Annotated in this window: 103 protein-coding genes, 1 tRNA gene and 5 pseudogenes (2 of these 109 only partly in view); 61 read left to right on the top strand and 48 right to left on the bottom strand. The window is 70.3% G+C overall.

All coding sequences use genetic code 11. From position 1 onward, the window contains the following. Positions 1-246: the start of an NAD(P)-dependent oxidoreductase gene (locus ACIBVL_RS12025; protein WP_399095974.1), read on the bottom strand. It extends 639 nt beyond the left edge of the window; 246 of the gene's 885 nt are visible here — the first part of the coding sequence; it begins with the start codon at positions 244-246; its stop codon lies off the left edge, out of view. A gap of 106 nt (positions 247-352) precedes the next feature. Here ACIBVL_RS12025 and ACIBVL_RS12020 point away from each other — a divergent pair, with 106 nt between their 5' ends. After that, entirely contained in the window at positions 353-943 is a 591-nt protein-coding gene (locus tag ACIBVL_RS12020) for a TetR/AcrR family transcriptional regulator (protein ID WP_399095971.1), read from the top strand. Here the strand turns inward: ACIBVL_RS12020 and ACIBVL_RS12015 are convergent. Continuing rightward, positions 937-2,112, bottom strand: coding sequence for a pyridoxal phosphate-dependent aminotransferase (locus tag ACIBVL_RS12015; RefSeq protein ID WP_399095968.1), 1,176 nt, complete (start codon positions 2,110-2,112; stop codon positions 937-939). The genes ACIBVL_RS12020 and ACIBVL_RS12015 overlap by 7 nt on opposite strands. Positions 2,113-2,284: 172 nt before the next feature. Between ACIBVL_RS12015 and ACIBVL_RS12010 the strand changes: the two genes are divergently transcribed. Next, positions 2,285-2,878 carry an ALF repeat-containing protein gene (locus tag ACIBVL_RS12010; protein WP_399095965.1) on the top strand — a complete coding sequence of 198 codons (594 nt, stop codon included), beginning with the start codon at positions 2,285-2,287 and terminating at the stop codon, positions 2,876-2,878. Positions 2,879-2,927: 49 nt separating this feature from the next. Here the strand turns inward: ACIBVL_RS12010 and ACIBVL_RS12005 are convergent, their stop codons facing one another. Next, the gene (locus tag ACIBVL_RS12005) at positions 2,928-3,341 is read right to left on the bottom strand and encodes a VOC family protein (protein ID WP_399095962.1); all 414 of its coding nucleotides are present in this window, start codon (positions 3,339-3,341) and stop codon (positions 2,928-2,930) included. Between the two features lie 63 nt (positions 3,342-3,404). After that, positions 3,405-3,608, bottom strand: a complete 204-nt coding sequence (locus ACIBVL_RS12000; protein ID WP_399095959.1) for a DUF4287 domain-containing protein — start codon at positions 3,606-3,608, stop codon at positions 3,405-3,407. Positions 3,609-3,736: 128 nt separating this feature from the next. Here ACIBVL_RS12000 and ACIBVL_RS11995 point away from each other — a divergent pair, with 128 nt between their 5' ends. Next, positions 3,737-4,354 (top strand): phosphoribosylanthranilate isomerase, encoded by a 618-nt coding sequence (locus tag ACIBVL_RS11995; protein ID WP_399095955.1) that lies wholly within the window; start codon positions 3,737-3,739, stop codon positions 4,352-4,354. Positions 4,355-4,373: 19 nt separating this feature from the next. Here the strand turns inward: ACIBVL_RS11995 and ACIBVL_RS11990 are convergent, their stop codons facing one another. From ACIBVL_RS11990 to ACIBVL_RS11960, 7 genes are all read right to left on the bottom strand, one after another. Beyond that, positions 4,374-4,724, bottom strand: coding sequence for a MerR family transcriptional regulator (locus tag ACIBVL_RS11990; RefSeq protein WP_399095952.1), 351 nt, complete (start codon positions 4,722-4,724; stop codon positions 4,374-4,376). Between the two features lie 193 nt (positions 4,725-4,917). After that, positions 4,918-5,232, bottom strand: a complete 315-nt coding sequence (locus ACIBVL_RS11985) for an SCO5918 family protein (protein WP_399095949.1) — start codon at positions 5,230-5,232, stop codon at positions 4,918-4,920. Positions 5,233-5,239: 7 nt separating this feature from the next. Further along, a complete protein-coding gene (locus ACIBVL_RS11980; protein ID WP_399095946.1) occupies positions 5,240-5,443 on the bottom strand; it encodes a hypothetical protein in 204 nt (67 codons plus the stop codon). A 40-nt stretch (positions 5,444-5,483) separates the two neighbouring features. Beyond that, the gene (locus ACIBVL_RS11975) at positions 5,484-6,977 is read right to left on the bottom strand and encodes a DEAD/DEAH box helicase (protein ID WP_399095944.1); all 1,494 of its coding nucleotides are present in this window, start codon (positions 6,975-6,977) and stop codon (positions 5,484-5,486) included. A gap of 160 nt (positions 6,978-7,137) precedes the next feature. Beyond that, a complete protein-coding gene (locus ACIBVL_RS11970; RefSeq protein WP_381177127.1) occupies positions 7,138-7,341 on the bottom strand; it encodes a cold-shock protein in 204 nt (67 codons plus the stop codon). 261 nt (positions 7,342-7,602) lie between these two features. Next, positions 7,603-7,776, bottom strand: a complete 174-nt coding sequence (locus tag ACIBVL_RS11965) for a hypothetical protein (RefSeq protein ID WP_399095940.1) — start codon at positions 7,774-7,776, stop codon at positions 7,603-7,605. Positions 7,777-7,790: 14 nt separating this feature from the next. Beyond that, positions 7,791-8,147: a PRC-barrel domain-containing protein gene (locus ACIBVL_RS11960; RefSeq protein WP_399095937.1), complete on the bottom strand. Its 357-nt coding sequence runs from the start codon at positions 8,145-8,147 to the stop codon at positions 7,791-7,793. A 126-nt stretch (positions 8,148-8,273) separates the two neighbouring features. Here ACIBVL_RS11960 and ACIBVL_RS11955 point away from each other — a divergent pair, with 126 nt between their 5' ends. Beyond that, entirely contained in the window at positions 8,274-8,666 is a 393-nt protein-coding gene (locus ACIBVL_RS11955; protein WP_399095934.1) for a winged helix-turn-helix transcriptional regulator, read from the top strand. A gap of 231 nt (positions 8,667-8,897) precedes the next feature. On the opposite strand, the gene ACIBVL_RS11950 is transcribed toward ACIBVL_RS11955, so the two are convergent. Together ACIBVL_RS11950 and ACIBVL_RS11945 are read right to left on the bottom strand one after the other, a co-directional pair. Then, positions 8,898-9,815 (bottom strand): peptidoglycan-binding protein, encoded by a 918-nt coding sequence (locus ACIBVL_RS11950; protein WP_399095931.1) that lies wholly within the window; start codon positions 9,813-9,815, stop codon positions 8,898-8,900. Positions 9,816-9,890: 75 nt separating this feature from the next. Then, complete coding sequence (locus tag ACIBVL_RS11945) at positions 9,891-11,891, bottom strand: BTAD domain-containing putative transcriptional regulator (RefSeq protein ID WP_399095928.1); 2,001 nt, start codon at positions 11,889-11,891, stop codon at positions 9,891-9,893. Positions 11,892-12,595: 704 nt separating this feature from the next. On the opposite strand from ACIBVL_RS11945, the gene ACIBVL_RS11940 reads away from it, so the two are divergent. Then, positions 12,596-13,393 (top strand): SGNH/GDSL hydrolase family protein, encoded by a 798-nt coding sequence (locus ACIBVL_RS11940; RefSeq protein ID WP_399095925.1) that lies wholly within the window; start codon positions 12,596-12,598, stop codon positions 13,391-13,393. 128 nt (positions 13,394-13,521) lie between these two features. Here the strand turns inward: ACIBVL_RS11940 and ACIBVL_RS11935 are convergent, their stop codons facing one another. Then, complete coding sequence (locus ACIBVL_RS11935) at positions 13,522-14,412, bottom strand: DUF72 domain-containing protein (protein ID WP_399095922.1); 891 nt, start codon at positions 14,410-14,412, stop codon at positions 13,522-13,524. A gap of 438 nt (positions 14,413-14,850) precedes the next feature. Between ACIBVL_RS11935 and ACIBVL_RS11930 the strand changes: the two genes are divergently transcribed. Together ACIBVL_RS11930 and ACIBVL_RS11925 are read left to right on the top strand one after the other, a co-directional pair. After that, positions 14,851-16,536 carry an NAD-dependent malic enzyme gene (locus ACIBVL_RS11930; protein WP_399095919.1) on the top strand — a complete coding sequence of 562 codons (1,686 nt, stop codon included), beginning with the start codon at positions 14,851-14,853 and terminating at the stop codon, positions 16,534-16,536. Positions 16,537-16,755: 219 nt separating this feature from the next. Next, positions 16,756-18,096, top strand: coding sequence for a jacalin-like lectin (locus ACIBVL_RS11925; RefSeq protein ID WP_399095916.1), 1,341 nt, complete (start codon positions 16,756-16,758; stop codon positions 18,094-18,096). Positions 18,097-18,286: 190 nt separating this feature from the next. On the opposite strand, the gene ACIBVL_RS11920 is transcribed toward ACIBVL_RS11925, so the two are convergent. Both ACIBVL_RS11920 and ACIBVL_RS11915 read right to left on the bottom strand, forming a co-directional pair. Beyond that, entirely contained in the window at positions 18,287-18,796 is a 510-nt protein-coding gene (locus tag ACIBVL_RS11920) for a DUF5990 family protein (protein WP_399095913.1), read from the bottom strand. 26 nt (positions 18,797-18,822) lie between these two features. Then, positions 18,823-20,118, bottom strand: coding sequence for a helix-turn-helix domain-containing protein (locus tag ACIBVL_RS11915; RefSeq protein ID WP_399095910.1), 1,296 nt, complete (start codon positions 20,116-20,118; stop codon positions 18,823-18,825). Positions 20,119-20,331: 213 nt separating this feature from the next. Here ACIBVL_RS11915 and ACIBVL_RS11910 point away from each other — a divergent pair, with 213 nt between their 5' ends. Further along, complete coding sequence (locus tag ACIBVL_RS11910; protein ID WP_399095907.1) at positions 20,332-21,081, top strand: DUF4232 domain-containing protein; 750 nt, start codon at positions 20,332-20,334, stop codon at positions 21,079-21,081. A 197-nt stretch (positions 21,082-21,278) separates the two neighbouring features. Continuing rightward, positions 21,279-22,697 (top strand): alpha/beta hydrolase, encoded by a 1,419-nt coding sequence (locus tag ACIBVL_RS11905; protein ID WP_399095904.1) that lies wholly within the window; start codon positions 21,279-21,281, stop codon positions 22,695-22,697. Positions 22,698-23,034: 337 nt separating this feature from the next. Here the strand turns inward: ACIBVL_RS11905 and ACIBVL_RS11900 are convergent, their stop codons facing one another. Further along, a complete protein-coding gene (locus tag ACIBVL_RS11900) occupies positions 23,035-24,534 on the bottom strand; it encodes an RICIN domain-containing protein (protein ID WP_399095901.1) in 1,500 nt (499 codons plus the stop codon). A gap of 1,031 nt (positions 24,535-25,565) precedes the next feature. On the opposite strand from ACIBVL_RS11900, the gene ACIBVL_RS11895 reads away from it, so the two are divergent. From ACIBVL_RS11895 to ACIBVL_RS11865, 7 genes are all read left to right on the top strand, one after another. After that, positions 25,566-26,453: a 2-dehydropantoate 2-reductase N-terminal domain-containing protein gene (locus ACIBVL_RS11895; RefSeq protein ID WP_399095898.1), complete on the top strand. Its 888-nt coding sequence runs from the start codon at positions 25,566-25,568 to the stop codon at positions 26,451-26,453. A gap of 221 nt (positions 26,454-26,674) precedes the next feature. Beyond that, positions 26,675-27,898, top strand: a complete 1,224-nt coding sequence (locus ACIBVL_RS11890) for a glycosyltransferase (RefSeq protein WP_399095895.1) — start codon at positions 26,675-26,677, stop codon at positions 27,896-27,898. Further along, positions 27,895-29,703: a right-handed parallel beta-helix repeat-containing protein gene (locus ACIBVL_RS11885; RefSeq protein ID WP_399095892.1), complete on the top strand. Its 1,809-nt coding sequence runs from the start codon at positions 27,895-27,897 to the stop codon at positions 29,701-29,703. The genes ACIBVL_RS11890 and ACIBVL_RS11885 overlap by 4 nt, the downstream gene beginning before the upstream one ends. 273 nt (positions 29,704-29,976) lie before the next feature. Then, positions 29,977-31,965 (top strand): right-handed parallel beta-helix repeat-containing protein, encoded by a 1,989-nt coding sequence (locus tag ACIBVL_RS11880; RefSeq protein ID WP_399095888.1) that lies wholly within the window; start codon positions 29,977-29,979, stop codon positions 31,963-31,965. An 88-nt stretch (positions 31,966-32,053) separates the two neighbouring features. After that, entirely contained in the window at positions 32,054-32,890 is an 837-nt protein-coding gene (locus ACIBVL_RS11875) for a polysaccharide lyase (protein ID WP_399095885.1), read from the top strand. A 115-nt stretch (positions 32,891-33,005) separates the two neighbouring features. Next, positions 33,006-33,770 carry an NDP-sugar synthase gene (locus ACIBVL_RS11870; protein ID WP_399095881.1) on the top strand — a complete coding sequence of 255 codons (765 nt, stop codon included), beginning with the start codon at positions 33,006-33,008 and terminating at the stop codon, positions 33,768-33,770. A 20-nt stretch (positions 33,771-33,790) separates the two neighbouring features. After that, positions 33,791-35,140 carry a phosphomannomutase/phosphoglucomutase gene (locus ACIBVL_RS11865; protein WP_399095878.1) on the top strand — a complete coding sequence of 450 codons (1,350 nt, stop codon included), beginning with the start codon at positions 33,791-33,793 and terminating at the stop codon, positions 35,138-35,140. Between the two features lie 111 nt (positions 35,141-35,251). Here ACIBVL_RS11865 and ACIBVL_RS11860 read toward each other — a convergent pair whose 3' ends face one another. The 3 genes from ACIBVL_RS11860 to ACIBVL_RS11850 form a co-directional block, all read right to left on the bottom strand. After that, a complete protein-coding gene (locus ACIBVL_RS11860; RefSeq protein WP_399095875.1) occupies positions 35,252-35,737 on the bottom strand; it encodes an Asp23/Gls24 family envelope stress response protein in 486 nt (161 codons plus the stop codon). Positions 35,738-35,846: 109 nt separating this feature from the next. Then, complete coding sequence (locus ACIBVL_RS11855; protein ID WP_399095872.1) at positions 35,847-36,890, bottom strand: fatty acid desaturase family protein; 1,044 nt, start codon at positions 36,888-36,890, stop codon at positions 35,847-35,849. 284 nt (positions 36,891-37,174) lie between these two features. Then, positions 37,175-37,912, bottom strand: coding sequence for a hypothetical protein (locus ACIBVL_RS11850; protein ID WP_399095868.1), 738 nt, complete (start codon positions 37,910-37,912; stop codon positions 37,175-37,177). A 94-nt stretch (positions 37,913-38,006) separates the two neighbouring features. Here ACIBVL_RS11850 and ACIBVL_RS11845 point away from each other — a divergent pair, with 94 nt between their 5' ends. The 6 genes from ACIBVL_RS11845 to ACIBVL_RS11820 are packed head-to-tail and all read left to right on the top strand — an operon-like array spanning position 38,007 to position 40,620. Continuing rightward, entirely contained in the window at positions 38,007-38,438 is a 432-nt protein-coding gene (locus ACIBVL_RS11845; RefSeq protein WP_399095865.1) for an Asp23/Gls24 family envelope stress response protein, read from the top strand. 38 nt (positions 38,439-38,476) lie between these two features. Further along, positions 38,477-38,704, top strand: a complete 228-nt coding sequence (locus ACIBVL_RS11840) for a hypothetical protein (protein ID WP_399095862.1) — start codon at positions 38,477-38,479, stop codon at positions 38,702-38,704. Then, positions 38,701-39,147: an Asp23/Gls24 family envelope stress response protein gene (locus tag ACIBVL_RS11835; protein WP_399095859.1), complete on the top strand. Its 447-nt coding sequence runs from the start codon at positions 38,701-38,703 to the stop codon at positions 39,145-39,147. Before ACIBVL_RS11840 ends, ACIBVL_RS11835 begins: the two co-directional genes overlap by 4 nt. Beyond that, positions 39,144-39,833, top strand: a complete 690-nt coding sequence (locus ACIBVL_RS11830; RefSeq protein ID WP_399095856.1) for a DUF6286 domain-containing protein — start codon at positions 39,144-39,146, stop codon at positions 39,831-39,833. The genes ACIBVL_RS11835 and ACIBVL_RS11830 overlap by 4 nt, the downstream gene beginning before the upstream one ends. Before the next feature lie 10 nt (positions 39,834-39,843). Beyond that, positions 39,844-40,437 (top strand): alkaline shock response membrane anchor protein AmaP, encoded by a 594-nt coding sequence (gene amaP / locus ACIBVL_RS11825; RefSeq protein ID WP_399095853.1) that lies wholly within the window; start codon positions 39,844-39,846, stop codon positions 40,435-40,437. A 12-nt stretch (positions 40,438-40,449) separates the two neighbouring features. Continuing rightward, on the top strand, positions 40,450-40,620 hold the full coding sequence (locus ACIBVL_RS11820) for a hypothetical protein (RefSeq protein WP_399095850.1): 171 nt from the start codon (positions 40,450-40,452) through the stop codon (positions 40,618-40,620). A gap of 349 nt (positions 40,621-40,969) precedes the next feature. Here ACIBVL_RS11820 and ACIBVL_RS11815 read toward each other — a convergent pair whose 3' ends face one another. Further along, a complete protein-coding gene (locus tag ACIBVL_RS11815) occupies positions 40,970-41,209 on the bottom strand; it encodes a hypothetical protein (protein ID WP_399095847.1) in 240 nt (79 codons plus the stop codon). A gap of 427 nt (positions 41,210-41,636) precedes the next feature. Between ACIBVL_RS11815 and ACIBVL_RS11810 the strand changes: the two genes are divergently transcribed. The 8 genes from ACIBVL_RS11810 to ACIBVL_RS11775 all read left to right on the top strand — a co-directional run bounded on the left by ACIBVL_RS11810 (position 41,637) and on the right by ACIBVL_RS11775 (position 49,829). Then, positions 41,637-42,203: a DUF5994 family protein gene (locus ACIBVL_RS11810; protein ID WP_399095844.1), complete on the top strand. Its 567-nt coding sequence runs from the start codon at positions 41,637-41,639 to the stop codon at positions 42,201-42,203. 210 nt (positions 42,204-42,413) lie between these two features. Further along, positions 42,414-42,782 (top strand): STAS domain-containing protein, encoded by a 369-nt coding sequence (locus ACIBVL_RS11805; protein ID WP_399095841.1) that lies wholly within the window; start codon positions 42,414-42,416, stop codon positions 42,780-42,782. Further along, the gene (locus ACIBVL_RS11800) at positions 42,779-43,468 is read left to right on the top strand and encodes a hypothetical protein (RefSeq protein ID WP_399095838.1); all 690 of its coding nucleotides are present in this window, start codon (positions 42,779-42,781) and stop codon (positions 43,466-43,468) included. The genes ACIBVL_RS11805 and ACIBVL_RS11800 overlap by 4 nt, the downstream gene beginning before the upstream one ends. Before the next feature lie 439 nt (positions 43,469-43,907). After that, the gene (locus ACIBVL_RS11795; RefSeq protein WP_399097192.1) at positions 43,908-45,212 is read left to right on the top strand and encodes an ice-binding family protein; all 1,305 of its coding nucleotides are present in this window, start codon (positions 43,908-43,910) and stop codon (positions 45,210-45,212) included. A 218-nt stretch (positions 45,213-45,430) separates the two neighbouring features. Beyond that, positions 45,431-46,063: a DUF5819 family protein gene (locus ACIBVL_RS11790; protein ID WP_399095835.1), complete on the top strand. Its 633-nt coding sequence runs from the start codon at positions 45,431-45,433 to the stop codon at positions 46,061-46,063. After that, a complete protein-coding gene (locus tag ACIBVL_RS11785) occupies positions 46,053-47,198 on the top strand; it encodes an HTTM domain-containing protein (protein WP_399095832.1) in 1,146 nt (381 codons plus the stop codon). The genes ACIBVL_RS11790 and ACIBVL_RS11785 overlap by 11 nt, the downstream gene beginning before the upstream one ends. 58 nt (positions 47,199-47,256) lie before the next feature. Further along, a complete protein-coding gene (locus ACIBVL_RS11780; protein WP_399095829.1) occupies positions 47,257-47,484 on the top strand; it encodes a hypothetical protein in 228 nt (75 codons plus the stop codon). Between the two features lie 182 nt (positions 47,485-47,666). Then, positions 47,667-49,829, top strand: coding sequence for a SpoIIE family protein phosphatase (locus ACIBVL_RS11775; protein WP_399095826.1), 2,163 nt, complete (start codon positions 47,667-47,669; stop codon positions 49,827-49,829). Between the two features lie 94 nt (positions 49,830-49,923). On the opposite strand, the gene ACIBVL_RS11770 is transcribed toward ACIBVL_RS11775, so the two are convergent. After that, positions 49,924-51,108: a type III polyketide synthase gene (locus ACIBVL_RS11770; RefSeq protein ID WP_399095823.1), complete on the bottom strand. Its 1,185-nt coding sequence runs from the start codon at positions 51,106-51,108 to the stop codon at positions 49,924-49,926. Between the two features lie 430 nt (positions 51,109-51,538). Further along, positions 51,539-52,981 carry an MFS transporter gene (locus ACIBVL_RS11765; RefSeq protein WP_399095821.1) on the bottom strand — a complete coding sequence of 481 codons (1,443 nt, stop codon included), beginning with the start codon at positions 52,979-52,981 and terminating at the stop codon, positions 51,539-51,541. A 241-nt stretch (positions 52,982-53,222) separates the two neighbouring features. Here ACIBVL_RS11765 and ACIBVL_RS11760 point away from each other — a divergent pair, with 241 nt between their 5' ends. Then, complete coding sequence (locus ACIBVL_RS11760; RefSeq protein WP_399097189.1) at positions 53,223-54,179, top strand: helix-turn-helix transcriptional regulator; 957 nt, start codon at positions 53,223-53,225, stop codon at positions 54,177-54,179. On the opposite strand, the gene ACIBVL_RS11755 is transcribed toward ACIBVL_RS11760, so the two are convergent. Together ACIBVL_RS11755 and ACIBVL_RS11750 are read right to left on the bottom strand one after the other, a co-directional pair. After that, positions 54,148-54,672, bottom strand: coding sequence for a hypothetical protein (locus ACIBVL_RS11755; RefSeq protein ID WP_399095818.1), 525 nt, complete (start codon positions 54,670-54,672; stop codon positions 54,148-54,150). The two genes, ACIBVL_RS11760 and ACIBVL_RS11755, sit on opposite strands and share 32 nt — an antisense overlap. A gap of 33 nt (positions 54,673-54,705) precedes the next feature. Continuing rightward, a complete protein-coding gene (locus ACIBVL_RS11750; protein WP_399095815.1) occupies positions 54,706-55,083 on the bottom strand; it encodes a hypothetical protein in 378 nt (125 codons plus the stop codon). 321 nt (positions 55,084-55,404) lie between these two features. On the opposite strand from ACIBVL_RS11750, the gene ACIBVL_RS11745 reads away from it, so the two are divergent. Further along, complete coding sequence (locus tag ACIBVL_RS11745; protein ID WP_399095812.1) at positions 55,405-56,736, top strand: helix-turn-helix domain-containing protein; 1,332 nt, start codon at positions 55,405-55,407, stop codon at positions 56,734-56,736. Positions 56,737-56,845: 109 nt separating this feature from the next. Here the strand turns inward: ACIBVL_RS11745 and ACIBVL_RS11740 are convergent, their stop codons facing one another. Genes ACIBVL_RS11740 through ACIBVL_RS11730 form a run of 3 tightly spaced genes read right to left on the bottom strand, consistent with a single transcriptional unit; the run spans position 56,846 to position 60,947 of the window. Further along, complete coding sequence (locus ACIBVL_RS11740; RefSeq protein ID WP_399095809.1) at positions 56,846-57,529, bottom strand: response regulator; 684 nt, start codon at positions 57,527-57,529, stop codon at positions 56,846-56,848. Beyond that, positions 57,526-58,740 (bottom strand): sensor histidine kinase, encoded by a 1,215-nt coding sequence (locus ACIBVL_RS11735; RefSeq protein ID WP_399095807.1) that lies wholly within the window; start codon positions 58,738-58,740, stop codon positions 57,526-57,528. Before ACIBVL_RS11735 ends, ACIBVL_RS11740 begins: the two co-directional genes overlap by 4 nt. 5 nt (positions 58,741-58,745) lie before the next feature. Beyond that, positions 58,746-60,947, bottom strand: a complete 2,202-nt coding sequence (locus tag ACIBVL_RS11730; protein WP_399095805.1) for an MMPL family transporter — start codon at positions 60,945-60,947, stop codon at positions 58,746-58,748. A 230-nt stretch (positions 60,948-61,177) separates the two neighbouring features. On the opposite strand from ACIBVL_RS11730, the gene ACIBVL_RS11725 reads away from it, so the two are divergent. Together ACIBVL_RS11725 and ACIBVL_RS11720 are read left to right on the top strand one after the other, a co-directional pair. Next, a complete protein-coding gene (locus tag ACIBVL_RS11725; RefSeq protein ID WP_399095802.1) occupies positions 61,178-62,473 on the top strand; it encodes a sensor histidine kinase in 1,296 nt (431 codons plus the stop codon). Continuing rightward, a complete protein-coding gene (locus ACIBVL_RS11720) occupies positions 62,470-63,138 on the top strand; it encodes a response regulator (RefSeq protein ID WP_399095799.1) in 669 nt (222 codons plus the stop codon). Before ACIBVL_RS11725 ends, ACIBVL_RS11720 begins: the two co-directional genes overlap by 4 nt. Positions 63,139-63,308: 170 nt before the next feature. On the opposite strand, the gene ACIBVL_RS11715 is transcribed toward ACIBVL_RS11720, so the two are convergent. After that, positions 63,309-63,731 carry a hypothetical protein gene (locus ACIBVL_RS11715; RefSeq protein WP_399095796.1) on the bottom strand — a complete coding sequence of 141 codons (423 nt, stop codon included), beginning with the start codon at positions 63,729-63,731 and terminating at the stop codon, positions 63,309-63,311. Positions 63,732-63,964: 233 nt separating this feature from the next. Continuing rightward, a complete protein-coding gene (locus ACIBVL_RS11710) occupies positions 63,965-65,011 on the bottom strand; it encodes a LacI family DNA-binding transcriptional regulator (protein WP_399095793.1) in 1,047 nt (348 codons plus the stop codon). A 592-nt stretch (positions 65,012-65,603) separates the two neighbouring features. Here ACIBVL_RS11710 and ACIBVL_RS11705 point away from each other — a divergent pair. From ACIBVL_RS11705 to ACIBVL_RS11665, 9 genes are all read left to right on the top strand, one after another. Next, positions 65,604-66,956, top strand: a complete 1,353-nt coding sequence (locus ACIBVL_RS11705; RefSeq protein ID WP_399095790.1) for an ABC transporter substrate-binding protein — start codon at positions 65,604-65,606, stop codon at positions 66,954-66,956. Between the two features lie 98 nt (positions 66,957-67,054). Further along, a complete protein-coding gene (locus tag ACIBVL_RS11700) occupies positions 67,055-68,038 on the top strand; it encodes a carbohydrate ABC transporter permease (RefSeq protein WP_399095786.1) in 984 nt (327 codons plus the stop codon). Next, positions 68,035-68,937, top strand: coding sequence for a carbohydrate ABC transporter permease (locus tag ACIBVL_RS11695; protein ID WP_399095783.1), 903 nt, complete (start codon positions 68,035-68,037; stop codon positions 68,935-68,937). The genes ACIBVL_RS11700 and ACIBVL_RS11695 overlap by 4 nt, the downstream gene beginning before the upstream one ends. Before the next feature lie 57 nt (positions 68,938-68,994). Continuing rightward, positions 68,995-70,515, top strand: a complete 1,521-nt coding sequence (locus tag ACIBVL_RS11690; protein WP_399095780.1) for an alpha-N-arabinofuranosidase — start codon at positions 68,995-68,997, stop codon at positions 70,513-70,515. Between the two features lie 95 nt (positions 70,516-70,610). Next, positions 70,611-72,656 carry an RICIN domain-containing protein gene (locus ACIBVL_RS11685; protein ID WP_399095777.1) on the top strand — a complete coding sequence of 682 codons (2,046 nt, stop codon included), beginning with the start codon at positions 70,611-70,613 and terminating at the stop codon, positions 72,654-72,656. A gap of 95 nt (positions 72,657-72,751) precedes the next feature. Beyond that, positions 72,752-74,407, top strand: coding sequence for a ribulokinase (araB, locus tag ACIBVL_RS11680; RefSeq protein ID WP_399095774.1), 1,656 nt, complete (start codon positions 72,752-72,754; stop codon positions 74,405-74,407). A 23-nt stretch (positions 74,408-74,430) separates the two neighbouring features. Continuing rightward, positions 74,431-75,948: an L-arabinose isomerase gene (gene araA / locus ACIBVL_RS11675; RefSeq protein WP_399095771.1), complete on the top strand. Its 1,518-nt coding sequence runs from the start codon at positions 74,431-74,433 to the stop codon at positions 75,946-75,948. Between the two features lie 14 nt (positions 75,949-75,962). Continuing rightward, positions 75,963-76,688: an L-ribulose-5-phosphate 4-epimerase AraD gene (gene araD / locus ACIBVL_RS11670; RefSeq protein ID WP_399095768.1), complete on the top strand. Its 726-nt coding sequence runs from the start codon at positions 75,963-75,965 to the stop codon at positions 76,686-76,688. 20 nt (positions 76,689-76,708) lie between these two features. Continuing rightward, positions 76,709-77,074, top strand: coding sequence for a VOC family protein (locus tag ACIBVL_RS11665; protein WP_399095765.1), 366 nt, complete (start codon positions 76,709-76,711; stop codon positions 77,072-77,074). Between the two features lie 316 nt (positions 77,075-77,390). Here ACIBVL_RS11665 and ACIBVL_RS11660 read toward each other — a convergent pair whose 3' ends face one another. From ACIBVL_RS11660 to ACIBVL_RS11650, 3 genes are all read right to left on the bottom strand, one after another. Further along, on the bottom strand, positions 77,391-80,819 hold the full coding sequence (locus ACIBVL_RS11660) for a S8 family serine peptidase (protein WP_399095762.1): 3,429 nt from the start codon (positions 80,817-80,819) through the stop codon (positions 77,391-77,393). Between the two features lie 93 nt (positions 80,820-80,912). Further along, positions 80,913-81,770, bottom strand: a complete 858-nt coding sequence (locus ACIBVL_RS11655; protein ID WP_399095759.1) for a L,D-transpeptidase family protein — start codon at positions 81,768-81,770, stop codon at positions 80,913-80,915. Between the two features lie 8 nt (positions 81,771-81,778). Beyond that, a complete protein-coding gene (locus ACIBVL_RS11650) occupies positions 81,779-83,017 on the bottom strand; it encodes an Ig-like domain-containing protein (protein ID WP_399095756.1) in 1,239 nt (412 codons plus the stop codon). A 108-nt stretch (positions 83,018-83,125) separates the two neighbouring features. Here ACIBVL_RS11650 and ACIBVL_RS11645 point away from each other — a divergent pair, with 108 nt between their 5' ends. The 4 genes and pseudogenes from ACIBVL_RS11645 to ACIBVL_RS11630 all read left to right on the top strand — a co-directional run. Next, complete coding sequence (locus ACIBVL_RS11645; protein ID WP_399095752.1) at positions 83,126-83,821, top strand: response regulator; 696 nt, start codon at positions 83,126-83,128, stop codon at positions 83,819-83,821. Continuing rightward, the gene (locus ACIBVL_RS11640) at positions 83,818-85,647 is read left to right on the top strand and encodes a sensor histidine kinase (protein WP_399095749.1); all 1,830 of its coding nucleotides are present in this window, start codon (positions 83,818-83,820) and stop codon (positions 85,645-85,647) included. Before ACIBVL_RS11645 ends, ACIBVL_RS11640 begins: the two co-directional genes overlap by 4 nt. Before the next feature lie 205 nt (positions 85,648-85,852). Further along, positions 85,853-86,791, top strand: a complete 939-nt coding sequence (locus tag ACIBVL_RS11635) for an SGNH/GDSL hydrolase family protein (protein WP_399095746.1) — start codon at positions 85,853-85,855, stop codon at positions 86,789-86,791. Between the two features lie 268 nt (positions 86,792-87,059). Next, a pseudogene (locus ACIBVL_RS11630) lies at positions 87,060-87,220 on the top strand (IS630 family transposase); the annotation flags it as partial. 65 nt (positions 87,221-87,285) lie between these two features. Here ACIBVL_RS11630 and ACIBVL_RS11625 read toward each other — a convergent pair. Further along, the gene (locus ACIBVL_RS11625; RefSeq protein WP_399095743.1) at positions 87,286-88,014 is read right to left on the bottom strand and encodes an SDR family oxidoreductase; all 729 of its coding nucleotides are present in this window, start codon (positions 88,012-88,014) and stop codon (positions 87,286-87,288) included. Between the two features lie 76 nt (positions 88,015-88,090). Between ACIBVL_RS11625 and ACIBVL_RS11620 the strand changes: the two genes are divergently transcribed. Then, a complete protein-coding gene (locus tag ACIBVL_RS11620) occupies positions 88,091-88,468 on the top strand; it encodes a MerR family transcriptional regulator (protein ID WP_399095740.1) in 378 nt (125 codons plus the stop codon). A gap of 126 nt (positions 88,469-88,594) precedes the next feature. Continuing rightward, positions 88,595-89,035: pseudogene (locus ACIBVL_RS11615) on the top strand (site-specific integrase); the annotation flags it as partial. A gap of 127 nt (positions 89,036-89,162) precedes the next feature. On the opposite strand, the pseudogene ACIBVL_RS11610 reads toward ACIBVL_RS11615, so the two are convergent. The 3 genes and pseudogenes from ACIBVL_RS11610 to ACIBVL_RS11600 form a co-directional block, all read right to left on the bottom strand. Next, positions 89,163-89,527, bottom strand: a pseudogene (locus ACIBVL_RS11610) (transposase); the annotation flags it as partial. Between the two features lie 112 nt (positions 89,528-89,639). Then, entirely contained in the window at positions 89,640-90,707 is a 1,068-nt protein-coding gene (locus tag ACIBVL_RS11605) for a MerR family transcriptional regulator (RefSeq protein WP_399095737.1), read from the bottom strand. Positions 90,708-91,160: 453 nt separating this feature from the next. Continuing rightward, a complete protein-coding gene (locus ACIBVL_RS11600) occupies positions 91,161-91,619 on the bottom strand; it encodes a hypothetical protein (RefSeq protein WP_399095734.1) in 459 nt (152 codons plus the stop codon). 239 nt (positions 91,620-91,858) lie between these two features. Between ACIBVL_RS11600 and ACIBVL_RS11595 the strand changes: the two genes are divergently transcribed. Further along, positions 91,859-92,314, top strand: coding sequence for an SRPBCC domain-containing protein (locus ACIBVL_RS11595; RefSeq protein ID WP_399095731.1), 456 nt, complete (start codon positions 91,859-91,861; stop codon positions 92,312-92,314). Positions 92,315-92,779: 465 nt separating this feature from the next. Then, positions 92,780-93,157: a DUF5958 family protein gene (locus ACIBVL_RS11590; RefSeq protein ID WP_399095728.1), complete on the top strand. Its 378-nt coding sequence runs from the start codon at positions 92,780-92,782 to the stop codon at positions 93,155-93,157. 179 nt (positions 93,158-93,336) lie between these two features. Here ACIBVL_RS11590 and ACIBVL_RS11585 read toward each other — a convergent pair whose 3' ends face one another. The 3 genes from ACIBVL_RS11585 to ACIBVL_RS11575 are packed head-to-tail and all read right to left on the bottom strand — an operon-like array spanning position 93,337 to position 94,558. Continuing rightward, entirely contained in the window at positions 93,337-93,534 is a 198-nt protein-coding gene (locus ACIBVL_RS11585) for a restriction endonuclease (RefSeq protein WP_399097186.1), read from the bottom strand. A 41-nt stretch (positions 93,535-93,575) separates the two neighbouring features. Further along, positions 93,576-93,791: a restriction endonuclease gene (locus tag ACIBVL_RS11580; protein ID WP_399095726.1), complete on the bottom strand. Its 216-nt coding sequence runs from the start codon at positions 93,789-93,791 to the stop codon at positions 93,576-93,578. Positions 93,792-93,838: 47 nt separating this feature from the next. Beyond that, positions 93,839-94,558, bottom strand: coding sequence for a hypothetical protein (locus ACIBVL_RS11575; RefSeq protein WP_399095723.1), 720 nt, complete (start codon positions 94,556-94,558; stop codon positions 93,839-93,841). A 457-nt stretch (positions 94,559-95,015) separates the two neighbouring features. Between ACIBVL_RS11575 and ACIBVL_RS11570 the strand changes: the two genes are divergently transcribed. Further along, positions 95,016-95,462, top strand: a complete 447-nt coding sequence (locus tag ACIBVL_RS11570) for a hypothetical protein (RefSeq protein ID WP_399095720.1) — start codon at positions 95,016-95,018, stop codon at positions 95,460-95,462. Between the two features lie 434 nt (positions 95,463-95,896). Here ACIBVL_RS11570 and ACIBVL_RS11565 read toward each other — a convergent pair. After that, positions 95,897-96,040, bottom strand: a pseudogene (locus ACIBVL_RS11565) (IS110 family transposase); the annotation flags it as partial. Between ACIBVL_RS11565 and ACIBVL_RS11560 the strand changes: the two are divergent. After that, positions 96,041-96,361, top strand: a pseudogene (locus ACIBVL_RS11560) (site-specific integrase); the annotation flags it as partial. 117 nt (positions 96,362-96,478) lie between these two features. Here the strand turns inward: ACIBVL_RS11560 and ACIBVL_RS11555 are convergent. Further along, positions 96,479-96,552 (bottom strand) — tRNA-Gly (locus ACIBVL_RS11555). Between the two features lie 496 nt (positions 96,553-97,048). On the opposite strand from ACIBVL_RS11555, the gene dcd reads away from it, so the two are divergent. From dcd to ACIBVL_RS11540, 3 genes are read left to right on the top strand one after another with little or no spacing between them, the layout of a single operon-like run. Further along, entirely contained in the window at positions 97,049-97,624 is a 576-nt protein-coding gene (gene dcd, locus ACIBVL_RS11550; RefSeq protein ID WP_399095717.1) for a dCTP deaminase, read from the top strand. Positions 97,625-97,634: 10 nt separating this feature from the next. Beyond that, positions 97,635-98,150 (top strand): phosphoribosyltransferase, encoded by a 516-nt coding sequence (locus tag ACIBVL_RS11545; RefSeq protein WP_399095714.1) that lies wholly within the window; start codon positions 97,635-97,637, stop codon positions 98,148-98,150. 47 nt (positions 98,151-98,197) lie between these two features. Then, positions 98,198-98,596, top strand: a complete 399-nt coding sequence (locus ACIBVL_RS11540) for a hypothetical protein (RefSeq protein WP_399095711.1) — start codon at positions 98,198-98,200, stop codon at positions 98,594-98,596. Positions 98,597-98,662: 66 nt separating this feature from the next. On the opposite strand, the gene ACIBVL_RS11535 is transcribed toward ACIBVL_RS11540, so the two are convergent. From ACIBVL_RS11535 to ACIBVL_RS11525, 3 genes are all read right to left on the bottom strand, one after another. After that, positions 98,663-99,595, bottom strand: a complete 933-nt coding sequence (locus tag ACIBVL_RS11535; RefSeq protein ID WP_399095708.1) for a YIP1 family protein — start codon at positions 99,593-99,595, stop codon at positions 98,663-98,665. A 179-nt stretch (positions 99,596-99,774) separates the two neighbouring features. Then, on the bottom strand, positions 99,775-101,205 hold the full coding sequence (locus tag ACIBVL_RS11530; RefSeq protein ID WP_399095705.1) for an FG-GAP and VCBS repeat-containing protein: 1,431 nt from the start codon (positions 101,203-101,205) through the stop codon (positions 99,775-99,777). 192 nt (positions 101,206-101,397) lie between these two features. Continuing rightward, positions 101,398-103,692: a heterodisulfide reductase-related iron-sulfur binding cluster gene (locus tag ACIBVL_RS11525; RefSeq protein WP_399095702.1), complete on the bottom strand. Its 2,295-nt coding sequence runs from the start codon at positions 103,690-103,692 to the stop codon at positions 101,398-101,400. Positions 103,693-103,909: 217 nt separating this feature from the next. Between ACIBVL_RS11525 and ACIBVL_RS11520 the strand changes: the two genes are divergently transcribed. From ACIBVL_RS11520 to ACIBVL_RS11500, 5 genes are all read left to right on the top strand, one after another. Next, positions 103,910-105,139, top strand: coding sequence for an MraY family glycosyltransferase (locus tag ACIBVL_RS11520; protein ID WP_399095699.1), 1,230 nt, complete (start codon positions 103,910-103,912; stop codon positions 105,137-105,139). A 95-nt stretch (positions 105,140-105,234) separates the two neighbouring features. After that, a complete protein-coding gene (dnaK, locus tag ACIBVL_RS11515) occupies positions 105,235-107,073 on the top strand; it encodes a molecular chaperone DnaK (protein WP_399095696.1) in 1,839 nt (612 codons plus the stop codon). Then, complete coding sequence (gene grpE, locus ACIBVL_RS11510; protein WP_399095693.1) at positions 107,070-107,726, top strand: nucleotide exchange factor GrpE; 657 nt, start codon at positions 107,070-107,072, stop codon at positions 107,724-107,726. The genes dnaK and grpE overlap by 4 nt, the downstream gene beginning before the upstream one ends. A gap of 33 nt (positions 107,727-107,759) precedes the next feature. Beyond that, complete coding sequence (gene dnaJ / locus ACIBVL_RS11505) at positions 107,760-108,932, top strand: molecular chaperone DnaJ (RefSeq protein WP_399095690.1); 1,173 nt, start codon at positions 107,760-107,762, stop codon at positions 108,930-108,932. A gap of 5 nt (positions 108,933-108,937) precedes the next feature. Beyond that, entirely contained in the window at positions 108,938-109,390 is a 453-nt protein-coding gene (locus ACIBVL_RS11500) for a heat shock protein transcriptional repressor HspR (RefSeq protein ID WP_399095687.1), read from the top strand. A 101-nt stretch (positions 109,391-109,491) separates the two neighbouring features. Here ACIBVL_RS11500 and ACIBVL_RS11495 read toward each other — a convergent pair whose 3' ends face one another. The 3 genes in view from ACIBVL_RS11495 to ACIBVL_RS11485 are tightly spaced (at most 8 nt apart) and all read right to left on the bottom strand, a layout consistent with a single transcriptional unit that may run on beyond the window. Then, on the bottom strand, positions 109,492-111,153 hold the full coding sequence (locus ACIBVL_RS11495) for a fibronectin type III domain-containing protein (RefSeq protein WP_399095684.1): 1,662 nt from the start codon (positions 111,151-111,153) through the stop codon (positions 109,492-109,494). Continuing rightward, entirely contained in the window at positions 111,150-113,141 is a 1,992-nt protein-coding gene (locus ACIBVL_RS11490; RefSeq protein WP_399095681.1) for a PA14 domain-containing protein, read from the bottom strand. Before ACIBVL_RS11490 ends, ACIBVL_RS11495 begins: the two co-directional genes overlap by 4 nt. A gap of 8 nt (positions 113,142-113,149) precedes the next feature. Further along, a protein-coding gene (locus ACIBVL_RS11485; protein ID WP_399095678.1) for a fibronectin type III domain-containing protein crosses the window boundary here: on the bottom strand, positions 113,150-113,638 show its 3' end. The gene runs 1,542 nt beyond the window's last position; 489 of the gene's 2,031 nt are visible here — the last part of the coding sequence; the start codon falls outside the window, past its right edge — the gene reads right to left on this strand; it ends in the stop codon at positions 113,150-113,152.

The raw sequence follows: 113,638 nt of genomic DNA, 5'->3' as shown, positions 1-113,638 counted from the left end.
GGTGAAGTCCGGGGTGCCGCGTCCCAGGACCGCGTCCGTCGCCGCCTCGTCGGCCGGCATGAGGATCACCGTCCCCGCCCGGCCGAAGACCTCGGCGGGACTCGCCGCGACCTCGGCGCCGGCGGCGCGCAGGGGGTCGCACCGGCCGGGGGTGCGGTTCCACACGACGAGCGGTGTCCCGGCGCGGACGAGGTTGAGGGCCATGGGCCGGCCCATGACACCGAGGCCGACGAAACCGACGTACACGACACACCACCACCCCATCGACTATGACAGCGGTCATAGTAGCCGAGCTCTATGACGGCGGTCATAGACTGGATGCCGGAGAGCTGGACGAACGAGGAGACCGGGGATGTCCGAACGAGGGCCGCGGGAGCGGATGGTCTTCAGCGCGGCCCAGCTCATCCGGCGCGAGGGGGTCGGCGGCACCGGGATGCGTGAGGTCGCCGCACACGCGGGAGCGCCGCGAGGATCGCTCCAGCACTACTTCCCCGGCGGCAAGGAACAACTGGTCAACGAGGCCGTGGGGTGGGCCGGGCGGTACGCCGGCAAGCGGGTCGCCCGTTTCCTCGACGCGCTGCCCGAACCGACGCCCGGCGGGCTGTTCGCCGAGATGGTGCGGCAGTGGACCGACGAGTACGAGACCGAGGGGTTCGCTGGCGGCTGCCCCGTGGCCGCCGCGACGGTGGACTGCGCGGAGTCCACCGCGTCCACCCGGGAGGCGGCGGCGCAGGCGTTCGCCACCTGGACCGGGCCGGTGGCGCGGGCGCTGACGGACATGGGGGTGCCGCGGGAGCGGGCCGACGGGCTCGCCACGCTGATGGTCGGCGCGTTGGAGGGGGCGATCCTGATGGCCCGCGCCGAGCGGGACGTACGGCCGCTGACGACCGTGGTCCGAGAACTCGGCCCCCTGCTCGACGCGGCCGTACCGACGGACTACTGAAGCGTGCCGAGGAACTTGCCGAGCCGGGCGATCCCCTCCCGCAGCTCCGCAGCCGACGCCGCGTACGACAGCCGTACGTGGGTCCCGGCCGACCCCACGCCGAAGTCGCGGCCCGGAGTGAGCGCCACGTGGGCCTCGCGCAGGGCCCGTTCGCAGAACTCCCAGGAGGTCAGTCCGGTGCCGCTGACGTCGAAGTAGACGTAGAACGCGCCGTCGGGCGGCACGGGCACGGGCAGGCCGATCCGCTCCAGACCGTCCAGGACGAGCGCGCGCCGCTCGGCGAACTCCACCCGGCGGGCCTCGCAGACGGCGAGGGACTCGGGGGTGAAGCAGGCCAGGGCGGCGTGCTGGGCCGGGGCGGAGGCGCAGAGGAAGTAGTTCTGGGCCAGGCGTTCCAGGGCCGGTACGAGGGCCTCGGGGACCACGCACCAGCCGAGCCGCCAGCCGGTCATGCCGAAGTACTTCGAGAAGCTGTTGATGACGACCGCGTCCGGGTCGTGGGAGAGGGCGCTGCGCGGCGGGCGGCCCTCCGGGCCGTGGTCGCTCAGGTCGAGGTAGATCTCGTCGACCAGGCGCCACGCGTCGCGCTCCCGGGCGAGGTCGCAGATCGCCTCGAGTTCGGCCGCCGGCACCGAGGTGCCCGTCGGGTTCGACGGCGTGGCGACCATGACCCCGCGGGTGCGGTCCGTCCAGGACGACCGTACGGACGCCGCGTCCAGCTGGAAGCGGGAGGCGGGCGTGGTGGGGACGAGGGTGACGCGGGCGCCGAAGCTCTCCACGATCTGCCGGTTGCAGGGGTACGACGGGTCCGCGATCAGCACCTCGTCACCGGGGTCCACGAGCGCGGCGGTGGCCAGCACCAGCGCGGCGGAGGCGCCCGCGGTCACGGCCACCCGGGCCGGATCGACCTCGATGCCGTGCCGGTCGGTGTAGAAACCCGCTATCGCCCGGCGCAGCGCGGGCAGGCCGAGCGCCGCCGTGTACGTCAGGGGCCTGCCGTCCGTGGCCTCGCGCATCGCCGCGAGGACGGCCGGGGGCGCGCCGAAGTCGGGTTCCCCCAGGCTGAGTTTGACGACGTGGTGGCCCTGCGCCTCCAGGGCGGCGGCCTCCTTGCTGAACTCCATGGCGTAGAAGGGGGCGATGGCCCGGGCGCGCTGCGAGATCCTCATACAGTCGATTTTCCGTCAGTCTCGGGTGGATCTTTTCCCACGTAGGGACCTCGCGGGCAGGAAAGCCGTGAGCGAGGCTGCCCGATTAAGGCGGTGCGCCGTGGTGCCGTTCCTGAAAGGATCTTCGCGCCGGCAGTGAGCCGGTCATCGATCGACCATGGGGGAACACGACATGAGACTCACCCGCGCGGCACTCGCCGTGGCCGCGGGCGCCCTGGCCCCGGCCCTGCTGCTCGCCACGCCGTCCTTCGCCGCCGCCCCGGCCTCCGCCTCCGTGCCGGCCGCGGTCGCGGCGGCGGACGCGGAGTCGCCGTACGACTCGATGTCGGAGGACGATCTGCGGATCGCGATCCTCCGTATCCTCGCGGACGAGAACACGGGGAAGGGCGTGCGCAGGGAGGCGCAGAAGGCGCTCGACGGGACCGTCGAGGACATGCGCACGTTCCTGAAGACGGGCATCGTGCTCGCCCAGGACGAGGACAACAAGGTGGCGATCGCCCGGATCCTCGCCGACCCCGACAGCGGCAAGGCCGTCTACCGGGAGGCCGTGAAGGCGCTCGAGGGCACCATCGAGGACCGGTTGACCTTCCTGTCCACCGGCTACCGCCTCGCCCAGGCCGAGGACGACCGGGTGGCCATCGCGAAGATCCTGGCCCGGACGGACATCAGCGCCGCCCTCCGCGCGGCGGCGGAGGCGGCGATCGACGGCACCCCGGAGGAGCTGCGCCACTTCCTGGAGGTCGGCCAGTACGAGGTGGACGCCTAGTACGAGGCGGACGGCCGGGGCAGGTCCTGGGGCCCGGGGTTGGCGGTGGTCAGCCCCGGGGCTGGGCGATGTTGACCATCCACGGGACGCCGAAGCGGTCCGTGCACATGCCGAACACGTCGCCCCACATCTGCTTGTCGAGCGGGACGGACACCGAGCCGTCGGCGGACAGCTTCTCCCAGTAGCCGCGCAGTTCGGCGTCGTCGTCACCGCTGAGGCTGACGGAGAAGCTGCTGCCGGGGTTGTACTCGTTCCCCGGAGGGTTGTCGGCGCCCATCAGGGTGAAGCCGCTCGGGGTCTCCAGCATGCCGTGCATGATCCGGTCGGCCATCGGGGTGTCCGCCTGGCCGAAGTCGCCGTAGGAGTTGAGCGTCAGGGTGCCGCCGAAGACCTCCTTGTAGAACTCCAGGGCCGCCCGGGCGTCACCGTCGAAGCCGAGGTAGGGGTTGAGTCGTGAGGACATGCGATACCTCCGTGAGGGGGTGAAAGGTGTGTAAAAGAGGGCAAAAGTCGCTTCTGGGGGAGCCTAGCGCTCCGCGAGGGTGTCGGCCACGAGAGCGTTGGCGTGGCCGTGTCCCAGTCCGTGCTCGGACTTCAGCCAGTTCACGAGCTCCATGTGCCTGGTCAGCGGCGAGGAGCGGATGAGCTCCTTCCACTCCGCTATCGGCCGGCCGTACTTCTTCTCGATGGAGGGGAAGTAGGAGGCGGGGCCCTTCGGGGTGGCGGTCATGTCGGCGGCCCTCCGTCGGTGTCGGTGGTGTCGCTCGTGTTGACCGGCGGGTGGCGGTGAAGTCATCGGCGGGCGAATGTGAGCTGCGTCACCCGGTTGGCGGTGACGGTGTGCGGCAGGCTGGGGCCGTGAGCAACTCCAGCGACTCCCTTTTCGTCAAGATCTGCGGCCTGAAGACCGAGCAGGACATCGACACGGCCGTCGAAGCCGGTGCCGACGCCATCGGGTTCGTCTTCTCGGCCAGCCCGCGCCGTGTCGACGCCGCCACGGCCGCGCGGCTGTGCCGGCGGGTGCCGGAGCACGTCCTGACGGTCGGCGTCTTCCGCGCCGAACCGCTGGACGACGTACGGTCCCTGGCGACCGAGGCCGGCATCCGGGCCGTCCAGTTGCACGGCCCCGAGGACCGCGGCTACTACGACGACCTCGCGGCGGGCGGATGGACACTGATCCGTGCCGCGGCGTTCGGCGAGACCGTGCCGCGCTGCGGGGAACTGGGCGAGGACATGCTGCTGCTCGACGCCCCCGTTCCGGGCTCCGGCACCGCCTGGGACTGGTCCCGGAAGGCACCGGCCGGCCCCGCGGAGAAGTGGCTGCTTGCCGGCGGGCTGACCCCGGACAACGTGCGCGACGCCGTCGCCGCCACCCACCCCTGGGGTGTCGACGTCTCCAGCGGTGTGGAAAGCAGCCGGGGCGTCAAGGATCCGGCCCTGATCAGCGCGTTCGTCAAGGCGGCCCGGATGGCTTGACGCGGTCAGCGAGGAGGCGTCAGCCGGAGTGGGGGCCGGACCTCTCGCCCGCCTCCCTCGCGGCGCGGCGGTACTCGGCGTTGATGCGCTGGGCGTCCTCGAGCTGGTCCTCGAGGATGACGATGCGGCAGGCGGCCTCGATCGGGGTGCCCTGGTCGACGAGCTCTCGGGCGCGGACGGCGATCCGCAGCTGGTAGCGCGAGTACCGGCGGTGTCCGCCCTCCGAGCGGAGCGGAGTGATCAGACGGGCGTCCCCGAGGGCCCGGAGGAATCCGGGGGTGGTGCCTGTCATCTCCGCGGCCCGGCCCATCGTGTACGCGGGGTAGTCGTCGTCGTCCAGTCGACCGTCGAGTGGACTTTCAGCCGTCATGTCACCTCGTTGTGCAGCGCGTCGCGGGGCCCGGTAGGCCGTACGGCACCCCAGGACACCGATTCAACACCATCCGCCGGCCCGCCGAACGCCCCGCCCTCGCGTCCCGCGCCGGCCGCAGGGCACGAACGACACGGCTGAGGGCCCCGCCGACAGATGTCCGCGGGGCCCTCTTCGCTGTACCGACGGCGTCCTATCCCTCCGGGTGGGCGACGGCGCCCAGGTGTTCCGACGCGGTCCACGGGGGAGTGGGGGTGAACACGGGCACGGCCTCGGGGTGGGGGTGGCAGGTGAAGCCGAGACGGGTCATGGCACGGACGACCTCGCCGCTGCTGAAGTCGCGGCGGTCCTGCCGGGTGATGACCTCGCCCACCTGCTTGACGGGATAGCGGCGGCGGCCGATGGTCACGGACTCGGCGGTGACGGGTTCGGGCGTGACGCCCTTCATCGAGTCGAGCACCCCGTCCTTCGTCAGGTCGAAGGGGTACCGGGCGATGACAACGCGCACTGATGCCTCACAGGGGGAGAGGGACGGTGAGGGGAAGGGGCAGCGGGTCGACGTCCCGCAGACGGACCCGGTCCGTGTAGGCGGGACTGTCGCGGACGGCGGCGAGCTGGGGCCGGGTGACGGCGCCCGTGGTCTGGTCGTCCCCGTCGCACAGCAGCAGATACTCGACCTGGGCCCCGGCCATGACGGACAGGGCCACCTCGACGGTCATGTCGTCCCGAACGCGCGGTCCGCACGTGTCCGGCACGGCGTCAGGCCGCCGGTCCGGCGGCGGACGACCGGCGCGCCCCTGAGCGCCCCGGCTCGCCGGTGGCGCGGCGCCGGCCGGGTCGGCCGCGACGGCTCCGGGAGGAGGGGGACGCGGAAGACGGCGAGGACGCCGGGCGTGCGGTGCGGCGGGAGGGTTCCGTGGCCGCCGGTACGGTGATGACGACCGGGACACCGGAAGGGGTCCGGGCGCCGGTGATGCGGCTCAGCGCCGCCTCACCCGACCGTACGGGTGTGACCTGCGGGGTGATGCCGGCCGAGGCCATCAGCCGGCTCATGCCGCGACGCTGGTCGGGGGTCACCAGGGTGACGACACTGCCGGACTCGCCGGCCCGGGCCGTACGGCCGCCACGGTGCAGATAGTCCTTGGGATCGCCGGGCGGATCCACGTTGACGACCAGGTCGAGGCTGTCGACGTGGATCCCGCGCGCCGCGACGTTCGTCGCCACCAGCACCGTCACCTGCCCGCTCTTGAACTGGGCGAGGGTGCGGGTGCGCTGCGGCTGGGACCTGCCGCCGTGCAGGGCGGCGGCACGGACACCGCTGTTCAGCAGGTGTTTGGTCAGCCGGTCCACCGCGTGCTTGGTGTCCAGGAACATGATCACGCGGCCGTCCCGCGCCGCGATCTCGGTGGTCGTGCGCTGTTTGTCCGCCTCGTGGACGTGGAGGACGTGGTGCTCCATGGTGGTGACCGCGGCCGCCGACGGGTCGACGGAGTGGACCACCGGGTCGGTCAGGTAGCGGCGGACCAACAGGTCGACGTTGCGGTCCAGGGTGGCCGAGAAGAGCATCCGCTGTCCGTCGGCCCGCACCCGGTCCAGCAGGGCGGTGACCTGCGGCATGAAGCCCATGTCGGCCATCTGGTCGGCCTCGTCGAGGACCGTGATGCGCACGTCGTCCAGCAGACAGTCGCCCCGGTCGATGAGGTCCTTCAGGCGCCCCGGCGTCGCGATGACGACCTCGGCACCGCCCCGCAGCGCACTGGCCTGCCGGCCGATCGACATCCCGCCGACCACGGCCGTCAGCCGCAGCCGCACCGCGCGGGCGTACGGGGTGAGGGCGTCGGTGACCTGCTGGGCCAGTTCGCGGGTCGGCACGAGGACGAGGGCCAGCGGACGCCGCGGCTCGGCGCGCCGGCCGGCCGTCCGGGCCAGGAGCGCGAGGCCGAAGGCGAGGGTCTTGCCGGACCCGGTGCGGCCACGGCCGAGTACGTCACGGCCGGCGAGCGAGTTCGGCAGGGTGGCCGCCTGGATGGGGAACGGCACGGTCACGCCCTCGTGGCCGAGTGCGGCCAGCATCGGCGTCGGCAGGTCCAGCTCGGCGAACGCGTCGACGGCGGGCAACGGGGGCGTGAGTGTCTTCGGCAGCGCGAACTCGCCCTGCGGTGCGGCCTGTCGGCGTACGGAGCCAAAACGTTCGTATGCGCGCGGTGCGCGGGACGTTCGGGACGATGTGCGGTTTTTTTGCGCTTGGTTCATGCGGAACCTTCCTTGATACGGACACGTAACAAGGAAAGGAATTCCCGCAGCAAAATGAACGGCGCAGAGAATCGCTTCTTGTGGTGCCCTGAAATGCACGAGCTGGGGCCCGCACCCCAAGGTGCGGGCCCCAGCTACGAAATATGCGTCAGTGCCGTGATCAGGCGGGGACGATGTTCTCCGCCGTCGGGCCCTTCTGGCCCTGGGCGATGTCGAAGGACACCTTCTGGCCCTCCTGCAGCTCACGGAAGCCCTGGGTGGCGATGTTCGAGTAGTGGGCGAACACGTCGGGGCCGCCGCCGTCCTGCGCGATGAAGCCGAAGCCCTTTTCCGCGTTGAACCACTTCACGGTGCCTGTGGTCATTTGATTTCTCCTTCGGAACGGTGTTCGGAGTCTCGCCCTGTGCGGACTCCGGTCGCCGTGATGATCACCCGTCGGAAAAATCTTCTGGGAACCACAACTGCAACTGGTATCGACAGTAGCATGACGCGATCCGCCGGGCGCGGAAAATAAGCGCGTCCGGCCCGCTGACCGGGGAATATTCCCGCGCGCCGCGGAAATTTCTCCTCTCGCGGCCGTAGATATTTCGCTTCCCGGACCGCAGTGTCACGGCGAAAGGCGTGGTCAGCGGACGGGGCGCCGATGCATGCGCCGGCGTCCCACGACTGCGACGAAGGCCACATCGGCCACGAAGAACACCACGCCGATGGCCAGCAGATAGCCGAGGCTCTCGGCCGCGGTGCCGATGATGCCCAGGGCGACGGCCACCAGAAGGATCGACAGGAAGGTCACCAGCACCCCGGGCCACCTCCTCAGCGGCGGGCGAGTTGACGTTCGCCCGCCTCGCCCTGGCGGTACGGCATGCCGTAGTAGTCGAAGATCGTCTCTTCCCGGTCGGCGGGCAGCACGTCGTCCGTCCCCATCGAGGGAGCCTTGCGTACCTTGCCCCTGGGATGGGAGACCTTGACGTAGTCGGGACCCAGGGTCGCCTCGTCGAGCGGGACGAAGACGAGACGCTGACGGGTGGGCAGCCCCGTGCGGACCGTGGCCATGGCCGGTTCGTCGGTGGCCGTGTCCACGTAGACCGCCTCGAGCATGCCGATCTTGCGCCCTTTCGGGTCCACCACGTCGTGGTTGCGCCACTCCCGGACGTCGGCCGCGCGGATCATGCTCCCTCCCTGCCGTCGGAGAAGGGCACCGTGCCTCGTTCCACGCTACTCCGGTTGCGGTCTGCCGCCGCCCCGCGGAAAGGCACTAACCGATCGGAAGTGTCCTCGGAGAAGTAAGGTACGGATATGGGAGTAAGTGAGGCCACACTGGTGGACCGTGTCAGGAACGCCGACGGTGACGGGATGTGCCCGCAGCGGGCGGCCATGGAACATGTCACCAGCCGGTGGGGCACCCTCGTGCTGATCGCCCTGCTGGACCGTTCGTACCGCTTCGGGGAACTGCGCCGGGAGATCGGCAGGGTCAGCGAGAAGATGCTGACCCAGACCCTGCAGACCCTGGAACGCGACGGGATGATCCATCGTGACGCCCAGCCGGTGATCCCGCCCCGCGTGGACTACTCCCTCACGGACCTCGGCCGCGAGGCCGCCGAACAGGTCCGGGCCCTCGCGCAGTGGACGGGGCAGCGGATGGCCGCGATCCAGAGGGCACGCGAGGAGTACGACGCCGCCAAGGCGTGACGTCGGATCGGGCGGGGCGGCCCGGAGGGCGTACGACACCGTGTGGACGCGGCTGCGCAGGCCGGGGCCGGTACTCCGGCAGGGGCCGGGCACGCCGATGTCCGCGGACGGGTACGCCGTCCGCGGACATCCAGGCGGTGGTGCGATGCGAGCTGCTTCGTGCGGTGGGCGCGGGGGTCCGACAGGGCTCGGCGGTTCGCGGGTCCGGCCCGTGGGATCAGGCCCGCGGGGTCACGAGAACAGCAGGCGCCAGGTCAGGGGACCGGGGGTGCCGTCGGCGTCGCCGCGCAGTTCCTTCCGCGACTTCTGGAAGTCCCGCACGTTGAGCCGGTCCGCCTCGCCCCAGGTCTTGCTCGGGCCGACCTTGTAGTGGTCGCCGAAGCCCCGCTTCACCAGCTGCTTGCCGAGCTGCAGGACGTACGCGTTGGTGGCTCCGGCCACGAAGTACTTGCGTCCCGGGAAGGCGGGGACCTTCGGCTTGGCGGGGGTGGTGGTCTCGGTGGTGTCGTCGTCGCCCAGGTCCAGATCGGCCTTCGCGTACTTGACGATCCTGGCGAAGTCGATCGCGCCGGGGTCGCCGTGGACGTTCTCGGGCACGTGCATGTGCCCGCAGACACCCTTGAAGTCCGTCCACTTCGCGGCCGTCATCCGCTGGCCGCCGCTGCCGTACGACGTCGGGTACGCGGGCCACGACTTCGGGCCGGACAGCGGCACGCCGTGCTCCTCGTGCATCCACGTCAGGAAGCGGGCGACGCCGTGCAGCGCCCAGTCGGGGGCGTCCGGCCAGTAGACGTGGGCCGTGCCCGCCGCCTTCCACTTCGCGTGGGTCTTCGGGTCACAGGTGCCGACCAGCTCGACCTGGCACACGTTCAAGGTGTTCGTCTCGACACCGCCCCGCAGGTTGACCAGCGCCCGCGAGGAGGTCTCGATGTCGAAGTGCTGGTACCACTTCAGCTTCTTGGCGGAGAGGTCGGGGACCGCCGTCAGGTTCGGCGCGGTGGAGCCGCCGTCGTACCCGGGCAGGGTGGGGCCCTCGGTGGTGTGCAGGACGACGACGTCGACCTGCATCGCGTCGCCGCCGAAGTCGTCCTGGTACCAGTTCGCCCGGCTCGCGCCGGGGTATCGCTGCGGTCCCGTCTTGGTGCTCATCACGGACTCCTGAGGTGAGTGGGGCCTCGCCCGTTCGGCGAGGTGGATCGAGGGAGAACCGCTCGGCCCGGGGAATCAGCCGGAACGGCGGCCCCGGACCCGGGCGGGAATCGCCGCCGGAGCCATGGGGCCCGCCGCCCGCAGATGCCGGGCCAGGCGTTCCGGGTCGGCGTCGTCACGGCCCGCCAGTTGGCGGGCGAGCGCGGCGTGCCGAAGCTGTCGGGAGGAGGGGGTCTGGGCGCTCAGTACGACGTCGCGGGGCAGCTCGGGCAGCCGGTAGCGGCCGACGGTGTCCCCGGCGCCGGCGTCCGCGTCCCAGACCAGGATCCGGGCGGTCACGGCGGCGTCGATCAGCGGCAGCAACTGCTCCGGTGCCAGGCCCTGGACGGCGGCGAGCAGACCGACGTCCAGCCATTCGCCGTCGGCCGCGGCGTAGGTGAGCATGGTGCGGGCCGGCTCGGGCAGCTCGACCAGTCGCGCGTGGAGGATGCCCCGGACCGCCGCCGGTACCTGCGCCTCCGGGCCGGTGCGCCGGCCGGGCGGCAGTTCGACCAGCTCGGCCAGCGCGAACGGGTGCCCCTCGGCACGCCGGTGCAGTGCCGCCGCCTCCTCGGGCGTGACGTCCTCGCCGCGCGCCGCGAGCAGTTCGGTCACGTCGTCGGCGGTCAGCGGCTCCAGGGTCAGCCAGGTCGCACCGAGCAGGGCCAGCTCCGCGAGCAGCATGCTGGACGCCGGGTTGTCGCCGCTGCGCAGGGTGCACACGAAGAGGACCGGGGCCTCCCGCACCACCTTGGCGAGCCGCCTCAGCAGGCGGTGGAAGCCCTGCGGCGCCTGGTCGAGGTCGTCGACGACACACAGGGTGGGCGCCTGCGTGAGCTCGTGGACGACGGTGCCGAGCGGGTCCTTCTGGGCGACCTCGTCCTGACCGGAGTCGGAGCCGTCCTGCCGCAGCGCGTCCAGGAGCTGCACGGTGGGGCAGGTCTGGGAGATCCCGCGGTTTCCGCTGAGTGCCTGACCGGCCCGGGTACGGGCGACGGTGAACCCGACCGCCGCTGCCCGCGCGGACAACTCCTCCAGCAGCCGGGTCTTGCCGGACCCCTGCTCCCCGTGGACCACGGCCCACCGGGGGCGGCCCGCGGCCGCGGCCGCCAGCAGGGTGGCAAGTTGTCGGCTCTCCTCGCCGCGGCCCACGAAGGGTGTGGGGGTGGTGGAGCCGGTGTCCGGGTGCACACAGGTGTGGGCGAAGCCCGGGCCCGGGGAGAGGGACGTGGCGGTTCCAGCCGTGGGCTGCGTGCCGAGAACGACGACGTCGTGCCGCAGGATCGCGGTGTGCAGGTCCCTCAGCTGGGGGCTGGGGTCCAGGCCGAGTTCCGTGGCCAGCATGTCGCGGAACCGCTCGTACTGCCGGAGCGCCTCGACCGGCCGGCCGGCCGCGTACAGGGCGCGCATCAGCAGCGCCCAGGAGGTCTCCCGGAGCGGGGCCTTGAGGACCAGGCCCTCGGCGACGCCGATCGCCGGTTCCGTCTCGCCCTGCTGGACGAGGATCGCGGCCTGCAGTTCCTTGGCGTCCTGGAGCGCGCCGTCGAGCCGGGTGCGCTCGCGCATCGCGAAGGCGTGCTCGGTGGCCTCGGCCAGGGCCTCGCCGCGCCACAGCGCGAGCGCCGCGTCGATCTCCTGCCGGGCGACGGCGAGCTGTCGGTCCCTCATGGCCTCGCGGGCCCTGCTCACGGACTCCTCGAAGAGTGTCGTGTCCCGTGCTTCGCGGGGCACCTTCAGCGCATAGCCGGCCGGGCCGCTGACCAGCATGGTGGACCGGCCCTGCCGGACGGGGTCGAGGACCGCGCGCAGGCGGCTGATGTGGGCGCGTACGGAGGAGGCGGCACCCGTCGGCCGGTCCGTCGGCCACAGGTCGCGGCAGAGGGTGTCCGACGAGACGGGGCGGCCGTCCTCGATGAGCAGGCGGACGAGCAGCAGCCGGCGCTGCCGGGGCCCCAGGTCGAGACGGACGTCGCCCTTCAGCGCCTCGACGGGGCCGAGGACGCCGAACCGTATCCCGTGTCCATGATCTGAGTTCACCGGTGGGCCCCTCCTGGGCGGCGCTGGGTACGAAGGGCCTCGCCGAACGTGGCAACGCGGCTGAGTGGCATGCAGGTTACGCGATGGACTGATGTGAGGTCGGTCAAGCAGTCAACCAACGGTTCGTTGTTTGTATGTTGTCCATGTGTTGCTCGCGGCGGTACCGCGCTCGGCTGTGTCATTCGGTGCCGTCACAACCCGCGTCCGCGGCCGCCGAACAGCGCCCGTCGGACGTGCCGTCGCTCCACCGGGGGCTGCCCCCGACCGCGATCGCCCTGACAAACAGCAGGGCGATGAAGCGGAATAGAATCACCGTGTTCACAGGTGAATTCTCGAAGCGCGGGGGCCACGGCGCATCGGCTGTTGACCCGATCTCCGGGCCGTCCGTCTGCAACCGTAGTTAGAGGACGGGACTACGCCTGCGGTCGTACTCGCGCCTGCCGCCGCCCGGCTTCGGGCCGCCGGAGACCGCCGCCGTGCCCAGGAGTACGGCCGCCCCGCCGCGTGGGTGTGCCCCTTCGGCCGGGCGCGGACGGCCGGGCGGGCAGACCCCGTCGCTCACTTTCCCGAAAGGGAGTCAATTGCGGGCAACGGTCCGACAATTCCCCTACAACAAGCCCGAGTTGCCCCATCGGCGGGCCGCTGTACGATCCTCCTCCCTGACCTTGATCAGTGAGTAGAACCCCGCGCTCCAGAAGGAACTCATGCGTAAATTCAAGTCGGTTGTCGTCAGCGCCGTCATGGCATTCACCGGAATGACGGCGATGGCCAGCGCCCCCGCCCAGGCGGCGGGGGAATTGGAGTACGTGGCCCTGGGAGACTCGTACGCGTCCGGGGTCGGAGCGGGGTCTTACGACACCGCCAGCGGCGACTGCAAGCGCAGCCAGCTCAACTACCCGGTCCTGTCGCAGGCCGCGCACTCCGAGTACACGCTGAAGGACGTCACCTGCAGCGGCGCGACCATCGCGGACGTGCGCAACAACCAGCTGTCCGCCCTGAACAGCGGCACCGACGTCGTCACCCTCACGGTGGGCGGCAACGACGCCCAGTTCACCACCGTGGTCACGAACTGCCTCTCCGAGAGCGACAGCTACTGCAAGACGGCCACCGAGTGGATGTCGTCCTACGCCAGGAACCAGATGGTGACGGAACTCACCAGCCTGTACCAGGACATCAAGGCCCGGTCGCCGAAGGCCGAGATCATCGTCCTCGGCTACCCGCGGGCGCTCTCCTCGGCCGGGACCTGCCCGCTGATCGACCTCAGCGCCGCCAAGCGCACCTACATGAACGGTTTCGCCGACGCGCTGGCCGAGGGCACCAAGGCCGCGGCGGCCGCTCAGTCGGTCACCTTCGTCGACATGCGCGACGCGTTCAAGAACCACGGGGCGTGCGGCTCCGACCCGTGGATCAACGACCTGACCGCCGGAACCGCGGTCTTCCACCCCAACCTGACGGGCTACCTGGCGGGCTACTCCGACCAGCTCAACAAGGCCTGGGGCTGACCCCGGCCCGGCGGACGACGCATCCCCGGGTCGCCGACCCGGGGGTCCGTCGCGGGGCATCCACATCGAAGGCACCGGCCGGCGCCCGGCCCGTGGAGACGGGCGCGGCCGGACACCCGTAGGCGTTCCTACTCGGGTGTGGATGCCGAGACCGGCAGGGGGCGCCCGTCGACGGGGTGGCCGAGCAGCCGTGTCATGGTCTCGGCCGCTCGCACAGCGGCGTCACCGCAGCAGTTGTTGAACAGGACGTGGAGCCGCTCGACCCGCTCGGCGAGAGCACGCAACCGGGGGATCCACTCGGCGAGTTCCTCGTCGCCGTACGCGTACCGGTACCGCTCCTCCTTGCTCCCGGTCCGCCAGGCGGCGCTGCGTCCGTGGAACCGGACGACGGACAGCCGAGGAGACGTCACGGGGGTGACCGGGGGGACGGAGCCCGGGAGCGCCTGCGCCATGTCGACGGCGACGGCGGCCATGCCGTACCGCGCGAGCAGCGCGCGGGTGGCCTCCTGCCGACCCTCCCGCCACCATTGGGCATGCCGGAACTCGACGGCGACGGGCCACCCCTCGGTCCGCCGGGCGGTCTCCGCCAGAAAGGCCTCGGCCCGCGCCCCGGGCCGGAACCACGGCGGGAACTGGAACAGCACACTCCCCAGCCGCCCCGCCCGCCGCAACGGCGCGACCCCGGCGGCGAAGCGCGCCCACACCTCGTTCAGTACACCCGGATCACGGGTGTCGGCCGGTAAGCCGTCCGGCATCACCGAACTCCGCGTGGGGTGCCCGGTCAGCAGGGAGAACGCCTTCACGTCGAACACGAACCCGTCCGGTGTCCGCTCCACCCACAGCCGGCTGTTCCGCTCACCCGGCAGGGCGTAGTAGGAGGCGTCGACCTCCACGACCGGGAACCGCCCGGCGTAGTGCCGTAACCGTCCCTCGGCGTCCCGCCGCCCCACCGGATACCAGCCGCTGCGGACCAGCATCGGGTCGGTCCACGAACACGTGCCCACGAGGATGTCGCCCATGGGGGGGCGGGTACCCAGGGAGTCAGATCGCCCTGCGTCCACCCGTGTTCGGGCCGGTCGCCGCACGCGGTGCCCGCTCCTGGGCAGGGTCCCTCCTCCGGCTCGCCCGGCTGCTCCCCCTCCGTGCCGACGCGTTCGCCTCGGAGCGACGGGGTCCGGGCCCAGAGGGCGGGGCTCACGCCTGCGACTGCCCGTATCCGCACCGAAGTTCGCACGTCCCCTCCGACCCGCGTGGCGGGAGGGCGACGGTACGCACAAGGCCTGGGCGGGTCACCCGTCCGATGCGTATAGCCGACAGAGCCCGCATCGGCGTCACCTCAAAGGAGCGGCAAAAAAGGGCGAGGGCGGGTGCCCCCGCCCGGTCGGGCGGGGACCCGGCTGCGGGGAGACGAACAAGTCCCGCAAGGCCCCGGCAGGGGCCCGACGTGAGGAGAGCCGATGGTTTCGCCCCGGAAGCGTGCACAAGAGGTCCACGGGGGAGTGGGGAGGGAGGCGGGACCGGGCGGGCGCGCGCTGCTCGCGGACCCGCTGAGGAACAAGGGCGTCGGCTTCACCCAGGAGGAGCGCGAACGGCACGGCCTGGTCGGGATGCTTCCGCCCGCGGTGCTGTCCCTGGAACTCCAGGCGCGGCGGGCCTGGGAGCAACTGCGGGCCCAGCCGGACGACGTGGCGAAGAACGTGTACCTGGAGCAGCTCCACGACCGTAACGAGGTCCTCTATTTCCGGCTGCTCCGCGACCATCTCCCCGAGCTCCTGCCCATCGTCTACGACCCGACCGTCGGCGAGGCGATCAAGCGCTACAGCCACGAATACCGGCGGCCGCGCGGTGTCTACCTGTCCATCGACCGGCCGCAGGACGTCCGTCCCGCGTTCCAGGCGCTCGGCCTGGGCCCCGACGACGTCGACCTGGTGGTGGCGACCGACGGGGAGCAGCTCCTCGGCATCGGTGACTGGGGTGTCGGCGGTATGCAGATCTCCGTCGGCAAACTGGCGGTCTACACCGCCGCCGCGGGTATCCACCCGGGGCGGGCCGTCGCGGTGATGCTCGACGTCGGCACCGGTAACCAGGCGCTGCTCAACGACCCGCTGTATGTCGGCAACCGGCACAGCAGGGTGCGCGGTGAGGCGTACGACTCGTTCGTCGCCGCCTTCGTGGAGGCGGTGGGCGAGCTGTTCCCGCACGCGCTGCTGCACTGGGAGGACTTCGGCCCCGGCAACGGCCGCCGTATCCTCCAGCGGTACGGCGAGAAGATCCGCACGTTCAACGACGACATGCAGGGCACCGGCGCGATCACGCTGGCCTGCGTCATGAACGCGGCACACGTCACCGGCACGCCCATGCGCGACCAGCGGATCGTGGTCTTCGGCGCCGGGACGGCGGGGGTGGGCATCGCCGACCAGCTGCGCGACGCCATGGTCCGCGACGGGCTGGACCGCGAGGAGGCCACCCGCCGCATCTGGTGCGTGGACCGGCAGGGCCTGCTGCGGCAGTCCACCGAGGGGCTCCGCGACTACCAGCGGCCGTACGCGCGGCCCGACGACGAGTGGCCCGGCGACAGGCCGGCCGACCTGCCCGGTGTGGTGGACCGGGCCCGGCCGACCGTGCTGGTGGGGACCTCCACCCAGCCCGGGGCCTTCACCCGGGACGTGGTGCGTTCCATGGCCCGCCACGTGGACCGGCCCGTCGTCCTGCCACTGTCCAACCCCACGGAGAAGATCGAGGCCATGCCGGCGGACGTGCTGCGGTGGACCGAAGGCAAGGCCCTGGTCGCCACCGGCATCCCGGTGCCTCCGGTCGAGCTGGACGGCACCACGTACGTCATCGGCCAGGCCAACAACGCCCTCCTCTACCCCGGGCTGGGACTGGGCGCCGTCGTCGCGCGCGCCGAGCGGATCACCGACGGGATGCTCCAGGCCGCGGCGGAAGCGGTCGCCGGCCTCGCCGACCTGTCGCGGCCCGGCGCCGCCCTGCTGCCGGAGGTCGAGAACCTGCGCGCCTCGTCCGCCGTGGTCGCCGCGGCCGTCGCCCGCCGCGCCGCCGAGGAGGGCGTGGCCCGGGCCCGCCCGGACGACGTGATCCAGCAGATCCAGGACACGATGTGGCAGCCCGAGTACGTCGAGTGAGTACCTGCCTCCCGGTCGGTGCGGCTTTCGCGCCGAGCGGGGGCGTTGCTCGTCACGGGGGCGAACTCGCTTCCGTACACGCGGTGTTCGCCGCCGCGGCATCAGTATTCCGTTCCTCGTCACCAAGTTCTCCCGAGGGCACGACAAGCGGCGTAACCGCCGGTAACTTCGGTCGCGCTTCCCTCACAACCGCTTTCACCCCCCAGGAGACACACCCCCATGCGCAGACTCCTCGCCTGCCTGGCGGCGGCCGTCGCCGCCCTCGGCGGGCTCGCCGCGACCGCGCCGTCCGCGGCCGCCGCGGACTCGGGCAGCTTCAGCGTGCTCAGCTACAACGTGGCGGGCCTGCCCGAGGCCATCTCCAGCGCGCCCACGCCCCGCGAGTCCAGCACCACGACCATCGGTGAGCGCATCGCGCCGTACGACGTCGTCCAGGTCCAGGAGGACTTCAACTACCACGCCTACCTGTACGCCGCCGACTCCGCCCACGCCTACCGCACCCCCACCAGCGGCGGAGCGGGCATCGGCAGCGGGCTCAACACCCTGTCGAAGATCGCCTACGACGAGGACGACTTCGAGCGGGCACGCTGGAACTCCTGCCAGTACGACTCGGGCGACTGTCTGACCCCCAAGGGCTTCACGTTCATGCGCGAGCGTCTCGCCGAGGGCGTGTACGTCGACTTCTACAACCTCCACACCAACGCCGGCACCAACGCCGGCGACCTCGCCTCCCGCGCCGACAACCTCGAACAGCTCACCGCGTTCATCAAGACCCACTCCGCCGGCAACGCCGTCGTGGTCATGGGCGACACCAACACCCGCTACACCCGCAGCGGCGACACCATCGCCGAGTTCGCCGCCGCCAACGGCCTCACCGACGCCTGGGTCCAGCTCATCCGCGGCGGCACCCCGCCCGCCAAGGGCAGCGACGCGCTGGTCTGCGACCAGTCGGGCGCCACGGTGCCCAACACCTGCGAGGTCGTCGACAAGATCCTCTACCGCGGCAGCAAGCTCGTCTCCCTCAACGCCACGTCCTACAACAACGAGCACGCCAAGTTCCTCACCGACGGCGGGCTCATGCTCTCCGACCACGACCCGATCACGGTCGGCTTCTCCTGGTCGCGCGACGCCGCCTTCCAGCTCAGCGACCAGTTCGGCGGGCCGCACGGCGACTACTTCAACGACATCGGCAGCGTGCCGGCCGCAGCCCGCGCCACCACCCTCGCCCTGCGCTCCGGCTCCCGTGTCGACCGGATGAGCGTCACCCTGACCGACGGCACCACGCTCGCCCACGGCGGCACCGGCGGCACCGCGTCCTCCCTCACCCTCGCGAGCGGGGAGTACGCGACGGCCGCTCAGCTCTGCCGGGGCGTGAAGGACGGCCGCACCCGCATCTTCTACGCCAGGTTCACCACCAACCTGGGTCGCACCCTGGCCGGAGGCACCACGACCTCCGACTGCGTGACCCGCACCGCCCCCTCCGGCTGGCAGATCGCGGGATTCCACGGCCGCTCCGGCGAGGAGGTCGACAAGATCGGCCTCGTCTACACCCGGCGCTGACCGCTTCGGCGCCCGGGGCGGCGCGAGAACACCCCGCCCCGAGCGCCGGGCACACCGGCACTCACCGATAGGACGTGCGACGCGCCACGTCAGCGGCGACGCCGCGCAGCACGCGGATCACCGCCGCCACCGCTGTGAACGGCGTCGCCGGCATGTCGGCCCGACCAGCCGCCGGGCGCCACGTCGGCCCTCACCGAGGAGGGATCGCGTCCTCATGGTCCGACAGCCCGTCCTGGCCGGCGGGTTCGGCGGTCCAGGTGATCTGCGGGGGCTCGACCCGTGCGCACAGGGGGTTGCCGCCGGAGTCGGTCAGGCCGAGGCGTCCGACCAGCAGGCCGCTGCGGGCGGCGGCGGCGAGTGTGTCGGCGGGGATGACGTCGAGCATGAGCTTGGCGCGGCGGAACATGGCGAAGGTGCCCGAGTCGTCGACCGTGCCCCAGGACAGGTAGATGAACCGGCGGCCCAGACGATCCTGCACGTACGGGCCCTTGACGTCGATGCCGGTCGGCGAGGCGGTCGCGGTGCACTCCAGCGTCCACGTCGCGGAGGCCGCGTCGCCGGGCTGCGGGTCGAGGAGTTCGGCGGGACGGTCGCGGCGTTGCACCGCGACATGGATGTCGGTGTACGCGGGGACGTTGTCGTCGGGGCGGGCCGGGCGGCTGCGGCCGGGCAGGTCGACGGCGTCGATACGGATGCGCATACCGGCCATCATCCGCCGCCGGGCACTCAGCCGGGAATGTCGGGGTCCGTCTCGTTCCGCCCCCACTCCGAGGAGCCGTTGGGATAGAGGTACGCGGGCCGGCCCGCGTTGCCGCTCGTGCGGAAGGGGTTTCCGTTGTCGTCGACGCGCAGGACTCCGTGCCGGTCGCCGCTGGACCAGTTCAGCTCCAGGTACCAGCTCACGTTGTACGCCCGCGCGTCCGCGAAGACGTAGAAGACCTCGGGATCGGACTCGGTCACCTTGTACGGGAAGTCGCGCTGACCGGGCCCGGGGGAGACCGTGGGCTGCCTGTCGTCGAGGTTCACGTCGAAGGCCACCGTCTCGACGCCGCCGCCGCACCCGTCGTGCATCTGGTAGTCGTTCCAGGCGAGCGGCGCGCTCTTGTCCACCACCCGCACATTCAGGTCCTCCAGGACGACGGTGGCCTTCCCGGTGCCCTGCACGGTCAGCGCGAGCATCTGCTGACCGCCGGTGACCCCGCCGAGCGCGGTGACCCACCCGCGTGCGTCCGGCTCGTTCGGCGGCGGAGGCACCTGTTCGGGCTCCCGGTCGATCAGGATGTGCGGGCCACACCGGTCTTCCCACTTGTACGGATTGACGGTGACGGCGGGCGCGGTCGCCCCGTCCTGGGAGCCGACGCCCTGGGCCGCCCCGGTCTCACGGCTCCTGGCGGCGGAGCGGGAGGGGGCGGCCGTGGGGCTGCCGCTGCGGGTGGCGGACGGCGAGGCCGACCCGGCCTTCGGGGGGGCCGACCCGGAGGCGCCGCTTTCACCGACGGACGGGGAGGCGGCCCCCACGGACCGCGTCCCGCTCCGGTCGTCATCGCCCTTGCCGGGTACGAGATCCACCACGAGCGCGGCCGACACGAGGGCGGCGGCCACGGCGGCCCCGGCGAGGACGACGGTACGCCTCCGCCGCGGCTCGGGAGCCTCCGCCAGGGGCCGCCGCTCAGCCTCGGGAACGGCCTCGCCCACCGCTTCGGCCCCTGCCGCCCCGGTCCCGGCCTCCGCCGCCGTCCGCGCCGGCGGTTCCTCCTCCGCGGGGGCCCTGCCCGGCTTCTGCCTCCGCAGGGCGTCCGCGAGAACCCACCGCCGGTGCAGTTCCACCAGTTCCTCGGGCGTCGCCTTGCAGACCCGTGCGAACCGCTCCACGGGCGCGTAGTCCGTCGGTACGGCGTCCCCGTTGACGTACCGGTGAAGCGTGGACGCACTCATGTGCAGCCGCTTCCCGAGCACCCCGTAACTGAGCCCGGACCGCTCCTTCAGCCGTCCCAGCAGCTCCGAGAACTCGTCCCCCGCCACCGTTCCTCCCTCTCCCCACATCCCGGAGCCCCATTCCAGGGGAAGGTCGTTCCCCCAGGTCAGAGCCTTGCGAGCGTTCCAGCGTTCCGGATGCCCCGGCGGTTGTGGCGGCCGGGACGGAACGCCGCACAAGCTTGGGCCATCCAAGCACGCCGCTCCCGGCACCCGGTCGAGCGGCCCATGCCAACAGCCGTACCGCACAAGGGGGATCACATGTCCACACGCACCCACCGCACCCGCGTCCTCGCCGCTGCCGCGCTCGCCGCCGCCGCACTGACGTTGACGGCATGCAACAACGGAGAGGGTGTCGTCGACGAGGGGGCGCCGGTGGGATCCGTGTCCACGGCGTCCACCACGCCCTCGTCCAAGGCGAGCGGGGGAACCTCCACCGGGGCGGGCCAGACCGACCCGGCGGGCTCGACCTCCGAAGGCTCGACGGGCGGCGCGGCCGGTTCGAGCGGCACCACGGGTTCGTCGGGTTCCACGGGCGCGTCGGGTGCATCGGGTTCCCAGGGCTCCTCGGGTTCCCGGAGCTCCAAGGACTCGGGGCCCACCAGGACCCCCTGCTCCACCACCTCCACCCGGATGACCGCCACGGAGGTCTCCCGGCCCCTGAACCACCTTCTCCTCACCGTCACCAACACCGGCTCGAAGAGCTGCAACCTCATCGGCTATCCGGCGGTCCGATTCGGAGATGCCCAGTCCGTCCCGCCGGCCTTCGAGGACTCCAAGCCGCAGGCGGTGGTCACGCTGGCTCCCGGTGAGTCGGGCTATGCGAGCGTCCTTCTCTCGGCCGCGGACGGCAGTGGTTCCAACGGCTACACGGCCAAGTCCCTCGAGGTCTTCTTCAACGAGGGCGCGAGCGCCGCCCGACCGGCACTCCCCGCGAAGGGCGTGTACGTCGACGACTCGATCGGCGTCTCGTACTGGCAGTCGACCATGGCCGACGCCCTGGACCGGTGACCCGAGCAGGCCCGGGTCGATGACCTGGGCCTTCTCGTTCGACCGCTCCAGGGGGCGGCGGCGTAGCGGCCCGGCTGAAGTTGGGCACTCTCTTGACGACAGCAAGAAAAAGGCCCTACATTCCTCGACGCGTTCGTTCAGTTCGCTGAACACCTGCTCCGGCCCCCACCTCGCAGCCGCCCCCAAGGAGCCGCCCCATGCCTGTCGGCACCCGCAGCCGCGCCCCCCGCACCCGTCTGCGCATCGCCCTGGCCGCCCTGGCCACGCTGGCGTCCGCGGCCCTCACCGCCCTTCCCGCACCGGCCGCCGAGGCGGACACGGCGGAGGTCAGTGGCCATCTCACCGGCACCCTCTCCGACGGCGCCACCTGGGTCGCGGACGTACCCGAGCGCTGGAACGGCACCCTGCTGCTGTTCAGCCACGGCTTCGGCCCCACCGTCGCCAGGAACGCCCCCACCGACGCCGTACGCACCGAACTGCTCGCCGAGGGCTATGCGTTGGCCGGTTCGTCCTACGACCCCCAAGGCTCGATGTGGGCTCTGAACAGCGCCGAACGCGACCAGTTCGCCACGATCGACGCCGTCACCGCGAAGATCGGCACCCCGCGGCGCACGCTGGCCATGGGCAATTCGATGGGCGGACTCGTCAACGCGCAGCTCGCCCGGGACGGCGGCGGGCGCATCGACGGCGCGCTCGGCCAGTGCGGCCTGGTCGCGGGCGGCACGGATCTGGACAACTACCAGCTCGACGCCGAGTACACCATCGCCCGGCTGCTCCTGCCGGAGCAGGACGTACGACTTGTGCGGTTCGGCAGCTCCGCCGACGCCTCCGCCACCGCCGCCCTGCTCACCAAGGCGGTCACCTCCGCCCAGAGCACCCCGCAGGGCCGCGCCCGGATCGCGCTGGCCGCCGCCTTCCTCAACCTCCCCGCCTGGTCGCCCGGAAAGGACCGGCCCGCCGCGACCGACTGGGCGGGCCAGGAGGAGCAGCAGTACGACTGGTTCGCGCAGGGCATCCTGTCGTTCGTCGAGGGCGGCCGGTACGCCGTCGAGCAGTCCGTCGGCGGCAACAACTCCTGGAACCGGGGCGTCGACTACGCCCGCCTGCTCGCCGGTTCCGCACACGCGCCCCAGGTCCACGCCCTCTACCAGGCGGCCGGACTCGACCTGCGTGCCGACCTGCGGGTGCTGACCGAGGGTGCCGCGGTCACCGCCGATCCCGCCGCCGTCCGCACCGCGCGCCAGACGTCGTCCGCCGGCCAGGGACTCGAGGTGCCCCTGCTCAACATCCACACCACCGCCGACAACCTGGTTCCGGTGGAGCAGGAAAGCCGCTTCGCCGCCCGTGTGCGCGCCTCCGGCGACGGTGCGCTGCTGCGGCAGGCGTACGTCGAGCGGCAGGGACACTGCGCGTTCACCACCGCCGAGACCGTGGCCGCCCTGCACGCGCTCGAACACCGCGTCAGCACCGGCCACTGGGACGACGTCGCGACCCCGGCCGCGCTCCAGCGGTCGGCCACCGCCCTCGGTCTGGACGGGGCGGCGTACGTCCCCTACCGCCCGGCACCCCTGACGGTCGGCCGCGACGACCACCCGGCGCACCCCACCCGGCGCTGACGTCGGCACCCGCTCAGGTCCGACGCGTCCGGACCCGGCCCTTGCCGCCCGGCACCGGGCCGGGCCCCGTGCCGTGGCTGACGCGGTGCGTTCAGTCCGTGGCCGCGGCGTTCGTCCGTGGGCGGGAGGCCGGCAGGAGACGTGATCGGCTCACCGTGAAGCCCACCGTGGCGCCGCCGCCCACCTCCGCCGCTGCCGGGTGCCCTGGAGCGGTCGGCGAGTGACCCCGCGTCCGGCGGATCCGTCCGCCGGACGCGGGGCCCCGACCCGCCCGGACGAGCAGTGTCGTGCGGGCGCGGGCCGGTGGGTGACGACCGGCGCCCTGCGAGGGATCGGCTCAGCCGACGGTCCACTTCTGGCTCGCCGCGCCCGTGCCCGTCAGCTGGACGACGGCCGCTCCGGTCGTCGTCGCGCTGTTCAGCACACCGAGGTTCAGCCCGCTGTGCACGGCCACCAGCATGTAGACGCTGCCGGTGTAACTGCCGACCAGGTCGAAGAAGAACTGCTGGTTGGTACCGCCGTTGCAGGTCCACTGGATGAGCTGGCGGTTCTCGGCGGTCGACTTGCTGGGGACGTCCAGGCACAGCCCGCTGTTGACGTTCTTCAGCGTGTAGATGTTGGCCGAGACCCTGGTGGCGGTCCACTGCTGGTCCGTCCCGCCCGTGCCGGTCGCCTGGATGACGGTGGCGTTGGTGGCGGTGGACGCGCCGGTGACATCGAGCAGCAGGGAGCTGTTGGAATTCGTCAGGGTGTGGGCTGCCGCGCTCGGCACACCGCTGTTCGGCGTCCAGGTGCCCGCCTGGACATCCAGTGACCAGGTCGGGTACTGGCCGAGGTTCACCGTCGTACCGCTGATGCTCAGCGGAAGCCAGATGAGCTTGGACGCGCCGAGATCGGAGGTGTCCCAGCGGTCGCCGGCGTAGACGTAGGTCGTGCCGGAGGTGCCCGCGACCGTGATGATGTTGGCGGTCTGGCTGCCGTAGGTGTGGGTTCCCGGGGCGGCGAAGTTCCTCATCGCCGACCAGGTGCCGCTGACGGAGGTGGCGGTGGAGTAGACGTTGTCGTTCAGGCTCCAGCCGGTCAGGTGCGAGGCCAGCAGGTAGTAGATCCCGTTGGCCTTGATCATCGCGGGTGACTCGAAACTGTTCGCGCCGCCGTCGCTGCCCAGGATGGCGACCGTGCTCACCGGGGTGAGGTAGTCGCCGGAGAGCAGGTCGATGCGCAGGCCGTTGTTGCGGTCCTCGGACATCAGGTAGGCGGTGCCGTCGGTGTCCTGGAACAAACCGATGTCACGGCTCAGCTGGCCCAGCGGGCGGGAGCTGCCCCGGTAGTCGTAGGGGCCGCAGGGCGTGCTGCTGGTCGCGACACCGACCTTGGCCTCGGCGTAGGTGAGGCTGTCGATGTGCACGTACATCACGTACTTCTGCGTGGTGGCGTTGTAGATCACCTTCGGCCGCTCGACCACCCGCGACGGGCCGAGGTCGCCGCTGCTCTGCAGGGACAGGGCGTCGCCCTGGTACGTCCAGTTCGCCAGGTCGGTCGAGCGGTAGCAGGCGATGGCCTGGAAGGACGTGTCGGACGAGGTCTCGCCGGTCTTGTTCTCGCCGAAGCCGTACCAGGTGTCACCGACCTTGATGATGCCCAGGCCGTGGAGCTGCAGGGTGTTGCCGGCGGTGTCGGTCCGCGCCGCACCGGTCGTGAAGGTCACCGTGGTGGCGGCCTGGGCGGGCGGGACGGGTATCAGGAGCGCTGCGACACCCGCCAGCAGGGTCAGGAACGAGGCGGCGGCGGTGCGCCATGGTCCCCGGCGGCGGCCGGAAGACGTTCCTTCGGACATGTCTCTTCACCTCTTCTTCGAGGTCCCGGCCGCCCGCGTCCGTTTCGGCGGCGGGCACGGCGGTGCCGCAGCGTGTGCGGGGAGGGAGAGGGCCGGGTACGGGGGACCGGTACGGCGGGGCCGGCGGGTCCGTGACCGGGTGACGGGGAGGACGGATATGTCTGGCTGTTTGGCGGGTTAATGACAACTGTCGCCAGAAGCTCTGTCAAGACATCGGCGTTGGATTCTGTTTCTTTTTGACTGATCCGGTCGGCTGGGGGAGGTTGAGGAGCTGAGCGGCTGACGGTCCGTCAATCTCGGCTGCTTCCTCCCCCTGTGCGGCTCCCTGTGAGGCGAACGCTTGACGCGGACCCGTTGGCCGGGTGAACGATCAACGCGGGGCTCGGCCCCTGTCAGGCGCCGACAGCTCTTTGCTGATTGCTTTTGTTGGAGCGGCGCCGGCCGCTGCGGCGCCCAGGAGACCGGCGACGCGTCCGCGGCGGAGTGGCCGGACGGTGATCCTCGCCGCGGCGGGCCGACTCCGCCGAGCGCCGGGTGAACCTCGTGTGTAGGCACGTAAAGGCCCTGTAATTGCGCGCTGACGGGCTGACGCGCTGCCGCGCGCCCTCGGGCATATGCCGGAAGCATCCTCATGAGGGTTTACTCTTCCGACATAAGTAATTAACAGCCGCTCCTCTCACTATGTGTGGATCCCGTGTATAACTTCGTACTGTCCGAATTTATAGCGACAGGTGCCAAGTGGGGGGTGTCGTCGCTTGGTGCAGCACTGACAGGGGGTTTGGGGGGCTTCACCGACGGCGTCTTCTCGCGCTGTCGCGTTGTCGTCGGCCGCACGCCACAGGGGAGGCGTGTCCGTGCCGGACGCACTTCAGTGAATTCACGGTGAGCTGCGCCCGCATGCAGCTACCGGTACTGACCATCGTATTCCGCGCGGTTTGGTGTCTGCCTTTCCCTGTCGCCGGATTCGCGTATTCCGCTTCCGTGTTCGGTGTGCCCTCAGGCACCCGAATCCGAACAGGAGACTGATTCAAATGGCCAGAATCTTCATCGTCGGTTCCGGTGTCGTCGGAACAGCCACTGGCAAGGGGTTCCTCAACGCCGGACACCAGGTGACCTTCATCGACGTGGCGCCGCAGCGCCTGCAGTACCTGCGCTCCCAGGGGCTGGACGCGCGTGCCGCCCTCGACCTCGACGGCGAGCCGGACGCGTTCATCTTCCTCACGCTCCCCACGCCCAACGTCGGCCACCGCTACGACCTGTCCGCGTTCGAGGCGGGCACCGCCTCCGTGGGCAAGGCGCTGGCCGGCGCCACCGGCACGCACATCGTCGTGGTCCGCTCCACGGTCCCGCCGGGCACGGCCGAGGGCCTCGTGCAGCCGCTGCTGGAGAAGCACTCCGGCAAAACCGTAGGTGAGGGCTTCTCGCTCGCCAGCAACCCGGAGTTCCTCCGCGCGGCCACCGCGGTCGAGGACTTCCGCCACCCGTGGATGACCGTCATCGCCTCGCGCAGCGTACGCACCCGGGAGCGGCTGGCCGAGCTGCTGGCGCCCTTCGGCGGTGAGACACGCGTCTTCTCGAACCCCGCCGAGGCGGAGTTCGTCAAGTGCGCCCACAACATCTACAACGCCACGAAGATCAGCTTCTGGAACGAGATGTGGCTGGTGGGCCAGCACCTCGGTCTCGACCTCGACCCGATCGCGCAGACCGTGGCGCGCTCGGCGGAGGCCTCCTACAACCCGTACTACGGCATCCGGGGCGGCGCTCCGTACGGGGGCGTCTGCCTGCCGAAGGACACCCAGGGATTCCTCGGCCTCGCCGCGTCGATCGGCGTCGCCATGCCGCTGCTCGAGGCGGTCGTCGCCGTGAACGACAAGCTCGCCGAGGTGGCCGAGATGGAGGCGGAGGCCCTGACCGCCTGAGCCTTCCAGGCCTGGCGGCCGACCGGGCAGGAACGGTTCTGTCCGGGCCGGGCCCGGGCGGTTTCCCGGGCCGGGCATTTCGGCCGCCGGAATATCCGGCCGCCGGGCATTCCGGATGGCGGAATATCCGGCCGCCGGGCATTTTCCTCCGCCGCCGCGCCGCATGGCCGGCGCGGCGGCGGAGGCTGTCGAACACCTGCGGATTCAACGAGAACAGGCCTATGAGCGGACTATTCGACACCACCTTGCTGGACTTCCGGTATTACCTCGTCTACCTGCCGCTGGGCATTCTCGGGCTGGTCCGCTGGGCCTGCTGGCTCGTGCGGCGAGCGCCCGCGGCCCTCTACCGGTCCGTGACGAACGACCACTCCCTTCCGCTGAGCATCGTCGTGCCGGTGTACCAGGAAGACCCGGAGATCTTCGCCCACGCGATCGAGTCGTGGCTGGCGAACGAGGTGGACGAGGTCGTCCTGGTCATCGACGTCACCGACCAGGCCTGTCAGGAGATCGCCGCGCGCTATCCGGTGACCGTCGTCATCACCGACGTGCCGGGCAAGCGCGACGCCCTGCGCAAGGGGTGGGAGGTCTGCTCCACCGACCTGGTGGCGCTGGTCGACTCGGACACCATCTGGGCGGACGACGTCGCCCGGGAGGTCTGCAAGCCCTTCGCCGACCCCAGGATCGGCGGGGTCGGGACCCGGCAGAACGTCTACAACCCCAAGGGCTTCCTGCAACGGGTCAACGACATGTTCCTGGACTACCGGTACTTCGACGAGAACGCGGCGCAGACCGTCATGGGCCGCGCGGTCTCATGCCTGTCCGGGCGCACCGCCGTCTACCGGCGCGCACTGCTGCTGGAGATATCCGACGACTTCATGGCGGAGACGTTCTGGGGCGTCCCCTGCATGTCGGGCGACGACAAGCGGCTGACCACTCTGATCCTGGAGCGCGGCCACCTCACCTACATGCAGCGCTCAGCCCGTGTCTGGTCGACCTTCCCCGGCACACTGCGGATCTTCCTCAAGCAGCGGCTGCGCTGGGCCCGCAACACCTGGCGCTCCGACCTGCGGGCGCTGTCGCACCGCTGGGTCTGGAGGCATCCCTTCCTCGCCTTCACCATGATGGACAAGGGGGTCAGCAGCTTCACCCTGCTGTTCTCGCCGTTCTTCATGACCTGGGCGATCATCCGGCAGGACTGGTTCTTCGTCGCCTGCCTGGCCGGGTGGTGGTGGGTGAGCCGGTCGATGAAGATCCTTCCGCACCTCGTGCGCAAGCCCTCGTCGTTCTTCCTGGTGCCCGGCTTCGTCCTGATCTCGTTCATGATGGCGGTCGTCAAGCTCTGCGCGCTGGCCACCATCCGCAAGCAGCGCTGGCTGACGAGGCAGGTGTCCGTGGAGAACGGCGTCGTCGTCAGGACCGCGCAGCCCGCGGAGGCCGCGGCATGAGGCATCTCTCCCGCGTCGCACGCGCCGCCCTCGCCGCGGCCGCCCTGCTGGCCGCCGTCGCGCCCGCCGCCCACGCCGCCGGTGCCGGCGGGGGCGACCCGGACGTCGCCGCCTGGCAGCGCAGCGGACGCCCGGACCGGCTGGCAGTGGTCAGGCCCGGCACCGTCACCCTGGTCAGTCACGGGTCCGTGGTGAAACGGCTTTACCCGCCGTACGGACCGCTCCCGCTCAGCTGGCTGGCCGCCAACGCAGGCCGTGAGTGGGTCCGTTACGTGCCGGCGAAGGCGGGTGCGGCCAAGACCGTGCGGATCGACACGGCCGTGCTGCTCGCTCCCGGCACCACCCTGCAGATGGGCCGCCGCACGCCCACCGTGCTGATGACCGCCGGGAAGACCGCCGCGTCCGGCACCTGGATCAGCGGCAGCCGGGCCACCCTCGACATCGACGACGTCACCCTGGCGTCCGCGACCGCGGACGGGACCGACCCCGCCCCCGCGGACATGGCCGGCCGCCCGTACCTCGCCATGGGCGCGGGGGGCCACATGACCATCAGCGGCACCGAAGTGATCGGCTTCGGCCGGGGGGCCGGTGCCCCGGCCCGGGAGTCCGGGGTCACCTGGGGCAAGGGCGCCACCGGATCGGCCACCGGCTCGACGTTCCAGGGCGGCCGTACCGGCCTGCGACTGACCGGATCGACCGGAGTGGCTCTCGACAAGGTCACCGTCAAGGAGTCCGTCCGGGACGGCGTCGTACTGAAGGGCGACCGGGGCACCACCGTAGAGGGGCTGACCGTCGAGGGCAGCGGCGGCAACGGGGTGACCGTCGGCGGCACCGACCGCCGCACTCTGTCCGGCGTCACCACCGGCGACAACCACGGCACCGGTCTCAAGGCCACCGCCCAGCGCGGCCTGACCCTCACGGCAACCGCCTCGCACCATGACGCCGGCGGCGGGGTCCGGCTGATCTCCTGCGTCTCCTGCACCGTCGACAAAGCCGTGGTGGACGGCGCGCCCTCGGCGATCAGCGTCTCCGGCCCGGGCGCACGGGTGACCGTGCGCGATGCCCGGCTCACCGGCGGCGGGGACGGCGCCGGGGTCGCGCTCGGCGCGGACATCGCCGGTGCCACCGTCACCGGCGGCACGATCAGCGGCTTCGACCGGGGCATCGCGGTCGCCGGTCCCGACGTCCGGGTGGACGGGACCGCCGTCACCGGCGCCGGCACCGGCGTCAAGGTCTACGGGCGCGCCCACGACGTCGCGTTGAACTCCGTGGTGGTCCGCGGCGGCCGGGCGGGAGTCACCGCCTCGGCCACCACCAGGGACGTCGTCCTCTCCGACGTCCGGATCAGCGGCACCTCCCGCAAGGGCCTGGCCTCCGCGTCCGAGGGCCTGGTCGTCACCGGCGGGTCGGTCTCCGGCACCGTCACGGCCGTCGACCTCGGCGCCTCCGCCCGGCTCGAGAAGCTGACCGTCAGTGACTCCCGCCGGGGTGTGCACCTGGCCGCCGACGTGCACGCACGCGGCCAGGACCTGGACATCCTCGCCGAGCGCAAGGGAATCCAGGCGGACGCGGGCGCGTGGATCAGCATCACGGACTCGCGGGTGAGGGCCCCCACCGCCCTCTCCGGGAACGGCACGATCAAACGGCTCGGGGACACGGAGGTGACCCTGCCGCCGTTCCCGTGGCTCGGGTTCGCGGCGCTGGTCGCACTCACCCTCGCCGTTCTGCTCCAGACCATCCACCAGGTCCGCCACCGCAGGACACCGCGGCCCCGGGTGGCGGCCCACGTGCGGAACACCGCATGACCCGCGAGCAGGCCCACCCGGGAGCCGGGAGGCACCGGTTACCGGGGGACGTGTCCGGCTCCGCACCGCCCGAGGAACCGGTCTGGCCGTCGGCGTACGGACCCCCGAACGCCGGCGGCCCGCCCTCGGCGGACCACCGCACCACCCCGCCGGATACGGCGCGCACCACCGGACGGCCCGAGGACTCTCCCGAACGAGCCCCGCCCGTCCTCACCGCAAACAGCACCCCCGCAGCTCAGAGCCGAACGGCGGGGGACATGTCAGGAGCCTCGCATGAACGACCAGCCACTCAGACCCGGCGCGACCGCCCCGACCGGCCGGCACCGCGCGGGTCGCTCCGCCCGACGCCTTGCCGTCTCCCTCAGCGTTCTCGGACTGCTGACCAGCCCCGTCCTGCTGTTCGGAGAGCCGGCCCAGGCCGCCTCGTGCTCCGGCCAGGTCCGCTACGCAGGCAGCACCAACACCATCTACCTGACCTCGGGCACCGCGAGCCTGTCCGACATCGACGCCCTCTGCCCGTCCGCGCCCCTGGTGGAGACGGACCCCGGCTCCCACACCTGGGAACTCAGCGCGGACCTGGTCGTCCAGAACGGCGCCACCCTCGAACTGCACGGCACATCGGTCGGCGGCGACGTCGACACCCTGCGGCTGCGCAGTCTGTCCGACAACGTCGCCACCCATGTCAGCGCCATCACCGCGCAGTACGGCGACCTCGACATCGACACCGTCCACATCACCTCGTGGGACGATGCCACCGGCGCCCCGGACACCGACCCGTACCTGCCCGCGAACGCCGCGTCCGGTTCACGGGCGCGCTCCTTCATCCGGGCGATCTCCTACCTGGACGCCGACGGCACGCCGCGTGAGTCGCGGATGGACATCAAGGACAGCGACCTCGGCTACCTCGGCTCCCACGCCGCCGAGAGCTACGGCGTGTCCTACAAGGGCCGCGGCTGCGACTCCGCCCACCTCGACGTGTGCGCGGCGCTGAACGTCTACGGCTCGCAGACCAACAGCCGGTTCCACCACAACTTCATGGGCACGTACACGTTCAACGCGTACGCCATGACCTTCACCGGCAACGAGTACGACCACAACGTCATGTACGGGCTCGACCCGCACGACGACTCCGACTACCTCACGATCACGCACAACCACGCGCACGACAACGGCGACCACGGGATCATCTGCTCGCAGCGCTGCGACCACCTGGAGATCGCGTACAACGAGGTCGACCACAACGGCATCCCGCCGTACGTCCCGGACGGCGACGACGACGCGTCGGACAACCAGGTCCACGGCATCATGATCCACCGCGGGGTCACCGACACCGTCATCGAGAACAACTACGTCCACGACCAGCCCAACGGCGCCGGCATCGCGGTCTTCGACAGCAGCGGCGACACCATCCGCAACAACACCGTCACCGGCGCGGAGTACGGGCTGCGCTACAGCGTCGGCTCGAGGGACATCACCACGACCGGCAACACGGTGACGAACAGCAGTCAGTACGCGGTCTTCACCTACCAGGGCTCGGACATCCCGGCCTACACCAACAGCACCGGCAGGCCGAGCAGCCTCCTCTTCACCGGCAACACCTTCGACACCACCTCCAGCAACGCGGTGAAGCTGAACCAGAGCGACGGGACGGTCTTCACCGGCAACACCTTCAGCGGCACGTTCGCCTCCGGTGTGCTCACGCAGTGGAGCACGGGGACCCTGTTCTCCGGCAACACCGTTCCCACGTCGCTGACGTACTCGGTGAAGGGCGACTCGACCACACCGGGCAGCATCGTCTTCAAGGACGTCAAGCAGTCCACGAAGGCGGCGGTGGACTCGGTCAGCTCGGCGAAGTTCACCGGCTCCGCCGGCACCGTCTACAAGGCGAGCGGCTACCCGGCCGTCACCACCACGCTCGGCTCCTCGGGGACCGGCAGCACGGCGACGCTGACCGCGGCGACCGTCGGCACCTCGCCGGTGACCGTCACCCCGCAGTCGGTCGCGGTGGTCCCCGCCGGCGGCACCGCCACGGGCCGGGTGCCCACCGGCGCCGGAGCGTACGAGGTCCTGGTCGCGCCAGGCACCGCCGGCACCGACCTCGCCTTCACCGCCACGGGGCTGACAGCCGGCGCGAAATACGCGCTGACAGCGGGCGGCATCCCACTCGCCACCGGCACCGCCTCCGCCGACGGCACCCTCACCCTGCACACGGTGCCGGGCACGACACAGGAGGTGGACTACCGGGTCGTCAGCGCGAGTTAGCGGCCACCAGATCGACACTTCGACCCACCGGGAGACGGGAGCGGCGGCAGTGCGCAGACGGCACTTCATCACGGCATCGGGAGCCACCATGATCGGTACGGGACTCGCCGCCTGCTCCTCGGACCCGGGGGGCGGCACCTCCGGCGCCCCGAGCCACTCCGCCGGCCCGGCCACCCCGCTGAGCGCGGACCCGGCAGCCCTGGCCCGGTTCTTCGGCCCCCCTCTCACGGCACGGTCGGGCGGCTCGTTCGGCCTCTCCCGCGCCGAGCTGCTGCCGGGCGGCCACCCCGTGCTGGGCCCGCTGCTGCGGGTGCGCTACCCGGCACACTCCGCCAGCCCGACCGTGGCGCGACAGTACGGCCGGCCCCAGGGCGGCGCGCAGCTCTACCTCGAACTGCGCGGCGGCTCCGTCGACTCCCTCCACCTCCGGTACTACGTGCGGTTCCCGGACGACTTCGACTTCGTCAAGGGCGGCAAACTGCCCGGCCTGTACGGCGGGACGGTGACGAGCGGCCGTCACATCCCCGACGGCGAGGACGGGCTGTCCACCCGCTACATGTGGCGGGCGCACGGCGCCGCCGAGGTCTACGCCTATCTGCCGACGTCGGTCGCCCACGGCACCTCGCTCGGCCGTGGCTCCTGGAACTGGCCGCTCGGCCGCTGGGTTTGCGTCGAACAGGCCGTACGCCTCAACCGGCCGGGCCGCTTCGACGGAAACGTGACCGTCCACGTCGACGGCCGACAGGTGATGAGCCGGGACGGACTGGAATTCCGTACCGCCGACCGGCTCGGCATCGACGGAGTGCTCTTCTCGACCTTCTTCGGCGGCAGCGACCCGAGTTGGGCCACGCCGCGCGCGCAGTACGCCGACTTCGCGGCATTCGCCGTGTCCGACCGTCCGATCGACCCGCTTCGAGGCCTCTGACCCTTCGCCCTGCCCCTTCGTCCTGACCCTTCGTCCTGACCCTTCGCCCTGAACCTTCGTTCTGACCTTCGTTCCGAACCTTCGTTCTGAACCTTCGTCCTGGGAGGGACCCACCATGACCATCACGCATGACACGGCTCTCGCCATCACCGGCTGGGGCGGCTCCCACGTCCGGCAGGCCGTCATCCTCGCCGGAGGGCAGGCCAGCAGGCTGCGCCCCCACACCGACCACGTCCCCAAGGCCCTGGTGGAGGTGGCCGGACGGCCCATCTTCGAGCACCAGGCGCACTGGCTGGCGGCCGAGGGCATCGAGGAGGTGGTCATCTCCTGCGGCTACAAGGCCGACGTGCTGCGCGCGTACGTGGCCGCGAACCGGCTACCGCTGCACGTACGGGTCGTCGTCGAGGACGAGCCGCTCGGCCGCGGCGGCGGCCTGAAGTTCGCCGCCGCCCACCTCCCGTTCCCCACCGAGCGGTGGGCGGGTCTCAACGGCGACATCCTGACCCGCTTCTCGCTGCGCGACCTGGCGCGGGCACACGTCGAGCGGGACGCGCTCGCCACGCTGGCGGTGACGCCGTTGAAGTCGCCCTACGGGATCGTGGAGATGACCCACTCCGACCGGGTGACCAGCTTCACGGAGGCTCCCGTACTGCCGCACTGGATCAACGCGGGGGTGTACCTGTTCGAACCGGAGGTCACCGCGCTCCTGCCGGACCTGGGCGACCACGAGGACACCACCTTCCCCGAGCTGGCGCGGGAGGGCCGGCTGTCGGCGTACCGGATCAACGGGTACTGGCGCGGCGTGGACAACGCCAAGGACCTCAAGACGGCGACGAAGGAGATCACGGCGTTCGGCTGGGTCCAGTCAGTCACCGCCTGACCACGATGAAGGAGGTTTCCGTGCCCGACTACTCCCGTCTCGTCAAGGCCTACGACATCCGTGGCGAGGTTCCCGAACAGCTGAACGCCGACCTCGCCCGCAAGGTTGGCGCCCTCTTCGTCCGGCTCACCGGGGCGCCGCGGATCGTCGTCGCCCGCGACATGCGCGACAGCAGCCCGGAGCTGGCCGCGGCGTTCGCCGCCGGTGCGAACGCGGCGGGGTCGGACGTCGTCGACGCCGGGCTCGGCTCCACCGACTACCTGTACTACGCCTCCGGAAGCCTCGACCTGCCGGGGGCGATGATCACCGCCAGCCACAACCCGGCCAAGGACAACGGCGTCAAGCTGTGCCGCGCCGGAGCGGCGCCCATCGGCGAGAGCTCCGGGCTGGGGCGGATACGGGCCTGGCTGGAGGCCGACGACATCCCGCTGCCGACGGCCCGCCCCGGCACCACCACCTCCATGAATCTGCTCGGCGACTACGCCGCTCACCTGAACGCCCTTGTCCCCCTCAAGGGCAACCGCCGCCTGACCGCGGTCGTGGACGCCGGCAACGGCATGGCCGGCCACACCGTCCCGGCCGTCCTCGACGGGCTGCCCGTCGACGTCGACCCCCTGTACTTCGAACTCGACGGCAGCTTCCCCCATCACGAGGCCAATCCCCTGGACCCGAAGAACCTCGTCGACCTCCAGGCGCGGGTCCGCGCCGTCGGCGCCGACATCGGCCTCGCCTTCGACGGGGACGCCGACCGGTGCTTCTTCGTCGACGAGCGCGGCGAGGCGGTCTCCCCCTCGGCCGTCGTCGGCCTGGTCGCCGCGCGCGAGCTGGCCCGTCACCCCGGGTCGGCCGTCGTGCACAACGTGATCACCTCCGCGGCCGCCGTCGAGATCGTCCGAGAGCATGGCGGTACGCCGGTCCGCTCCCGGGTCGGCCACTCGTTCATGAAGGCCGCGATGGCCGAACACGACGCGGTGTTCGGCGGCGAGCACTCCGGCCACTACTACTTCCGGGACTTCTGGCGTGCCGACACCGGGATGCTCACCGCCCTCCACGTCCTGGCCGCCCTCGGCGAGCAGGACCGCCCGCTGTCCGAACTCGCCGCCGGCTACTCCCGCTATGCGGCCTCCGGTGAGATCAACTCCGTCGTGGAGGACGTGACGGGCACCCTCGGCCGGGTCGAGGCCGCCTGCCAAGGGGAAGGGGTCACCACCGACCGGCTGGACGGCCTGACCGTCGACCTGGGCGACGGCCGCTGGTTCAACCTGCGCCCGTCCAACACCGAGCCGCTCCTGCGACTGAACGTCGAGGCGCCCACGCAGAGCGCCGTCGACGCCCTGCGCGACCGGGTGCTCGGCCTCGTGCGGGGCTGACCGGCAGCGGGGCCCGGATCCAGGTGGCCTGCACCCGCGCGCCGGGAACTCCGCCCCCGGCGCGCGGGTGCGCCTGCCCGAACGACGAGCCCCCGGGCCCTGATGCCCGGTTCACCTCACGCGGCCCTCACCCGTTTCGGACTCCTCTGCCTCGTCGGGAAGGTGGACGTCGTCGACGGCGATGTTGACCTCGACGACCTCCAGGCCCGTCATGCGCTCCACCGCGCCGATGACGTTGGCGCGGGCGTCACCGCTGACCTCGACGATGGAGACGCCGTACTCGACGACGATGTTCAGGTCGACGGCGGCCTGCCGCTCCCCGACCTCGACCTTCACGCCGCGTGTCACGCCGCCGCCTCCGCCGCCGGGGACCCGTTCCCGCATGGCGCCGAAGGCCCGGGCCATGCCCCCGCCGAGATTGTGGATGCCCGGCACCTCACGGGCGGCCATGCCCGCGATCTTGGCGACCACACCGTCCGCGATGGAGGTCTTCCCCCGGGTCTCCGCCGGAGCCCCGGCCCCGGTACGGCCCTTCAGTGTGCTCACGCCCGCATCGGGTCGGCCCGCCGAGCCGACGCTGGTGGTGTTGTCCGTCATGGCGATCGCCTCGGCCCCTGTCCGATGTGCTGTGCGGACCCCGAGTACCCGCTCCTCCCGAGGCGCGAAACGGGACTGATGTGATCGAAAGGACCGGTTGTCCGCCGTCCTAGGCGGGGACGCGGGCGTGCCTGAGTGGTGCTCCGGCCCGGTGGAGGCTGGTGAGGGCCTGTCGGTAGGAGGTGATCAGCCCGGTCTCCACGTACTCCAGACCCAGTTCCTCGCAGTGGCGCCGGACGATGGTCCGGGCCTTGCGCAGGTTGGGGCTGGGCATGCTGGGGAACAGGTGATGCTCGATCTGATGGTTCAGCCCGCCCAGTGCGATGTCGGTGAACCGGCCGCCGCGCACGTTGCGTGAGGTGAGCACTTGGCGGCGGAGGAAGTCCGGGCGGTCCTCGCCCCTCAGGATGGGCATGCCCTTGTGGTTGGGCGCGAAGAGGGATCCGAGGTAGACGCCGAACAGGCACTGGTGGACGGTGAGGAAGGCGATCGCCATGCCGGGGGGCAGCAGCCAGAGCAGGACGGTCACGTAGACGACGAAGTGCGCGAACAGCAGGGTGCCGTCGAGCGTTCGGTGCTTGAGTGAGCGATTGGCCAGGGCCTTCACGCTCGACACGTGCAGGTTGAAGCCCTCCAGTGTGAGGAGGGGGAAGAACAGGAACGCCTGCCAGCGGCCGATCAGGCGGGGGAGCCCTTTGGCGGCCCGGGCCTGGTCCTGGGACCAGACCAGCAGATCGGGGTCGAGGTCGGGGTCGAGTTCCTCATGGTTGGGGTTGGCGTGATGGCGGGTGTGCTTGTCCTGCCACCACCCGTAGCCCATGCCGATGCCGGTACCCGCGATCCTTCCGGACGTTTCGCTGGCCCGGCGCCGGCGGAACACCTGGCGGTGGGCCGCGTCATGGGCGAGCAGGGCGACCTGGCCGAAGACGACGGCCAGGAAGGCGGCGACCGCCAGGGTCCACCAGCTGTCGCCGATCAGGGCGAGTGCGGCCCACCCGCCGGCGTAGAGCCCGGCCACCACTGTGATCCGCAGTGCGTAATAGCCGGGACGGCGCTCCAGCAGGCCGGCATCAGCGATCTTTCTCGACAACCGGGCGAAGTCACTGCCGGGCGTCTGCGAGGGCGGAGGGCGGACCGTGGTGTTACTCGTCATGACGTTGAGACTCTCTCCGAAGGAGGCCGATGGCTCGGCGCCGCCTCGGGAGTCGCTGAGACCGGGCCGTGGGTGGGGATGCGTTTCCACCAGTGCGGGATGCGCATCGTGCGACCGCGGAGCAAGGACGACGTCTGCTTCGTCTCCAGCGGCGGCGCAGGCCCTTTGTCTGTATGCGGGTTCCCTGCCGAGGACGTCGCACACCTGACGGGACGGGGCTTCTGGAGCGGTCCACGCGCTTTCGTGGCAGCACCGGGCCCGGACGGTGAAGACGTCCCGGCTGATCAGGCCGCGGTTTCGGTGATGAGGACAGCGGCGGTGACCGGGCCCGTGGTGTCAGTGGTGGCTGCGGCGGTCACGGCGTCCCGGACGGCGCGGGCGACTTCCACTGGATGGTGTCCGGGCGCGACCGCGAGGTGGACCTCGATGCGCCGGCCGGGTGGATCGTCATGGTCCTCCACCTTCACCGGGCGGCTTCCCAGCACGGCCGTGAGACGCGCGACGCCCGGAACAGCCGTCGCGACAACCGCCAACTCCCCGGCGGACCCCCGCATGGATCCTGTTCCGGTCACCGGGGGCGAGCTTCGCGCGGCAGCGGTTTCCGGCACGGGCCTCACGCCTGTCTCCGGGCCCTCATCGAGATCCGTGACGCGCAGGTCAGCTGTCACGACGGCCAGTCCGAGCCGTTCAGCGGCCGCGTCGAGCAGTGCGCTCCTCAACTGTTGGGCGGTCTCCGGCAGCAGCTGCCCGAGGGGTGCTGTGAAGGCCGCTTCGATCCTGAGCGGGCCGGGCGGCAGGGCGCTGACCGGCGGACGGACGACCGGCTCGGACACGGGTTCGAGCGGCGCCGGCCCGATGCGCAGAGACTCCAGCAGGACACCGGGAATCTCGGCGGCCGCGCGCCCGAGGGTCCCGACGGCCGCTTGCTCGGTGATCCATGTCCCGTCCTCGGGTCCGCCGAGCGGGAGCAGCCGGCCCGGATCGAGCTGGTGCCGTACTGCCTGCGTCCACGCCTCGGTCACTGGCCTCTCGCTCTCCTCTGCGGGCAAAACCACTAAAACGAATATAATCTGATCAAAAGGTGCAAGGTGGTCTCTTTGAGGGAGGAATGCCCTGATGACTGAGAACACCGGGGTAAAACTCGGCGGTGGGCCCGGTTCCCGCGGCCGGACGACCATCGCCGATGTGGTGGTGGAGAAGATCGCCGGAATGGCGGCACGGGACGTGCTCGGCGTCCATGCCCTGGGCAGTGGATTCGCGCGCTCGATGGGTTCCATGCGGGAGCGGATGCCTGGTGCCGGTAGTGGCAAGTCGGTCACACGCGGGGTCAGTGTCGAGGTGGGAGAGCTGCAGGCGGCCATCGATCTGGAGATCGTCGTCGACTACGGCGCCTCGATCACGGACGTGGCCGGTGCGGTGCGGGAGAGCGTGATCTCCGCGGTGGAGCGGATGGCGGGTCGGGACGTGGTGGAGGTCAACATCATGGTCAGCGACGTGAAGCTGCCCGAGGAGGAGGACGAAGGGGAAGAGCGGCAACGGATCCAGTAGCCGGGGCGGAGCAGCCCGCTTGAGTGAAGGAGCGCGTGATGAGCAGGGCCGTGGTGGGCTTGATGGCCGGAATGGCGCTGGGTTTCGCCGCGTATTTCGGTGACTTCTGGGCCTTCCTGCTGGTACTGGGCCTGGGCGTCGTCGGCCTCGTGGTCGGGCGGTTGACGGAAGGTGATCTCGAACCGGGCGACTTCGTCCGCCGCCGAGACCGGGAGGGGCCGATGAGCGGTGACCGGCGACGGGCCCGGGGAGACTGGTGGCGGTGACCGGTGAAGCCGATCGGCGTCCGGGCATCCCCCGCCGGGAGCGCGGCGCGACCACCGTCGCCGACCGGGTCGTCGCGAGGATCGCTTCCCAGGTGGCGCGCGAGGCGCTGAGCCGGTTCACCGAGTCGGCCGGCCACGTACCGCCTCGCCGCCGGACGCCGCACGTGACCACATCCGTGCAGCGGGCACCGGAGCGGAATGCGGCAGGACGAGACGGCGAGCCCGCCGCCGGACGGCAGGCGGCGCTCGGCGAGGCCCGGCTGCGCATCACCGTCGAACTCGGCTATCCGTCCGACATCGGGGCGCAGTGCGCCGCGGTGCGGCGGGAGGTCACCGAACGGCTCAGGACATGGGCCGGCATGGAGGTCTCCGGCCTCGCGGTCTCGGTGGAGAGGCTGCACTCGGTGCATACGCGGCACACGGACCAGGAGAGGGTGAGATGAGCGCGCACACCTGGCGGCAGACGACCGGTGACAGCCAACCTCCCTCCGATTCCGGACAGCCGGCTCCGTCCGCCGACGGCACCCCGGAAGCGGGCGCGGGTGCGACGGCGGCGATCGATGAATCAGGCCGGTCGGCGCGCCGTTTCTGGTCGGCGCGGCGGATTCCCGCGGCCTTGGTTGCCCTGCTGTCCGCCGCGGCCGTCGGATTGCTCCTGTACGACGTGGTCTCGGTCCGGGCAGACCGGCCTGCGATGCGCTGGCGGCGGCGGCTCGCCGAGGAACTGGCCACACGACCACTGGACGACATCTGGATGATCGTCGGGGCCGCACTGGCGATGGCCCTCGGCCTGTGGCTTTTCCTGCTGGCGGTGACGCCGGGACTGCGCAGGCTGCTGCCCATGCGGCGGCCCACCGGTATCCCCCGGACAGAGGAGGTCCGCGCCGGGCTCGACCGCCGCGCGGCAGCCCTGGTTCTGCGTGACCGGGCGATGCAGGTGCCCGGTGTCCAGTCGGCACGCGTCGATGTCGGTCGCCGGAAGGTCAAGGCCCGGGCACGGGCACATTTCCGCGATCTCGAGGAGGTCCAGGCGGACCTGGACACGACGCTGGGGGAAACCGTGACGTCCTTGCGTCTCGCCCGGCAACCCAGGTTGGCCGTGCGCGTCCGGCGTCCGAAGAAGCGCTGAGGTGATCCTGATGCTCAAGGCAGTGAACCGGGTTCTGCTGGGGCTTCTCGGCCTTGGACTGTTCGCCCTGGGTGGCGGCGTGCTGCTGGGCGGGCTGGATCTGCAGCGCCGCTGGGATTTCGGCATGCCGGACTGGTGGCCCTTCCGGGGGCCGGACGATGTGGTGCTGGGCGCCGAGGGGCGCACCCGGTGGCGGGACGAGGGCTGGTGGTGGCCGAGCGTCATCGCGGCGCTCGCCGTGCTGCTGGCCCTGCTGCTGTGGTGGCTCCTCGCACAACGCAGACACCGCCTGGACCGGGTCCTCGTCAAGACCGAAGACGGCGCGGCGGTCCGACTCGACGGCCGCACGCTGGAGGACGTCATCGAGGAAGAGGCACAAGCCCTGGACGGGGTCTCGCGGGCTCACGTCCGGCTGACGGGCAAACGTACTGCTCCGAGCGCACGGGTGCGGCTGTTGCTGGAGCCTCACGCGGATCCGGCGCGGACTCTGGGGCAACTGAGCCGGGAAACACTCGCACACGCACGAGACTCGGCCGGCCTGGACCGCCTCCCTTCGAAGGTCCGCCTCCGGGAAGCCCGCCACCGCGCCCAACGCACCGCCTGAGAGGCACCTGTCATGGTCCTCTTCCTGACCCTGCTCATCGCCGGAATCGCTCTGATCGCCATCGGCGCGGCCGTCGACGGCATGCTCTATCTGATGTCCGTCGGCGTACTGCTCCTCATCGCCGATCTGCTCTACCTGGCGGCCCGCTCCATGTGGCGCTCCCCCCGGCGCCCGGCCCGCTGAACAACCCGGGGCCTGCGCGTGCGAGGACCGCGAAACCCCTGATGCCCGAAATGCGCACCAGGCATAGCATGAAGGTGGGTCGGCACACTCTCACGTGCGACCGGCCCGGAAGGGCGACCCCGGTGTGTAGACGCCGGGGTCGTTGGAGTACGACGACGTGCCCGCCGGGGGACACCGTTGCCGCCGGCCATGGCCTCGGCCTGCCCCGGCCACCGTGTCGACGGGATAACTGCGCTGCTCGGACGAGGCGAAGCAGCGACGGAGAACCTCCGCGACCTGGCGGGCGGCCTCGGGGGACGAGGCGACGAGTCGCACGTCGACGTTCCTGGCAGAGGGCGGTTCCGGTGACTCAACGGCGTGACGCCCTCCCGGCCTGCCCGATGTTTCCCCTGGGGTCGTCGACAGTGGGCGCTGGGGAAGGCCTTGCCGGTCGTCGGTTCTTCGCCCGCAGGCGGCCGATTCCCGGCAGCGCATCGCTGTAGCGGTAGGCCGCGATCCGTGCGTCGTGCTGCGCGTTGAGCTGATGGATCAGGGCGATTCCCATGGCGATCACGGCGATGATCAGCGCCGCAGTGATGAAGGTTTCCACGTCCTCACCTCTCTCGGGCGGAGCGCACGAGGCCGGCCGGGTGGGGTGACGGCTGAATGTCTGCTGGTCGCGATCATTGACGCGAACCTGTCCCCGGGCTCGTCTTCGAGGTTCCGGTCCTGTTGCTCGCCGAGAACGGCACCAGCGTCTGATCTGGTGTGCGAAGTACTCCCGGTATTTTCGACTTTACTCCGATAGGGGTTCTTGGGGGTGGGACACATGACCAGGCGTTTTCCCCGGGCATCCGCCGCTCGGAGCCGCAGCGCGGGGCGGTATCTCCGCCGGCGCCACGGTCCGTTCGGCTCGTCCGCGGAGTACGCTGAAATCACCGAGGATATTTCGCGCACCGGCTTCCACGCTCGTGTCGTTTTCGGCGATCGAATAGGCCGGGCCGGCGAGTTGGTCGGCCCGGGGCAGGGTTCGCGTCATGACTGCGACCATTTCCTTCTCGCCGACACTCGAAGACCGGCTGTCGTCGTCCTCCTCCGCTTCTTCCTCACTCCGCCTGTCGCTGGCTCCCGTCGGCGTCACGCCGGCTCTGCTGGACGGCGCCTGGTGGCCCCGTTCGCGCGATCTGATGGCGGAACTCCCCACCCTGACAGCCGTATTGGACCCGCTGTGGGGCCGGATCACCCGGGTCACGGTCAATCCCACCCACTGGCCGGTCGTTCCGCGCAAGGTGCCCGTCGCCGGGCACGTGGTCAACGTGGGCTGGTTCCTGCCCGAGCAGGACCCGCACGAACTGCTGCTGCTCTCGTACCACATGGGCCGCTGGAACCTCCTCGTGATCCCGCCGTCGACGGACCCCGTCTCGGCCGCCTGGCTGATGGCCGCCGCGAGCGACCCCCTGGGCAGGTCGACCGCGAGCCGGTTGATGGAGCGGGCAGCGAGCCTGCGGACGGTGACGGAGACCGACCGGGCCGTGGAGGCGGTCTGGGACTCCGAAGGCGGACATGAGGCCCGAGATGCCGCCGCACCCGCCGAAGTGGCGTGAGTCGGTCAACGCGGCGGTAGTCCGGACAACTGGCTCTCGAGGTCGGCTGCTTGTCGCACAGCGAGCGCTCCGGTGCCGGAGGCCCCGTCCAGGAACCGGGTCCAGGAACCGAGTTCAGGAACTCGGCTCGCAGGGACGGAAGTTCATCCCGCTCTGTCACCGCGCCCGCACACCCGCGCCTTCACCCCGATGCGTCCGAACCGAGGAGCCATGACCCTTCCACAGCTGAATGTCTACCGCCACGATCGCGGCACCCGCGCTCTGATCACCCTCGCGGGAGAGATCGACCTGGTCACGGCACCGCTGGTGAGCGAAGCGCTGGCCGAGTGTCTGCGCGACGGCAGCCGCCGTGTCGATGTCGACCTCACGGCGGTCACCTTCTGCGACGCCAGCGGACTCAACGCCTTCCTCAGGGCATCCCGGTTCGCCACGGATGCCGGCCGGACCTTGAGACTGCACCACCCGTCGCGGAGCATGACCCGCATCATCGAGATCACCGGCTCCGGATTCCTGCTCCACTCGTTCCCCGTCGGCGCGCGCTCGCGTCGGATTCCCGTTGCCGCGGGCGGTGCGGCGTGACGGCCGCGCCCGAGGGGGAGCAGCCGCCGCACGGTGACGGAAGCACACCGTCCGCCTCGGACGCGTTACGCCTGCGCCGACTGAACCGCTGGCAGGCCGAGACCCTCAGGGAGGACCTGGCCGATCTCTACGTGGAGTCCTCCCGCGCGCAGCCCGGCGAGAGGTACCGGGGCCGGGAGGCGTTTCTGCGACGGCTGACCGGCGCCGTCCGGCGCCCCGGCTTCGCCCTCCTGATCGCGGAGAGCACCGCTTTCGCCGGGTGCGTCTACGGATTCCCGGTACCGCGCGAGGGGACGTGGTGGCGGGGGTTCGACGGGCCCCTTCCGCGGAGCGTCGAACAGCTCACGGCGTCCGGTCACGTCTTCGCGATCACCGAGACCCTGGTTCACCCTCACACGGACGACCGGGGCATCGCCCGCCGTCTCCAGCAACGCCTGCTCGCCGACCATCACGCCTCACTCGGGGCGACGTTGGTGGATCAGGCAGACCCGGCGGTCTGCGACGCCTTCCTGTCGTGGGGCTGGCAGGACATCGGTCTGGTCCGTCGGCCGTCGGACCAGCAGGTTCTCCGGCCGTCGGACCCCGTGGTGCTACGGGCCCTGGTCCTTCCGCCCGGGCTCGGGCCGGGTCCGGCCGCCCACCGGGACGGGCTCGCTCACGAGAACCGCACCCAACGGCCCGGCTGAATCCGACGCTGATCACGTCCGTCGAGCGAGCCGCTGCCTCCGTCACGACGCCTGCAGAGGCTTTTTTCTCCGCAGCCCCGGCACCGCGCTGCCCGACGTGGCCTGCGCGCTGGAGTACGCCGCGCCGTTGCGCGACGAGGCCGGCGCATCGTACCCGTAGCTTTATGTGATATTCCGATTCCGGCCTGACTGTTTCTGTCGAAAGTCACCCATATGGATCGCGCATTTATGTTCACTGCGGTTCCTCGCCAGTTAATGTGAATCAAACCTCTTTCCCTGGATCGTCGGGCAGGCCATTTAAGCCCGTGGCGCATGTCAGTGGGAAAGGGCCACGGCTCACGCAACTCGACAAGGGCAGAATAAACATTCACCGCACTTCCCTAGAGGAGTAGGCCCCTCGATGACACAGAACATCTCTGGTGCGCATCAATGGCGCGCAATGCCCGCCTGGATCACGGCGGTCATCACGGTGTTGACCGCTGCTGCCGCAGTGGTAATGGTGCCGGCACAGGCAAATGCCATTACGACACCCATTCCCCTTGGCGCTGCCACCAGCTTCGCGGTGCTGGGCGGCGGGGCGGTCACCAATACCGGGTCTTCCCTGATCAGTGGAGACGTCGGGGTGTCACCGGGGACTTCGGTCACTGGATTTTGTGCCCCAGTACCGCCACCGGCGATCCCCGCCTCCCCGCCGTGTGCCAACGTGATCAACGGGACCGTCCACGTGGCGGACGGGCCGGCCAACTCCGCCCATGCCGCACTGCAGAACGCGTACACCGTCGCCGAAGCCCGGGGCCCCGTCGACGCCACCCTCGGCTCGGAGCTCAGCGGCGCAGGCGGCCCGACGGGCCTCGGTCCGGGCTTGTACACCTTCGTCCCTGGCGTGGTCACGAACTCGGGTGTTCTCACGCTGAACGGCGGCCCTGACGCCGTCTGGGTGTTCAAGGTCCCCTCCGGACTGACGCTGGCATCCGGCAGCCGAATGCAATTCACAGGCGGCGCCACGGCATGCAATGTCTTCTGGCAGATCGGAAGTTCCGCCAGTTTCGGCAGCGACTCCTTCTCGGTGGGCACCTTCATGGCCAACACCTCGATCACCATGGAGAACAGGGCGACGGTCGAGGGTCGGGTGCTGGCCGGTGCCCGGGACGAGTCCGGGATCGTGTCGATGATCAACAACACGATCACCCGGCCGGTTTGCGGGACCGCCACCACTGGTGGAACGTCGACGGGAACCACCGGCACGACCGGAACCACCGGCACGACGGGAGCCCCGGGAACCACCGGATCGACCACCAGTGGCGGCCTCGTCACGGGTGGACTCCTGGGCGGAATCCTCGTCGGGACCGGCGGAACCCAGGGCAACGTCGCCGGCAACACGTCCGGCAACACCGCGGGCAACACCGCCGGGAACACCGGCAACACCGTGGGCAACACCGCCGGGAACGGCGCCGGCGGGCACGACCACGCGCCGGGTGACGCGGACCACGGCGTCAAGCCCGGAAAGCGCGACCACGGCGGCAAGCTGGACCTCGAGCACTACATGCACCCCGGTCGGCACGAGCACGGCCAGCGCGAGCACGGCAAGTACGAGCACGGCCAGCGCGAGCACGGCAAGTACGACCACGGGCAGCGCGAGCACGGCAAGTACGACCACGCCAAGCAGCCCGAGGAGAACTACGGCTACGACGAGGCGCCCAAGGGCTACGAGGGCGACGACCACGCCAAGGGCTACGAGGGCTAGGCAGCGCACCGCGGTCAGCCCGCACACCGGATGACGGCGCGCGGCGGAATTCTCATCGAATCCGCCGCGCGCCGTCGGTGGAAGTCAGCGGGAAAGCCGGGCACGAGCAGCCGATAGAGAAAGACAGGTAGGCGGTGTCGAGCGGAATCGACTCAGCGGACGTGGAGGAAATCCAGCAGTCCTACTCCGGTCCGGCCACGCAGGAATGTCCTGAGGCCATGGCCGCGCCCCCCGGGTTGCCGAGAAGTGCCCGCGCACTGAAAGCCGGGCTGAGCACCGCCGTGGTCCTGTGCCTGGCGGCGAGTGTCGTCCACGTGATCCTGGTGTTCCTCCACGTGGCACCGGCCAACACCGTCTCCAAGCGATACAGCCCGCTGGTCAACGCATGGGTGTACCCCTTCTTCGAACAGAATTGGCGGCTCTTCGCCCCCGACCCCGAATCCGTCAACCGGCAGATTCTGGCGAGAACCGCACACACCGGCACGGACGGATCGGTCCAGGTGACTCCCTGGTTCGACCTGACCACCGTGGACAGTTCCGCCGTCGAACATCATCCGTTCCCGAGCCACACGGCACAGAACATGTTGCGCCGTGCCTGGGCCGGCTACGTCGACTCGCACGGAGGAGACGACAAGGCGCGCACGGAACGCGCCCTGATGATGCAGAAGTACCTGATCAACATCGCCGCGGACCGCGCCGCCGCCCACACCGGCGGCACCTTCGACTTCATTCAGCTCCGCGTCGTCACACTGCCCATCGCCGCGCCCGGCCCCGCCGTCGGCAATCGCCCGCCGACGCCGCTCGAGACCCGGCTCCTGCCCTGGTGGAAGGTGACCCGCCATGGAAACTGAGGCTCAGCGGACCGCGTCCGCCGACGCCGGCCGGTGGCTCGCCGACCGGATCACCGCCGTGTGGGACCTCCTGACCGGCCGCCCGGTGTCCCTGTACGCGGCGTCGGTGCTGCGCATCGGGTACGGACTGCTCTACCTGGTCTTTCTGCTGCGCGAGTTCCCGCACCGTGACGAGATCTGGGGCCCCGGCTCTGCGTGGACGCCCGCCCTGGCACACCAGCTCTTCGAGCAGACGGGCTGGTTCAGCATCCTGGCCCTGTCCGACAGCCCCGCCTACTTCGAGCTCTGCTACACGCTGGCCCTCGTCATCTCCGCACTGTTCATGCTGGGCTGGCGGACCCGCGTCCTGTCCGTCCTCTTCGCCGTCGTGGTGACCTCGTTCCACGGCCGGTCGATCTTCATGACGGACGGGGGCGACAACCTGATCCTGCTGATGTCCATCTACCTCGCCCTCACTGCCTGCGGCCGGCGCTGGTCCCTGGACGCGCGCAGAGACCGGCTGAAGACGGTTCGTGCGGGCAACGCGCCGGAGCGGACGGCGAGCCTCTTCACCCACCAACTCCGCGATGCCCGCACCACCTTGGTCACGGTGGTGCACAACTGCGGAATGTTCGTCATCGCGGCGCAGGTCTGTTTTCTCTACGGGTCCGCAGGCCTGTACAAGGTCCAGGGAGCTTCCTGGGGCGGCGGTACCGCGCTCCACTACGTCCTGAACCTCGAACTCTTCCAGCCCTGGCCCGTGCTCTCCCACTTCCTGGACGAGCACACGCTCGTGGTCGCCATCGCCGGCTACATGACCGTGCTCTTGCAGGTGGCCTTCCCGTTCGTGCTCTTCGGCAGGCTCAAGTACCCCGTTCTCACCATGCTGCTGGGCATACATCTCGGCATCGCGGTGCTCCTGGGGCTGCCCCTCTTCTCCGGCGCGATGATCGTCGCGGACGCCGTGTTCCTTCCCGACCGCTTCTACACTTTCCTGCCCCACCTCCGGCGACGCGCGGTGCGGCGGACGGACGGGCGGCGTCCGGCACCCGGACGAGCGGCAGGGTCCGGGGACGTACCCGTGAGTTCCGGTCGGCCCATCGTGCCCGGACAGGCATCACGCGACGCCAGTGCGACCTCCACCAAGGGACCTTGACCTCGCGGCACCGAAATCCTCTGCCGGGTGCGAGGGCGCACACACCTGGACGCTGACCGTGCGCGACACCGTCACCGGCCGGGCGGCAGCCGACGTCGGTGGCAGGGTGACCCTGCGCCGGGTCGCCTGGTCGGCGAGGACCGCGGGCGTGGAGTCGTACGACGTCGGCCGGCGCATCGCCACCCGTGACGGCGCGGGCGGTGGTGCCCCCAGCCATGGCGGAGCCGCCCGACGTCCGATCATCCTGGCTTCCGCGGGTCTTCGCGCCCGGAACACTGTCCGGTGAACGTGACGGAATGCAATATTCCGTCACACTCCGTGCTCGACGTGCGATCGGCTGGTGTAGGCGAAGCGGCCCCGAGTGTTATTGAATGAGGTGTGCGGTCAGGAATCCCGGGACCCTGTCGCCCGGGTTCTGGTACGGCCCCGGCGCTGTGCCGGGGTTGGCGAGCGAGCTGAGAGAGCCGCATGGACTCCACCCCCTCCCCCTCTTCCGCGTCGCCGTTCGACATGGTCAGCAGCGCTTTGGGGCAGTACATCCCACGCGGCGCAGCGTCAGCGGCCGCCGGTTCCGCCGACCCGCGGGGCGACAGCGCCGCCCGGCGGCGCGCACACGCCGATCCGGCCCCCGGCGCTCAGGAGCAGATCCTCGGCGCGGTCAACCTGGACCGGGATCTGAGAATCACCCGCGGCAATCTGGACGCCCCCGTCTTCGCGGGAGTGGAGGCCGTGATCGGGAGTCCTTTCGTCGGTCTTCTGCCTCCCTGGGACGTACCGACGGTCACTCGGCGGTTGCGGCAGGTCCTCGAGACCGGTGAGCCGCACGTCGCCCGGGTCCAGCGCCTTCGGCGCAGCGACGGGTCGGAGCTGGTGGTCTCGATGAGCATCCTGGCCGCCGCGGCGCCTCAGGAGGGCCTGACCGTCTCTCTGATCGCCATGGCCAGGAGGCTGCACCTGTACGCCGCCGAGACCGCGATCGGCACCTCGTTGGACATCGGCGAGACCGCGCAGTCGCTGGCGCAGTCTCTGCTGGCCTGGGGGGATGTGGCCGCCATCGACCTCGACTTCGCCGTGTGGACGGGCGAGGCGGTCACCGAACAGCCGCCGGGGCGCATCCGGCTGCGACGGGCGGCCCTGGTGCCGGACCGGGGGTGGCCGGACGGCTACGTGACGCCGGGCGACGATCTTCCCAGTGACGCGAGTCGCCTGCTGTCGCAGGCGATACGGCGTGACGATGCCGCGCAGGCCATCGTCATACCCGACCGGGAGGCGATCGAGCGGGTACTCGGCACTCCGCGGCTGGTACGTGCCCTGGTGCCCGGTGACCGGGCGGCGGCTGTGGCGTGCATACCGCTGGTCCTGGACGGCACGCCGCCCGTCGTTCTGGGGGTGGCGGAGGTCTGGCGGCGGGCGGACCGCCCCTTCGAGGACAGCGAGCTGTTCGACCTGCAGGAGCTGGTGGCCAGGACCTCTCATCACGTCGACCTGGCCCGTCAGCACCAGCGCGAGCACACACAGGTGCTGGCCCTGCAGCGCCGACTGCTGCCACGGTCCGGCGGCGACACCATCGAGACCGCCAGCGTCTACCAGCCCGCCACCCCCGACAGCGCGGGCGTCGGTGGTGACTGGGTGAACAGCTTTCCGCTGCCGGACGGCCGTACCGCGCTGATGGTCGGTGACGTCGTCGGGCACGGACTGGGAGCCGCGGCGACCATGGGACAGCTGAGCATGGAGGCCCGCGCGCTGCTGTCCGCCGGGCTGGCGCCCGACGAGGTGCTGGAGCATCTGGACGAGACCGTGACGCTGCTGGACGACGCGGAGTCCGGGCTGACGGCCGGTTACAGCGCCCTCGGATCGACCTGCTGCATCGCCGTGTACGACCCGGTCAGCCACCACGTGGAGCTGTCCAGCGCCGGCCACCTCCCCCCGGTGCTGGTGCCCCCGGACGGTCCCGCCGGCCCGGTCGCGGTACGTCCCCACCCGGGGCTGGGCGCCGAGTTCGCGCTGCGGGAGCCGTTCGACGTGCACGCGTTCGCCGCACCCCCGGGCTCGCTGCTCGCCCTGTATACCGACGGCCTGGTGGAGGACCCCGCCCTGTCGATCGACGAGGGCATCGGCAGGCTGGCGGACACCGTGGCCACGGTGCACCCCTGGGACGCCCTGCAGCAGGCCGCGCGGCACGTGGTCTCCGCGCTGGCGCCCGTGCGCCGGCGTGACGACGTGACCCTGCTGCTCGCGCGGATGATCGGCTACCGCAAGGGGGACACCGCGACCTGGCGTCTGCCCGCCCGCGGCGACGCGGCCGCCCGGGCCCGCCTGCTGGTCTCCGCGCGGCTGGGGCAATGGCACACCAGAGGCGACACCCGGGACAGCGTGCTGCTCGTGGTCAGCGAACTGGTCGCCAACGCGGTCCGCTTCGCCGACGGACCCATCACGGTACGGCTGATCAGGTCCGGTCACGGGCTGCTGTGCGAGGTGGGCGACACCGGCAACGGCAGGCCGCGGCTGGGCCGCAGCGAGCTCCTCGACGACAGTGGCCGTGGCTTGCACGTCGTGCACGGACTCACCACCCGGTGGGGGGTGCGGTGGACGGACACCGGCAAGGTGGTCTGGGCGTCAGTCGCGAGGTGACGCGGCTGCGGGTGGGCCGGGCGGCGTGCGCTCGTCGGGCAGCGCCACCGGCGTTACGGGCGGCGGCCGCCGGCACCGGTGGCGCGAGCTCGCACTACACCCACTCCCCTTCCAGGGCGGTGGCCGTGAGGCCCGGGGCCGCCGCGTACAGGACGGCACGGCTGCCCCGTTCCTGCCCGGCGTCGTGGGCCCTCCGCAGGATGTCGAACACGGCGGCGCCTCCGCGGTTGCCGCTGGTGTAGCTGTCCCGGCTGTACTCCAGCAGCCCCGACGGCCACCCGTCGGGCATCGTCTGCTCCATGTACTCCAGCACTCGCGTCCCGCCGGGGTGCGCGAGCAGAACGTCGGGGTGCCAGGAGTCGGGGTCGTCCTGGTAACGGGCGCGCAGCCACTCCCACATCGCGGTGACCGTCTCCTGTACGGCGCGCGGCCCGCGCCGGTCCATGACGAAGTGGGTGCCGTCCTCCCGTGTCTCCAGGCGGTGCAGGTCCTGGGTGCCGGGCAGAGTGTGGTGCCAGGCGGCGTCCAGCCGCAGCACCGACTCGGGTCTCGGGCGGCCCGTGACCACCGCGGCGACCGCGGTGTCCGCGAACAGCAACCGGACGATCAAGGACTCCAGAGTGTCGTCCGCGGGCTGGTAGGTCGTGCTCAGTGCCTCCGCGATCACGACCAGGACCACCCGGTCGGGGTCCGCGGCCACGAGGTCCGCCGCCAGTGCCAGGGAGCGGGTTCCGGCGATGCAGGCCCACTGCGTGGCCGGCAGCAGCATCACGTCGCCCCGCAGCGGGAGCTTGTTGGCCAGGGCGACGTCCAGCCCCGGCAGCGCCGGGGTGGTGGAGTGGCTGGTGATCAGGCAGTCGACGTCCGTGGCGTCCAGCCCGGCGATCTGCAGGGCCCCGCGTGCCGCACGCTCCCCGCCGGCCTGCACGGCCGCCCAGGCCGGCGCGGTGCGCTCCTGGACGGTCTGCGGCGCGGGTATCGCCTCAAGGGCGGCGATCACGCGATCAACGTCCTGTTCGGTGAACCCGTCGTCGGCGAGCGCCTCCCGGGTCGGCCCGATGCCGGCAGCCGGCAGGCCGCTCCCGCTGCCGGGCGCGACGGCGGTCTCCAGCGGCAGCATCCACCCGCGGGTTTCGATGCCTGTACTGGCCGCGATGGTGTCGATGCGCGGCGCCCACGCCGCGTGCGGGTGCCGGCCGCGCACTTCTGCCACGATCTGGCTGGTCTTCACGGGGTGCTCGCCGTGTATCACGGCAGGCGGGCACAGGTAAGCGGCCATGGTTGGCACCTTTCTCCGGGGAACGAGGCAGAACGGCCCGAACGCTGTGTCATGGGTCACGTCGGCGCGGCGCATCCAAGTCGATGCCCGTGCGCTCCACTTCGGGCTTCTGGTCCGTCCGAGCATGGACGCCAAATGGACATTTCCGCTGTGACGTGGGCAACTCGGGTTGTTTTTCCCATGTGTGACAAGGTGCACACTGCTGCACAAGGGACCCGGTGGGGTGCCGCGCCGAACTGGCATGCCGTCAGTCCCCGGACCGGCCGGTGTCAAGCATCACCTGACGGGGAAAGGGCGCTCCTCGGCGCAGTCGGCGTTCGACCTCATCTGCCCGCGTCAGACCCAGCCGGCCTCCTCGCGCTGCCGGTCGTCGAAGCGCACGGCGGTGGCGGGCCGCAGACCGGCGCCCGCCAGATCATGCCGCCCGCCGTTACCGCGCACTCGACCGGGGGCGCAGAAACAGGGCACTGGTCAGGGTGCCGAGGAGCACCATGGCGGCGTTCACCGCGATCGCGACCTTCAGACCGCCGAGGATGGCCGAGGCTCCGGCGCCGGTCATGGCGGCGGTGGCGACGGCGCTCATGATCGGTGTCCCCATGGTGATGCCGACCTGCTGGGTCATGGTGGCGAGGCCGGTGGCCAGACCCTGTTCGTGATCGGCGAGCCCCGAGGTGGCGGTGACCATGAAGCCCACGATGACGAGCATGTTGCCGACCCCACCGGCGAAGGTGGCGACCAGCAGCAGCCACATCCACGAGCGGTCGTCGCCGAGGCCGAGCAGGGCCGCGGTGAACACGGCCTGCAGGATGCCGCCGACGATCAGGGTCTGCTTGCCGCCGATCCTCCCGATGACCTTCGGGGCCGTGGAGCCGCCCACGACAGTTCCGATGCCGAGCACGCCGAAGGACAGGCCGGCGGCGAGCGGGGAGAAACCGAGCACTTCCTGGAGGTAGAGGGTCAGCAGGAAGACCAGGGAGGTCTCGGTGAGGAACGCGATCAGACCGGCCAGGTTGCCCCAGGCCACCGACCGCTTGCCGAGCACACCGAGCGGCACGAGCGGCGCGGACACCTTGCGCTCGACGGCGTAGAACACCAGGAGCAGGGCCACACCCACGGCCGGCGACAACAGGGCCTCGGCCGAGCCCCACCCCTTCTCACCCGCCTGGGTGAGCCCGAAGACGATGGCCAGCAGACCGAGCGTGACGCTGATCGCGCCGGGCAGGTCCAGCTCGGGGCGCTCGTCGGGGCGGGACTCCTTGATGACCGTCGGGGCGATGAACAGCACGGCGAGGGCGACGGGCACGTTGATGAAGAACGCCCACCGCCACGACAGCAGGTCGGTCAGCAGGCCGCCGAGGACGGCGCCGGTGGTGAACCCGGCCGACATCAGAGCCCCGTTGAGGCCGAGCGCCTTCTCGCGCAGCGGCCCCTCCGGGAACGAGGTCGTCAGCAGCGACAGCGCGGCCGGGGTGACAGCGGCGGTGGCCAGGCCCTGGAAGACGCGGGCGGCGATCAGTACCTCGGGGTTCTGCGCCAGACCGCCCATGAGTGAGGCCGCGCCCAGGACGACCAGGCCGCCGAGGAACAGCCGGCGGCGGCCGAACAGATCCGCGACCCGGCCGAACAGCAGGGTGAAGCCCGCCGCGCACAGCCCGAACGATGTGGCGATCCACTGCAGATGCGACAGCGAGAAACCCAGGCCCTCACCGATCACCGGCAGCGCCACGTTCAGGATGGAGAAGTCCACGGCCAGCATGAACTGGGCCGTGAGCAACAGCACCAGCACCAGCCGAAGCCGGGGGGTGAGCACGGCCTGGGCCGTGCCGGCGGCGCCGGGGACGGCACCGGCCGCCTCCGAATCAGTGACAGACATGACGTCGAGTCCCTTTCCTCACGCTTCCCGACACCCGGCGCGCGCTCGGTCGCGTCACGCGCGGTTACGGAAGAAGAGGCTCGTCGACACCCGGAATCCCAGCCAGAACCCTCCCTCGCACAGCCACCGCGAGGGTGGTCATCACATGACCACCCTTACGGCCTCCGCCCTTCGGGACGGGCGGGCATCATGGGGGACAGTGGCCACGGCCCGTCCACACACCGCCGACCCGGAGGCATGGATGTACGCCCCGTCCGAGCTGGGAGGCTTCCTCAAGTCGCGCCGCGCCGCGCTGCGCCCCGAGGACGTCGGCATCACGCCGCACCCGACGCGCCGCCGCGTCAACGGCCTGCGCCGCGAGGAGTTGGCGGTGCTCGCGGGAGTCAGCATCACCCACTACACCCGCCTCGAACAGGGCCGTGCCCTCAGTGCCTCCGACGGCATGCTGGAGGCGATAGCACGTACGCTGCGCCTCTCCGACGACGAGACGGCCCATCTGAAGGACCTCGCCCGCCCCGCCGCCGCTTCGCCCCGGCCGACTCCGCCCCGGGTGGCCCACGCCGGCGCCTCGGCCCGGCAGTTGCTGGCGGCCATGAGCGAGGTGCCGGCCCTGGTCCTGGACCGGCACAACGACGTCCTCGCCTGGAACCGCATGGGCCACGCCCTGCTCGCCGGACACCTGGCACCCCAGAGCCCCGAGACACCGGCCACCCGCCCCAACCTGACCCGGATGCTGTTCCTGGACGAGCAGTACCGGGAGCTGTTCAGGAACTGGAACGAGGAGGCCCAACTCGGCGTGGCCTCCCTGCGCCAGGTCGCCGGCCGCCACCCCCACGACCGCGCCATCGCCGAACTCGTCGGCCAACTCGTCATGAACTGCGACGAGTTCGCCTCCCGCTGGGCCCGGCACCCGGTGCGCACCTGCACTTCGGGAGTGAAGCACCTGCGTCATCCGCTCGTCGGTGCGATGGACCTCAGCTTCGAGAACCTCGTCATCCCCGGAACCTCGGGTCAACGCCTGATTGCCTACACCGCCGCGCCCGGCTCGCCGTCGGAGGCGGCACTGCGGCTTCTCGGCAGCGCGACGGCTCCGGAGGCACAGGAGGGACACGACGCGGCTACGGCGCTCAACCACTGCCGTACCGGCGGAAGGGCGGGCTGCGCCGTCAGCGGGCGCTCGTGGTGTCGATGCCGATGATGTGGTCATACCGTTCCACCAGCACGAAGAGCTTGGTCTTCTGCGTCGTCCCCCCGCTGCCGAAGGTCAGGGTGACGACGACCTCATGGCTGTGACCCACGGCGCCGTGGTCGGTCACCGTCCACCGCGCCGGGACGTTCTGGGCGCGCAGGACGCCGTCCGCCCCGTTCTTCTTCTCCCAGGCCGCCAGCCGCTTGGCGAAGCCGGGCGTCAGGTAGTGCTTGCGGAGCGCCGTGGCCAGCGTGGCGTCCGGGTCGGTGTAATCGCCCTTCGCGTCGATGTACGCGCCGTAGAAGTCGGCGACCCGGGTCACCACTTGGCGCGACGTGCCGCTGACCGTCTGCGGTGCGGCGGCGGGCGCCTTTGCGGGGGCACGGACGGCCGCTTGTGCCGACACCTGTGTCGACACACCGAGTCCGAGAGCCAGGACGAGGCCGGCAGCGAAGGCCGCGCGGCGGCCCTGACGACGGTGTGCGGGGGACTTCCTGTTCATGTGTGTCTTCCTTTTCTCATGGTTCGAGCGGATTCAGCAGGTGGAACTGCTGGAGATCTTTATTCCGGTGACGCTGTAAGCGTTCGCGAACACGGTTCCGGAATTCGGCCCCAGACAGATCGAGGTCCCGTCCTGGAGCCGTAGATACGCCACGTCGTCGTTACGGGTGTTCACGACGCGGTAGTGCGGCCGGGGCCTGACCGTCTGGTAGGAACCGGTGACATCCCGGTACTTCGTGATCGGCGTACCCGCTTCCCAGGCGTGCTCGTCCACGTAGAAGCAGACATAGGGGTACGGGCAGCCCTGGGTGGGGGACTCCGCCTGGGCTGCCGACGCGCCGGTCACGGACATGGCTGCGACAGCCACCCCCGTGCCCGCGAGACCTGCCGCCTTTCGGATGACGGACTTCATCAGACCTCCAAGAAGTGAGTGGATCGTCCGACACGGCGGCTGTGATGGTGATCCGTTGCGGATACGGTTCGTCAGCAGGGGCGAGGCCGGTGCCGCGACGAGTCCGGCAACCGGCGTGAGCGTGTGTGACGACTCGTCAAGCGCGGTGGCCATGGAAGCAACCGTTCTTGCGTGCGTGTCGGCCGCCGCCGATGCCGGGTGGTCGGTCCGGCCCCGGTCGGTGCGACACCAAGAGCATCGGCGGACACCGGAGTCCGGCGCAACGGCTGCCGCCCCTTTGACGACGGTGGAACCATCCCAGCCCATCTGACGTGCAGGGATATGGGTGCCTGGGACAGGGGTTCGCGGGCGGACGACGGAGGAACGGTGTCGGACGACGTCCAGGAGTTCGCGGCGCTGCTGCGCCGGCTGAAGGACCGTACGGACCGGAGCTACGGCTCCCTGGCCCGCCGCCTCAACATGAACACCTCCACGCTGCACCGGTACTGCGCGGGCGAGGCGGTGCCGCAGGAGTTCGCGCCCGTGGAGCGGCTCGCGGCCTTCTGCGAGGCGACACCGACGGAGCGGCTCGAGCTGCACCGGCTGTGGTTGTCGGCAGTGGCGGCTCGGCAGCGGGTGTGTACAGCCGGGTCGGCCCGGGCGGCGGTTCCGGCACCGGCACCCGACACGGACGGGGCACTCGTCGAGGAGAGCAACTCCGCGGAGCAGCCCGGGGACGATCCGGACCCGGACGAGCCCGCCCCCGCTCCCCGCCCCTGGTACCGCCGCCGACGGGGCCTGACGTCCACCGTCGTCGCCTGCGCGCTGCTCGTCACTCTGGGCGGCGTCTCCGTCCTGTCGGACCGCTCCTCCGAGGCGGACGCCTCCCGCCCCGCGGGCCTGCCGACGACCGCCTCCGGCGCACCCCACCCTTCGGCGAAACCGCCGGCCACCCGGAGCTCCGCGTCGTCCAGCCCCCGGCAGGAGACCCCCGACCCGTCCGCCACCGGCAGCGGTCCCCCCTCGGCCGCGAAACCGACCACCGGCCTGCCCCTCGCCTGGAGCACCGACTCCCTGGTCTGGGACAAGGGGTGCGACCACGACTACGTCATCGACAAGCCGCCCGCACAGGTGCCTCCGCCGCCGGTGGAGCAGGACGCCGGGGTGTGGGCGGCGACGCAGGGCGCGGTGCACGGGCGCAAGACGAGGGTGCGGATCACGGTGCAGGGGAGGTCGTCCACGGCCGTGGTCCTGGAGGCGCTCCACGTCCGCGTCGTCAGCCGCGGCACCCCGGCCGCCGGAAGCGCGTACGCCATGGACCAGGGCTGCGGCGGCGACCTGGCGCCCCGCCGCCTCACCGTGAACCTCGATGCCGACCGCCCCGTCGCCAGCCCGAAGGACGGCGCCGACGGCGAACACACCATCCCGGCCGTGCACTTCCCGTACCGCGTCTCCGCCGAGGACCCGGAGGTGCTGCTGGTCGACGCGACGACACAGTCCTACGACGCCCGCTGGTACCTCGAACTCGACTGGTCCTCCCAGGGCCGCACCGGCACGATCCGCATCGACGACCACGGCCGCCCGTTCCACACCACCAGCATCAAGGGAATGCCCCACTACTGGTACGGCACGAACGACGCAGGCGAGCGTGCCTGGGTCCCCTACGACGGCTAGGGGCTCTTCACCCGCCGAAGATGCCTGTTCGCGACCTCGACGCGCCTCGTGGGCCTGGCGGGGCGGGAATCCGCCGGAGAGCCCTCGCCGGCGGGCGCCGACGGGGCTGTCACCGGGGGCCCTCCCCACCGGAAGACCTCCGCAGCACTCCTCTTTCCATCGCCACCACTACCGCCCTCGTCCGGTCGTTCACGTCGAGCTTGGCGAACAGCCGGAGCAGGTGGGTCTTCACCGTGGCCTCGGCGATGACGAGCCGCCGCCCGATCTCCGCGTTGGTCAGACCGTCCGCCACCGCGTTCAGAACGTCCGCCTCGCGGGCTGTGAGCGGGGCCTGGGCGGGCTGGCGCATCCGGGCGACGAGGCGCTCGGCCACTCGGGGTGCCAGCACCGTCTCACCGCGGGCCGCCGCGTGGATCGCGTCGACCAACTGCTCGCGGGTGGTGTCCTTGAGGAGGTAGCCGATGGCCCCGGCCTCCACTCCGCGTTCGATCTCCGCGTCGGTGTCGTACGTCGTCAGGATCAGCACCCGGGTACGGGGAAAGCGCTCCACGATCTCAGTCGTCGTGGCCACTCCGTCGAGCACCGGCATCCGCAGGTCGACCAGTGCGACATCGGGTTCGTACCGCTCGACGAGTTCGAGGGCCGCACGGCCGTCGCCCGCCTCGCCGACGATCTCGATGCTGGTCGCCGAGTCGAGGAGAGCCACGACTCCGGCACGCATGACCGTGTGGTCGTCCACCACGATGATGCGGACCTCTCCGCCGGTCCCTCCCGTGCCCTGCCCGCCGCTCACGCCTGCCCCTCGCTCTCTCCGGATGCCGGGGGAGCCATGGGAAGCAACGCCAGTACGCGCGTTCCGTCACCTACCGAACTCGTCACCGTCAGCCTCCCGCCCAGCTCCGCCAGCCGTTTGCGCATCCCGTCCAGACCGAAGCCCGCCGACTCCTCCACCACGAACCCGGTCCCGTCGTCGGTGATCTCCAGTTCGGTCCCGTACATCTGCCGGGTCAGGACCACGCCGACCGTGGACGCCCGCGCGTGCTTTCGCACGTTGGCCAGCGACTCCTGGGTGCAGCGCAGCAGCGCGATCCGGGTCTGCTGATCGCAGACCACGTCCTCCAGGTCCGCGTCGACGGTGAGCCCGGTGTCCTCCGCGAAGCGGTCCAGCGTCCGGCGCAGCGTCTGCGCCACCGAACCGGCCGCCAGCTGGCCCGGGCGGTGCGCCGAGCCGACCAGCTCCCTCGCCTCGGCCAGGTTCTCCCGGGCCGTGGACTCGATCGACCGCAGCTGCTGAGCACTTCGCGCGGGTTCGGTCTCGAGCCCGGCACGGGCCGCCTCCGCGAGCACGATGATGGAGGCGAAGCCCTGCGCGAGCGTGTCGTGGATGTCCCGCGCCATCCGCTCCCGTTCGTCCGCCGCCCCCTGGCGCTGGTGCGCCTCGGACAGCTGTACCTGGGTCCGTTCCAACTCGACGATGAGCCGCGCCCGTTCCGCGCTCTGCGCCACCACCGAGTGTGCCCACAGCCCGATCAGCACCCCCACGGCGACGACGATCAGCGTGGACACGAGTGTTTCGGTGAAGAACTCCACCGACCAGCCGTCCACCCGCAGGACGCTGCCGACAAGGGTGCCGGCCGTGGCGAGGCCCAGAAATCCCATCGAGGCCCTCGGCGTCCGCCCGAACATCCAGTAGTGCGGCAGCGTCACCATGAACAGCGCCGCGTAGTTGCCGCGCAGATACGCGAGCCCGCCCAGAGCTGCCGCCAGCACGGAGAGGTAGACGTGCGGTCGTACGACGGGGTTGTCCGGGAAGCGGTCGAGGACCGCGTAACAGAGCACCACGCTGCCCAGCAGCGCGAGAGCGGCGTACTTGCTCCCGCCGGGCCGGTCGATCGCCGCGAGACCGACGGCCATCACGGCGAACAGCACCCAGCACACCGCGTTCCAACGGCGTAGCGACGTGGCCCAGAAGGCGTCGGCGGTGGGCCCGGCGAGAGAGGACATACTGATCAACGTACGTCGACCGCCGAAGGCCGGGCAGCCACTTTTTCCGCCGCCGCTTCCGCCACCGTCGGCATGCGCGAGGGCCACCAACTCGCCTCGCCCAGCAGCCGCATCGCCGACGGCAGCACCATGATCCGGACCACGAAGGCGTCGAGCAGCACGGCCGCCGCCAGTACGAAGCCGATCTGCTTCATCTCGATGATGTGCAGGAAGACGAAGCTGGCGAAGACGGTCGTCATCACGACCGCGGCACTGGTCACCACGCTCGCCGAGCTGCGGATTCCCTCGAGCACCGCCTGTCGCGTGGGGACACCCGCGAGGGCGGCCTCCCTGATCCGGCTCACCACGAACACCTGGTAGTCCATCGAGAGCCCGAACAGGATCACGAAGAGGAAGAGCGGGACACGCGATCCGATCGATCCCGTGGAGTGGAAGTCCAGCAGTCCCTCGGCCCAGGTCCCCTGGAAGACCAGGACGAGCAGCCCCAGTGCCGCTGCCGCGGACAGCAGGTTCAGCACGACAGCGATCAGGCCGAGCACCACCGAGCGGAAGGCGTACACGGTCATCGCGAAGGTCACCAGGAGCAACGCCCCGAGAACGAGCGGGAGTTTGCTGTTCTGATGGGCGGGATAGTCGGTGTAGCGGGCGACATCGCCGCTCACTCCGTACTCGGCGCCGTCGATCCGGCCCACCGTGGCGGGCAGGAAGTCGTCCCGCAGGCGGTCGAGGGAGTCGTACGCCTGGTCGGAGTTGCCGAGGTACGGCACCCTCAACTCCAGGACGCCGGTCCGGTGATCGGCGGACATCCGAATCCGCGAGGCGCCGACGAACAGCGGGTCGGCGTCGGCGCGCCGAGCCACCTCGCGCAGAGCCGCGTCGACCTCCGCGGCGCGCGAGGCGTCGGCGCGTACGACGACCTGATGGGTCACCCGCTGCTCCGGGAAAGCCTCGTTGAGCCGGTCGTACACCCGCATGGCCGGAATGTCGCGGGAGTGGGTGTCGCGGCTCATCTCCGTGATGTTCAGTCCGGCCAGCGGCGCGACGAGTGCGAGCAGGCCGAGGACCGAGACGCACAGGGTGGCCAGGGGATGCCGGGCGGCGGGCCGCAGCAGCGCGGCCCACAGCCGGCCGTCGCCTCGCCTGCCCCGTGGCGGGCGGGCGGGCTTTCCGCGCCGGGCCCGCCGCAGCGCCCTGCGCTCCGCCCGCTGTCCGAGCTTGACGAGCAGCGCGGGCAGGGCCGTGAGCGAACTGGCCACCGCGACCAGGACGACCACGATGGTGCCGGTCGCCAGCGAGGAGAAGATCACGTCGGAGGCCAGGTACAGCGTCGCGGTGGAGGCGACGACAGCGAGCCCGGACACCACGACCGCTCGTCCCGAGGTCGCGGCCGCCAGTTCCACCAGGGCCTCGGAGCCGAGCCGGCTGCCCGAGCGGGCCCGTTCCTCCCGCTCACGCTTGAGGTAGAACAGCGTGTAGTCGACGCCGACCGCGAGGCCGATCATCAGGATGACGTTCGTGCCGACCCCGGCGTCGGGGGAAAGGTGCGAGGCGGCCATGGAGAGCCCGATCGCCCCCGCGATCGACGACAGCGCCAGGAGCAACGGCACCCCGGCCATGGTGACCGACCCGAACACGACCAACAGGGTGATCAGCGTGAACGGAAGGCTGATCGCTTCGGAGAGCGCCAGATCGTCACCGCGCTGCTGGTCGACTCCCTTGCTGATGGAGGGGCCGCCGGTCTCCTGCAGGAGGAGGCCGGGATGGTTCTTCTGCACCGCCGCGGTCTGTTCCACGATCGCGTCGACCTTGTCCTTCGCGTCCCGCTCCTCGCCCTTCAGCGCCACCTCGACCATGAGGATCGTGCTGTCGTCGGAGAGCAGCGGCGCGGTCACGCCGGCGACGTCGGGCAGCCGCTTCATCCGGGCGGTGAGATCCTTCGCGGCGGCTTGTGCCGCGTCCGGGTCGAGAGCGCCCGACCTGGCCGAGATCAGCAACTGCTCGGTGGCCCTGCGCTCCAGGTGCCCCTCGGCGGCCAGTGCCTCGGCGCGGCCGGCCTCACCGACCCGGTAGTCCGCCGTCTTCGCGCTGTTCGTGCCGACGGCACTACCGACCCCCAGACACAACGCCACGAACACCAGCCAGCCGACGATCGCCCGCCAGGGGTGCCGTGCGCTCCAGCGCGCCATACGCACAGTGAATGATTCCATGCCCAAAAGCCTTGCTGAGCAGGGCAGTTACCAGACAGAGGTACTCGGTTGAACTTGGTGTCCACCGGTTGGTGGACACCAGGTTCACCTGACTGTCGGGGCATCGACGCTTGGGATCGGCCACGCCGCCCACGCCACGAACCAGGTGGTGACCGAGCTCGCCGGTCGGTCATACAGATCTTCGACGGAGTGCCACGACTTTCGACCGACACCCCGGCTACGCTCCCGGCATGAAGTCCTGGCGATGGTTGTGGCGGTCGTCCTGGCGGGAGTCGTGGCGAACGCCCTGGCAGTGGGCGTGGCTGCGCGTGACGGTGCGGTTCCTGATGGTCACGGTGCTGCTTCTGTTCGCGCTGGTCGACCGCCTCGCCGGCTCGTTCGCGTTCACCATGGCCGGTCCGGTCAGGCTCGGATCCGCCCTGCTGGCGTGCGTCGCCGTCCTGTTCGCGCGCCGGCTCGGCGCGGGGGGCCTGGCGGCGGTGACCGGTGTCGTGGCGGCGGTGTCGCTGGCGGTCACGGCCGCACTGCCGGTGATCGCGGTACGGCAGCGGGAGATGGACTCGTACACTCCCTTGGAGAATGCCTACAGCCTCGCCGAACCCACCGCGCTGCTCGTGTTGTTGACTCTGACCGCATGGCGCGGGAGACCGGCCTGGGCGGCGGTGGCCGCGCCGCTGACGGCCGCGGCGATCATGATGCGTCCACTGGCCCTCGGGATCGACGAGGGCAGCATGATCGTGACGTTCTTCTTCACCCTGGCGACGACGGCGGCCCTGGGCACCGGCCTGACCGTGCGCCTGGTCGTCGCGGACCGGCGGCGCCGGGAGAGCACCGTACGACTGGAGCAGCGCGCGGAGTTCGCCCGGGACCTGCACGACTTCGTCGCCCACCATGTGACCGGCATCGTCATCCAGGCGCAGGGCGCGCGCTCGATCGCCGTACGGCGACCGGACCTGGTGCCGCCGGCGCTGGAACGGATCGAGCACGCGGGGGCCGAGGCACTGAAGTCGATGCGCGCCATGGTGGGGATGCTGCGCGACACTGCTCCGGAGGCGACGGACGCGGGTGTGGCGCGGGAGGCGGCCCTCGCACCGCTCACCGGCATGGCCGAAGTGCGGTCCCTGGTCGAGGAGTTCGCACCGGTGGGCGGCGGCCGGGCCGTGCTGCGGACGGAGGGCGGATTCGAGGACCTGCCGGTGGAGGTGGTCACCACCGTGCACCGCGTGGTCATGGAGGCACTGACCAACATACGCAAGCACGCTCGCGACTTCACCGAGGTGGAGGTGAGCCTCGTCCGGTCCGGGCCGCGGGTCACCGTGACGGTCAGCGACGACGGACGGCCGCGCGCCGGTCATCAGGCCCTGCAGGCGCTGGGCGGCGGCTTCGGGCTGAAGGGGCTGGACGAGCGGGTGGGAATGGTCGGCGGCAGGGTCGAGTCGGGCCCCGCGGCGGCCGGGGGCTGGCGCGTGGAGGCGACGCTGCCCGTGGGGGAACCCGTCAACACCGCCGTGGGACGGGTCGCATGACGGGCCCGGCGAAGATCCGTGTGCTGATCGCCGACGACCAGGCCATGGTCCGTACCGGATTCGAGATGATCCTGGCAGCCGAGGACGACATCGAGGTCGTCGGACAGGCGGCGGACGGCCTGCAAGCGGTGGAGCTAGCCGAACGGCTGCGGCCCGACGTGGTGTTGATGGACATCCGGATGCCCCGGCTGGACGGCCTGGAGGCACTGTGCCGGCTCACCCGTCCCGGCCTGGTCGATCCCCCGAAGGTGGTCGTGGCCACCACCTTCGACGACGACGAGTACGTCCGTCGCGCGTTGCACCAGGGCGCCTGCGGTTTCCTCCTCAAGGACTCCGGACCCATGCTGCTGATCGAGGCGATCCGGGCCGCGGCGTCCGGGGAAGCCCTGGTCAGCCCGTCCATCACGCTCCGCCTGCTGCGGGGCCTGCCGGGCCCGACCGCGCCCGCCTCCCGGGAGTCCCGGCCGTCCGGTCTGTCCGCACGCGAGATGGACGTCGTACGGCTTCTGGCCACCGGGCTCACCAACGCGGAGATCGCCGCCGAACTGTCCATTTCCGTGGGCACGGTGAAGACCCATCTGGGCAATGTGCAGACCAAGCTCCCCGCCCGCAACCGCGTCGAGATCGCGGCGTGGGCCTGGCGGTCGGGTGTGGTCGACCAGTGAGAACGGCCGTTCGGTTCGCGGTGGCGGCACGCGCGGCGCCCGGTGCCCGGCGCCCGCCTCACCGACCGACTCCGTCCCGCTCGCATGGGGAAGGCCCGGGTCTGAGATCCGGGCCTTCCCCATGGGGCGCCGTAGACGCAGTGGAGGTCTCCGACGAGTTCCGCCGGGAGTCAGGAGGCGATCACGGGGAACGTGAGCTTCACGGCCGCGTCGGAGCAGTGGCCGTTGGCCGTGTCCGCCAGGTCCTTCTGCTTCGCTTCCGCCGGGGGCTTCTCCTCGCCCTTCGCGTTGTTGTAGGCCCAGTACTGGTACTCGGCCATGTTCACGCTGAGGAGATCGTTCTTGATCTGCATGTGCAGCTTGGTCGTGTTCTTTTCCCACTCCTCGACAGCCGCCTTGCCCTGAGGGATCGTCCGCGTTCCGTCGAGGATCCTCCGGGCCAGCACGCAGTCCGCCTTCGACGCCTGGTCGACCTGCTTGTTCTCGTTCGCGTACCAGAGTCCACCGGCAGCCGTCATGACGGCGAGAAAGGCCGCCGCGACGGCGCCGAACAGTACGGCCTTCTTCTTCCGGCCGGGTGCGGAAACAGTCATGATGCCCTCCGAGTGATTCTCGCGACGGTGTTCGTCGATCAACTGGGTTGATTCTCGAAGCGCAGGGCACCGCGCCACATCGGCTCGGAGCCAGATCTCCGGCGCGCGACTGCGACCGGAGACAGAGGGCGGGGCTACGACTTTAGTCATAGCCCCACTGCGTCACCGACTGGCTGACGCCGGCTGAAACGAGCACCCGACGTAGGTACCGGCCTCCACACCCGCCCGCATGCTCACGATCGGTCAGCTGCCGCCGCCTGTCGCCCGATGGTGCTGGCTCGTGGAATCAGCCGGTGCGGCGCCCGGATCTCCTTGCCGGGCACGGGGGTTGAGCTGCCGATCCGCTTCAGCAGCCGTTCCACCGCCGTCTCCGCGATCACCTTCTTGTCCGGGGAGACCGTGGTGACGGGTGGGTTGGAGTAGCGGCCGTCCTCGATGTCGTCGTAGCCGACGACGGCGATGTCCTCGGGGACGCGCAGTCCGCGGGTGGCCAGGGTGTGCAGGGCGCCCAGGGCCACCAGGTCGCTGTAGCAGAAGACCGCGTCGGGCGGTTCCTCCAGGTCGTCGAGCAGGTGGGCCATCGCGGTCGCGCCGTCGGAGCGGTTGAAGCGCGGGGTGGAGACGACGAGTTCCTCGCTGACGGGCAGGCCGGCCCGCTCGTGGGCCAACCGGTAGCCCCGGGTGCGCAGTTGGGCCGCCTCGCCGGTGCGGTACGGCTGGTCGCCGATCGCGGCGACGCGGCGCCGGCCGAGGCCGAGCAGATGCTCGGTGGCCTCCAGGGAGGCGGCGACGTCGTCGATGCCGACATGGTCGAAGCCGCCGTCGCTGACCCGCTCGCCGAGCACGACGAGCGGCAGGCTCGGGTCGCGTTCGGTCAGGTCGGACTGGGCGAGGCCGAGGGGGCTGAAGATGACGCCGTCGAAGAGCAGGTGCTGGGAGCCGCGGCTGAGGAACAGCTTCTCGTGCTCGGCGTCGCCGTCGGTCTGGTCGATCAGCACGTTGTAGCCCTGGACGCGGGCCGCGCGGATGATGCCCTGCAGCAGTTCGGCGAAGTAGGGGGTGTCCAGGTAGGGCACCACCACCGCGATCTGGCCCGAGCGCCCGGCGGCGAGGTTGCGGGCCAGCACGTTGGGCCGGTAGCCGAGCTTGTCCACGGCCTGCTGAACCCGGACCCGGGTGGCCTCGGCAACGGGGGCGTAGCCGTTGACCACGTTGGACACGGTCCGGCTGGAGACGCCGGCGAGCTCCGCGACGTCGCGGAGTGTGACGCCCTTTGCCATATGCCACCTTCATCCCGTATGTCGGTTTCAGCGCTGAAGTTTCCACCAAGAGAGCGCCTGTGCTCTTGCAGCGCGGCAACTTCTCGGTTAACACTTTTGCAGCGCTGCAGAGCGTAGCAGAAGGGCTTGATCCGGCGGATCAAGTTCCCAGGGCCCGTGACGTCACCGCGCCACGGACCGGATCCCCGAGAGCGATCACGGGGATGAACCGTAGGAGCCGCAGTGGGACCAGCAACTTCTCACGGGCCGGGAACAGCACCCGTCCCGATGGGGCATCACTCTTTACTCACCGCGGTCTGAGCCGTTTCCCGGCGCGCCCGCCGCGCTGATCACCGAGCCGTCTCTCCCCCCTCTCCGACGTCACGCACGCCCACCCTCCCGCGTCGACCGACGTCCGCCCGCCGGCATCCGTAGGCGGGCAGCACACCCGAGCGCCTCGCGTCCGAAGCGCCCGCCCCTCACCCCGAGCCGGCATGCCGCATGCCCTCACCCCCTTCACCGCCTTCACGCCGGTCCTCCGTGTGCCCGGCGCACCTCCCCTCACCTCCCGTACTCCGTCCTGCCCTCGGGCACCACACCCAGGAGATCGCTCATGTCGTCCAGCAGAAAGCCCCAGCTCCGTTCCGTCCGCCGGACCACGGTCGCGGCGGCCTCCGCCGCCCTCGCCGGCGTGCTCCTCGCGGCCTGCGGCGGCGGGGGCGGCACCTCCGGCGGCGCGCCGAGCGGCCCCGTGCACATCAAGGTGTGGGCCTGGTACCCGCAGTTCAAGCAGGTCGTGGCCGAGTTCAACAAGACCCACAAGGACGTCCAGGTCGACTGGGTGCAGGCCGGTGTGGGCCAGGACGAGTACACCAAGCTGAAGACCGCGCTGAAGGCCGGCCAGGGCGCCCCCGACGTCGTCATGCTGGAGTTCCAGGAGCTGCCGACCATCCAGCTCACCAAGGGCCTGCTCGACATGGGCAAGTACGGGGCGACCGCGGACAAGGACAAGTACGTGTCCTGGGCCTGGAACCAGTCCTCCGACGGCGACCACGTCTACGCCATCCCGGTCGACGGCGGCCCGATGGCGATGATGTACCGGGCCGACCTCTTCAAGAAGTACAACCTCAAGGTGCCGACCACCTGGGCGGAGTACAAGGAGGAGGCGGCCAAGCTGCACAAGGCCGACCCCAGCGCCTACATGACCGACTTCGGCAGCGACGAGACGGCCGCCGGCTGGCGCCAGGGCCTGATGTGGCAGGCCGGTTCCCGCCCCTACACGTACTCGGCGAGCAAGCTGCCGAACATCGGCGTGAAGCTGAACGACGACAACGCCAAGAAGGTGTACGAGTACTGGGGCGACCTGGTCAAGAACAAGCTGGTCGACACCCAGTCGTACGCCACCACGGACTTCTACGGCGGCCTCAGCAGCGGCAAGTACGCCACCTACATCGCGGCCGGCTGGGGCCCGGGCTACCTCTCCAGCGTCGCCGCGAAGACCTCCGGCAAGTGGCGCGTGGCCCCGCTGCCGCAGTGGACCGCGGGCGCGAGCGCCCAGGGCGACTGGGGCGGTTCGAGCTTCTCGGTGACCTCGCAGACCAAGCACCCCAAGGAGGCCACCGAGGTCGCCCGGGAGCTCTTCGGCACCTCCCAGGCGGCCTGGAAGATCGGCATCGACCAGGCGTACCTCTTCCCGCTGTCCAACCCGATCCTCAACGGGGCGTACTTCAAGTCCAAGAAGTACGACTTCTTCGGCGGTCAGCAGATCAACTCGGTGTTCGTGCCCGCCGCGAACGGCATCGGCTCCTTCGACTGGAGCCCGTTCCAGGACTACGCCTACAACACCGACACCGCTGAGGTGGGCAAGGCCCTGCAGGGCCACGCCGCCTGGTCGTCCGTCAACGACAACGTCCAGCAGCAGGTGACCTCCTACGCGGCCAAGCAGGGATTCAAGGTCAGCAAGTAACCGGCCCGGGTCCCCGGCCCCCCACCGCCTCCGCCGGCGCGCCCGCGCCCGACAGCTCCGCCGCCGGCGGGGGCCCGCACCACGCGCAAGGAGAAGTGATGAGCCTGCTCCGACAGCAGGGATCCACCGCGACGGCACCGCCAAGTGCCGTCCCCGCGAGGGGGCTTCGCACTCCCGTGACGGGCCGGCGCCCCGGCGGGCTGTCCGCCCGCACCCGGCACAAGGGCATGGGCCTGCTGCTGGTCAGCCCGTTCCTCCTGCTCTTCCTGGCCTTCCTGGTGGCCCCGCTGTGCTACGCCTTCTGGCTGAGCCTGCGCACCTCCACCCTGGTCGGCGGTGACCACTTCAGCTGGTTCGCCAACTACCGGCAGACCTTCACCGACCCGCAGTTCCTGTCCGGCGTGCGCAGAGTCGTCGTCTTCGGTGTGGTCCAGATCCCGGTGATGCTCGGCTTCGCCCTGCTCGGGGCGCTGATCATCGACGAGGTGACCAGCAGGCTCGCCAAGGTCTTCCGGATGACCCTGTTCATGCCGTACGCCGTGCCCGCGGTCATCGGCGCGCTGATGTGGGGATTCCTGTACAGCCCGACCTTCGGCCCGGTGAACTCGATCAGCGACTCGCTCGGCCTCGGCAAGGTCGACCTGCTGTCGCACGCTCTGATGCTGACCTCGCTCGGCAACATCGTGACCTGGCAGTGGACCGGCTACAACATGATCGTCCTGTACGCCGCCCTCCAGGGTCTGCCCCGCGAGGTCTACGAGGCGGCGAAGCTCGACGGAGCCGGCCAGCTCCAGACGGCCCTGCGCGTCAAGGTCCCGATGATCTCCTCGGCGCTGGTGCTCACCCTGATGTTCACGATCATCGGCACCCTGCAGTTCTTCACCGAGCCTCGGGTCCTGGAGAAGACCGCCTCCTCGGTGATCACCCCGGACTACACGCCGAACCTGTACGCCTACAACCTGGCGTTCCAGTACTCGGAGTTCAACTACTCCGCCGCCATCTCCTTCTCCCTCGGAGCGGTGGTCTTCATCGGCTCCTACATCTTCCTGTTCGCCACGCGCAAGAGGAGCGGACTGAAGTGACCACCGTCGCCGCAACCGCCGTCACCGCCGCCCCGGCCACCGGCCGTCGCCCGTCCGCCGCGCGCGGACGCGTCACCGTCAACGTGGTGATGGTGGCGATGATCCTGTACTTCCTGCTGCCGTTCTGGTGGCTGGTCGTCGCCGCCACCAAGGGCAACGACGCGCTGTTCTCCACCGCCGCCCTCTGGTTCCACTCGCCGGGCTCCTTCTTCACCAACCTCCAGCAGCTGTTCACCTACAACAACGGCGAGTACCTGCGCTGGATGGGCAACACCGCGATCTACGCCGGTGTCAGCGGGGTGGGCGCCACCGCCGTGGCGACTCTCGCGGGCTACGCCTTCGCCAAGTACCGCTTCCCCGGCCGGAACCTGCTCTTCTCCAGCCTCCTCGGCGCCATCATGGTGCCCGCCACCGCGCTGGCCATCCCCACCTATCTGCTGCTGAGCAAGGTGGCTCTGACCAACACCATGTGGGCGGTCATCCTGCCCCAGCTGCTCAACCCCTTCGGCGTCTACCTGGTGCGGGTCTACGTGCAGGAGTCCCTGCCGGACGAGCTGCTGGAAGCGGCCCGCATGGACGGGGCCGGCGAGCTGCGCGTGCTGTGGTCGGTGGCGCTGCCGACCCTGAAGCCGGCGCTCGTCACCGTGCTGCTGTTCTCCATGGTCGGCACCTGGAACAACTTCTTCCTGCCGCTGGTCATGCTCAACAACGACAGGCTGTTCCCGCTCACCGTCGGCCTGCAGTCCTGGTACGAGGGAGCGATGATCCAGTCGGGCGCCAACGCGCTGTTCACCCTGGTCATCGCGGGCTCCCTGGTGGCGATCCTGCCGCTGATCGTCACCTTCCTGCTCCTGCAGCGGTACTGGCGCGGTGGGTTGACCGTCGGAAGCCTCAAGTGACCTGACGGACCCGCCCGTTCTTCCCCTTCTTCTTGCGCACCTCCCGGAGCGACCTTCATGCTGCATGCCTCCCTGACCGTCGACCCCGCCTTCCGCGTCGCCGACGTGAGTCCCCGTACCTTCGGTTCCTTCGTCGAGCACATGGGCCGCTGTGTCTACACCGGCATCTACGAGCCCGGCCATCCGCTCGCCGACGAGGACGGCCTGCGCCGTGACGTCCTGGACCTGGTGCGTGAGCTGGGCGTGACCGCCGTGCGCTATCCCGGCGGCAACTTCGTCTCCGGCTTCCGCTGGGAGGACAGTGTCGGCCCGGTCGCCGAACGCCCCACCCGCCTCGACCTCGCCTGGCACAGCACCGAGACCAACGCCTTCGGCCTGCACGAGTTCCACCGCTGGGCCCAGAAGGCCGGCGTCGAGCCGATGATGGCCCTCAACCTCGGTACGCGGGGCGTCGCCGAGGCCCTGGACCTGCTGGAGTACAGCAACCACCCTGGCGGCACCACCTGGTCCGACCTGCGGATCAAGAACGGCGCCCCGGACCCGTTCGGCATCCGCATGTGGTGCCTGGGCAACGAGATGGACGGCCCCTGGCAGACCGGCCACAAGACCGCCGAGGAGTACGGCCGTATCGCCGCCGAGACCGCCCGCGCGATGCGCATGGTCGACCCGAAGCTGGAACTGGTCGCCTGCGGCAGCTCCAGCTCCGCGATGCCGACCTTCGGCGCCTGGGAGGCCACCGTCCTGGAGGAGGCGTACGACCAGGTCGACTACATCTCCTGCCACGCCTACTACGAGGAGCTCGACGGCGACCTCGGCAGCTTCCTGGCCTCCGGCGTCGACATGGACCACTTCGTCGACTCGGTGGTGGCCACCGCCGACCACATCCGGGCCAAGCTGCGCCGCAAGAAGCGGATCAACCTCTCCTTCGACGAGTGGAACGTCTGGTACAACACCCGGTTCGAGGCGCGGGAGAAGCCCACCGAGTGGGCCGTCGCCCCACGCGTGATCGAGGACGAGTACAACGTCGCCGACGCCGTGGTCGTCGGCGGGTTGCTGATCAGCCTGCTGCGGCACAGCGACCGGGTCACCGCCGCCTGCCTCGCCCAGCTCGTCAACGTGATCGCCCCGATCCGCAGCGAGGCGGGCGGCCCGAGCTGGCGGCAGACCACCTTCCACCCCTTCGCCCAGGCGGCCCGCCATGCGCGCGGCACCGTCCTGCGGGTGGAGCCGCTGGCGCCGACCTATGAGACGGAACGTTTCGGCGAGGTCTCCGTCGTCGACGCCGTGGCCACGCACCTCGCGGAGGCGGACGGCGCCGACGAGCTCACCGTCTTCGCCGTCAACCGGCACCAGAGCGAGAACGTCGAACTGGCCCTCGACCTGCGGGCGTTCCCCGGCTACACGCCGGTCGAGCACTCGGTGCTGAGCGATCCCGACATCCGCGCCGCCAACACCCAGGACGACCCCGACCGGGTCCGCCCGCACACCGCCGAGACCGGTGCCGTCACCGACGGACGGCTCACCGCGAGCCTGCCGCCCGTCTCCTGGAACGTCGTCCGGCTGCGCCGCGCCGGCTGACCCACCCCCTCGGACACCCGCCCTTCCCCGTTCTCCCGGAGAGCGGCGGGCTCAGCACCACCCCCTCATCCCGGACATCCCTTGGGAGCCGCCCCATGTCCACCACCAGGGAAGGCGCCAGAAACCGCGCCGTACCTCGCACCCAGGCGATCACCCTGCTTCTCGCCCTGCTCGCAGCCGCCGTCGCCCTCGTCCTCCCCACTTCCGGCCAGGCGCACGCGATCTCCCGCGCCTCGCAGACGATGTACACCCCGCCGTCGAACGCCCCGTCGCCCGGCTCGCTCTACCCGCGCGCCATCCGCCTGCAGAACAGCGGATCGTCCAACGGCACCCTGCTCGCCACGTTCGAGCAGTACAGCTCGGGCACCCCCGTCTTCCCGATCTACCGCAGCACGGACAACGGCAACAGCTGGAGCCAGATCTCCAGCATCAGCGACACCCACAACGGCTTCGGCAACCGCTACCAGCCGTTCCTGTACGAACTGCCCACGCAGATCGGCAACTTCCCGGCCGGCACGATCCTCGCCGCCGGCAACTCCATCCCGAACGACCTGTCCTCGACCGAGCTGGACCTGTACGCGAGCACCGACCACGGCGTCAGCTGGTCGTACGTCAGCTCCATCGCCCAGGGCGGCAGGGCCGACGTCACCAACGGCGAGACCCCGGTGTGGGAGCCGTTCCTGATGGTGTCCGGCTCCAAGCTGATCGTGTACTACTCCGACCAGCGTGACCCCAACCACGCCCAGAAGATCGTCCACCAGACCACCACCGACGGCATCACCTGGTCCTCCACCGTGGACGACGTGGCCATGCCGACCTACACCAACCGCCCCGGCATGCCGGTCGTCGCGCAACTGCCCAACGGCAACTACGTGATGACGTACGAGTACGGGGGCGCATCCGAAGCCGACTTCGCGGTCTACTACAAGATCTCCTCCGACCCCGAGGCGTTCGGCTCCGTCACCGGCACCGTCCTGAGGTCCACCGACGGGTACGTGCCCACCAGCGCGCCGTACATCACCTGGCTTCCCACCGGCGGTCCCAACGGCACCCTGGCGGTCAGCGCCCAGAGCACCACCGACCTCTTCCTGAACACGCAGAACGGCGCGTCGAGCGCCTGGACGCGCATCGCCTCCACCGTCCCCCGCGGCTACAGCCGCGGCATGGTACCCCTCGCCGACGGCCACAGCCTGGCAATCTTCAGCGCGGGCGTGGTCAGCAACACCGTGGAGAACCCGGTCACCTACGGAACGATCGACCTGGGCGGCGGCATCTCCGACGGCGCCACCTACACCATGTCCAACGCCAACAGCCACCTGATGCTGACCATCGTGGGCGGCTCCACCACCAACGGAGTCAACGCCACCCAGCAGAACGCCGACAACGCCACCGACCAGCAGTGGAAGTTCGTCCAGCAGACCTCCGGCTACTTCAAGATCTTCAACGTGGCCAGCGGCAAGGTGCTGGGCGTGCAGAACCAGTCCACCGCCAACGGTGCCAAGGTCCTGCAGTGGGACGACAACGGCACCCTCGACCACGAGTGGGCGATCGCCCCGAACCCGGCGGGCGGCTTCACCGCCACCAACCGGATCAGCGGCAAGTACCTGGAGATCCCCAGCGCCTCCACCACGGTCGGCACCGCCGCCGGGCAGTGGTCCGACACCGGCTGCGCCTGCCAGCGCTGGAACCTCACCCAGACCGCCCTGCCGACTCTGTCCACCGGCCAGTACCGGCTGGTCAACAAGAACAGCGGCAAGTTCCTGGAGATCCCCGGCGCCTCCACCGCCACGGGCAAGCAGGCGGGCCAGTGGGTGAACACCGCCAACAACTGCCAGCTGTGGACCTTCCAGTCCCAGAGCGGCGGGGCCTGGACCGTGAAGAACGTCAACAGCGGTCTGTTCCTCGACAACAACGGCTCGACCTCGGCCGGCGCGGCCGTCGTCCAGAACGCCTCCTCCACCGCGAGCTCCCAGAAGTGGACGCTCACGGACGCGGGCGGCGGCTACTACAAGCTCGTCAACTCCGGCAGCGGCCTGGTGGCGGACGTCGCCTCGGCCTCCACCGCCAACGGCGCGCTGATCGTCCAGTCGGCGGACAACGGCGCCGATGACGAACTGTGGCAGGTCGTGCGGGTCAACTGACCCGCCAGGGGGCCCGGTCGTGGCCGGGCCCCCGAACTTCTGTCCAGTATTTCGAACAATGGCTGTCATACCGAACAAGGAAGGTGAGGTCGCCCGTGTCTGAAGAACCCTGTGTCGTGGGCGTCGACTTCGGAACCCTGTCCGGCCGTGCCGTGGTGGTACGGGTCAGCGACGGCGCGGAACTGGCCTCGGCGGAGCACGTCTACGCCCACGCCGTCCTCGACCGGAGCCTGCCCGACGGCACCCGGCTGCCCCCCGACTGGGCCCTTCAGGTGCCCTCGGACTACATCGACGTGCTGCGAGGCGCCGTACCCGAGGCGATGACGCGGGCGGGAGTGCGGCCGGAGCAGGTCATCGGCATCGGCACCGACTTCACCGCCTGCACGGTCCTGCCGGTCCTCGCCGACGGCACACCGCTGTGCGAACTCCCCGGCCTGGAGAACCGCCCGCACGCCTACGTCAAGCTGTGGCGCCACCATGCCGCCCAGGGCCAGGCCGACCGGATCAACAGGCTGGCCGCCGAGATGAAGGAGCCGTGGCTCGAGCGGTACGGCGGAAAGATCTCCTCGGAGTGGGAGTTCGCCAAGGCGCTCCAGGTCCTGGAGGAGGACCCCGAGATCTACCGGCGCACCGAGCGGTGGCTGGAGGCGGCCGACTGGATCGTGTGGCGGCTCTGCGGCACGTACGTCCGCAACGCCTGCACAGCCGGTTACAAGGGCCAGTACCAGGACGGCACTTACCCCTCTCGAGACTATCTCGCCGCCCTGAACACGGACTTCGCCGACTTCGTGACCGACAAGCTGGACCATCCCATCGGGCAACTCGGCGATCCCGCCGGGGTGTTGACGGCCGAGGCGGCCGCCTGGACCGGGCTGCCGGAGGGCATCACGGTCTGTGTCGGCAACGTCGACGCCCACGTGACGGCCCCGGCGGCCGCGGCGGTCGAACCCGGCCGGATGGTCGCCATCATGGGCACCTCCACCTGCCATGTGATGAGCTCCGACCAGCAGGGCGCCGTGCCCGGCATGTGCGGGGTCGTGGACGGCGGCATCCTCCCCGGGCTGTGGGGCTACGAGGCAGGGCAGAGCGGTGTCGGCGACATCTTCGGCTGGTTCGTCCGCACGGGCCTGCCCGCCGAGTACGCGGAGCGTGCCGCCGCGGCCGGCCAGACCCCGCACGAGTACCTGACCGCCCTCGCGGCCGGACAGAAGGTCGGCGAACACGGCCTCCTCGCCCTCGACTGGCACAGCGGCAACCGCTCCGTCCTGGTCGACCACGACCTCAGCGGCCTGCTCATCGGCCAGACGCTCTCCACCCGCCCCGAGGACATCTACCGCGCCCTGCTCGAGTCCACCGCCTTCGGCACCCGCACCATCATCGACGCCTTCGAGTCCGCCGCCGTACCGGTGACGGAACTGATCATCGCGGGCGGCCTGACGAAGAACGCCCTCCTCATGCAGATCTACGCCGATGTCACCCGCCGCCCGCTGAGCATCATCGGCTCGACCCAGGGCCCGGCCCTCGGCGCCGCGATGCACGCCGCAGTCGCCGCCGGGGCGTACCCCGACATCCGTGCCGCGGCCCACGCCATGGGCAAGGTCCACCGCCGGGTCTACCAGCCGGATCCGCAGCGCGCGGAGGCCTACGAGCGCCTCTACTCCGAGTACCGCGTGCTGCACGACTACTTCGGCCGCGGCACCAACGACGTCATGCACCGCCTGCGCCGCATCCGCGCGGAAGCCTCCGCCTGAGCCACTGTGAAAGGAACCCCCTCATGACCACTTCCGAAAGGCCCTACGACAGCCAGGAGATCTGGTTCCTCACCGGAAGCCAGGGCCTGTACGGCGACGACGTGCTGCGCCAGGTCGCCGACCAGTCCAGAAGCATTTCCGAGACCCTCGGCCGCCCCGGGGAAGTCCCGGTCAGGATCGTGTGGAAGCCGGTCCTCACCGACGCCGAGTCGATCCGCCGGATGTGCCAGGAGGCGAGCGCCTCCGACGCCTGCGTCGGCGTGATCGTGTGGATGCACACCTTCTCCCCGGCGAAGATGTGGATCGCCGGACTGAGCGCGCTGGACCGGCCGTTGCTGCATCTGCACACCCAGTACAACCTGTCGCTGCCCTGGCCGAGCATCGACATGGACTTCATGAACCTCAACCAAGCCGCCCACGGCGACCGGGAGTTCGGGCACATCGAGTCCCGCGTCGGCGTCGACCGCAAGATCGTCGCCGGTCACGCGACCGACCCGAGGGTGATCCGGCGCGTCGCCGCCTGGGCCCGCGCCGCCGTCGGCCGCCACGCCTCGCGGACCCTGCGGCTGGCCCGCTTCGGCGACAACATGCGCGACGTCGCCGTGACCGAGGGCGACAAGGTGGAGGCCCAGCTGCGGTTCGGCTTCTCCGTCAACACCTACGCCGTCAACGACCTGGTCGCCGTGGTCGACGACATCGAGGACAAGGCGGCGGCGGTACTCGCCGACGAGTACGTGGAGTCGTACGAGGTCGTCCCGGCCCTGCGCCGCGGCGGCATCCGCCACGACTCGCTGCTGTACGCGGCCCGCCTCGAACTAGGCCTGCGCGCCTTCCTGACGGAGGGCGGCTTCACCGCCTTCACCACCAACTTCGAGGACCTCGGCGGACTGCGCCAGCTGCCGGGCATCGCCGTCCAGCGCCTGATGGCCGACGGCTACGGCTTCGGCGGGGAGGGCGACTGGAAGACCTCCGCGCTGCTGCGCACGATGAAGGTCATGGGCGCCGGATGCCCCGGCGGCACCACCTTCATGGAGGACTACACCTACCACCTCGGCCCCGGCACCCCGCGCGTCCTGGGCGCCCACATGCTGGAGGTCTGCCCCTCCGTGGCCGCCGACCGCCCCCGCTGCGAGATCCACCCCCTGTCCATCGGCGGCCGCGAGGACCCGGTCCGCCTGGTCTTCAACGCCTCCGAGGGGCCCGCCGTGGTCGTCGGCCTCTCCGACCTCGGCGACCGCTTCCGCCTCACGGCCAACGCCGTCGACGTTGTCGCCCCGAGCCAACCCCTGCACCGCCTGCCGGTCGCCCGCGCCGTATGGAAGCCACGTCCGTCCCTGGCGGAATCGGCGGAGAGCTGGCTGCTCGCCGGCGCCCCGCACCACACCGTGCTCAGCTCGGCGGTCGACGTCGAGACCCTGACCGACTACGCCGCCATGACCGGCGTCGAACTGCTCACGATCGACGAGAACACCACCACCGAGCAGTTCGGCAAGGAAATCCGCTGGAACGCCGCCTACCACCGCCTCGCCCAGGCCCTGTGACGAAGGAGACGACGATGACCACAGTTGCCCGGGAGGGCCTGCGCCGAGAGGTACTGGAGGCGAACCTTGCCATCCCCCAGGTCGGCCTGGCCACCCTGACCTGGGGAAACGTCAGCGGGGTCGACCGCGAGGCGGGCGTGTTCGTCATCAAGCCCTCCGGGGTCCCCTACGAGGCCCTGACCATCGACGACCTGGTGACGGTCCGCCTGTCCGACGGCGCGGTGGTCGAGGGCGAGCTGCGCCCCTCCACCGACACCGAGACCCACCGCTGCCTGTACCTGGCGTTCCCGTCCGTCGGCGGCGTGACCCACACCCACTCCACCCACGCCGTCGCCTTCGCCCAGGCCCGCCGCGACATCCCCGTCCTCGGCACCACCCACGCCGACACCTTCAACGGCCCTGTTGCCGTCACCCGTGACCTCACCGAGGAGGAGTGCGCGAAGGACTACGAGTACAACACCGGCCACGTCATCGTGGACCTCCTCGACGGCGACGACCAGCGGGCCGTCGAGGTCCCCGCCGCCCTCGTCGCGGGCCACGGCCCCTTCACCTGGGGCGCCACCGCCCGCAAGTCCCTGGAACACGCGATCATCTGCGAGGCGGTCGCCGACATCGCCCTCCACACCATGTCCCTCTCACCGACGACACCGCCACCCCGTCACCTCCTGGAGCGCCACTACACCCGCAAACACGGCCCCGACGCCTACTACGGCAATCCGACGACCCCGGCGACCCGGTGACGGCGACGCACAGGAGCCGCGTGTACGCCGTACTGATCGACACACCCGAAGCCGAGGCCGCCCGGGCAGCGGACTTCTGGTCGGCGGCTCTCGGTGTGACCGCCCAACCGTTTCCACCGGCACCGCAGTTCACCACGCTCCACCAGGCCCTGCCAGGCCTGATCACCGCGGTCCAGGCGGTCGACGACGCACCCCGTATCCACCTCGACATCGAGACCGACGACGTCGAATCGGAAACCGCGCGCCTGATCGCCCTGGGCGCCGAGCGGATTTCACAGTGGCATGAGTGCTGCGTGCTACGAGTGCCCGGCGGTCATCTGCTGTGCGTCCTACCTGTGGAGAGCGACCCCGAGACCTTCCGGGCACAGGCCCACGTCTGGCCATGACGCATACTCGAGCGGTCTCGGCCGGCCCGTCACCCCCGGGTCGGCCGAGATCGCCGAAGGGATCGTGGAGGGCGCCGGAAAGCTGCGCGCTGTGGCGCTCACCCGCCTGTGGGCGGCGGCCGAGGAGGGCGCCTTCGGAGCCCGGACACCGTCGGCGCGAGGGCGGGCTGCGGGACGGGTTCGGCCGCTCCGACGCGCCGGCGACCGTGGCGGAGGGGGTGGCCTGCGTGGCGCAGGAAGCCGGTGACACGCACTCGCCCGGAGCGGTGGTCGAACACCGCCCCGGGCGAGATCGGTCGCGAGGTCCCGCGTCAGATCACCGGGTGGTGAGGTAGGCGCGCTCGATCGTCTGGACCAGGGTGTTGCCCGAGTCGTCGGTCAGCTCGGCCCGCAGGGAGACGGAGCCGGGCTCGGCCGGGTGCCGCAGCGACAGGTGGGTGCCGCCGACGGCCTTGGCGGACTGCCAGGTGGCGCCTCCGTCGTAGGAGACCTGGAAGGCGAGCTTCGCGGGCTGGCGGCCGGCGGACGCGCCTTCGACGCTGAACGGCACATCGAACCGCTGCCCCGCCTTCGCCGTGCTCGACAGGGTCAGTTCGGGGGAGAAACGGATCACCGACAGCGGCAGCGCGGTCGGCTCGTCCTCGGGGGTCTTGGCGGAGCGGAAGGTCCACTCCGCCCTGACGCGGGTGCTGACCGGCGAGAGGCCCGGATCACGGGAGTTGTCCAGGGTCAGCTTGTACGCGCCGGCCTGGTCGGGAACGGTGAATTCGGTGATGCTGCCGGCCGGCGAGGAGCTGTGGGGGATCTCCTTGCCGTCGACCTGCAGCGAGCTCTCGGCCGAGGTGTATCCGCCGCCGCTGTCGTAGTGCCCGGCGCCGTCGCCGAACAGCGGCAGAAAGGCCGTGATGACATTCCCGGACCGCTCGACACCGGGATTCCCCATCGCCACCGAGCCCCTCGAGTCCGCGGGTGCGCCCAGGGCCGGGCCGAAGACGCCGACGTTGAACCGCTCGGTGTAGCGGTGGCCGGCCCGCCAGGTCCTGGGCGTCCCCTGGAGCATGTACTCGGACGCGCCCTCGGCACTGGACTGCTGCATGGCGAAGGACCACTTGACCCCGTTGCCGAGGATGTAGTCGGTCGTGCGCAGCGGCAGGTTCCCCGTCAGCAGGTCGTAGCGTCCCCACGAGTCCCCATCGGGCATGTAGGGAGTTACAGCCACCTGGACGTCCTTGTCCGCGGCAGGTGCGCCTGCCTGGAAGTCGACCTTGGCGAGCTGGTCCTGCTCCACCTCGGCGGCGAAGCCGCCCAGGTCGCCGCGGCGGTCCCAGGAAAGGTGGTAGGTGACCGGCCTGCCCTCGTCGTCCTGGCTCGTCCAGTCACCGGAGTACTGGGCGAACGCGGCGTCGGCGGGCACCTCGGGGCCGAGGTGCCCGAACCGCATGCCCTGGAACGTCGGGAGCCAGTACCCGCCCGTGTTCTTGGGCATCCCCGCGGCCCGTTCGTAGCGGATCGCGACTGTGGCCTCGGTGTTCCTGGCCGCGGTGTCGGGCACGGTGATGTCCAGCGGCTGTGCCTGCCGGGCGTCGACGGTGACGGTGGTGTCCCGGTCCAGCCGCAGCTTCGGCTGCATCAGTACGGACTGGGTGGAGGACGAGGAGTCGGGGTCGATCACACCGGTGAGGCCGTAGTCGCCCTTGGGCAGCCGTACCGTGAGCTCGCCGTCCTCCTCGTCGGCGTAGGTGGTGTAGAAGTCCCTGTCGAGGCCCTCCACGGTGGTGACGGCGTCGCTGGTCGGCTTGCCGTTCCCGTCGATGTGCTTCAGCGTCAGGGCGAAAGACTCGACCTCGCGCTGTACCCCGACCGCGGTGCGCACCTGGACCTTGTCATCGGCCGAGACGGCGGACACCGAGCCGCCGAACGTGCCGTCGGCGCTGCCGGAACGGGTGTCCGCGGTCACGTCGGCGATGGCCTCGCCGCCCGCCGGGACGGTGAGCCGCTGCGGCGACACGGAGAACATGCCCTCGGCGGCCGGCTTGCCGTCCACCGAGAAGGCGTCGACGGAGAGGTCCAGGGTGACCGGCTCCGTACCGAAATTCTTGTAGGTGAGCTGCTTGGTCACCGGTTCGTCGTCGTTGTGCGGCCACTGCTGCGCGCCGAAGTTGATCGGTCCCTGCTCGGTGACGACGCTCTGCTCCAGCGCCCGGGTCAGGTCGGTGCGGCCGGTGCCCTGCTGGAAGGAGCTGTACGAGCCCGGCTTCGCGGACGCGGTGAGGACGGACTTGATGCGCTCGCCGGTCCAGTCGGGGTGCTGCTGGGCGAGGATCGCCGCGGCGCCCGCCACATGCGGGGTCGCCATGGAGGTGCCGCCGATCGTGATGTAACCGGGTGCCGGGGAGGGTTTCGCGCTTTCCAGGTCGCTGCCGGCGGCCGCGGCGGCCGTGATGTCGACACCGGGCGCGGTCAGGTCGGGCTTGACGCCGCCGTCACCGACGCGCGGGCCACGGCTGGAGAAGTCGCCGAGCTGGTCGGACTTGTCGACGGCGCCGACGGTGAGCGCGGCCTCGGCGCTGCCGGGCGAGCCGACGGTCCCTTCGGACGCGCCCTCGTTGCCGGCCGCGATGACGAAGAGCGTGTCGCTCTCGGCGGAGAGCCGGTTGACCGTCTCCTCCAACGGGTCGATACCGTGGGTGTCCGTGTAGCCGAGGCTGAGGTTGACGACGTCCGCCCCCTGGGCCACCGCCCACTCCATGCCCGCGATGACGGCGGAGTCCGGGCCCCAGCCGCGGTCGTCGAGGACCTTGCCGTTGAGGAGCTTGGCCCCTGGGGCGACGCCCTTGTACTTGCCGCCGGACTTGGCGCCCGTCCCGGCCATGATGGACGCCACATGGGTGCCGTGGCCGAACTTGTCGCCGGGCCCGGACGAGCCGGAGAAGTCCTGCTCCGCGATCACCTGGTTCGCCAGGTCGGGGTGCGTGGTGTCGATGCCGGTGTCGAGCACGGCGACCTTGACGCCGGTGCCGTCGTAGCCGGCGGCCCAGGCCGTGGGCGCGCCGATCTGCGCGACGCTCTTGTCCAGGCTGGCCCGGCGCTTGCCGTCCAGCCACACCTTCTCCACCGCCGTCGAGGTGGTGAAGTCCGCGGTTGTCCGCGCGTTGCCCTGGGCGACGGTGTCGGTGACGGCGTCCCAGAACTCGGCGCCGCGCTTCTTGACGGAACGTATCGCCTTGCCGTTGACGGCGGGCAGAGTACGGCCCATCTTCGCCCCGGCCCCGGTGAACGGGCTCATCGAGGGGGCCGTCTTGCCCTTGAAGGTGACGATCAGCGGCATGTCGCTGCGACCCGCGTCGTCGTAGTCGTCCGCCACCAGCTGGGTCACGTCGAACAGCCGGGAGTCCAGCTTGCCCTGCGCGAGCATCAACTCCGCGTCGCCGGGGACCACATGGGTGTGCCCGTCGACCTCCCGGACGGAGAACGGCATCCGTTCCCGGCCCTTCGCCCGCACCACCCTGGTGACCTTTCCGGCGCCGTCCGTCATGACCCGGTCGCCGGTGACCAGCGTCACCGTCTTCAGTGGACCGGGCCTGCCGGTGCCGCTCGCGCCCCGGGCCGACACCCCGGAACTCCCGTCGGCCGGAGTACCGGCCGAGGCCGCCTGGGCGACCCCGCCCGGGAGGGCGGCCAGCAGCAGGGCCGTGGAGGCCAGCCCCGCCGCCGCGGCCATCGCGCTGTTTCGTCTCGTGACCAACGTCAACTGATGCCTCTTCACAGGCCGTTGAGTCCCTTCTCTTTCGGTTCGTGAGTGCTCGTTCGTGGTGTTGGTGGTTCGTGGTGTTGGCCGTCACCGTGCGAGGGACGTGGCGTCCCCCATCACGATCACCGGGTGCAGTGCCGGGTCGAGCGTGAGCAGCAGCTCCTTCATGTGCTGCCGCGTCAGGCTCACGCAGCCGTGAGTGGGTCCCCCGTGATCGACGTGCAGCCAGATGCCGCCCCCGCGGCCCGCGCCGAGCGGACGGGTCCAGTCGAGCGGGGGGGTGCCCAGACGGCGGTTGTAGTCGATCGCGACCACGTAGTCGAAGGAGCCGGCGAGCGGCTCGCCCTCGAATCCGGTGCCACCGATGGTGAAGCCACCGGACCGGTCGTAGGGCAGCTTCGTGCCCGGGTCGGAGAGCAGTCCGCCCGCGTCGCTGAGGGTGAACACACCGATGGGCGAGCGCAGGTCACCCGCGTGATGGTCGTCGGTCCAGCCCCGGAGCGCGTTGTGGGCGGCCCAGGTCTGCCCGGCGGCCCAGCCGCCGCCGGTGCGCCGGTACACCACCACCTCCGACTGCGGGGAGTCCTTGTCCTTCCCGGTGACGACGACGACCTGCCCGGCCTTGGCGGGGATCCCGGCGAGAGTCTTCGGGCCGAGGCCCGGCAGGTCGGACGGTGCGGAAGGGCTCGGGTCCGCGGCTTTGCCGTCCGGGCTCCTTTCGCCGGCCGCGTTCGGCCGCGGCTCGGAGCGAGCCGTGCTGGACGTCACCGGCCGGGTGTCCTGTCTGCCGGAGGCGGCCGAGAGGGCGTCCTCCGCCGTCCCGGCGCCGGGGCCGCCGCACCCGGCCAGGGTGAGGGCCACGGCCAGGACCGCGGCGGGAACCGGCAGACGGGAGCCCACGGAGGAGAAGAGATGCCTCACCGGATGCTTCACCAGGAGCTTCATCGGGAGCCTCACCGCGCGGACCCCGCCGTCCACTCGCTCCACGGCATGTTCCAGCCGTTGAGTCCGTTGTCGGGAGCGATCACCTTGTCGTCGGAGTTCTTCACCACGACCACGTCGCCGATGAGGGATTTGTCGTAGAACCAGGCGGCGTCCTGCGCGGAGTCGCCGCCGCCCTTGGTGTCGTTGAGCCCCACACAGCCGTGGCTGATATTGGACCGGCCGAAGACGGAGTCGACCCCCCAGTAGTTGCCGTGGATGAAGGTGCCCGACGTGGACAGCCGCATGGCGTGCGGGACGTCGGGGATGTCGTACTGGCCGGCGTAACCGACCGTGGCGCCGTTCATCCGCGTCGAGATCAGCTTCTCGCTGATGACCATCTGCCCGTTCCAGGTGGGCGACGAGGCGGCGCCCGCGGTGATCGGTATGTTCCGCACGGTGGTGCCGTCCCGGACGACCTTCATGGTGTGCGCGGCGGCGTCCACGGTGGACACCTGACTGCGCCCGACCTCGAACCGGAGAGTCCGGTCCTGTTCGCCGTACGCGCCGGCGGCCCCCTTCACTCCGGCGAGGCGGATCCTGACGGTGACCGTGGAGTGGGGCTTCCAGTACTCCCGGGGACGGAAGTCGAGGCGCTGCCCGCCAAACCAGTGGCCCACGACGGTCTGTCCGCTGTCGGCGCTCACCTCGATGGCGGACTCGACGGCCTTCTTGTCGGTGATCAGTCTGTTGAAGCTGAACGAAACCGGCATGCCCACGCCCACCGTGGAGCCGTTCTCCGGGGTGTACGTGCCGGTCAACCGGTCGCCCTCGGCAAGGGTCGTGAACGTCACGGTCCTGCTCACCCGGTGGCCGTCGGCGTCGGTGGCCGCCGCGGTCAGCCGGTAGGCCGTCCCGTGCTTCAGGTCGCCCGAGGGGGCCCAGCTCTTCCTGTCCGGGGACCGTTCGCCCGGCACCGCCCGGCCGTCCGCGGTGGACAGGGACACCTCGCTGATCGTGCCCTCTTCGACCGTGACCCGGCCGCCGGTGGTGACCGGGACGTGTTCCTGTCCGTCGGTGGCGTGCAGTTCCAGCCGGGGCCCCTTCGCCGCCCGGGCGGCCTGCACCGGTGTCTTCGCGGGGTCCCCGGCGGGGTTCTCGGCGTCCGACGACCCGGGGCCGCAGCCGGCCAGCAGGCACAGCGAGGCGGACAGCAACGCCAGGGCGGACCGGGCCGAGCCGGTGCGATGTGTGGATTCTCCGTCGTGCATGGGGTCAGCGTGGAGCGCGGACATCAGGAAGCTGTCAGGGTGTGGGAAGAACCGCACGAGGGCCGTTCACCCCGCTGACGCCGCCTCAGCACACATAAGGTCACCGGCGTGTGCGCACATATTCTGATCGCGGAGGACGACGGCATGCAGGCCGAGCTCATCCGCCGGCTCCTCGTCAAGGAAGGCCACAGGGCCGTCGTCGTCTCCGACGGACGGGCCGCACTCGACGAGGCCCGCAACCACCCGCCCGACCTGGTGATCCTCGATGTGATGCTGCCGGGCCTCGACGGTTTCGGCGTCTGCCGCGTGCTGCGCCGGGACGCGGACATACCGGTGCTGATGCTCACGGCCCGCTCCGCCGAGGACGACCTGCTGCTCGGCCTCGACCTCGGCGCGGACGACTACATGACGAAGCCGTACAGTCCGCGGGAGCTGCTGGCACGCATCCGCATCGTGCTGCGCCGCACCCTGCGTCCCGTCGAGGAATCCCCCGTGCTGCGGGTCGGGGGTGTCACCGTCGACCCGGTACGGCACGAGGTCACCTGTGACGGCGCGGCGGTCGGCTGCACCCCGGGTGAGTTCGCCATCCTGACCGCCATGGCCGCCGAGCCCGAACGGGTCTTCTCGCGCCGTCAGTTGCTGGAACACACCCGCGGCCACGACCGGGCGTCCACCGAGCGCGCCATCGACATGCACATCATGAACCTGCGCAAGAAGATCGAGGCCGACCCGCGCGCCCCCGCACGGCTGCTGACGGTGTTCGGGGTCGGCTACAAACTCGTCGACGGCGAGGGTCCCTCGTGACCGGCCCGGACGGCGGGACGCCCGCTCCCCGCATCCCCTGGCACAGGAGCCTGCTGGTACGGCTGCTGCTCACCTCCGTGGCGATCGCGGTGCTGTCCGTGGGCGCCACCGCCTGGCTCGCCGTGCAGCTCACCACCCGGGCCATCCAGGAGGAACGAGGTCAGGTGCTCTCCGACGACTCCGACATCCTGCGCCGGCTCAGCGGCTATGCCGCGGCCCACGCCGAGTGGGACGGCGTCGCCTCCACCGTGCGCACGCTCTCGCGCACCCTGGACCGGCGCATCGCCCTGACCACCGCGGGCGGACGGCTCATCGCCGACTCCGCCGCATCCGGCACCGCGCTGCCCGACCGTGCCTCGGCCGCCGTCGACCCGCTGCGTACGGACACCTACACCGAGCCCGGCGCCCAGCTCGCCGGCATCGACCCGCGGGCGGTGGGGCCGTTTCGGCTGTCCCGTGCCGAGGTGGAGCAGGTGCGCAAGGTGGCGGAGCAGCGTGTGGTGTGCCTGACCCAGTACGGCAACGGCGGCCGCACCAGACAGATGCCCAGCGGCCGTACGGTGGTCATCGCCGACGACGGCTCGGAGTCCGGGCTGTCGCGGTGCGCCGACGTGGCCGACAACGCGGCGACGGACACCGAGCGCCAGGGGCTGGCAGCCCTCGCGAAGCTGCTGGCCGGCTGCCTCCCCGGCGACTGGAAGCTGCTGGCCACGCAAGACCCGTATCTGCGGGAACTGTTCGCCGACGACGTCGTTCCCGGCATATCCGACAGGCTGATCGGCAACCAGCAGGTGCAGAACTGTGTCGACTCGGCGCGCCGCACCCAGCTCGACCCCTACGTCGCCCCACCGGCGACCCTCTACCTCGGCGCCCGCGACCAACAGCGGTCGGGCTTCGACCTCTCACCCGCCAACCAGAGCAAGATCATCGGAGTCAGCGGTCTCGTGCTGGCCGTCACGATCGCACTGACCGCCCTCGTCGCCGTCCGTCTCGTCCGCCCCCTGCGCGCCCTGACCGCCGCCGCCCGCCGGCCGCCCGAGCACCACGCACGGGTCGCCGTCACCACCAAGGACGAGACGGGCTTCCTGGCCGCCGCCTTCAACGACCTGACCGCGCGCCGGGAACGGATGGAGGCCCAGCGCAAGGCCATGGTCAGCGACATCGCCCATGAGCTGCGCACCCCGCTGACCAATATCCGAGGATGGCTCGAGGTCACCCGCGACGGACTGCTCGACCCCGACCCCGGCCTCATCGCCTCCCTGCACGACGAGGCGCTGCAACTGCAGCACATCATCGACGACCTGCGCGACCTCGCCGCGGGCGACGCCGGCACCCTGAGGCTGCACCGGGAACCGCTGGCCGCGGACGAGTTGATCGGCCAGGTCGCCGCCGCCCATCGCAGCCGCGCCGAAGCCGCGGACGTACACCTGCGGGCGGATGCCGACCCCGGGCTCTGGATGGACGCCGACCCGGTGCGCATGCGACAGGTCCTCGGCAACCTCGTCTCCAACGCGCTGCGGCACACTCCCGCGCGGGGCACGGTCACCCTCAGCGCCCGGCAGACGGCGGACGAGGCCGTCCTGACCGTGCGCGACACCGGGGACGGTATCGCCCCCGAAGACCTGCCCCATGTCTTCGAACGGTTCTGGCGCGCCGAGAAGTCCCGCAGCAGACGCTCCGGGGGCAGCGGTCTCGGCCTGTCCATCGTGCGCCAGTTCGTCGTGGCACACGACGGAACCGTCACCGCCGACAGCACCCCCGGCAGCGGAGCGGTCTTCACCGTCCGGCTGCCCCGTGTGCCGGGGCCGGAGGAACCTCACCCATGAGAGGTCGTCAAGCTCTCCCCTCCTCGCCGACGGTGAGTTGCGCCACGCGTCACAGCGGCGCACCCACGGCCCTTCGGATGTCCTGGTTCTGTCACGCAACAGCCATCACGTCGTCTCACCCGTAACCACACGCGGCACCGCGCGCTCTCCTCTGACAGCACCGGAGCGGATCACACCTCGTGAACCATGGAGACGGGAGCAGCTTGTGGCAACGGACGCACCCCGACGGAACGCCCTGATGGCCTGTGCGGCCCTGGTCGTCGGTGCCCTCACCCTCACGGCCTGTGGCGGCAGCGCCCCGGCGGACGACTCCAGCCGGCAGTCGAAGGCACAACTGGACCTGACCGCCGACTCGGTCTCCACGAAGACCGCGAAGGCGGGGGGCGCCTCGACCACGGCGGCCGGTCTCGACTACGTCGCGATGGGCAGTTCGTTCGCCGCGGGCCCGAGCATCCCGCCGGTGCAGTCGAGCAGCGGGGCGGCGGCGTGCTCCCGGTCGGGCAAGAACTACGCGAGCATCGTGGCCCGCGACATCGGCGCGAAACTGACGGACGTGACCTGCAGCGGCGCCACGACGGCGAACATCCTCACCACCAAGCAGGGCGCGCAGCCGCCGCAGATCAACGCGGTGAACAGCGGGACCGACCTGGTCACGGTCACCATCGGCGGCAACGACGTCAACTACCTGGGCAGCGCGGTCACGTACTCCTGCCAGAACAGCGGCGGCACGAACTGCGGCAGCGTGGACCGGGCCGCGATCAACACGGCCCTCGGCGAGGTGGGCCGGCGGATCGAGAACGTAGTGAACGCCGTCCACGCCAGGGCCCCGCGCGCACGGGTCCTCCTGGTGAGTTACTCCACCCTCCTGCCCGACACCGGTGGCTGCACCGGTGTACCGCTCACCGCCGACCAGCGGACGTTCGAGCGCGGCGTCACCCTGCGCCTGTCGCAGGCGTACATCACCGCGGCGAACAACACCGGTGCGACCCTGGTCCGCTTCGCCACCGCCAGCCACGGCCACGACGCCTGCGCGGCCGACCCGTGGGTGGAGAAGTACAAGCCGGCCTCGGGACGGACCTCCTACCACCCGAACGAGGCCGGCATGAGGGCCGCGGCCTCCTTGGTGAAGTCCGCACTGGGGTGAAGCCCGGCCGCCGGGCGGTGCGCGAGTGAGGGCGGCACCTGCACCGTCACCGACACCCGCGCGGTTGCCCTTGGTGGTCCCGGGGGTCTCGGACGGGGCCGTTCACCTGCCTTCATGGGCGGCCGGTCGGGGGATCGGCCACCGCCTTCGGTCCCGTCTGAACGTCCGTGAACGGCGCTGAATGAGACGGAAACCGAGACGGAATCCGAGACGGATGGCGGGGGCCGGGCTCGCCGGCATCTTCGCTGCTGAAGTGGGAGCCATGGCGGTCTGGTCTCTCCTGCGACCCGGATGGCTTTCCAGCGTCGCCTTCAGTACCCCGAACACCTCGACCAGCGCATCCGACGCGGCTTACGCCTCATCCAGTACCGCAGTCACCTCATAGACGGCTGCCTCGCCGAGACCGGCCTGACCATCGGAACCGCCTGATCAAGAGGAGTTCGAGAGGCCGATGGAGAAGCAGCCGACCGAGGTCCGTGCGGCCCGAGGGGCCCTCAGGCCGCCATCAGCGCCGCCAGGGCGCGGTCCATTGCGGCGTTGAACTCTTCCGGCGTCAGCGGCAGACGGGACTTGACGTCCCGGCTCCACTGGTCGGCGAGGACCTCGGCGGAGCCCGCCTCGACACCGTCGAGCGCCGCGTCGGCCAGGTCCGACGGAGCGATCTTGTCCACGGGCCAGCCCGCCGCCATGTCGGTGTCGGCCAGGCCGAGGTGTACCGCTGTGACGAGCGTGCCCTGCTCGGCGAGCTCCAGACGGACGCCGTTGGTCATGGCCCAGGCGGCGGCCTTGCCCAGGTGGTAGGCATTGGCGCCCTTGCCCCCGAACCACGACATGGCGGAGAGGACGTTGACGATCGCGCCCCCGCCGTTCCCGGCGAGCGCCGGCGCGAACTCCCGGATCATTCCCAGGTGGCCGAACATGTTGGTCTCCAGCTCGTGCCGGACCGCGTCCAGCGAACCGGTCACCAGGTCGGTCCCTGTATTGATTCCGGCGTTGTTGATGAGTAGCGAGACGTCCTGGGCGGCCTCGGCGGCGGCCCTCACGGATGCGGGATCGGCGATGTCGAGGGGCAGCACCTCGACCCCGGGCAGGTCCACGGTCTCCGGTCGGCGGGCCGTCGCGTAGACCTTGCGGGCGTCCCGTTCGAGCAGGCGCTGGGCGAAGGCGCGGCCCAGGCCACGGTTGGCTCCGGTGACAAGGGCGACGGAGTTGTTGATATCCATGACCGGTACGCTAAAACCTGACGCTGGCGTCAGAGGCAAGTGCTGATCGTCAGGGCCAGGGGTGAGGGGAGTCACCATGACTGTCACAGTGGCCGCAGGCGAGCGGTTGATCCGCATCGGCGAGGTGGCACGAGGTGCCGGCGTCTCCGTGCGCGCCGTGCGCTACTACGAGCAGCAAGGGCTGCTCATCGCGGAGCGCAGCCCGTCCGGCCAGCGCCTGTACCGGCAGGACGCCATCTCCCGGGTCCGCTTCTTCCAGGAGATGTTCGCCGCCGGCCTCACCAGCCGAAGGATCACCGAACTCCTGCCGTGTTGGGAGGCCGGGCACACCGACGCCGGGCAACGAGCCATGCTGCGAGCCGAGCGCGAGCGCATCCAGGCCAAGATCGACGACCTGCAGGCCACCCTGGACCACCTCGACGAGGTCATCGCGATCACGGACACGCACCCGTAGGCGCGGTCGGCCAGACGTCTCATCAGCGATCTGACCTCGCTGCCTTGGGTGGGGCGATGAGGAGTCGCCGAGGGGGAACTGTTGTCGCGCGGCCGACGCGCTTTTCGGTGTTCGGGGGTGACTCCTCCCGCGTTCCTCCGGCGAGAGCTCCGTTGGCATCCGGAGTCGTGCGCCGAGCCGGGACCCGACGGGCTACTTTTCGTGGGGGAGAAGGGGGCGCCCTTCCGACGCAGCACCTTCGGCCGGAAGTGGCGCAAGGCGCGTGGGATCGTCGGCATGCCCGAGGGCTTCCGGTTCTACGACCTTTGCCACACCGGACACACCCTGTCCACCCAGTCCGGGGCCACCCTCAAGGACACGATGATCCGCGCCGGCCAGTCCCCAGAGAAGGCGGCGCTGATCTGTCACCACTCCGACGACGACCGGCAGCAGGAAGTTGCAGCCGGCCTCGACGCGACCGTCCGTAGGGCACGCCAGGAAGTGCAGGAAGCTGCGGCTGTGCCGGAGCCGGAGACGGCTGACCCCGACGATCAACGTTCTGGCACGAATCTGGCACGCGGCGAGTGATCGCAGAGCACAGCAAAAAGACCCGGGCCTCGGACCTGGGCCTTCTCCATGGAGCGGGTGACGAGAACCGAACTCGCGCTCTCAGCTTGGGAAGCTGCGGAACTGGGGGGTGCCTCTATGTCTTTCGTCAAGCGAGGCGTGGGGTTCTGGGTTCGTAGAAGGTGCCGTCACGGAGCATCGCGAACAGCACGTTGATCCGTTGTCGGGCCAGGCGGAGGAGGGCTTGTGAGTGGGTCTTGCCGCGGGCCCGGCATTTGTCGTAGTAGGTGCGGGAGGCGGGATCGTGCAGGGCGGCGAACGCGGACAGGAACATCGCGCGTTTGAGCTGCCGGTTGCCACCCCGTGGCGCGTGTTCGCCGTGGATCGACGTGCCGGACGACTTCGTGGTCGGGGCAAGGCCGGCGTAGGCGGCCAGGTGGGCGGCGGGCTGACGGATGGCGCCCCTGCGGTAATGGACATCTCGTTGGCCGATGTCCTCACCCCTCGTGCTGGTGGCGTCACACGCCGAGGCCCAGCATCTGTGACAGATTCCCTGGGTTCCCCAGCACCCTGATCCGGCTGCGTCCGATTGGTCGGGGCGGGCCGGATCAGGGTGAACGTACAGTCAGTCCTCCAAGCGGACCGGCATCAGGATCGAGAAGGTGCCCTCGTCGTCGGGCCGGCGGATCGCGATCGGCGCTGCGGGGGCCCCGAGCTCCAGAACCAGTCGGTCCCGGGCTCCGGCGGCCAGGGCGTTCAGCAGGAACTCACGGTTGACCGCGACGCGGTTCGGGTCGTCGTCGCTGTCCGTGCAGAGGGTCACCGTGCCGCCATCCTCCACCCTGAGCACGCTGAGGTCGGGCGCTCCCGCCTCGCCGGCACGGAGAGGACCGGTCTCCAGAGCCTTCCGGAAGGCCGCCACCTCGACAAGGGCGCGGCGTCCGCCGGCCGCTGGCAGGAGACGACGGTAGTCGGGGAAGTCGTGGTCAAGGCACTGACCGGCCGCCTGCCTGTCCCCGACCTCCAGAGTCACGCGGCCACCATCGACGCAGAGCCGCACGGGTCCCTCGCCGTCCGACAGCGCCCGCATCGCGTCGACGAGCGGGGCGGGCACGATGACCTGCACTCGGCTCCCGTCATGTCCGGCGACACCGGCCTGCGCGACAGCCATCCGGTACCGGTCGGTGGCCACGACATGGAGGCGCTCCCCCTCGATGTCGAACAGGACACCGCCGAGCATGGGCAGTTCCGGGTCGGTGCTCGCCGCGAAACGGACCGTGTCCAGCGCGGCTGCGAGCTCGGGGGCGGCGATGGACAGCCGGACGCTGGCGATGCGGAGCGAAGTCATGATGTTCTCCCTGTGATCGAGTAGTGCTCGGAGCGCAGAGAACTCGCTGCGGGCGCCGGACAGCCCTTGTTCGAGGCGGCGCAGGTGTGCCTTGAGCAGCTTCCGGACCAAGTCGGTGTCCGCGCCGGACCAGCTGGCCAGCACCAGCCGGATGTCCGCCAGCGGCATCCCGGCCCGGCGCAAGCGAGCCAGCACTCGGGCCTCTTCAAGCTGCTCGGGTTCGTACCAGCGGTATCCGCTCACCGGATCCACCCAGGCCGGGACCAGCACACCGGCACGGTCGTAGAACCGCAGGGCACTCACGCCCAGGCCGCTGTCGCGGGCCATCTCGCCAATGCTGCGCATGTCGTTCTCCACACCCGGCACTCTGGGCCCTGTACAAGGTCGAGGGTCAATCCGGCTCCGGAGCGGAATCCCGCGGCGCTCAGCGGCCAGCCCGCCACCCTGCGCGTACCTCACACAGATCGCTTCGCTGCCGCATTCCGGGCGTGAGCTTCGCGTCGTAGTCGCCGTTCGTGCTCGGCAATCTGACGGGCCACGGGGACCCCGGCCGCAGTTCGGATCAACCGCTCCTTTTCACGATCCACCAAGAAAGAACCGTTCCCTCCCAACCGAGGGCGCTGTCCGCTCTGGCCATACCGGCGGCTCCCCAGTAGAGGATCCACCCGAACGGCGCCACCGAGAACTGGACCGCGAGGCACCCCCGTTGACCGTGGCTGACCCTTGTATCCGGCATGCCTGTGGCACCCGGCGAGCAGGAGGGCTCGGAACCTGACCGGCTCCGCCGGTGCCCGGGGCTCAACCGCCGTAGCGGCTGCGCAAATCCTCGGTGATTCGCGACATCAGCCCAATCGAGCCTTCCGGTGGTGTCTCCATCAGCGGACGTTCTGTCTGGGGATCGTAGGCAGTCAGCCCGGTCTCCTTCTCGACGATGGCCGCGAGGGCGGAGACCTGGCCGAGCACGGCTGCAGCGTCGTCTCCCGCGTGCCAGTAGGGCACAGTGATGCTCACCTCGTCACCGAAGACGGACAGGTCGATGCCGGTGTCCGAGTGGCTCAGGTCCCGCGACTCCTGCTCGTGCTCCGTGATCTCCACTTCGCCCAGCAGGGTCCGAGCCTGCGGCACTATTCGGTCCCAGGCTTCAAGAAGGTGTGTGGGGATCGGCTCGCTGTCCTCGGCTGCGTCCTCCATCGCCTCCAGGACCTCATCCCAGGACTGCCCGTCGCGTCGGTTCAAGAAGTAGATGTCGTAGCTCACTGCGCGATCGTAGGCACCCGAACACTGCGACGGCAGGGCGGAAGCCGCTTGGACTTGCCGACTCCGTTGCCGCCCCGGCCTCGGCTTGATCTTCGTCGGTCCACACAGCACGCGGTGATCACCGGTGGGCATACGCGTCTTCACATCGCACCTGACCAGCGAGATCGCAGCCTATGGCTGAATAAATTAGGATATGTTCGGCGGTCATTCTCGAGGCCTTCAGGTGGAGGAGGTTCGTGATGGCGCACGACGGCGTGAGGCTGCATCTGCAGCGTGTCCTCCGCGCACCGCGCTCGGTCGTATTCCGAGCCTTGACCGAACCGCAGGAACTGGCCAAGTGGTGGGGCCCCGATGGATTCGTCATCCCAAGTGTGGAAAGCGACCTTCGGCCAGGAGGTGGTTATCGGATCGCGATGCAGCCTCCGGAAGGCGATCTGTTCTACCTGGTGGGCGAATTCGTTGAGGTCGATCCTCCGGCACGTCTGTCCTACACCTTCCGGTGGGAGGATCCCGATCCCGAGGACCGGGAGACGGTGGTGACGCTGTCGCTTCGCGATATCGGCGGTACGTGGGCCGAGTTGGACTGCAGCCAGGGCGACTTCGCCACTGAGCGGCGCGAAGCTCTTCACGAGGAAGGCTGGACTCAGAGTCTCAACAAGCTGGAGGAGCTGATGTCGTCCGCTGCGTCGGCCTGAGCTCTTCACCGCAGGGGAGAGGGCCCTACTGGTGGCCGCACCTGTCTTCACATCGCTGTCGCCCTCCCGCTGAGAGAGGACAAAGCTGCCGGACTCCATGGGCTCGCTGCACTCGGGACAGGCCGGGGCGTCGGTCATGCGGCGCCCTCTAACGGAGCAACTCCTTACGTCCCGAAGCAACTCGGGTGGGGGCTCTGCCTTGGTCTGGTGTGGCCCTCACCTGCTGAAATGATCCGCAGGCGTCCGCGCCCGTCCGCCGCCGTTCGTCTGCGTTGTCACGCAGTTAGACACTCAGTCGGGCCGGGGACCTCCTGGACGGCGCTGCACAGTTCAACAGGGAGCCCGCTGCTTGGGGTCAGGCAATTGCGGCCTCAGGGCACGAGAGGCCGTGCTGCTCCTGGGTGGTAGTGCGCGTACCGTCGATCTCAACCATGGGGGTGGAAGTCTGTGTTGTACGCACACGAGGTGATCCTGAACGAACTGGCACAGGGGCTCAGACCGGTGGCCGAGGGCGTCGAGTGGTTCGAGGGGCTCTCAGAGGATGACCAACGCAAGGTCTTGCACGCACTGGTGCTGTTCTGCGGGCAGGCCCGCGCCTGTGAGGAGGACGCGATGGAGAGCATCGCGCGTTCGGGCATCCGCCCCACTCACACGCCGGCGGTGATGCTCGCGAGGTGGCGCTTCGGAATGGAAGCACTTCCGGTCTATGAACTCACCAAGTCCTTCCGCCTGCTAGTAGCCCTCTTCAGCATCGCCGACACCCGCAGACGGATGCTGCACTGCGCCGGCGGATGTAGTCACGCGTGGCACAACCTGTCGGCCCTGCCAAGGGACGCAATCTGAGGAGTCTTCTTGCCCTGGGTCTTGCCGGGGATCTTGGTGAGCTGGGTATTCGCTGGTCAGGGGCGGTGAGCTCGGGCCCCTAGTGGCCGTTGTTGGTCGTCCTTGGCCACTGTCGAGCAGCTTCGGACAGCCCAGGGACTGGCCCAGCTCCACTGCCTGAGCGGGCGGCCCCGCCGGCCTCAGCGCGAGGGGCGTCTCTTCGGGGGGACCGGGCCCGGGATCACATCCTTGCCAAGGTGTTCCTTGATCAGGTACTTGAGTTCCGGCCCTTCGATGAGCTGGAGCCGGCCATGGTGGCGGGCAAAGTCGTGGCTGGCCCTGCCGAACCACGATGTGGTGATCCGGACCCCCTTGGCAGCACGCTTGTGCTCGACCACTCCGGCGAGCGCCTGAACGGACTCAACACCCACGAGCTTGCTTAGCGCTTCGCCTGAATGACGCACTCACCGTTGAAGACGGGATCCTTGCTGACAGCCACCGCGTCAACGCCCTCGTCTTTGGGGGCCTGGGTGTTCCAGGCCTCCATGCCGATCGCCTCGAACAGTTGGCGAATCAGGTGATCGAACTCGGTGGGCGTCAGCTTCACCAGCACGGGCCTGCTGTCCAAGCCAGCGACTACATCCATGCTGTCCATGAGCCGGTTCCTGGTGCGGTCGTCCAGAGAGGTACGTGGCGCGGCATTCAGTGCTCGCGGAGGCCGCACTCAGCCGGGTAGAGAGTGCAGCCCGGGATGGTCCCGGACGGTGGTTGCCCGAGTTGGATCCATGCGGCGCCCGACTCGTCAGCCGTCAGGGCGTTGACGCGTGCTGTCGGAGCAGGACGAACGAATGGCACGGAGTGCACTTCAGCTTCAGCCGGTGCATGGAAGGGGGTGCCTTCGAGGAAGGCGATGGCGGTCAGGCTGCCGTCGGGCTGGAGCTCGGTCTCCTCAATGGTCAGTCGCCAGTGCTCCTCTGCTTCTGTCAGGAGTCGCTTGCCGCTGCGACCGTGGGCGAGAAGGACACCGCGACGCCTGCGGATGTGCCGTGCGATGGCGCAGCAGAGCGGGACGTCGGTGCCATAGGGAGTGTCCACCCGGTTGTGGTCGGCAGCCGGGAAGTAGCCCAGTGCGTCAGACAGCAGCCCGAGTGCTGCGTCTCTGATCCGCGGTCGCCGGCCGTGCTCGACGAGACCCAACAGGATGGGGGTTGCTGCGTAGGCCGCCGGGAACACCATGGCAGCGTGGCCACAGACGAAGCCGCGTCCGGCGAGGTGAGCTGCCGCGTCACCCGTCTCGTTGGCAGTGGTGGACACCGTCAGCAGCCGGAGCGCGTGAGCGACGCCCTCCGGGTCGTCCCACTGATCCCGTGTCGGGTTGGGTATCGCCGACCAGTTCACGGCGTTGATGGCGTCAAGGGACACGCCAGCATTCTGCCAAAACGCGGCACGGGCATGGGCGGCCGAGCTCGTACGACCAGTGACTCCACCGCCCCGGGCACGCTCCACGAGGCGGTTCACCTTGCCCCATTCATGCTCCCGGCCCACGAGACGACGCCCCCGCCGTCTCGTGCCGCGCCGGCTTCCCCCTCGTGTTCCACCTGTTGCCGTCGCCCTTCCACGCAGTCGATAGCCGGGCATATGCCCCTGCTTCACAGTAAGCGGCCACGGGCAATGGCGAAGCCCGAACAAGAACGGACTTCGCCAGAAGCAACCAACGAGCCAGCGGCTGACGTTGCTGTGATGGCCCGCAGGTGTGTGCGCTTGTTCGCTGCTGTACGTCGGCGTTGTCACGCAGTTATGCACGCAGCTCACTCGCCATGACTCGCGGCCGCCTTGGATACACTGCCGGCCGCTGTAGGCGGAGGGGGAGACGAGGGAGATGCTGTTTTCGATTCCGGAGTCCGGTTGGTGGCTGATCGCGGTCGCGGCGACGGTGTTCTTCATGATTTCCATGCCAGCGCTGGCCAAGGGGATGAAGCTCCCGGACGAGATGCGAAGCACGTTGGAGCGGAACAGGACGGGGAGGTGGGCGTTCTACCTCTTGACTCCCGTGGCCGCCACCGCTGTCCTGGCGACGAACCTCCTCCGGCCTGAACCGGCACCAGCGATCCTGTTCCTGTATAGCGTCGCGTTCGCCTCCATTCCGATTGCCCTATTCCCGGTTCGGGCTCGGATGCTCAAGGACTACATCGCCCAGCAGCAGAACCCCGACATCAAGATCAAGCTTGACCGGCTCACGATGGCCTGGGTCGCCGGTTTCCTGTCAACGGTGCTCCTCGTGGCCGTGCTCGCGCTGATGGCGACGTCGTACGGCGACGGCAACTAGGCGGCGCTGGTTTGACCTGCATGACATCGCGGTGAACTCGACGGTTTGAGGTCGGCGGAGTCTCAATGGCTCAGGTCAACCCCGAAGACAGCGCAGCCGGTGGGGCCGGGTGCCACGATGTCGGCATGCAGCGAGTGGATGCGCAAGGCAACCTCCGTCATCTGCTCAACGAGTGGGATCCGATCGGTGTCTCCGATGTCGTGCAGGATGAGTACGACTGCCTCATAGGCCCCCTGCTCAGCCGACTGAACGGCGGTGCTGGGCGTGCGGAGATCAGCGCGTTTCTGCGGTCGGTGGTGGAAGACCACTTCGGACTCCATCCCCGGGTTCTGGGAGTTGATCAGATGGCGGACCGGCTTGTGGTCTGGTGGTCTGTGGTTCGTGAGGCGTGAAAGCCGCGCGGGTCGGGATGACCGGTTCGAGCCGCTGCGATCGGTTACCGGTCGGGTCGTGGTGAATGGGCGGTTGTCCCGTAGCAGTGCCCAGAAGACGTTGACGCGTCGGCGGACGAGGGCGATGACCGCTTGGACGTGTTTGCAGCCTTCGCCTCGCTTCTTCAGGTAGTAGTCGCGGTTGGGGAGGGCTGGGGCGCGGCGCTCCTCCATCGGACGCGCCCCAGTGCCGGCAAGCAGTGGACGGACTCCGGTGAGACACACGACGACCGCGGTTTGAAGAACCGGCCCGCCGAAGAAGTCCGGCCTGTGCCGATCCCACCTCAGCTCGTCGCCATCCTGCGACAACACCTCGACACCTTCGGCACCGCCGAGGACGGGCGGCTGTTCACCAACGAGCGTGGGGGAGTGGTCGGCTCATCGACGTACTACCGCGTCTGGCAGGAAGCACACCGTCGCCTCGCCGCTCGCTGCGCGTCCGCAAGGCACGTCAGGAAGCTGCGGCCGTGCCAGAACAATCGACACCCGCCCCCGACGATCACCGTTCTGGCACGAATCTGGCACGCGAGGACTGATCACAACGCACAGCACAAAGGCCCGGGTCGATGACCTGGGCCTTAATCATGGAGCGGGTGACGAGAATCGAACTCGCGCTCTCAGCTTGGGAAGCTGATGTTCTACCATTAAACTACACCCGCGTAAGACGCCGGTCGCGGCCGGTGTCCGATTGCCTCGTCACTGTACAACATCCCGGGCCCCCGGCGCTGAAGCCGAGGGGTCCGTGTGTGTTTCGGGGGGTGGGATCGGGCTGCGGAGGGCGGGAGTTGGGGCGTACGGTGGGGGTGTCCGGCGGGGGCGGAGTGCCGCCTGGAGGGTCTTCCCGTTCGTCCCGTAATGTGGCTTTCGTTGTCCGGCGAGCAGCAGCCGGACGCGGCTCTTGGGGAAGGGACTCTAGGACTTGATGGAGCGCACCGTCGTCCGTTGTGCCGATGGGCACGTGTTCAGTACCGCTTCGTTCCCGATGCAGCAGGCCGAGCGGCTCGGCCCCGGGCGGCTCGTCCGGTGTCCCCGGTGTGCCCGGCTCCGCAGTGCCGTACCGGTGATGCTCGAGAAGCGGTAGCGGCAGCACGCAGTACTGACGCGCGGAGTCGTCCTGATTGCGGGGGCTCCGCGCGTCTTGCGTATCCTCGGGGCGTGCTTCTCTCAGACAAGGACATCCGGGCCGAGATCGACGCCGGGCGGGTACGGATCGATCCCTACGACGAATCCATGGTGCAGCCGTCGAGTGTCGACGTGCGTCTCGACCGTTTCTTCCGGGTGTTCGAGAACCACCGGTACCCCCATATCGATCCGTCCATCGAGCAGGCGGATCTGACCCGGCTGGTGGAGCCGGAGGGGGACGAACCGTTCATCCTGCACCCCGGGGAGTTCGTGCTCGCGTCGACGTACGAGGTCATCACGCTCCCCGACGATCTTGCCTCCCGGCTGGAGGGGAAGAGCTCGCTCGGGCGGCTCGGGCTCGTCACGCACTCCACGGCCGGCTTCATCGACCCCGGATTCTCCGGACACGTCACCCTCGAACTGTCCAACCTCGCCACGCTCCCCATTAAGCTCTGGCCCGGTATGAAGATCGGACAGCTGTGTATGTTCCGGCTCAGCTCGCCGGCCGAGCACCCCTATGGCAGCGAGCGGTACGGATCCCGGTACCAGGGGCAGCGCGGGCCCACGGCCTCCCGGTCCTTCCTCAACTTCCATCGGACCCAGGTGTGAGGGCGGCGGCATGAGCGACGCAGGGGCGCGCGAGAACCTCAGCTACGAGCAGTTCGGCGTCGCCGTCCGTGAGCTCGCCCAGGCCGTGGCCGACGACGGGTACGAACCGGATGTCGTCCTCAGCATCGCCCGCGGGGGCGTCTTCGTCGCCGGTGGTCTGGCCTATGCCCTCGACTGCAAGAACATTCATCTTGTGAACGTCGAGTTCTATACCGGTGTGGGGCAGACGCTGGAAATGCCGGTGATGCTGGCTCCTGTTCCCAATGTGGTGGATTTCACCGACAAGAAGGTGCTGATCGCGGACGACGTCGCCGACACCGGCAAGACGCTGAAACTCGTCCACGACTTCTGCCTGGAGCATGTCGCCGAGGTGCGTTCCGCCGTCATCTACGAGAAGTCGCAGTCCCTGGTGAAGTGCGAGTACGTCTGGAAGCGGACCGACGACTGGATCAACTTCCCGTGGAGTGTCCTGCCCGTGGTGCGCAGGGCGGGGGAGGCCGTCACTCCGTCCGGGGAAGCGCTCTGAGGCGCTGACGCGCCACCGCTCGATCCGCCGACGGGAGGGGGCCCGGCATGGGCTTCGGGATCTTCGTGATCGTGTTCATGCTCGGCTGCTCCGCGGGGATGGTGCGCGCGGCCTGGCTGCACTGGACCGGCTCGGAGCGGGCTCCCGCCCTGCCCGCCACCTGGTATTCGACGAACCCGTCGGTGATCCGAGGGCACGAGCGCGGCATCGTGGCGCTCGCGGGCTGGCTGACGGTCTTCAGCGCGGGCGTTCTGCTCTTCCTCAGCGGCGTGGAGCCGGTCGTGCTGACGGGCGCGATCGTCATGCTGGGGTCGTTCCTCCTGCTGGCCGTCCACGCCACGATCGCCTGGTTCAACTGGCCGAAGGCGCTGGTCCCGCCGCACCGGCGCCAGGAGGTCGGCTCCGTCGTCGAGTGGTTCCGGCAGAGGGCCTCCAGAAGTCCGTGAACACCCCGCGGACGGACGAGAGGCCCTCGGCTGCACGCCGAGGGCCTCTCATGGGTTTCTGTCGCGTCAGAACGTGCCGAGTTTCACGATCGACAGCAGTGCGATCAGCTGGATCGCCGACGCGCCCAGCGCCTTCGGCCAGGGCAGGTCGTGGGAGCGGCTGACCATCAGCGTCAGCAGGGCGCCGGCCGCCACCCAGGTCGCCCAGCCCAGCAGCTGCACGAACGACGCGTCGCCGCCGAAGAACATCGCCACGACCAGGCGTGGTGCATCCGTCAGGGACATGATCAGCATGGAGAGGCCGACCGTGGGCTGCCACGCGCCGTCGCCGCCGAGCTGGCGGGCCAGGGTGTGGGTGACCACGCCGAGGATGAAGGAGCTCAGCACCATCGCGACGGCCGTCGTCAGAACGATCGGGATCGCGTTGGAGAGCGTGGCGTTTATCGCGTCCGTACGGGTGTCGTCGAAGCCGAAGACCGCGAGCAGGCCGTAGAGGAAGGTCACGACGAGGGCGGGGCCCCACATGGTGTAGTCCCGCATCTGGAGGAACGTCTGGCTGGGCGAGACCACGATGCCGCGCAGCAACTGCTTCCAGTGCAGCCGCGGCCCGATCGGACCCGAGGGGACCGCGGAACCGGCGTGATAGGTGTCACCCTGGTTGTACTGCTGGTGGTCGCCGACCGAGAACGCCTGGGTGTGTCCGGGGTTGTTCGCCGCGTACGGGTCGTGCGGCGCGCCGCCGCCGAAGTACTCCGGCTCGTCGCTGCCGCCGCCGTTCCCCTGCGACGGCCACTGACCGCCACCGCTCCCACCGCCGTACGGCGGCTGCTGGCCGCCCCGGTACTGCGGCGGGTACGGCTGCCCCGCCGGCTGCGGGTAGCCGTACGACGGCCCCGAGGGTTGGCCCTGGGGCGCCTGCCGCCCGTACGGAGGGTGTTGCGGTCGCGCTTGGGGGGCGCGGCCATCACGGCCGCCACGTCCGATCCTGAATCCAGCCACGTTCTCGAACGTACCTGGTCCCGGGAAGCGGTGTGACGGCCGTACGGCTCCGCACCACCTTTGCTGCCGACCTGTGACATCCCTTAGGGGGAACGTCCTTAGGGGGTTGGCGTCCCGCCGACGCCCCCCAACGGCCCTTCAGCCGCCCGGTGATCCGGCCAGGTCGGTGGTCGGCCCCGTCACTGCCCGAACGCGAACCCCAGCTGCGGATACCCCGACGCCGACACCCCTGCCGCCGCCGGACCGAAGCTCACCGCGCCGGTCGTGGTGAGGCCGGAGGCGGAGCCGCGCAGGCTCGTCACTGCCCCGTCCCCGTTGTTCTCGTTGCGGACGCCGACGGTCAGGTCGGCCTTGCGGTCGCCGTTGAGGTCGGCCAGGTGGACGGCGTTGCCGAAGAAGTCGTTGGCCTCGTTGCCGCCGGGCACGCCGGGTGTGTTCTGGGAGTACGTCTTCGCGCCCGTGCCCGTCAGACCGGCGGCGGAGCCGCGCAGCAGGGTGACGGCACCGGTCTGCCCCGCGCTGCCCAGAGCCTCGAACGGCGCGCCGACGGCGACGTCCGCGTAGCCGTCGCCGTTGACGTCGCCGACGGAGAGGGAGTCGCCGAACCAGTCGCTCGACTCGGCGGTGTCGGGGACGCCGGGGCTGTTCTGGTTGATCGTCGCCTGGGGCGTGGCGCGTACGCCGCTCGCGCCGCCCAGGTAGGCGCGGACCGAGCCGCCGTCGTTCGCGGAGACGGTGCCGGGGGCCGCGGAGGTGACGACGTCGTCGTAGCCGTCGCGGTTGAGGTCGCCGACGACGGCCGTGCGCCAGCCGCCGCTGTTCAGCACCCGCTGGAGGGTGAAACCGGAGCGGGAGCCCCGGTACACCAGGTTGCCGTCCACGAACGTCGAGTCGTCCGGGTGGTAGGTCCCGCTGACGACCAGGTCGTCGGTGCCGTCGCCGTCGACGTCGCCCGAGGCCAGGGACTGGGCGCCGTAGACGTTGCCGGGGTACAGGTCGGCGTTCAGGACGGAGCGCGACGCGGCGCCCGCGGCCCTGGTGAAGCCGCCCTTGAAGATCCACACGTCCTTGCCGGTGCTGCCGACGGCCAGGTCGGCCTTGTGGTCCCCGGTGAAGTCGCCGACGGCCAGGGACATGCCGTAGCGCTGGTGGGCGGAGGGTGCGGGGTCGGGGACGGCACGGCCGCCGGAGAGGCCGTTCCTGCCGCCCCAGACGATCACGACGGCGCCGGCCTCGGCGTCCTCCTTCTCGGCGCCGACGACCAGATCGGCGTACCCGTCGTTGTCGAGATCACCGAAGGCGAGCGCCGAGCCGAACGAGTCGTCCTTCTCGGCCGTACCGGGGACGGCGGGGGAGTTCTGGGTGATGACGGTGCGACGGGAGGCCTTGATCCCGGACCTGGAGCCGTAGGTGACCACCACGGCACCGGCGCGGGCCTTGCCGCCGACCGTGGCGCCGGGGGCGGCGGTGACGAGGTCGCGGTAGCCGTCGCCGTTGAAGTCGTCCGCGTACCTGGCGGGCGCCGCGGCGGCGGGGTTCGGCAGGGCCAGGGGGGTCAGGCCGGCGGCCAGCACGGTGGCGGTGAGGGCGACGAGCTTGGGCGTGCGCAACGGGTTCTCCTGAGTGCGGCGGCAGCCGGTCGATGAATGGTTCGGCGATCAGGAGACCTGTGGCAACCGGCAAAGGTTGTAAGGGAGTTGGGGGACTTCTGGGGTGACTGCGGGCGGTGGGGACGGCGAACGCCCCCGTGCCGGAGAAGGGCTCGGGGGCGTTCGTGGTGCGGTCTGCTTCAGCGGTGCGGGCTACTTCACCGGTGCCGGCTCCGGCTCGCTCTCGGAGTCCGTCGAGCCCGCCGGGGGCTCGTCGTCGGAGACCGGGGTCTTGACCGACTCGAGGAGCAGCTGGGCGACGTCCACGACCTGGATGGACTCCTTCGCCTTGCCGTCGTTCTTCTTGCCGTTCACGGAGTCCGTGAGCATCACCAGGCAGAAGGGGCAGGCCGTCGAGACGATGTCGGGGTTCAGGGACAGGGCCTCGTCGACGCGCTCGTTGTTGATGCGCTTGCCGATCCGCTCCTCCATCCACATCCGCGCGCCACCGGCGCCACAGCAGAAGCCGCGCTCCTTGTGGCGGTGCATCTCCTGCTGGCGCAGGCCCGGGACGGCGGTCATGATCTCGCGCGGCGGCGTGTAGATCTTGTTGTGGCGGCCCAGGTAGCAGGGGTCGTGGTAGGTGATGATGCCCTCGACCGGGGTGACCGGGATCAGCTTGCCCTCGTCCACCAGGTGCTGGAGCAGCTGGGTGTGGTGGATGACCTCGTAGTCGCCGCCGAGCTGCGGGTACTCGTTGCCGATCGTGTTGAGGCAGTGCGGGCAGGTGGCGACGATCTTCTTCGCCGACTTCGGCTTCCTGGTCGACTCGTCCACCCCTCCCTCCTCGTTGAGGGACTCGCCGAAGGCCATGTTCAGCGCGGCCACGTTCTCCATGCCGAGCTCCTGGAACAGGGGCTCGTTGCCGAGGCGGCGGGCGGAGTCACCGGTGCACTTCTCGTCGCCGCCCATGATCGCGAACTTGACGCCCGCGATGTGCAGCAGCTCCGCGAAGGCCTTGGTGGTCTTCTTCGCGCGGTCCTCCAGGGCGCCGGCGCAGCCGACCCAGTACAGGTACTCGACCTCGGAGAGGTCCTCGATGTCCCGGCCGACGACCGGGATCTCGAAGTCGACTTCCTTCGTCCACTCCAGGCGCTGCTTCTTGGCCAGGCCCCAGGGGTTGCCCTTCTTCTCCAGGTTCTTGAGCATCGTGCCCGCCTCGGACGGGAACGACGACTCGATCATCACCTGGTAGCGGCGCATGTCGACGATGTGGTCGACGTGCTCGATGTCGACCGGGCACTGCTCGACACAGGCGCCGCAGGTGGTGCAGGACCACAGGACGTCCGGGTCGATGACGCCGTTCTCCTCGGCGGTGCCGATGAGCGGGCGCCCGGCCTCGGCCAGCGCCGCCGCCGGAACGTCCTTGAGCTGCTCCTCGGACGCCTTCTCCTCGCCCTCCATGGTCTTGCCGCCGCCCGCGAGCAGGTAGGGCGCCTTGGCGTGGGCGTGGTCCCGGAGGGACATGATGAGCAGCTTGGGGGAGAGGGGCTTGCCCGTGTTCCAGGCGGGGCACTGCGACTGGCAGCGGCCGCACTCGGTGCAGGTGGAGAAGTCCAGCAGGCCCTTCCAGGAGAACTGCTCGACCTGGGAGACGCCGAAGACGTCGTCGTCACCGGGGTCGGTGAAGTCGATCGGCTTGCCGCCGGAGGTCATGGGCTGCAGCCCGCCGAGGGCGGTCTCACCGGTGGCGCTGCGCTTGAACCAGATGTTCGGGAAGGCCAGGAAGCGGTGCCAGGCCACGCCCATGTTGGTGTTCAGGCTGACCGTGATCATCCAGATCATCGTCGTGCCGAGCTTGATCATGGCGGTCAGGTAGACCAGGTTCTGCAGCGTGCCGAGGCTCAGGCCCTTGAAGGCGAGGATCAGCGGGTACGAGGCGAAGTAGGCCGCCTCGAAGTGGTCCACGTGGTGCAGCGCGCCCTCGAGACCGCGCAGGACGTAGATGGCGAGGCCGATGGTGAGGATGACGTACTCGACGAAGTACGCCTGACCCATCTTGGAGCCGGCGAAGCGCGACTTGCGGCCGGGGCGCGAGGGCAGGTTCAGCAGGCGGATGGCCATCAGCGTGAGGATGCCGAGGGTGGTCATCGCGGCGATGAACTCGATGTACAGCTCGTAGGGGAGGAAGCCGCCGATGAGCGGCAGCGTCCAGTCGGCCTGGAAGAGCTGGCCGTACGCCGTGATGATGGTCGGCGGCAGTGTCAGGAAGCCGATCGCCACGAACCAGTGGGCGAAGCCCACGATGCCCCAGCGGTTCATCCGCGTATGGCCGAGGAACTCCCGGACCAGGGTCACGCTGCGCGCGTACGGGTTGTCGGTCCGGGTGCCGGCCGGAACCGGCTGGCCCAGTTTGAAGTACCGGACGAACTGACCGATGGCGCGTGCGAGCAGCGCGACGCCGACCACGGTCAGGACCAGCGACACGATGATCGCGGCGAGTTGCATGAGGGGGCTCCTCGGGCCTGCGAGGGGTCTTCGGGAAACACTTCGGGAAACGACTTCCCGAAATTACTAAGCGGTAACTTATGAGGTCGTCTGAGACTACCCCCATCTTGCGCCGCACTGTAGCTGGCGGCGTGGTGATCTGAGTCGCTCAGGGTCGCCTCAGAGTCTGACCGTGTTATTCGTACCAAATTGGTACATTTCTGACTAATTTATATCCGTGCTCTACGGGATCGCCGCCGCCACCACCGCCCTTCTCCTCGCCGCCCTCCTCGCCGCGCTGCTGCGTGTGCCCGCCCTGCGTCTCGGGCTGGTCGAGCGGCGGCAGCGCCAGCGGCGGGTGCCGCTGTCCGGGGGCCTCGCCGTGGTCGTCACCACCTGCCTCGTCGCCGTCGCCGGGGACCGTTGGGGCATCGCCCCCCTCGGGGGCGACATCGGCGTGCTGCTGGTCGCCGGGGGCGCCGTCGCCGGGCTGGGCCTCGTCGCGGACGTGTGGCGGCTCAGGGCGCGGTTCCTCGTCCTCGGTACGGCGGTGGCGGCGGCCTTCGTCGTGCCGTACGGCGACACCGGCGCGGTCGCGGGAACGGTCGCCGTCGGCTGGATCACCTGCGTGGCGCTCGCCTTCCGGTCCCTCGACCACGCGGACGGGGTGGCCGGCACGGTCGGGGTCGTCACCGCGTTCGGGGCGGCCGCGTGTGCCGCGGTGGAGGTGATGGACGGGTTCGCGGTGCTGCTGAGCGTCCTCGCCGCCGCGCTGACCGGTTTCCTCATGCACAACTGGCCTCCCGCGCGCGTGGCGCTCGGCGCCTGCGGCTCACTGTTCGCCGGCTTCCTGCTCGCCGCCGCGGCCGTCACCGTCCGCGCGGGGCAGGACGCGGCGGAGGGGGTGGGCGTGCTGTTCGCCCTGACGGCCGTCGCGGTCGCCGACGCCGTGCTCGTCGCCGTGGCGCGACGGCTGGCCGGACGGCCCCTGCCGCGCGGCGGCCCCGACCATCTCGCGCACCGGCTGCGGCGGCTCGGGCTCACCCCTCAGGGAGCGACGGTGGCGATCGGTGTGGCGGCCTTCTGCGGGGTACTCGTGGGGACGCTCGCGCACACCGGGTGGATGGGGGCGCAGGCGGTGTGGTGGGTGGCGGGCGGGGTCCTGGCCGTCGTACTCGCCCTGCTGCGGGTCTCGGTGTACGGCCCTCCACGCGCGCGTGGCGGTGGTTACGGCCCTCCGCGCGCGCGTGGGGGTGCGCGTGCCGATTCCCGGTACGGCGCCCCGGGCGCGCGTGCCGGTCGCCGTGACCCTCGCTCCGGCCCCCGCCCCGGCGCCCGCCCGGCGCCGGTGTACGGCCCTCGGCGTCAATCCGAGTCCGATGTGAGGGCCCCCGATTCGGGTGATCGTCGGGCGGGTGGCGGGGAGTCTTCCCAGGTCAGCGACTTCTTGCGTGTAAGGAACGGATAAGAGTTGAGCCTCCATGACTCAGGTCTGTTGACCCAGCGGGGAGCCTCGTGCACACTTGAGTCCGTTCCACTCAAGTCAGCTGGAGGAAGATCACCATGGCACGTGCGGTCGGCATCGACCTGGGCACGACTAACTCCGTCGTCAGCGTTCTGGAGGGCGGCGAGCCCACCGTCATCACCAACGCCGAGGGTGCCCGGACCACGCCGTCCGTCGTCGCCTTCGCCAAGAACGGCGAGGTGCTGGTCGGCGAGGTCGCCAAGCGCCAGGCGGTCACGAACGTGGACCGGACCATCCGCTCCGTCAAGCGCCACATGGGCACGGACTGGAAGATCGAGCTCGACGGGAAGCCCTTCAACCCGCAGCAGATCTCCGCGTTCATCCTGCAGAAGCTGAAGCGGGACGCCGAGGCCTACCTGGGCGAGAAGGTGACCGACGCGGTCATCACCGTCCCGGCGTACTTCAACGACTCCGAGCGTCAGGCGACGAAGGAGGCCGGCGAGATCGCCGGTCTGAACGTCCTTCGTATCGTCAACGAGCCCACCGCGGCCGCGCTCGCCTACGGCCTCGACAAGGACGACCAGACGATCCTCGTCTTCGACCTCGGTGGCGGCACCTTCGACGTGTCCCTCCTGGAGATCGGTGACGGCGTCGTCGAGGTGAAGGCCACCAACGGCGACAACCACCTCGGTGGTGACGACTGGGACCAGCGCGTCGTCGACTACCTGGTGCAGCAGTTCAAGGCCGGCCACGGCGTCGACCTCGCCAAGGACAAGATGGCGCTGCAGCGTCTGCGCGAGGCCGCCGAGAAGGCGAAGATCGAGCTGTCCTCGTCCACCGAGACCTCGATCAACCTGCCGTACATCACGGCGTCCGCCGAGGGCCCGCTGCACCTGGACGAGAAGCTCACCCGCGCCCAGTTCCAGCAGCTGACCGCGGACCTGCTGGAGCGCTGCAAGACGCCGTTCCACAACGTCATCAAGGACGCCGGCATCAACCTCTCCGAGATCGACCACGTCGTTCTCGTCGGCGGTTCGACCCGTATGCCCGCCGTCGCCGAGCTCGTCAAGGAGCTGACCGGCGGCAAGGACGCCAACAAGGGTGTGAACCCGGACGAGGTCGTCGCCATCGGCGCCTCGCTCCAGGCCGGTGTCCTCAAGGGTGAGGTCAAGGACGTCCTGCTCCTCGACGTGACCCCGCTGTCCCTCGGTATCGAGACCAAGGGCGGCATCATGACCAAGCTGATCGAGCGCAACACCACGATCCCGACCAAGCGCTCCGAGATCTTCACGACGGCCGAGGACAACCAGCCGTCCGTGCAGATCCAGGTCTACCAGGGCGAGCGCGAGATCGCGGCGTACAACAAGAAGCTCGGCATGTTCGAGCTGACCGGTCTGCCGCCGGCGCCGCGTGGTGTCCCGCAGATCGAGGTCTCCTTCGACATCGACGCCAACGGCATCATGCACGTGACCGCGAAGGACCTGGGCACGGGCAAGGAGCAGAAGATGACCGTCACCGGCGGCTCCTCGCTGCCGAAGGACGAGGTCGACCGCATGCGCCAGGAGGCCGAGCAGTACGCGGACGAGGACCACCGTCGCCGCGAGGCCGCCGAGGCCCGCAACCAGGGCGAGCAGCTCGTCTACCAGACGGAGAAGTTCCTCAAGGACAACGACGACAAGGTCCCGGGCGACATCAAGACCGAGGTCGAGGGTGCCGTCGCCGAGCTGAAGGAGAAGCTCAAGGGCGAGGACACCGCCGAGATCCGCACCGCCACCGAGAAGGTCGCGGCCGTCTCGCAGAAGCTCGGCCAGGCCCTCTACGCCGACGCCCAGGCCGGGCAGGCCACCGCCGGCGGCGCCGACGACGCCCCGAAGGCCGAGGACGACGTCGTGGACGCCGAGATCGTGGACGACGAGCGCAAGGACGGTGCCGCGTGACGGAGGAGACCCCGGGCTTCGAGGAGAAGCCCGACGTCCCCTCCGGCGCCACCCCTGAAGACGCCGAGTCGAAGGCCGCCGCCTCCTCTTCCGGGGAGGGGGCGGCCCCGGCCGGGGACGCGAACCAGACAGCGGGTCTGGTGGCCCAGCTGGACCAGGTGCGCACCGCGCTCGGCGAGCGCACCGCGGACCTCCAGCGCCTCCAGGCCGAGTACCAGAACTACCGCCGCCGGGTCGAGCGCGACCGGATCGCGGTCAAGGAGATCGCCATCGCGAACCTCCTGACCGAGCTCCTGCCCGTGCTCGACGACATCGGCCGCGCCCGGGAACACGGCGAACTGGTGGGCGGTTTCAAGTCCGTCGCCGAGTCGCTGGAGACCGTCGCCGCCAAGATGGGCCTGCAGCAGTTCGGCAAGGAGGGCGAGCCCTTCGACCCGACGATCCACGAGGCCCTGATGCATTCGTACGCGCCCGACGTCACGGAGACGACGTGCGTGGCGATTCTGCAGCCCGGGTATCGAATCGGCGAGCGCACCATCCGCCCCGCGCGGGTGGCGGTGGCCGAACCCCAGCCCGGGGCGCAGACCGTGAAGGCCGAGGAGGCTTCCGCCGAGACCGGCGACGAGAAGGACAACGGCCCTGAGGAGGGCTGACGTAGACACCGAAGGGAAGGAGGGGCGTCGGGGATGAGCACCAAGGACTTCATCGAGAAGGACTTCTACAAGGTCCTCGGCGTCCCCAAGGACGCCACCGAGGCGGAGATCAAGAAGGCGTACCGGAAGCTCGCCCGCGAGTTCCACCCGGACGCCAACAAGGGCAACGCGAAGGCGGAGGAGCGCTTCAAGGAGATCTCCGAGGCGAACGACGTCCTCGGCGACCCCAAGAAGCGCAAGGAGTACGACGAGGCGCGCGCCCTGTTCGGCAGCGGTGGCTTCCGTCCCGGGCCGGGCGCCGGCGGCTCCTTCAACTTCGACCTGGGCGACCTCTTCGGAGGCGGCGCCCAGGGCGGGAGCTCCGGCGGCTTCGGCGGCGGCATCGGTGACGTCTTCGGGGGCCTGTTCAACCGCGGCGGCACCGGTACGACCCGTACCCAGCCCCGGCGCGGCCAGGACATCGACACCGAGGTCACCCTGACCTTCACGGAGGCGATCGAGGGCGCGACGGTCCCGCTGCGCATGTCCTCGCAGTCCCCGTGCAAGGCGTGCTCCGGCACCGGCGACAAGAACGGCACACCGCGCGTGTGCCCGACCTGTGTCGGTACGGGCCAGGTGGCGCGGGGCTCGGGCGGAGGGTTCTCCCTGACCGACCCCTGCCCCGACTGCAAGGGCCGGGGCCTGATCGCCGAGCACCCCTGCCTGGAGTGCAAGGGCAGCGGCCGGGCGAAGTCCTCCCGCACGATGCAGGTCCGCATCCCGGCCGGGGTGACGGACGGCCAGCGCATCCGCCTGCGCGGCAAGGGCGCACCGGGCGAACGCGGCGGCCCGTCGGGCGACCTCTACGTCGTCGTCCACGTCGGCACCCACCCGGTGTTCGGCCGTAAGGACGACAACCTGACGGTCACCGTGCCCGTGACGTTCACCGAGGCCGCCCTCGGCGGCGAGATCAGGGTCCCCACCCTCGGAGGCCCGTCCCTGACCCTCAAGCTGCCGCCCGGCACGCCCAACGGCCGCACCATGCGGGCGCGGGGCAAGGGCGCTGTCCGCAAGGACGGCACCCGCGGCGACCTGCTGGTCACCGTCGAGGTGAGTGTGCCGAAGGACCTGTCGGGGAAGGCTCGTGACGCGCTCGAGGCGTATCGCGAGGCGACCGCGGGCGAGGATCCGCGGGCGGAGCTGTTCGAGGCCGCGAAGGGAGCTTGACAGTGATGGACGGCCGTCGACGTAACCCGTATGAACTGACCGAGGAGACCCCGGTCTACGTCATCTCGGTGGCGGCCCAGCTCTCCGGCCTGCACCCGCAGACGCTGCGCCAGTACGACCGCCTCGGCCTGGTCTCCCCCGACCGCACGGCCGGCCGGGGCCGCCGCTACTCGGCCCGCGACATCGAACTGCTGCGCACCGTCCAGCAGTTGTCGCAGGACGAGGGCATCAACCTGGCCGGCATCAAGCGGATCATCGAGCTGGAGAACCAGGTCGCCGCCCTGCAGTCCCGGGTCGCGGAACTGCAGTCCGCCCTGGACGGCGCGGCGGCGGCGATGCAGCAGCGCGAGGCAGCGGTCCACGCCTCCTACCGCCGGGACCTGGTCCCGTACCAGGAGGTCCAGCAGACCAGCGCGTTGGTGGTGTGGCGTCCGAAGCGACAGGGCACTTCGGACTGAGGACCGACACGCGTGAGGGCCCGGAGGTAGACGACGACCTCCGGGCCCTCAGCCGTCCGGACACCCGTGATGATCATGACGGACCGGACGGTACCGGCACCTCAGCGGCCGACGAAGAACTCCAGCGACGAGCTCTGCCCGCCCTGACGTCCGTAGGCGTCCACGGCGTACACGGTGATCACGCAGGGGCCGTTGTAGGGCGGCGTCCAGCTGATGGCACCCGTCGCGGACAGCCGGGTGCCGCTGGAGCCGCAGGCGCCGCCGATCTCCCAGGAGTAGCCCCGCAGGCCGCGTCCCTCGTCGCCCGCGCCGGGAGCCGCCGTGACCTGGATGGCCTGACGTGCGGGAATGCCGGCCGAGACCAGCGTCAGCGTCGGCGCGGCCGGGCCGGTCGCCGTGGCCGGGGAGAGGCGGTCGACGACGGTCTCCGTGGAGGGCGCCGAGTCCGCGCCCGTGGCGTCCACCGCGGTGACGTAGTAGTACGCCCTGCCCTTGGGGGCGGTCGTGTCCTCGTACGAGGACGAGTCCGTCGCGGGGGCGGCGATCAGGGACCAGGCGCCGGTCGCCGAGGTGCGCCGGTAGACGCGGAGGCCCGTCGCGTCCGCCGTGTCCGAGGCCCACGACACGGTCGTCGACGCGTCGGAGGGCGTCGCCCGGACGTTCGTCGGGGCGACGACCGTCGAGGGGACGGGGCGGGTGACCGTCACCGGGGCGGAGGCCGTAGCGACGTTGCCCACGGCGTCGACGGCCTGCACGGTGTAGTGGTACGCCGTCCCCGGCTCCGCCAGCGCGTCCGTGAACGACGTCCCGAACACGGTCTCCGGTCCGTCCTGGTCCTGCCGGCCCTCCGGCGCGCCCCACACCTCGTAGTGGTGCACGTCCGTGGACGAACCGGCCTGCCACAGGAGCGAGTTGCCCGCCGTCGTGGCCGTCGCCGTCAGGCCGCTGACCTGGGCCGGCGCCGTCCTGTCCACGGTGGCGACGGTCCTGTCCACCGAACCCGCCGACTCGTTGCCCGCCTTGTCGTACGCCCGCACCTCGTACACGTACGACTCACCGGTCACCGGCAGGGTGGCGTCGGTGTAGGTGGTGGCGGTGGTGGAGGCCAGCCGCTTCCACGCCGCGGCACCCTGCGCCTTGCGGTAGACCCGGTACCCCGAGAGGTCCATCTCCTTGTTCTTCGCCCAGGTGAGTCCGGCCCGGGCGGTCGACCGGGTGTACGTGGCCGTGAGCCCCGTGGGAGCGAGGGGCTTCACCTTGTCCACGGACGCCGAAGTGCGCGGCGCGTAGCCGAACTTGACCTTCGCGTTGCCGTTCTCCCAGTTGACGTAGTCGACGCGGAGGGTGTGTCTGCCCTTGGGGATCGTGAGGTTGAGGGTCTTGGAGGCGGTGGCGCCGGTGTCCGACCAGAGGGTGATCCTGCGGACGCCGTCGACGTAGACGCGTACGTAGTCCTGGACCGTGACCGAGAGAGCGAAGGGGCCGCCGGAGCCGAAGTCCCTGGTCACCGTCCAGCGGACGCCGAAGTTGTTCCTCGGGAGGCCGGAGGCCGGGGCACCGGCGCCCCAGTTCTCGTTGACCGTCGAGTCGCAGTCGGTCTTCTTCGGCGTACCGGAGAAGCTGGTGTTCGCGTAGAACTGGCGTTTGAACACCGGGGATGTGCAGGTCGTCGCGGCCGAGGCGGGGGCGACGACCGCGGTGAGGAGGCCGCCCGCGGTGGCGAGCACCACCGCGGCGGCCGTGGTGCGGGAGTGCGGGGTCATGCTGCCCTTCCGGGTTCGAGGACGATGTGGTCGGCGCCGGGCGCGGAGTCCGTGCCGTCGGCGTAGTGGGCGGTCACCCAGTAGTAGTGCGTGGTGCCTCGCGCGGCGGTCGTGTCGAAGTACCAGCGGTCCGAGGTGGTCGCCAGCTTCTCGTACGCCTCGGTTGCCGGGTTCCAACGCAGGACGTCGTAGCCGGTCGCGGAGTCGATCTCGTTCCAGGAGAGGTGGACGGACGCGGCGTCCGCGCCGTCCCACTCGGTCGCCGTCACGGTGAGCGGCGATCCCTCCGGGGTCGCCACGGACGGGGTCAGGTCCAGCTCGTCCACGACGACCACGTGGGCGTCGCCGGTCGACTTGAAGCTGGAGTTGCCGGCCTGGTCCCGGGCGTCCACGAAGTAGCAGCGGCGGTCGCCGTCGGGGAGGGTGACGTCGGTGTAGGCGGTCTGGGCGACGTTCAGGTACGCCCATTCGGAGGCGGAACACACCTGTTCGTCGCCCTCCTCACCGAGCAGTTGCCCCCGGTAGACCACGTACCGGTACAGGTCGTCCTCGGTGTTGCCGGCCCAGTCCAGCTCGATGCCGTACTCCGTCGCCGTGGCCGTCAGTCCCGTCACGGGGGCGGGCGCCTTGTCCGAGCTGAGCGTGGTGACGGTGGCGGCGCCGGAGAGAGCGGAGACGTAGGGGAACTCCACGGCCGCCACGGCGTAGTGGTAGGTCGTGCCCTCCTCGACCGAGTAGTCGCCGCAGCTGTACTGGCGGCTGCCGTCGGCGAGCTGGGTGAAGGCCGTGGTGCACAGGACCGACTGGGCGGTCGCCGTGGTCACGGGCAGCGTCTTGGAGCGGTAGACGCGGAAGGAGGTGTACGGGGCGTCCTCCGGCTTCATCGTCCACCGCAGGGTCACGCTGCCGACGCCCCCGGTCGCCGTGAGCCCGCGGGGCGTGGCCGGCGGGCGGCTCACGGTGCGGCTCTCCGTGTACGGCGAGACGTGGCCGGAGCCGTCCACCGCCGCCACTCGGTACGTGACGGCGGTGGCACGGCCGATCGTGCTGTCGCTGTGGCCCAGGTCCGTGACGTCCCAGACCTTGGTGACGCCGGAGCCGTCGGTGCGCTCCACCCGGTACCTCACCGCGCCGGCGACCGGCCACCAGCTCAGTTCGGCGCCGGTGTCGGTGGCAGCCGCGGTGTAGCCGGCGGGTGGCTTCAGCTCGATGCTGGTGACCGGTGCGTCGGCGGTGCCGGCCGACTCGTTGCCGGCCCTGTCGTAGGCGCGGACCTCGTAGTAGTAGAGGGCGCCGGTCGCGGGCGGGGTGTCGGTGTGGGAGACCGCCGTGGTCGTCGCCACCTTCGTCCAGCTGGTGCTGCCCCGCAGCCGCCGGTAGACGCGGTAGCCGGCGAGGTCCATCTCCCGGTTCCTCGTCCAGGTCAGCTTGGTCCGGTTGGTGGCCGTGTCGTACGACACCAGCGCGTCCAGCGGGGTCAGCGGCTTGACCTTGTCGACGGCCGCCGACGTGCGGGGCGTGTAGGTGAACTTGACGTTCGCCGCGCCCGTCCAGTTGACGTAGTCGACGCGGAGGGTGTGCTTGCCCTTGGGGACGGTGAGGTTGACGGTCTTGGCCACCGTCGAGGAGACGTTCCTCCAGACGTCGATCTTGCGGACGCCGTCGACGTACACCCGGATGCCGTCCTGCGCCGCGACCGACAGGGCGAAGGGGCCACCGGAGCCGAAGTCCCGCGTCACCGTCCAGCGGACCCCGAAGTTGTTGGTGGGCAGGCCGGAGGCGGGCGCCCTGGTGCCCCAGTTCTCGTCGACCGCGCTGTCGCAGTCCGTCTTGCCTGGTGTGCCGGAAAAAGAGGTGTTCGCGTAGAACTGCCGCTTGTAGACCGGCGAGGCGCAGGTCGTCGCGGCTTCCGCGGTGGCGGTGACCGCGGTGAGGAGACCGCCGGTGGTGGCCAGCACCACGGCGGTTGCCCGGAGAGCCGTGTTCATCGCCGTCCTCAGGACTCGCTCGGCAGGGACACCGCGAAGTCCACGTTGCTGAACGTCTCCGTGCCGTCGGCCGCGACGACCCCGAGCAGGTAGTAGTGCGTCGTGCCGGCGGGCATGGTGTGGTCGGTGTAGTTCGTGGCGGTGGGCGCCAGCGGGACGTCCGTCACTCGGATGTAGGTGCTCGTGGCGCGGTCCCAGCGGTACACGTTGATGCCGGCGGCCTCCGTGGCCACCGAGTCGGCGCACTCGATGTACATGCCGCCGGCGTCGCCGATGGTCGTGTAGGTGAGCACGCGGCAGGGCGCGGTGTCCTCGGGGACGGTCGTCGGCCTGAGGTCCAGTTCGGTGACGTCGACCTTGGAGTAGGGGCCGCTCCAGTCGTCGATGCCGCTCTCGTCCTGGTAGCTGAGCGAGTTGCCGTACTTGTCGACGGCCACGACGACATATGTCTTCGCCTCGCCGTTCGCCGCCTCAGGTCCCACGACGAACTCCGAGGT

It is taken from the genome of Streptomyces sp. NPDC049687 (assembly GCF_044465285.1).
Lineage (GTDB): Bacteria > Actinomycetota > Actinomycetes > Streptomycetales > Streptomycetaceae > Streptomyces.
Note: the sequence above shows the minus strand (reverse complement) of the source record. Positions and strands in the feature narration are given on the sequence as shown.

Bases quoted from the DNA above. Each gene is read 5' to 3' on its own strand.
- ACIBVL_RS11700 (WP_399095786.1), top strand. From the start codon at position 67,055: ATGAGCCTGCTCCGACAGCAGGGATCCACCGCGACGGCACCGCCAAGT.
- ACIBVL_RS12000 (WP_399095959.1), bottom strand. From the start codon at position 3,608: ATGACCGCCACCCCGAAGGGCCCCGCCTCCTACTTCCCCTCCATCGAG.
- ACIBVL_RS11855 (WP_399095872.1), bottom strand. From the start codon at position 36,890: ATGACGAGTAACACCACGGTCCGCCCTCCGCCCTCGCAGACGCCCGGC.
- ACIBVL_RS11495 (WP_399095684.1), bottom strand. From the start codon at position 111,153: ATGACCCCGCACTCCCGCACCACGGCCGCCGCGGTGGTGCTCGCCACC.
- ACIBVL_RS11880 (WP_399095888.1), top strand. From the start codon at position 29,977: ATGAACGACCAGCCACTCAGACCCGGCGCGACCGCCCCGACCGGCCGG.
- ACIBVL_RS11930 (WP_399095919.1), top strand. From the start codon at position 14,851: ATGGTTTCGCCCCGGAAGCGTGCACAAGAGGTCCACGGGGGAGTGGGG.
- ACIBVL_RS11705 (WP_399095790.1), top strand. From the start codon at position 65,604: ATGTCGTCCAGCAGAAAGCCCCAGCTCCGTTCCGTCCGCCGGACCACG.
- ACIBVL_RS11570 (WP_399095720.1), top strand. From the start codon at position 95,016: ATGCTGTTTTCGATTCCGGAGTCCGGTTGGTGGCTGATCGCGGTCGCG.
- ACIBVL_RS11620 (WP_399095740.1), top strand. From the start codon at position 88,091: ATGACTGTCACAGTGGCCGCAGGCGAGCGGTTGATCCGCATCGGCGAG.
- ACIBVL_RS12005 (WP_399095962.1), bottom strand. From the start codon at position 3,341: ATGTCCTCACGACTCAACCCCTACCTCGGCTTCGACGGTGACGCCCGG.
- ACIBVL_RS11950 (WP_399095931.1), bottom strand. From the start codon at position 9,815: ATGAGCACCAAGACGGGACCGCAGCGATACCCCGGCGCGAGCCGGGCG.
- ACIBVL_RS11970 (WP_381177127.1), bottom strand. From the start codon at position 7,341: ATGACCACAGGCACCGTGAAGTGGTTCAACGCGGAAAAGGGCTTCGGC.
- ACIBVL_RS11805 (WP_399095841.1), top strand. From the start codon at position 42,414: ATGACCCTTCCACAGCTGAATGTCTACCGCCACGATCGCGGCACCCGC.
- ACIBVL_RS11735 (WP_399095807.1), bottom strand. From the start codon at position 58,740: ATGTCCTCTCTCGCCGGGCCCACCGCCGACGCCTTCTGGGCCACGTCG.
- ACIBVL_RS11525 (WP_399095702.1), bottom strand. From the start codon at position 103,692: ATGCAACTCGCCGCGATCATCGTGTCGCTGGTCCTGACCGTGGTCGGC.
- ACIBVL_RS11830 (WP_399095856.1), top strand. From the start codon at position 39,144: ATGAGCGCGCACACCTGGCGGCAGACGACCGGTGACAGCCAACCTCCC.
- araD (WP_399095768.1), top strand. From the start codon at position 75,963: ATGACCACAGTTGCCCGGGAGGGCCTGCGCCGAGAGGTACTGGAGGCG.
- ACIBVL_RS11500 (WP_399095687.1), top strand. From the start codon at position 108,938: ATGGACGGCCGTCGACGTAACCCGTATGAACTGACCGAGGAGACCCCG.
- ACIBVL_RS11650 (WP_399095756.1), bottom strand. From the start codon at position 83,017: ATGCACGACGGAGAATCCACACATCGCACCGGCTCGGCCCGGTCCGCC.
- ACIBVL_RS11820 (WP_399095850.1), top strand. From the start codon at position 40,450: ATGGTCCTCTTCCTGACCCTGCTCATCGCCGGAATCGCTCTGATCGCC.
- ACIBVL_RS11980 (WP_399095946.1), bottom strand. From the start codon at position 5,443: ATGACCGTCGAGGTGGCCCTGTCCGTCATGGCCGGGGCCCAGGTCGAG.
- araA (WP_399095771.1), top strand. From the start codon at position 74,431: ATGACCACTTCCGAAAGGCCCTACGACAGCCAGGAGATCTGGTTCCTC.
- ACIBVL_RS11785 (WP_399095832.1), top strand. From the start codon at position 46,053: ATGGAAACTGAGGCTCAGCGGACCGCGTCCGCCGACGCCGGCCGGTGG.
- ACIBVL_RS12020 (WP_399095971.1), top strand. From the start codon at position 353: ATGTCCGAACGAGGGCCGCGGGAGCGGATGGTCTTCAGCGCGGCCCAG.
- ACIBVL_RS11770 (WP_399095823.1), bottom strand. From the start codon at position 51,108: ATGGCCGCTTACCTGTGCCCGCCTGCCGTGATACACGGCGAGCACCCC.
- ACIBVL_RS11870 (WP_399095881.1), top strand. From the start codon at position 33,006: ATGACCATCACGCATGACACGGCTCTCGCCATCACCGGCTGGGGCGGC.
- ACIBVL_RS11755 (WP_399095818.1), bottom strand. From the start codon at position 54,672: ATGAACAGGAAGTCCCCCGCACACCGTCGTCAGGGCCGCCGCGCGGCC.
- ACIBVL_RS11710 (WP_399095793.1), bottom strand. From the start codon at position 65,011: ATGGCAAAGGGCGTCACACTCCGCGACGTCGCGGAGCTCGCCGGCGTC.
- ACIBVL_RS11840 (WP_399095862.1), top strand. From the start codon at position 38,477: ATGAGCAGGGCCGTGGTGGGCTTGATGGCCGGAATGGCGCTGGGTTTC.
- ACIBVL_RS11490 (WP_399095681.1), bottom strand. From the start codon at position 113,141: ATGAACACGGCTCTCCGGGCAACCGCCGTGGTGCTGGCCACCACCGGC.
- ACIBVL_RS11540 (WP_399095711.1), top strand. From the start codon at position 98,198: ATGGGCTTCGGGATCTTCGTGATCGTGTTCATGCTCGGCTGCTCCGCG.
- ACIBVL_RS11795 (WP_399097192.1), top strand. From the start codon at position 43,908: ATGCCCGCCTGGATCACGGCGGTCATCACGGTGTTGACCGCTGCTGCC.
- dnaK (WP_399095696.1), top strand. From the start codon at position 105,235: ATGGCACGTGCGGTCGGCATCGACCTGGGCACGACTAACTCCGTCGTC.
- ACIBVL_RS11960 (WP_399095937.1), bottom strand. From the start codon at position 8,147: ATGATCCGCGCGGCCGACGTCCGGGAGTGGCGCAACCACGACGTGGTG.
- ACIBVL_RS11890 (WP_399095895.1), top strand. From the start codon at position 26,675: ATGAGCGGACTATTCGACACCACCTTGCTGGACTTCCGGTATTACCTC.
- ACIBVL_RS11580 (WP_399095726.1), bottom strand. From the start codon at position 93,791: ATGGACAGCATGGATGTAGTCGCTGGCTTGGACAGCAGGCCCGTGCTG.
- ACIBVL_RS11910 (WP_399095907.1), top strand. From the start codon at position 20,332: ATGTCCACACGCACCCACCGCACCCGCGTCCTCGCCGCTGCCGCGCTC.
- ACIBVL_RS11875 (WP_399095885.1), top strand. From the start codon at position 32,054: ATGATCGGTACGGGACTCGCCGCCTGCTCCTCGGACCCGGGGGGCGGC.
- ACIBVL_RS11975 (WP_399095944.1), bottom strand. From the start codon at position 6,977: ATGAACCAAGCGCAAAAAAACCGCACATCGTCCCGAACGTCCCGCGCA.
- ACIBVL_RS11545 (WP_399095714.1), top strand. From the start codon at position 97,635: ATGAGCGACGCAGGGGCGCGCGAGAACCTCAGCTACGAGCAGTTCGGC.
- ACIBVL_RS11775 (WP_399095826.1), top strand. From the start codon at position 47,667: ATGGACTCCACCCCCTCCCCCTCTTCCGCGTCGCCGTTCGACATGGTC.
- ACIBVL_RS11715 (WP_399095796.1), bottom strand. From the start codon at position 63,731: ATGACTGTTTCCGCACCCGGCCGGAAGAAGAAGGCCGTACTGTTCGGC.
- ACIBVL_RS11685 (WP_399095777.1), top strand. From the start codon at position 70,611: ATGTCCACCACCAGGGAAGGCGCCAGAAACCGCGCCGTACCTCGCACC.
- ACIBVL_RS11730 (WP_399095805.1), bottom strand. From the start codon at position 60,947: ATGGAATCATTCACTGTGCGTATGGCGCGCTGGAGCGCACGGCACCCC.
- ACIBVL_RS11990 (WP_399095952.1), bottom strand. From the start codon at position 4,724: ATGACGGCTGAAAGTCCACTCGACGGTCGACTGGACGACGACGACTAC.
- ACIBVL_RS11625 (WP_399095743.1), bottom strand. From the start codon at position 88,014: ATGGATATCAACAACTCCGTCGCCCTTGTCACCGGAGCCAACCGTGGC.
- ACIBVL_RS11920 (WP_399095913.1), bottom strand. From the start codon at position 18,796: ATGCGCATCCGTATCGACGCCGTCGACCTGCCCGGCCGCAGCCGCCCG.
- ACIBVL_RS12015 (WP_399095968.1), bottom strand. From the start codon at position 2,112: ATGAGGATCTCGCAGCGCGCCCGGGCCATCGCCCCCTTCTACGCCATG.
- ACIBVL_RS11955 (WP_399095934.1), top strand. From the start codon at position 8,274: ATGGGAGTAAGTGAGGCCACACTGGTGGACCGTGTCAGGAACGCCGAC.
- amaP (WP_399095853.1), top strand. From the start codon at position 39,844: ATGCTCAAGGCAGTGAACCGGGTTCTGCTGGGGCTTCTCGGCCTTGGA.
- ACIBVL_RS11720 (WP_399095799.1), top strand. From the start codon at position 62,470: ATGACGGGCCCGGCGAAGATCCGTGTGCTGATCGCCGACGACCAGGCC.
- ACIBVL_RS11935 (WP_399095922.1), bottom strand. From the start codon at position 14,412: ATGGGCGACATCCTCGTGGGCACGTGTTCGTGGACCGACCCGATGCTG.
- ACIBVL_RS12010 (WP_399095965.1), top strand. From the start codon at position 2,285: ATGAGACTCACCCGCGCGGCACTCGCCGTGGCCGCGGGCGCCCTGGCC.
- ACIBVL_RS11760 (WP_399097189.1), top strand. From the start codon at position 53,223: ATGTACGCCCCGTCCGAGCTGGGAGGCTTCCTCAAGTCGCGCCGCGCC.
- ACIBVL_RS11905 (WP_399095904.1), top strand. From the start codon at position 21,279: ATGCCTGTCGGCACCCGCAGCCGCGCCCCCCGCACCCGTCTGCGCATC.
- ACIBVL_RS11895 (WP_399095898.1), top strand. From the start codon at position 25,566: ATGGCCAGAATCTTCATCGTCGGTTCCGGTGTCGTCGGAACAGCCACT.
- ACIBVL_RS11690 (WP_399095780.1), top strand. From the start codon at position 68,995: ATGCTGCATGCCTCCCTGACCGTCGACCCCGCCTTCCGCGTCGCCGAC.
- ACIBVL_RS11725 (WP_399095802.1), top strand. From the start codon at position 61,178: ATGAAGTCCTGGCGATGGTTGTGGCGGTCGTCCTGGCGGGAGTCGTGG.
- ACIBVL_RS11810 (WP_399095844.1), top strand. From the start codon at position 41,637: ATGACTGCGACCATTTCCTTCTCGCCGACACTCGAAGACCGGCTGTCG.
- ACIBVL_RS11790 (WP_399095835.1), top strand. From the start codon at position 45,431: ATGGCCGCGCCCCCCGGGTTGCCGAGAAGTGCCCGCGCACTGAAAGCC.
- ACIBVL_RS11845 (WP_399095865.1), top strand. From the start codon at position 38,007: ATGACTGAGAACACCGGGGTAAAACTCGGCGGTGGGCCCGGTTCCCGC.
- ACIBVL_RS11745 (WP_399095812.1), top strand. From the start codon at position 55,405: ATGGGTGCCTGGGACAGGGGTTCGCGGGCGGACGACGGAGGAACGGTG.
- ACIBVL_RS11900 (WP_399095901.1), bottom strand. From the start codon at position 24,534: ATGTCCGAAGGAACGTCTTCCGGCCGCCGCCGGGGACCATGGCGCACC.
- dnaJ (WP_399095690.1), top strand. From the start codon at position 107,760: ATGAGCACCAAGGACTTCATCGAGAAGGACTTCTACAAGGTCCTCGGC.
- ACIBVL_RS11605 (WP_399095737.1), bottom strand. From the start codon at position 90,707: ATGCGCAGCATTGGCGAGATGGCCCGCGACAGCGGCCTGGGCGTGAGT.
- ACIBVL_RS11655 (WP_399095759.1), bottom strand. From the start codon at position 81,770: ATGAAGCTCCTGGTGAAGCATCCGGTGAGGCATCTCTTCTCCTCCGTG.
- ACIBVL_RS11750 (WP_399095815.1), bottom strand. From the start codon at position 55,083: ATGAAGTCCGTCATCCGAAAGGCGGCAGGTCTCGCGGGCACGGGGGTG.
- ACIBVL_RS11765 (WP_399095821.1), bottom strand. From the start codon at position 52,981: ATGTCTGTCACTGATTCGGAGGCGGCCGGTGCCGTCCCCGGCGCCGCC.
- ACIBVL_RS11595 (WP_399095731.1), top strand. From the start codon at position 91,859: ATGGCGCACGACGGCGTGAGGCTGCATCTGCAGCGTGTCCTCCGCGCA.
- ACIBVL_RS11885 (WP_399095892.1), top strand. From the start codon at position 27,895: ATGAGGCATCTCTCCCGCGTCGCACGCGCCGCCCTCGCCGCGGCCGCC.
- ACIBVL_RS11940 (WP_399095925.1), top strand. From the start codon at position 12,596: ATGCGTAAATTCAAGTCGGTTGTCGTCAGCGCCGTCATGGCATTCACC.
- ACIBVL_RS11925 (WP_399095916.1), top strand. From the start codon at position 16,756: ATGCGCAGACTCCTCGCCTGCCTGGCGGCGGCCGTCGCCGCCCTCGGC.
- ACIBVL_RS11860 (WP_399095875.1), bottom strand. From the start codon at position 35,737: ATGACGGACAACACCACCAGCGTCGGCTCGGCGGGCCGACCCGATGCG.